Source organism: Bifidobacterium cuniculi (assembly GCF_000741575.1).
Lineage (GTDB): Bacteria > Actinomycetota > Actinomycetes > Actinomycetales > Bifidobacteriaceae > Bifidobacterium > Bifidobacterium cuniculi.
In genome coordinates this window covers 1-83,820 of the sequence record NZ_JGYV01000011.1, presented here as the reverse complement: position 1 = coordinate 83,820, position 83,820 = coordinate 1, and the positions used below count along the sequence as shown (strand labels likewise).

Here is an 83,820-nt window from a genome sequence, read left to right as displayed (position 1 = left end):
GGCCGTCCCCGGGGCTTGGCGCGCAACGCATCGTCCCCGCCTTGCTTCCACGCGGCCCGCCACCGGGCCAGCACGCTCCTGGACGCGATATGCAACCCGGCCATCACCTGGCGCGGCGACTCACCCGCCTCCAGACGGCGTACCGCCTCGAGCTTGGTCTCGTACGCGTACGAACGATGCGTGCTTCCCATATCCAGCAAAGCCTCCTTGCCACAAGCCTCGTACAGGTCCTGCCAAGCACGTGCCACGCCCTGGCCTATGCCCAGTTTCGAGGAAACCGCACCATACTTGAACCCGTACTCGAACAGGACCAACGCCTGCTCACGTACCTCACGACGATACACAACCAAAAGAACCGTCCTCCTATTTCCTGTGTCCAGAAAACGGGGGACGGATCAAAAAACGAAAGATTTCTAACCGATGAATCACTGCCTCGCGCGCGAATACCCCTGCCGCGTTACGTCCGCGCCCGCCCCATGTTGCCACCTTGCAACGAAACCCCGCCTCGTAACCCAGCCGACATCACCGTGTTCGCCATGTGAAACATACCCTCCACCATTCGGAAACCGTACATCCATAACTTCTCTTTCCGTGCGATCCCATCGCACGGAAAGAGAGAGACCGGATGACCCGACACACCACCGTGCGCAGCAGGCTCGCCGCCGCCTGCGCCGCGCTCGCACTCTGCGCCACTTTCGGCGCGACCGCCACCACGGCCGCAGCCGACACCCGATCCAGCGTCCTGGTTGCCACCGCAGCCGACGCCGTCACCAGCGGCACCATCCCCGCCGGCGCCCTCAGCGTCGTCAACTTCGCCCCCACCTGGGGTGACAAGCAGGCCAACAAGGCCAGCATGCTGGAATACATGGCCGAGGCCCACGAGGCCGGCGTCAAGATGATCGTCTTCCCCGAAATGGCCCTCACCGGCTACGTCAGCTCCAGCGACCCTGAATCCCCCGCATATCACATGGCGGTCTCACAGGCCGAGACGATCGCCAGCCCCATCACGCAGGAAATCGCCGCCGCAGCCAAGCAATACGGCATGTGGACCATCTTCGGCACCTCCGAACGCATTCCCGGTGACACCGCCCACGCCTACAACTCCGCCTTCGCCGTCAGCCCCGACGGCACCGTCACCAGCTACCAGAAGATCGCACCCGTCGAAGGCAGCTGGGCCACGCCCGGCACCACGCCCGTGATCCTCCAGACCGAATGGGGACTGGCGGGCCTGAGCATCTGCTACGACACCTACGCCAATCCCGAAATCGAACGCTACTACGCCGCCCAAGGCGTCTCCCTGCTCATCAACCCCACCGCCACCTCCCGCAGCTACACCGACATCGACGGCGACGGCACCAAGGACGGCCTCGGCTGGGAATGGTACTACCGCAACCGCCTCGAATCCATCGCCAGCCGCGACGGCCTCGTCATCGCCAGCGCCGACCTCGTCGGCCCCGACGGCTACGCCGAACCCGGCAAGGCGCAACCCTACGACTTCCCCGGCGGCAGCGTCATCGTCTCCGGCTCCGCCAACTACAGTGCCGGCCTCGACGCCGACGGCAGCATCAACGTCGGCACCGCCGGCGCGCTGACCAACGGCACCGCGCTGCGGCTGCGCGTGCCGAGCACGACACAGGTCGGCGCCGACTTCCACCCCGACTACTACGCCCAGTGGTACGGCGAACTCGCCGACAAGCAGGAGGCGGGCGAGAAGCTCAGCTACCGCTACGGCGGCGACACGTCGCCCACCGTCGCCGTCGCCAACGTGAGCGCCGTATGGGCGGACAAGGCCGCCAACACCGCCATGATGACGCAGTACGCACGCTACTCCGCCGAACAGGGCGTCGACCTGCTCGTCTTCCCCGAGACCATCCTCACCGGCTACGACAGCACTGACCCCGCCGGCGCCGCCGACGCGCACTCCTCCAGCGCCGACGCCAACAAACTGCTCGCCGCCTCCGACGACTACATGCAGGTCGTGCTCGCCGAGAAGGTCGTTGGCGCCGACGGCGACACCAGCCGCGGCGAATCCGTGCAGACGATGGCCGCGCTCGCCAAGGAGCTGCACATGACCATCGTCTTCGGCCTGTCCGAGATGCCCGACGGCGGCCCCATCGTCGACGGCGGCGTGCGCAAGGTGTACAACTCCGCAGCCATCTGCTTCCCTGACGGCCACACCGAGTCGTACCGGAAGATGCACCGCGCCGGCGCCGAGGAGACCGTCTGGTCCGTGCCCGGCACCACGCCCAAGATGTTCGAGATGGCCGACTTCACCGGTTCCGACGGCAAGCCGCTCAAGGTGGGCGTCAACATCTGCCGCGACGGCCACTTCTATCCCGAACTTGGCCGCTACTATGCGGCGTCCGGCGCCGAGCTGCTCGTCCACCCGACCGCGACGACCGGCAACGCCTGGTATCGCGAAAGCCGCATCGGCAGCTATGTCGACCGCGACGGCATGGCGGCGGCGACCGCGAACATCTGGGGTCCTGACGGCTACCCGCTCGACGAGACCGGCGCGCCGATCTACTCGGTCGACGAGGCCGGCGAGACCGTCAGCTCCGGCAAGCCCGTGGCCGGCTACAACTACGCCGGCGTCAAGTCCAACCCCTTCCGCTCCACCAGCCTGGTGATCAATGCCTGGAGCGGCAAGGACGGCACGCGCTTCGACTATGCCACCGGCTCCGCGCTCGACACCTCCGGCACCGGCGGCGGCGCCGACCCCGCCGTTACCGCCGACTGGACCTTCGAACAGGGCGCCTACGACCCGGACAACCTCGAGTACCGCACCATGAACCTCAAGTCCGCGGGCTTCTCCATCACCAACTTCCAGCCGCGCCTCTTCTCGAAGATGTACGACAAGCTGGCGCAGCAGACCATCCCCGGTTATGTGGCGATGTACGCGGACGGCGGGGCGTTGGACGTCTCGTCGCTGGTCGCTCCGCTGGCTGACGCGGGGGCGCTGGTGGCCGACGGCCACGACGAGCTGACGGCGCCGGTGGAGGACGCGCAGGCGCTCCTGGCGAACACCACCTTCAGCAGCGAGCAGCAGCCGCTCGTGGCGGCGGCTCACGATGCACTGGTGGCCGGTGTGGCGGCGACGAAGGCGGAGCCTGTCGAGCCTGTCGAGCCCGGAGAGGATGTGCCCGGTGACGGCGGCTCCGTGAATGCCGAGCCTTCTGGCAGTGGCACAACGGACGGTGCCAAGCCCGGTGAAGGCATCGCTGCGAATGACGGCAACAGCGCGGATTCGGTGGCTGGTGCGGACGACGGCGCTGTCGCTGCCGCCGGGCCCATGGCCGTGACCGGTTCTGCGACCGTGACCGCGGTGGCCGTGATGCTGGCCTTGGCTGCCGGCGGCGTCACGCTCCTGGTGGTGCGTCGACGCAGCATGGCCGAGTAAGCCGACATGACGGGGAGGGGCCGGTCGCCCAGGCGGCCGGCCCCTCTTGCTGCGTCGTGGCCTGTCGTGTTGTCCCGGGGCGCCCCGTAGGTGCCTGCCAAGGCGGGGATTCGCCCGGTTGCCCGTCCTATCTCGCCTAAGTGTGGTTTTGAGGGCATTCTCGGGAGTCTATCTGCCTTAAGTGCGGTTCTCACCTCAGTATGTTTTTATGAAATCAATTGTTTTTCTCGAAATGGTTTCATTGTTCACGCTCCGAGGTCTTTGTTTGCTGTATAAACGGCTTTGACACAAGGAGGATGCAGGATCCTGAACCGCACTTAAGGCAGATAGACCTCTGAAAACGGCCGGATTTCCTCACTTAAGGCAGATAGCTGCCCGATGTCGGCATGAAATACGTCGACGAAACATATGGGGGCGCCTCCCGGCGTAAGGCAAGGGCATGGGTGTGAAGCACCGGTATACGATGGATTGGAATCGCCCGTGACGTGACGTGCAAGCGTGCAGGAAAGTGAGGCGCCACTTGACCATCGATCCCATATCCGTACCATTGTCCGTCTGCAAGGTGCGGGACTACTCCGGCGTGGACCTCGACACCGAATTCTGCTTCATCGGACGTACTGACGAGGAGCGCTCGCTGGTGTGCCCGACCGACGTGGTGCCTGCGGACACCGTGGCACGCGACGACGGCTGGCGTGCGATGCGCATCCGCGGCGAACTCGACTTCTCGCTTATCGGCATCCTCTCGCGCATCAGTGCCCTGCTGGCCGATGCCGGCATCGGCATCTTCGCCATCTCCACCTACAACACCGACTATGTGCTCACCCACGCCGCCGACTTCGAACGGGCGCTGGACGTGCTGCGGGACGCCGGCTATAAGGTCGGCGCCCCGCAGTCGTGACGGCCCTGCGTCAGTCGACGCTCAGCGCGCGCTGTCGGACTTCGCGAAGACAGGGAAGAAGCCGTCCTCGCCGTACTGGTCGAGGTCAGGCATGCGCTTGATGCGCTCCATGTCCTCGTGGCTGATCTCGAAGCCGGCCACGTCGGCGTTCTGCGCCATGTGCTGCGGGTTGGCGGTCTTCGGCAGGGCCACGCAGCCGAGCTGCAGCACATAGCGGATGCACAGCTGCGCGACGCTCACCCCGTACTTCTCCGCAAGCTCGACGAGCAGTCCGTTGCCGAGGGCGGCGCCGTGGGCCACCGGCGAATAGGCCTCCACCAGCACGTCGGCCTGCCTGCAGGTGTCGATCAGGCCGAAGGGGACGTTGCCGGCGTGGCACAGCACCTGGTTGACCGCCGGCTTGACCGTGGCGTGGTCGAGGATGTTCTGCAGGTCGTCCGCGAGGAAGTTCGAGACGCCGATCGCGCGCACCTTGCCGGCCTGGTAGGCGTCCTCCAGGGCGCGCCACACCTCCACGTTCTGCTCGAAGTAGCGGTCCTCGCCGCGGAACTGGTCCCACGGTTGCGGGCAGTGGATGATGATCATGTCGAAGTAGTCGAACTTCGCGAGCTGGAGCGATTCGTCGATGGACTGCGCGGCGCTGTCATAGGACTTGTGGCTGGCATCGATCTTCGTGGTGACGAAAAGCTGGTCGCGGGCGATGCCGCTGGAGCGTACGCCTTCGCCCACACCGGCCTCGTTGCCGTAGGCCTGTGCGGTGTCGATCATGCGGTACCCCAGGTCGATGGCGCTCGTGACGGCGTCGGCTGCCTTGTTGTCCGGGATCAGCCATGTGCCCAGGCCGAGGCGCGGGATCTCCACGCCGTTGTTCAGTGTGTATGTTTCGGACAGCATCGGGTACTTCATGGTTCGGTTGCCTCTTTTCCATGGCGGGGCCACTGTGTGCCCCGGCGTTCGTGTGTCTTGTTCTTCTCTTGATTGCCCATGGTAGGGGAGGGGGAAATGCTATACAAATACCGATTCTAGAGGGAAACTTATGCGGAAAACGAATATGGAATGGCTGGCCGGCCGTGATTCGTAAGGAAGCCGGATGGAACGGGTCCTGTCGACTGGTCCATCGGTATCGGCGTCGCTGGTGCCGAACGGGTTGGGTCGGAGCCGTTCTCTTTCGGGTTGCATGCGTATTCTGCATGCAACATCATTGCATATAACCATTTGAACTTGAATCCTTGCCTCATCATAATGGCCATAGCCCAGTCAGGAACTGGATGGACATGAACGCGAAGAGACCGGCAACATTGGACCGAGGAAGGCAAAACGGATGGTGGATGTCATCGAACACGAACGTTTCGACGAGGAACGGGCGCTCTATGGAAGCCGCGACGTGTGCATCGTCGACTGCGACTTCGACGGACCCGCGGACGGCGAGAGTGCCCTCAAGGAGTCCGAGGACGTGGAAGCGATCCGCTGCCGCTTCAACCTACGGTACCCCTTCTGGCATAACACGCACCTGCGCATCGAGGACTGCGACATGACCGACCTGTGCCGTGCGGCGCTCTGGTACTGCCGGGACGTCGAGATATCCGACACCACGATGAACGGCATCAAGGCACTGCGCGAATGTGCGGACGTGCGGCTGAGGGGGTGTGACATCGTCTCCCCCGAGTTCGGCTGGTCGGTGGACGGCATTTCCCTGGAATCGTGCACGGCGGAAAGCGAATACTTCCTCATGCGCTCCTCGGACATACGGCTGCGCGACGTGACGTTCCGCGGCAAGTACTCCTTCCAGTACGTGGACGGCGGCACCATCGAGAACTCGCGACTGGACACCAAGGACGCGTTCTGGCACTCCCGGGACGTGACCGTGCGCGACACCGTGCTCGAAGGGGAGTACCTGGCGTGGTACTCCGAGAACCTCACGCTCGTCAACTGCACCATCAAGGGCACGCAGCCCTTCTGCTACTGCAAGGGCCTCAAGCTCGTGGACTGCGTCATGGAAGACACCGACCTGTGCTTCGAGAAGTCCGATGTGGACGCGACCGTGCTCTCGACCATCGACAGCGTGAAGAATCCGTATTCCGGACGAATCCAGGCACAAGGCATCGGCGAACTGATCGTCGACGACCCGAGGAGCAAGTGCGTCATCGAACGGCGGAACGGTTCCCCGGCCGACGGGGATGCCGCATGAGTGGCAATGGAGGAATGGTGTCGTCACATGAAAAACCGACCAAGGTGACCGCCGTGCTTGTCAGCGTCGTCGTCGCGATGTCGCTTTTCCTCGGTTCATGCACGGGGAGAACCGATGTGCCGACGGCGGCAACGCCAGGCAGCGGTGACGGCGCCGCCCAGCATGACCAGAATATCCGGCATGGACAGGAAGAGAAAGATGCGGACGTGGACAAGACAACGCACATCGAAATAACCGTCAACGAATCGCGGAAATTGAATGCGACGTTTGAGGACAACGCCACCACGCGTGCACTCATCGCCCGCATGCCCTTCACCATCACCATGGACAACCTCTACTCGCGGGAGATGTGTCATCGCTATGGCCATGGCGCCCTGCCGGTGGACGATGCGCGGGACCGTGGCTATGAGGTCGGAGACATCTCCTATTGGCCGCCGATGGGAAGCCTCGTCTTCCTGTACCGGCAGAACGGCGAGATCTTCGAGCAGCAGCCGATCGGCCATATCGATGGGGACGTCAGTTTCTTCGGCGACCTTGACTCCGCCAAGGTCTCCTTCAGCGTCAAGGAATGAGGGCGGGGAACCACTCGAGCGCGTGCATCCCGGCGTAGGCGGTGCTGAGGGCCGACGGTGCGTCCGGACCATGTCTCGTGACATGACCCGGACGCACCGGTCTTTCCCGATTCGGACGGTTACATGGGCTGTGCAAGGGGGCGGACGACGATCTCGTTCACGTCGACATCCGCCGGCGCGTCGAGTGCGAATGCCACGGCGCGGGCGACCTGTTCGGGGTCGAGGCCGATTGCTTCCTCGGTTTCGATCTGTTCCTGGCGGTGCGCGCTGTTGCTCGTCGAATTGAATATCTCCGTCCTCACGACGCCGGGGGACACGATCGATGTCTTGATCCCGTTCCCGTGCTGTTCCTGGCGCAGTCCCTCCATGATCGCCCGGATGGCGAACTTCGTGCCGCAATACACCGCAAGGTCGGGAACCACCACATGGCCGAGCACGGAATCGGTCGCGATGATGTGGCCGCTCTTCTGCTCGATCATGGCAGGCAACACCGCCGAGATGCCGTTGAGCACGCCCATCACGTTCACGTCAAGCGTCCTGCGCCATTCGTCGTGGGCGAACTGCGAGAGCGCGTTGATGGGCATGATCCCCGCGTTGTTGTAGAGCGCGTCGATGCGGCCGTGCGCATCCAGGGCCATCACGGCGACCTCTTTCATGGCGTCGGGGTCGGTCACGTCGGCTTCGGCGATACGGATGTCGGCATCGGGCAACTCGTTCCTGATTGCCTCGAGGCGATCCCTTCGCCGTGCGACCGTGATGAGCTTCGCTCCCTGCCTGGCGAGGATCCGCGTGGTGGCCGCCCCGATTCCGCTCGAGGCACCGGTGACGATGACGACCTTGTCCTGTATCGACATGGCAGACTTCCTTTCATACGCAAGTTTTTTGCAAGCCTATGTCCATGCGTGATCCATATCAAATATATGAATTTGATATATTCGCTGATACTTCGTGAATGTATTCAGCAGAGGGCCTTGCCTCATTGGGTCCATGGGGACATGGGCTGGATGGCGAAGAGGACGAGGAAGGGAGGGCAGCAGGATGAGCGGAAGATGGGGGGACGTGGTGAAAGGCGTCTCCCGTAACCGCCCCGCTCAAGGGATGTTCGGGGACGAACCGCCTTGGCGGGCCTGGTCGGGATGTAACGCAGCGGCGCCGCCCCTGTTGCCCCGTTCCCGCCCGCAACACTCCCACCTGCCCATTTCCGTCCCGCCCCATCTACGCTACAATGAACCCCAACCGCACGGCGCATTCCCCACGGGCAACGGTGCCCGTTGTGCGTCGCGGGAAAGTAGGTATCGATATGGTTGAACAGCGTGTAGCCATCGTCACCGGCGCGGCCCGCGGCATCGGCCGCGGCATTGCCGTCAAGCTTGCCGAGGACGGTTTCGACATCGCCGTCGCAGACCTTGAATCACAGCATGAAGAAGCACGGAAGACCCTCGACGAGATCGAGGCGCTGGGCCGCAAGGCGTTCTTCCGCTCGACCGACGTCTCCGACCATGACCAAGTCTTCGGCCTGGTCGACGACACGGTGGCCGAGCTGGGCACCCTGGACGTCATGGTCAACAATGCCGGCATCTGCCAGGTCGTCCCCTTCATGGAGATCACCCCCGAACAGCTCGACCAGATCGTGCACATCAACCTCTTCAGCGTGGTCTTCGGCATCCAGGCCGCAGCCGCCAAGTTCGAGGAACTCGGCAAGGAGAAGGGCAAGATCATCTCCGCCTCGTCCATCGCAGGCTTCGAAGGCTTCCCGATACTGGCCGCGTACTCCTCCACCAAGTTCGGCGTGCGCGCCCTCACCCAGGCCGCCGCCAAGGAACTCGCACCGAAGAACATCACCGTCAACGGCTACGCCCCCGGCATCGTCGACACCCCGATGTGGGACTACATCGACGAAGAGATGAGCAAGATCAACGGCAAGCCGATCGGACAGAACTTCAAGGACATGGTGGATACCATCGCCCTGGGCCGCTGCGAGGTGCCGCGCGACGTGGCCGGTGCGGTTTCCTTCCTCGCCAGCGACAACGCGGACTACGTGACCGGCCAGACGATCATCGTCGACGGCGGTATGCAGTACCGCTGATGCACGGGCGGCAGTCGTTGGCTGACCGATTCGATGCCGGGAAGGTCTGAACACCCCAGATTGGCTTCGGAGAGTCGTTTTCCGGGGGTATGGCCAGGTATGGGTGTTGGAAAATGGCCATTTTCCAACACCCATACCTGGCCATACCCCCGAAAAACGACTCTCCGAAGCCAATCTGGGGTGTTCAGAGCCCTCACGGACATCGGTCGGCGGCCCGTGCATCGTGCGGCACGGCATCGGATCCTGCGCCGATGCTATGGGATGAGGCATGATGGTTGGCATGGGCATGACGGCAGATGAACTATGGGAACGATCCGGCCTGGATGGCGACTGGGAGGCGTGGCGGTTCGCGGATGATGCGGACACCGACGAACTGGCCCGCTTGGCTTGCCGACGTGAAGACGGCGACGAGTTCGGCCTATCCGCTCTACGACCTGGAAGGGGAGCCATTGCCTCGCGTGGGCGCCTACGGCGTGGTCCTCGACTCGCAAGGCAACGCCGTGTGCATCGTGCAGACCGTGAAGGTGACGGTGATGCCATTCCGCGAGGTACCGGCATCCCACGCGTACAGGGAAGGGGAGGGCGACCGGACGCTGGGCCACTGGCGCCAGGTGCATGAGCGTTTCTTTGCGCAGGAACTGCAGGAAGCCGGACTGGCATTCGACGAGATCATGCCGGTGGTGTGCGAGGAATTCCGGCGTGTGTACTGAGTGTGCGGTGGTGCACCGTGCCTCGCCGGCAGATGACGCATCCTGACATGTTCGCATGTTTCCGCAACGGAGGAGGGGCCGTATAGCTAGCGCAGGCTCCGCACCTCGTCCAGCCACAGCGACGGCTGCGCGTATGGCGGCATCATCGAGCCGTCGCGCAGGTCCAGCCCCGCACTGCCCATGCGCGGACCGTCGGGCAGCGCATGGTGCATGAACTGCGCGGCGAAGAACCGACCGTAGAACGACTCCATCCAGTCGATCAGCTGACGGTCCGTATACGTGCCGGCGAACGCCTGCCGGGCCAGCGCAAACAGTTTTGCCGGGCGGTAGCCGGCGCGCAGGAAGCCGTCGAGGTAGAAGTCGAGCACGACGGTGGGCGCCAGCTCCGTGCCGAAGTTCGCGGCCGCCGCGTCATGCTCGGGAACGCGCAGGTCGTCGGGGAGCGCGAGGATCGGGTCGAGCGCATCCTCCAGTCCGTCCTGCGGCCAGTGGTTCTCCACGAACCGCAGGATCTCGGGCACCATCGTGCGGGCGACCTGGCTATTGACGCCGTACTGGCGCGCGATGTCGAAGGGGAACTCCGCCAGTCCGAGCGCGAGCTGCGTCATGTCGCACGGGTTGACGAGCACCCAGGAGGCGTCGGTGACGATGTCGGACAGCGAAATCGTCGGGTCGAGCGGCTGCTGCTCGACCTCCACACTCGCCGGCAGCTTCGTCTCCTCGGCCAGCGTGGCCGTCGGCAGGCCGAGCGCGTGCGCGAGCGCGGCCATCATCTGCGCGGTCCCGTCGGACTCGTCGGCGTTCACGCACACGTACACGTCCGGGGAGGCGGCAGTCTCGAGCTGCGTGAGCGCGCTCGCCGCAACGATGGCGAGCGCGGAGTCCAGCGGTGCGCCTTGCGTGGTGTCGACGGCGACGTGCGTGGCGTCCTGGCTGGCGATGCGCGCAAGTAGCCCGTGTGCCTGCATGGCGATGACGAGGTTGCAGCTATCGCGCAGGTCGTCCGCCTGCGCGGGCACGAAGGGGGTACGGGAAACGGGCCGCCTGAGGTCGTGTTCAGGGAAGCCCATGTCGAACAGTGTCTCGTGGTAGCCGGCAGCCTGCGCGCTCGGCGCCACGATGAACGAGCTCATGGAGCGGCGGGCGGCCCACAGCGACTCGACGTCGATGTCCGCGATGGCCAGGTCGTCGCCGAAGGGGCCGGCCTGTGCGAGGATGTCGCCGTTTTCCGCGACGATGAGCTGGCCGCCCACGGTCACGTCGCCGGTGGAGTCGCCCTGGCCGGAGCTGCAGTACGCGTAGCAGCATAGGAGGCGCGCGCTTTGCCCGGCGATGAGGGAACGGCGGTATGACGGCTTCGACAGGGACGCGTTCGAGGCGGAGCCGTTGCAGATGACCGTCGCGCCGGCCAGTGCGAGCTTGATCGACGGCGGTTCTGGCGACCAGATGTCCTCGCAGATCTCGTAGCCGACGCACAGCTGCGGCAGCTGACGGCAGCGGAACACCTGGTGCGAGCCGAACGGGACATGCTCCTGGCCGGCCACGGTGATCTCCGTGACGTCCTGTGGGCCGGGGTGGAACCAGCGGCCCTCGAAGTCGACGCCGTAGGTGGGGATGAAGGTCTTCGGCACGACGCCGAGGATGCGGCCGCGGTGGCACACGGCCAGCGTGTTGTAGATCTTCCCGTTGATGCACAGCGGGATGCCGACGGAGAACAGGACGTCGAGGTCGGCGGTACGCTCCACGAGGCGGCCGAGTTCGCGCTCTGCGGTGTCGAGCAGGATCTCGTGGTACAGCAGGTCGTCGGCGATGTACGAGGTGAGCGTGACCTCCGGGAAGGCGACGACCTTCGCGCCGAGCTTTGCTGCGCGCTGCAGCTGTTCGTAGCACAGGTCGGCGTTGCGTACCGGGTCGGCGACGGCGCTCGCCGGACAGATGGTGGCCACGGCGACGAAGCCGTGGTTCGGTGTGGTGACGGGTGCTGGTGTGGTGGTGGTTGACGTGGTGGACATGGTGCCCCTTCCGGTTGGAGTGTGTCGGGCGACAGTGCCGTGGGCCGTGGCGGGCGCGGCAAGGTCGTCTGGGGCACAGCATAGTGGGGCGGAGGGGGAGGTCGGTATGGGTGTGACGATGGGCGTAGAGGTGATGTTGCGCGAACTATGCGGAGAGGGTTGGGCGGCGCAACGTGACCGGATGGTTGAGCTGCATGAGCGGTACGGGCCGACGATGCAGTTCGCTGGATGTTCGCGTTGTACAACATGGCCCAAGAGGGCTGGGGTAGCAACGTGGCTCTTTTCGGGTACCATGAAGAGCGTGGATACATTGGGATCGGAGGTGTCGCCATGATTGCCGCCACGCTGGACCTGTCCGCCTATGACCGTGTGACTGCGTACGGCGATCGTCCCCTGGCGCCGGCTTCCGGCCTGGAGTACTTCCCGCGTCCGCAGGACGTTGCCGGGAGCGTGGCGGCGGCGATGGGGCGTCTGGGGATGGACGCGGACCAGGTGGCCTTGGCGGCCGGCGTGGACGTGTACTGGGTGCGCAGCCTGATGGAGCAGGAGTTGTCGGATCTGCGGGATGCGCGCAGGGTGTTCGCGGTGCTGGGTATCAGGACGGTGACCTATCCGCGTGAGATGGTGGCGTATTCGCTATGAGCGGCGGCCTCTTGCACGTATGGCAGGACGGCACCCACCTGGGGTGTTCTTCCGCGACGGCGACGGTCGGGTGAATCTCGCGTATGATGCCGATGCGGCCATGCCGGTCAGTCTGAGCCTGCCGTTGGAGGGCGGCTGGGACAGCGGGGCGCCCGGTGCGTTCCTGGAGAACCTGTTGCCTGATGAGCGGCGTGCGCGTGATGCGATGGCGTTGCGGCTGGGATTGGACATGTTCACCGCGGACGAGTTCGATCGGCTCATGTCCTGTTTTGGGAAGGCCAACGAATCCATCGAGCCGTTGTGAGTATGGTCATCCAGCTCGGCGCGGCAACAGCCTCTTGGCGGGGTCGCCTTAGGTCGATGATTGTGGGGGCCTGGTCGCGTCCGACGGCGTATGCCAGTTTCAGGACGGTGTCCACGATGGCGTCCCGGTCCCGTTCGGTGTCGCCGCTGGCGAGCATGTGGGCGCGGACCGGCAGTCCCTCGGCTGCGCTCTCCAGGTTCACCGTGTCGCACACCGCACGGAGCGCTGCGCGCGACGCGGCATACAGGGCCAGTCCCGGGCGTGCCGTGCCGCCGTGGAACGCAGTGTTGATGATCACGCCGCCCTGCGGCTGGTTCTGCATGTACCGTGCGGCGCGCGCAGTGCTGACGAAGGCGCCGCGCGACGAGCTCTCCATGTAGTCGCTCCACTGGTCGCCCGTGATATGGCCGACGGGTGCCTGCGGGTAGTCGTATGCATCGGGCATCAGCCCCATGTTGATGAACATGAGGTCGACGCCGGTGTCGAACATCACGCACGCCTGGCTCATGGCGTCGGTCAGCGCCGCGTCATCGTCGACCATGCACGGCAGCGCGACGACGTTGCCGCCGGCGATCTCGATCAGCTTGACCGTGAGTGCGGCGTCGACGGGATTGTGGGTCAGCAGGCATATGTTCATGCCGGCTTCGGCCAGGGCGAGGGCAACGTCCCTGCCGACGCCGCGGGTGGCCCCCGACATCACCGCGGTGCGCTGTTCCAACGGATGTGCAGTGGTTGTTCCGGTGTTCATCTTGAGAACCTTTCCTCGAGGCGCTCGCCGATCGGGTCGAAGCGGCGGGGCGCCGTGGCGGGGTGGTTATGGGTCCTCTTCATGTCCCTGGTCTCCTCGCGGTGCAGCCTGCCGTTCTCGCCGGTCGTGCAGGGAGTGCCGTTGCGCGTAGTCGGCCACATGCATCATTGCGTGTGCACGGCCCGGTTTTCTTGGGTTGTTGCGAGGTTGAGACCCATGATACAGCAAGCGGTTTGGCGGGTTGGGCGGACAGATAAACCGGACGGATGGGGCGGGATGTCGCATTATTGCGGTGTCGGGGGTTTGGTTGGTGGGTTGGTGGCCTTGTGCGTTGGGGCGGGAGTCTGCGGAGTGTTGCCTCGTGCCTTTCGTTGCTGTCTGCGGCATCTATCTGCCTTAAGTGCGAGTTTTCGGGACCTGTCGGAGGTCTATCTTCCTTAAGTGCGGTTCGACCTGACGACGAAAATTGTCAGAGTGATTGTATTTAAAATATTTTGTCATTGATTGGCTTAACGATGCATTGTCTGTCCTTTTTCTTTGCCTGCTTGGTGGTCCGGCACTTGAGTGGGTACCGCACTTAAGGCAGATAGACCTCCAACAGGTCCCGAAAACTCGCACTTAAGGCAGATAGCGAAGACCGCGGCGTGTTTCCCCATTATCGGCACGATCCGCGAAAAGAGAACTTGCTATTGTCGCGGGCCGCCGTGCGGTCGCTTTCGTCGGATCGTAATGACGAGGATGGCGGCAGCGCAGGGAAGGAGCAGGATGGCTGCGGCGGCTGCCAGACGCGCGGGGGTCTGCTTATGGTCGGCACGCTGGGTGTAGCCGCCGCCGACCAATATCTCACCGCGCGCTTCGGCCTCACGGGTCAGTCTGCGGGTCTCGTCGAAGATGGGTTGCAGCGTATCCAGGAAGTCCTGCTCGCTGACTGCAGTCGGGAACCGTTGGGTGGCTGCCTCGTTCAGCGGCGTCATCATGCCGTCCTTGCGCAGGAACCAGGCATGTTCCTCGTGTATGAGCACCAAGTCGCTGCCGCTGTCTTCTGCCTGGGTGAGATACTGGGCCAGTTGTGCGTCAGTGGACTGGCCGTCTGTCAGCGTGCCGTCCTCGTCGCGCCAAGCCGTGGCGGTGCCTGTCGGCGTAGTGCCGTGATAGACGGCAGCCGTCCATTCGTCGGAGGGGACGATGGTCAGTCGGTCGCCGTCGTCATAACTTACGTAGTAGGTCTTCTGCGCGGCCCTGATGTCTGGCTCTGCGGCTTCCTCCGAGAGGGGCAGCATGATGCTGGTGTGGTCGCGTTCGAATTCCATGATGCTCGGCTTGCTGGATTCGAGGAATGCCGTCACGTCCTGCGGAATGGGCTCGAGGGCGAGGGCCGGTGAGGGGGTGCAGAGTGCCGGAAGGAAGGCTAAAAGGGCGAGTGTGGTGTGGATGATTCGATGCCTCTTCATATCTCTTCTTCTCGCGGTGCAGTCCTACTGCTTTCCCCAGTCGTGCAGAAGGTACGGGTGGTTGGTCGGTCACATGCGTCATTGCATGGGCATGGTCCGTTTTGCGGGCTTTGCGAGGTTAAGACCATGATATAGCAGATGGTTCAATGAAGTCGAGCGAACGACAAGCTGAACGTATGGGGCGGGTATCTTTGTCGACGCAGGACTGGGTGTGCGGAGGCAGTCGGTATCCGTTCCAACGACCACACCGTGTGCCACGGTTAGCTCCATGTGGCGGTTTTTCTCGGTGACATTTAGGGTCGCGGAAACGATGTGTTGTTCGTGCAGTGGTGGGCTTCGAGGGATTCGTTACGAATGGATGCGCTGGAAGGGTCCCTGATGAGATGAGGTTATTCGGCGGGTTGTGACCGGGGCATAACTCACGACTACGGGATGCGGTGTATTTTTGGGATAGTTGGTGAGGTGTTTGGTGGGTTGTGACCCGGTCACAACCCATAACTGTGAGACGCAGGATATTGTTCTGTACTGTAAGAAGTGGCACTACCGAAGTATTGCAGAAACACGCACTTAAGATAGATAGTGATTCTGCGCTGGGGCGATGATTCTTGAGGCCGACATTGAAACACCAATCACTCGGCAAGACGCAGCCCGTTGGATGAAATGTCCGATACGGCTAGAATTCGGGATACTGCCCTGCATGTACACAAACCTTCAGGGAATCAGGGAAAGGAGCGTAAAGGTCTTGGCCAGCATTACCGTTTATCCGCATACGCTCCGCCAGGCTGTGCTTGACAGCCGGGAAGATCCCAAGGCTATTGCCTCCACCGGGAAAGACCTGGCTGAGCTGCCCCAGTGGCTTGATCGGAATGAACCGTTCCCTCTTTCCTTCACCAAGATTTCCCAGCTGGGGAAGGCACTGCATGTGCCATTCGGCTACTTGGTGAAGTCGGTAGTCACTCCGAAGAATCCCGAACCGCTGCTCCAGTACAGGACGGTCAACAACGACCACGCTCCCATGAGCAAGAACCTGGAAGATTTGCTTCAGGTAATGCACGGTCGACAGGATTGGGCCCGTGACGAGATGATGGCCAATGGGCTGGGAGCGAATGCATTGGTAACTTCTCAGGCCCATACCAAAGATTCTCGGGTCTTGGGACAGGCTATCCGCATGGCACTTCATCTGGAGGACAAATTCATTCTCGGAAAGAATGACGGGGCACGGTTCAACTACGTGCGTAGGCAAGCGTCCGAAGCGGGCCTTATGGTCATGGTCGATTCCATGGTCAGTGGCACGCGTAGACGTCTGGATATCAACGAATTCAGGGCTTTTGTTCTTCTGGACGACGTCGCTCCCCTCATCTTCATCAACCGCAACGACTCCCATAAGGCCATGCTGTTTTCTCTGCTGCATGAGATCGGACATGTACTCCTTGGCAACGAAGAACTGTTCAATGTGGGTGACGACAAGATGGCTGTGCATGATTCCGACACGGAACGACTCGTCAACCGAGCAGCCGTCCATGCACTGGTCTCTGACGGAGATTTTCGTAGTCATTGGAACGAATTCACGGCAGGGGGCGGAAGCTCCGTATGGGATACTGCGCAGACATGTGCACGGCGATATGGTCTCAGCGCGCTTGCCCTAGTCATCCATGCGAAGGAGTTGGGGCTGGCGAATGACCAGGACGTGAAGGAAGTCCGTAGACTGACACAACGCGCGATTCATGACGATGAACCGCGGCAGGAGAGTGGCGGCGGCAACCAGAACTTCACGAATGCGTATCGTCTTGACGATCGTTATGTGGGCATGGTACATGACAGCGTGCAACGAGGGGCTTTGCCATTCACTGACGGACTTGCACTGCTTGGCGTCCGTAGCCTGAAGGCGTATGACGGCGTGGTTCGCGCAAAGGGGCTGGAACAATGAGCGATGTTGTCTTCATGGATTCCAACGCATTCATTGCATCGGCACGCTTGCATTATCCGTTCAACACGAAGATAATTCCATCCGTTCTGGCGGACTCTGGAGACCTTGATCGGCGAGGGGGAAAACCTGGTGCTGGACGTCGTCTATGACGAGTTGGTTCCTGCTGACAAGGAAGCCGGTCGTGACATATTGAGCGATTGGACGGAAAGCATATGTGGCAATCATCGGATCTCGCGTAAGACAGATGAGATAGGCGCCGCATATGTTGAGGTCCAGGACTACTTGTCACAGAGTGGATGCTACCGGCCTCAGGCCATCAATTTATGGGAAGAAGAAGCCAAGGCCGATCCGTGGCTCATCGCGGCAGGAAAAGTATATGGTGCCATGATTGTCACGGACGAGGCAGCTGTGCATCCCACTCCGCAGCAGCCCCGGAAGAAGGAACCCAAGATACCGGACGTGGCGCAAGCGCTGGGCGTCCGGACCTGCACGTTGCGTGAGTTCATCCAGGGTTCCAAGGCCTTTGGCGAGGCACCATATCCCATACAGCCGTTGCTGTGAAGATGTCTCCCAAGCGTGTTCTGCCCGCAAGACAAGAAAATGCCGGGGGGAACACCCCCGACGAAGTGGAGATCCCCGGAGGTCGGGGATCTGTGTAACGCCAGAGTGTCATATGGCAGAAGCCAGAACGGCTTGGGCGTCCCATAGCCGAAGATGCCAATCATCTGCATGGCGATAAAAATGATGGGAGTCCTACGGCCCTGACCTGTTACCATGGGCTGACAAGTGACGAAGGAGGTCTCCATGCCCATGATCCAATGTCCCAACTGCGGCACCCATATTGCCGACGTGGCCCGCCGCTGTTCATACTGCGGCTTCGAGGCGCCGGATCCCGCACTGCCCATCGCGCAACAGTGCACGTTCGAGCCGGTGCCCGTCGTGCAAGTGGACATGGTGAAGTGGGAGGCAGACGAACCTTCGCCAATGCGGCTTGCTCCCGATGACAACCGTCGGCTGGTCGAACTGCTGACCGACTGGGACTGGCTCCTGCAGACAGCCCCTGACGTGGCGGATTTCGTACTCCAGTTCGTCAATCGCGAGGAAACCGGCATGGTTGCCACGATCAAGAAGAGCACACAGAAACTTATTGACCAAGGCATCCTGCGTTTCCAGCTCGACAAGCAGGGCAACATACTGCCGAATATCGTCGATGCCAACAACACCATCAGGGAAAAAGTACGGTTGGAGAACATCCAATACACTCCGGACGTCATGCCCGCACTCCAGCACATACAGACCCAGGCAGCCATCGCCATGGTGCTTGCGGAGATCAAGGACGTGGAACACAGTCTCGCACAGCTGCAGGTGGAACTCCAGCAGGACCGCCTGGCCAAGGCCGATGCGGCATGGCAACTACTGATGCAGGCGTCGCGCGTCACCGACTCGAGGCGCCGTGACCGCATGCTCGACGAAGCGCTGCAGATGACCGCGGAAGCCAAGCACGTGCTCATGCGCAACTACGGCGAGAAGTGGCGTGCGCTCATGGACCCGAAGACCAAGAACCGTTCGGCGGCCGCACTGGATGCCTTCCAGGACCTGGTGGCCATCACGAACATGGTGCGCGTGGAGACCCAGGCGTACGCGATGGCGGGTGAGCAGGAAGCGCAGCTGTACTGCCTTTCCGAGTTCCGCGACTTCATCCAGCACAACCGACTTGACGAGCGTGACACCCTGCTGGAGATCAACAGTCGCATCAAGGCGACGAACAAGCAGCCGCAGTTGGTCGACCAACTGGAGACGCTGGGCCGGCAGGTGGTGGAACTGGACGACCAGGCGAAGCTGACCGGCGCGCTTGACCCGCGGATGATCGACATGGGCGATGGCGGGACCACTGATGGCGACGACACTGACGCAAGCGATGAGAAGGAGATTGACTGATGGGTGTTGATGTTCGCGGACTGTTCCGGCATGGTGACGACGGCAAAGAGCAGCCTGACTGGATGCAGGACGACGTGACGGTGATCGAGGGAACCGTGGTGGAGAAGCCGGAGGCCGAGGAGCCGGAGTCAACCAACATAGCTGCCGATGAGGAGGTACAGACGAAGTTCTGCAAGAAGTGTGGGGCAGAGCTGCCAACTGGAGCAAGGGGAAAGCGCTGTGAGGCATGCAAGCAGGACATGAAGGACAAACTGAAGGCCGTAGGACAGGTGGGCTTGGCCGTGGCCACCGTAGCGCTGGGAGCGGCTGGAATGGGAGGTAAGAGGAAAGGGAAATGAATTTCCCCTTGCCTCGGGGCACTCCTGCGGTAGGAATCATTTTCCCGCGTTGTATATGTACGTCACACCGAAATCAGACACCAACCGTCTCAGAATCTGGTGCTTCGTTTGTGGATTGAGCCAATTGTTGTCGAACTTCTGGTAAATATCCAGTCCGCGGCCCAATACGATTTGCCAGCCGGTGTCGGTGTCGATCTTGCGGTCGTGGATGCTGTCCCTGAACTCCCAGGTGAACATGATTCCCAGTGCCCCGTAGGCCCCTCTCAGGTACTCCAGGCCTTCGAGCTGTTGCTCGTCGTATGGCTCCTTCTCCAGGGACGTGATCAGGTGGAACCGGATCTGGTCCCCGGGCGTGATGCCACCCAGCAGTACGTCCATGAACTCGGCGAGGTTACGCAACTGGTGGGGCTTGCGGATATACGGATCCATCAGCGTGATCTCCGTAGCCCCGGCCAGGTGCGGTCCGAACAGTTTCCGGTACGACACGCCACGCTGGTCCGCCTTGAACTCTTTGCGGCCGATGAAGGGTGCAGGTTCGGCGTTGTCCTCGGAGTTGCCGGACTGCTCCGGGGTTTGCACATCAGGCCGATCGGCTGTTGTGTGTCCAATAGCCGTCACCGTATGGCCGCGGACTTCCTCAGGTTCCACCACAGCTTCTGCACCGTCGGTCTGCAGGTCCCGATCTCGCCAATACAGCTCCGGGTAATCCTTCTCTTCCAAGGTTTCCACGGCAAGCGCCCGGTCATTTCCGCGACGCGTGTACGTGAACTCGACCGGATCCATGGTGGCGTCGATGCGGCACAGCATGTCCTTGACGCGCTTGCGTCCCTCGATGGCAACGCGAAGCAGCGCCTCCATCTGTTCCATGGACGCCTGGCCGTTGGGGTACAGCAGCTTCATGAGGCCGGAGAAGGTCTTGTTGATGCCGTCCTTGTCGCGCGTCGAGAGTGTGGGGGAGAGCTCGAAATACTCCGAGTACTTCGTCCCGTAGTCGATGTCGCGCAGGTTGTGCAGGATCTCCGCCAGGTAGTCCACCACGAAGCCGTATCCATCGGTGAACATCTCGGAACGGATCTGGTCGAACTCCCAGCCGGGCACGTAGAAGTGAATGCGGTCCAGGAACGCAGGGTCATGGTACTGGGTGGGCAGCTCCTCGAACAGGTCGGAGTTCTTGAGCATGTAGGGCACCGTGTGAGACGTGTTGCCTACGAACACCATGCTCGCCTCGCCCTGCAAGGTCTCCACGCCGCGCGAGAAGCTCTTGTTGGCCATGTAGTTCTTCATGATGTCCACGAGGTCCTTGCCGGCCTTCTTCGCCTTGCCGGCGAACTCGTCGAACGCGACCGTGTCCCAGAAGCCCACCAGGCCGATACGTCCCGTGGAGTTGTTCACGAACAGCTTGGCCACCGTTACCTCCCCGCCGGAGATGAGCATGCCGTGCGGGGAGAACTCCGAGTAGATGTGCGACTTGCCGGTACCCTTCGGCCCCAGCTCCACCAGGTTGTAGTTGCGTTCCACGAAGGGAATCATGCGCACCAGGTGCAGCATTTTCGCGCGCTCGCTGAACTGGTCGGGGTTGAAGCCCATGGACTGCATGAGCACGTCGATCCACTCGCCGTCAGAGAACTGCTCCCTTCCCGCAACGTAGTTTTCTCGGTCATCGTGTGACATCTGCACCGGCATGAGCCGCTGCAGCCGCCACGGCACTTCGCCGCTTCCCTCGTCGAAGGCATAGACGAGTGTGCTCATGCACCAGATGCCTGTCACCAGCAGCTTGGGGTTGTCCTTCACGGTCTGCGGATCCACGATGACCCGGCTGATGCCCAGGTTGGAGTAGGTCGCCTCGTACTGGTCCGTCTTCTCGTTGAGGAACACCTGGACGCGGTCGATGACCGTGTAGCGCCCCTTCTCGCGGATCTTCGACTGGATGAGGTTCGCTTCCTCGCGGTGTACGTAGTTGTCCGCGAGGATGCTGCGCACGCGCTCCACGCCTGACTCGATGCTCGCCTCGTCCGTGGTGGTGGCGTACTTGCTCAACAGGTACTCCAGCACATAGGTGGGTACCAGGGCACCGCCCTTGACGGCGCTCACCAGGTCCTTGCGCACGGTGTAGCCCGGAAAGACGTCCGTGATCTTGCGGTCCAGTGCATTCAATGTCGGCTCTGCCATGATCATTCCCTCCTAGAAATCGAATCCGTCATCCGCCACCAGGCCGCGACGCAGCTGGTAGTGCGCGCGTTCGGGCAGCGTCGTGAAGCGGCCCTCGGCCTTCGGAACCGGTTCGCGCAGCCGCAGTTCCACGGTGGCTCCGTTGAAGGCCGCGGCATCGCTGGTGAGCACGAGCGTGGCGAAGACATGCCGGTTCTCGATCTTCGGGTCCTCTGACTGGAAGACAAGTCGCACCTCGTTGGAGATCTGCACGGAATTGTCGCCATCGCCGCCCCACAGCGCTGCGTAGAGCGTACGCGCCTGTACCTTGCCGCCGACCGGCTCCTCCTGCAGGAACTCGACGGTGATCTGCCCGCTGGTGATGCGCTCGCCCTTCTGCAGGATGCGGACCGTGACCGGCCGTGTGTCGCCGGATGCAGTCCGTCCCTTGTTGATGTGGACGACGGGGACGACTATTTCCTGCAGTGCTGCACCGCCGTGCGCGAAGCGCGTGCCGGCATTCCTGGTGTGGAACCGCAGGATGGAGTTCGGCACCTGCACGGTGACGCCTTCCTCGGGCGGGTTCGCCAGGCCGAGCTGATGTGCATCGAACGTGACCAAGGCGTCATCGGGCACGAGACGGCATCCGATGGAAAAGCGCTTCTTGGTGAAACAACGATCCTCGCCCTGTGGCTGTTTGCTGACGAAGTCGGCGGGTTCCAGGTCGTGGTCCTGGTAGAGGAAACCGTGGTCGGCGGTGACGATCATGTTGGTGACGTTCGCGTTCGCCAGTTTCTTGACGATGGTCTGGAGCTCATGCAATGCCGTCCTGCAAGCCGTGAACGTCTTCAATTCGCCGTTTTCGCTCCTGTCTCCTTGGTCATCGATGGTGTCGTGGTACACGTACAGCACATCACATGATTTCATGAGTTCCCGTGCGCCGGTGCCATTCAGGAGCATGAGGTCCTTGGCGGGAATGGCCTTGCCGCCGACTGATGCCAGGATATGGTCGCGTGCGTCGGTACCGGTCGTGGATTTGCCGTCCGCCAGGATGCCGTAGTGGTCCTTCGGGTTGAGTTCCAGCGTGCGGTGCGGCAGCAGAGCCGCCATGCCGAGTTGCGTGTAGGACGGCAGCACGCCCACGTTGGCCTCGATCTGCGCATGGAAGCGGCTTTCGGCATTGATGTTGCGGCTCAGTTCCTCCGCTACCTCATAGCGCAGCGCATCCGAGACGATGACCGCGATCTTGTGGCCGTTCCTGGTGCGTTCGGCGACGTTGTTCTCGTAGAACCGCCACTGTTCCTTGTCGAAGCCGGGGATGGCCCAGCGGTCCAAGGTATCGACCTGCCGCTGCCATGCCCGGCCGAGGGTGCGCTGGAACTGGCTGTAGTCGTTTTCCAGGAGTTGCTTGACGGGGACGTCCTCAAGCTCCATGACATGCCATGCGTCCACGAAATGCCGGTATGCCTGGTCGACCCGGTATAGGCTCGAGCTGTATATTTCGATGCCCTTGGCGGGGGAGTCGATGGCGTCGATGAGGGGGACTGCCTCGGTGAGTTCGTGCTGAAGCGTGCTGGCGGCGCTGACTGCCTGGTACCGCTGGTCGTATTCTCCGAACCACAGGTGTGACCGACGCTTGGCGATGATGTCCCGTACCTGCCGATCATCGATGCCGTGGGCGGCCAACTGTTCCGTGAGCTTGGCGATGATGGTCTCGTCCACGCTGCGGAAGACACCGTGATCGGCCAAGGCATCGAGATCCATCCCGGCAATGGCGGCGTCCACGTCCAGATCCGGTTCGGCCATGTTTGCCAGCTGCCGCATGATGTCGCGGGACGTGTCGGTCATGCTCCACTGCATGTAGTCGCGGCGGATGTTCCCGTAATACTCCATCGTGTGTTCTTTGGTGGCGAAGCCGTGCCACGCCAGGTCGAACAGCCATAGCATGAAGCCCTTGACCGTGGGGGTGCCATGCTCGGGAAGGTCATAGTGGTAGATGCCCTTGGTGCCTTGCCAGTGGAAGTCGGCAAGTCCCATGGCCGTGATGTTCTCCATGCCGGATTCGTCGCTTTGGGCATACTGCTCCAGCAAGGTGCGCCAGATGTCCTGCATGCTGTGATCCCCGATCGGCAGCTTGAGGAGGGACGCCACCATCTTCGCCTGGAAATCGGTGGCGTCGTCTTCCGGGGTCAGACGGCGGCGCAGGCGTTCCACACGTTCGGAGCTCTCGAAGAACGTCGGCATGCTGCGCATCACCGCAAGCCACGTGGCCTTGGTATCTGCGGAAGCGTCGGGGAGCACCTCGTTGGCGATCATGGTGAGTTTGTCCGCCGAGAAGCTTGGACCATATGCCAACTTGAGGTCGAGCAGCCAGTCGTCCTTCGGATCGGGCTGCTCGCCGGGCATGTAGACCAGGAACTTCGTGTCCGGCTCCTCCACCATCATCCTGTGGCGTAGGGAGAAGGGCACATGGCCGATCTCCACGAGTTGCACGCCCTTGAGTACCGGCTCGGAAGCATCCTCGCCGACCAAGGTGGCCACACTGTCCGCATATTGGCTTTTCACATCCTCCCAGAAGACAATGCGGCCGCGCTCGCCCTCCTGTTCGAAACGAGCGGCCAGCAGCTGCGAAACCTTGCCAAGTTCACTCATCGGCATCCTCCTCGTGATTCAGCCATGGTAAGACACAGCCGGAATCGTGCCGGTATCCGGCACCCTGCATAAGTATCCGGCACTATTCGGCCAGTATCCGGCATTATTATCGAGGCCGGATGCATCATCAATGCTGCTCCAACGGATAGTGAGGCCAGGTCCAGTCCGTGACGTCCTTGCGCTTCTTCTCGATGCTGTCCACCTTGCGCAGGGCGGCACCCATGCGCAGGTAGTTCACGAGGACGCCGTCGTCGAGGTCCATGGGCATGTTGGTGGCAGCCAGGGGGTAGAGGACGTTGTCCTCGTAGGCACGGCACTCGATCACGGCCTTGCGCAGCTTCTCGGCCTGGCGCTTGTCCGCGGCACGCTCGGATTGCTCCAGCATGTCCGCCACGTCGGCAATGCGGCCGGTGAAGTCACGCAGCACGCCCAGGGCGGCATTCGTGGTGGTCGGTGTATAGCGATGCAGGTACATGAGGGCCTTGAAGGCACCCTTCTTGTCGGTACGGCTCGAATACTGCCAGTAGATCGGACGGTTCGAGTACATGCGCAGGTGGTCGTCGTAGAAATCCTTGACGAAGTAGTCACGGATCGACTCGCCCAGGGTCTCCTCGATGAAGGCCAGGTTGCGCGTGAAGTTGGGCTCGCCGAAGGCGACGCGTAGGAAGGTGCGGAAGCGCGCCACGATGTCATCCTCGAAATAGTCATCCGCGCACACGGGGATGATGTTGTCCGCATCCGGCTCGAAGGACGGCTCCGGCACCTGACGGTGGTAATCCTCCAGGGTCTCGCCCTGCGAGGCGAGGATGAGGCCGGGCTTGTCGAACGAATAGCGGCCGAACATGCAACCTACCGCGTAGGAGATGAGTTCCTTGACTGTGTCCACCACGAACTTACGGTTACGCTCCTCCTCGGTGTCCTTCGGGTAGGCGAAGGCCTTGTTGCGCTTGAGGGAGACGCGTTCGATGGGCACGTTGCAGGGCACGTCGTCACGCACGCCGTAGGCATCCGCCACGATCTCGTTATTGCGGATCTCGCGCTGGCGCTGCTCCTCGGAGACCTGGTCCCAGTGGGTGCGGAACTCGGTGATGAGCTGCGCCAGGGGGAGGGTGGTGTCCATGGAGAGCAGAGGGAAGGGGCCGAAATCCCATGAGGTTTCGTAGGAGTTCCAGTCGGATCTAGATATGAACAGTAGGGAATCACTGAGGGTGGAAAGAGGTCTGGTATTCCCAAGACGGAGGGGAAGCGCTCGAATTTGTCCCACTTCAAAATTCAATGTCGGGGACAATGCCTGCATCATTTGCAAACAGGTCGTTGAATTCAAGAAGCAGCTAATTTGCTGCCATGCACTCATGTCGCAAACCGCTACGGCAGCATCGCTAAAAACGAAGCCCCCATGATGATACCTAAATGAAGGTTCCCCTGATGTGATTTTTGAGCATGTTAGTGCTTGTTTGAACGTTACATCGCGATTCCGAGGTGTAGCGCCATGGAACGAAAAAATGGCATTACCATTTTGAGACCAATCAATAACATATGTATTATTTCCAAACCATTTTCTAAAATCTCCTCCTTTGTCGCAAGGAACCCACTTTCCTTGTTGCTTTTCTTTCAGAGCGGATCTATCGAATTGGATAGAGGTATAAGAGTTTTCCCACCAGTTTCGTAGGAAACGGGCGTTGTTGCCAGTGGTGAAGCCTTGAGCGACATCTGCGATGTCGCTCAAGGCTTCACCACTGACGCCTTTAGCGATTTTAATATTAAAAGCCTGTATGAGGACCTTCGGTAACCAGTAGACGATGGGGGAGCCGGGAATCTGCTTGAACTCCTGCTGGTCCACGGTGTAGAAGTGCGTTGCCATATCAGGGTGCAATGCAACCTGATCAGATGCAAGCGCATTATGGGCTTGGATGATTTCCAGTGCACGTGGCCCTTGCACTTGAGCACCTACAAAATCTGCAAGGCGCACATAGTGTCCGGGCAACGAGCTTGTGCCTTTCTGCAATACGAAAGTGCAGATAGGAACCGTGGCACCCTCGAATCCTGAATACTCCAATTGGATCAGGGATTCTATGTGTTCCTTAGTGATAAAGCGTTGGCGTAACGCTTCATAGGAGGAAATGAACATCCACACATATGGTGACATGAATCCTAGGTAGCCTCGGTTGGGAACAAACTGCAGGCAGCGCAACATAAACGCCGCGAACAAGTCGCTCTTGCCATCCGGATAGTACTCCTGCACATACTTCTTGAGCACCTTGCCCATGTTCTTGCTGCCCATGTAGGGAGGGTTGGCCACGACGGTGGCGTATTGGCGGTCGAGGTAGCGGGTCTGTTTGAGTACCCGGTCGCCTCGCTCGCGCAAATCATCGTCGAGCCTAGGTTCGTTGTCCTGGGAATCAGGAACATTGTCCGCCAAGGTGGCCAGCTCGGCATCCGGCTGGATGAGGGAGCCGGTCACGTCGGCCTGGGCGTAAGTGTTCCAGGATTCCTCGCTGAGTGGCATACCGAAGATGTCGTTGAGCTGGTTGACCTCGTCGGCCGTGAACTCTTCCTTCCTGATCTGGCAGATATGCGGCATGACCTGTCGGCGGAAGAAGCGCCTGGAGTGGGCGCGGGCTTTCATGGTCAGGGCGAAGGCGGCCAGGTCGGCGGCGCGTTCGTCGATTTCCATGCCGAAGAGGTTATGTTCGAGGATGAGGCCGGGAATCTCGCTGGGCGCATAGCCCTGTTCCTCGTAGATCTCGGTGAGTAGGTCGAAGGCGTAGGTGAGCATGTGGCCCGAACCGCAGGCCGGGTCACACACCGTGAGATCCTCTGGCGAGTCGATGCGAAGCACGTCACCGTCAGCAGCCTCGGTGGGTTGGATGTAGTACTCCCAACCGTCGGCGAGCGCAGATTCGGGATGATTCTGCATCCACAGGCGCCCCACGGAGTTCTGTACCAGGTAGCGCACGATCCAGTCCGGGGTGAACAGCTGCGTGGCTGCGGGGATGGTATCGGCGTCGCCCTTGAGCTTCTTCTTGAAGCCTGCCATCACCTCGTCCTTGCGTTCGGCAATGTAGAACTGGTACAGCCAACCGATGATCTCCACGTTGCCGCCGGGCTCGTCCACGCCGCAGGCTTCCGGGGTCATCACCTCGATGGCGTTGCGCAGCACGGAGCCTTCCGCCAGCAGGTCGGGCGGCATGAGCAGTTCGTCCACGCGGCCGGCGGGCGCGTTCGTGTCCGGGAACATGAAGGACATGAACCGGTGCCAGTAGCGGCATTCGGCCTGCAGGATCAGCCCGTAGGCATCCTCCTGGGCGTTGCTGCTGGCGGTCTCGCCGTTGAACAGGGCCTCGATCTGGCGGTGCAGCTGCGCATTGCCGGTACCGGGAACCGTGAACACATCCTGGTCATATTCGCCGCGTTTGGCGGCGGCCAGCACGGCGGGCACGCCGTTGGCGTCGGTGAGGTCCATGGGCGAGACCACCGGCATGGCAGTGAAGCCCATCACATCCATGTAGCGGAAAGCGATGATGCGGTTGAACCACCGGTAGGCATACTGCTCCACCAAGGCATCTTCGCCCTGCTCTGCCAGCTGGTGCTGCAATTCCCGGAAGGCCTTACTCATGTTGACCTGCACGTCCGAATTGGGGGCCAGCGCCCGGTCAAGCCGTGCCCGCACCGCGGCCATGAGCCGCGTACGCGCCTGTGAAGCGAATCGTTGCAGTTGTGTGGTGTTCATTGTTCTTTACCTCAGATAGTATGCTCAGTCCACTGTCCGGGCCACGGATAAATCATCTGTAGTTCGGGCTGAAAGAAGTCTGTGCAGCGATGTGTAACGGTGGTTGCGTACATAGGCGACGGAGGATTCATGTGGCAAGTCGCCATTAGGAAGTACATGGTGCCCATCGTCTCCTTGCTGCTGTTCTCGGTATGGTGTCAGCAAGAATACTTTGTATCCCTCTTTGGCATGCTTCCATCCATGTGCAACCTCGGTTCCTTCCTCACTCAATGCCCATTGCATGGCCTTTCCAAGTGTTCGTTCGTCGTGATCATTCGATTCGCAAAGTTCCTGAGCTCTTTCAGGGGTCCATTCAACATCGTCAAAGACGTGCTTAATCCGCGGAATCTGGTTACGTATGTACTTATCTTCGTAGAATCCGAGATATCGCATATCTCGGAAGAAGCGCCCCTTTCGGCATACATAAATGGGTTGATGCTGGTAGATATCCCAAGCGACGCGTCCGGGGATAATCACGGTATCAGTATCGATTGCCGGGCACGAGTTCTCATATATTTCACGCCATGTACTGTTGTTTTCCATCCAAGTTGCGTACTCGGGGGAGATTAGCCGAGCAAGCTGAAAAATGCTGGCGATAGAGTTTGGCACATCGAATTGCTTCAAATAGTTGTGATGGGCTACTCGATTTCTGGTAAGACGTAACTGTTCAACAAGTGCGGCGACTTCCTTACGCGTTATCTTAGGATTCTCGCCATTGCGGAACACCCGGTAAAGGCAAAGTTTCCAGAGTTCATCATGCTGGGTATTGAACATGTGGGACCAAAATCCAAAGGTCAGTCCGGCAATGATTCGATCGCGAGAATCAGGCTTTCGACGTTTGCGGAGTTCCTCCCTAACTCGTTGGATGGATTCTCTGTCCTCAGTACTTAAATCAGTGCCAAGCTGCAAGAACCAGGGAATCCCGCGTTCCTTATCGTGATAGTACAGCTGTAGCACTTCGTCTATGGAATTACGAAGGAGTATTTCAAGGTGACCTATGAGAATGAAACACTCCGCCGACATGCGACTATTCCACATATAAAGTTCCAACGCGCGGGAAGGGTCACCATCGACTTCATTGAGATATTCTGCCAAGCGAACGGCGGTAATGTGTTCGGCTACTGTCATCGCTCTTCCTTCCTATGCAAGTGACTTGATATATCGCGCATCTGATCATTGTGTTTAGGTAAACGCTATAGTCCGTGTTATCCTATAGATGGACGCCCCGGGTAGGCCTCTGGTTTCTGACCAAGCCCCCGGGGCTTTGTTTATCTATCGTTTTCCGTCATAGCAGGATCTGCTCCCCGTTCTCGATGGCGGTGATGAGGGTGCGGCGGTAGGCGTCGAGGAATTCGTCCACGTCATCTTTGGTCTTCAGACTGTCCTTGCTCCGCGGAATGGGTATGGCTTGCAAGGAGACCGCCTTGCGGGGCGGTGCAGGTGCTGCCACCGGTTCGGCATGGGCCGGCTGCTGGCCGGTGGACGCTTCGGGGGCCGGCTCGGGAGGCAGTGCGGCGTTGAGCGCATTGATGATATCTGGACGCACCACATCACGCAGGCGGTTGGCACGGTCGCGAATGCCCAGGATGGTGGATTGATGCTCAATGTCGTGTTGGGCGTCATCCAATGTACGGTCGGCCTGGTGCTGGGCAGCCTGCGGAGCTGCCTGGTAGGCATCGGATTCTTCAATCTGGGTGCGGATTGCCTGTACGGTGCCGAGCGCGGCGGTCCGTTCCTGGTCGAGGGCAGTCTCGATTTGCTTCCTGATGTTCTCGACCAGCTCGTTGAATTGCCGTACCAGGGAGCCCCGGTAGATGTTCGGGTTATGGGCCAGTTCGAGTGCTTGGTCCCGAAGTTGCCGTACATCGCTTGGAGAGGCATCGATGTTCTCGTGGTTGTCGAGGAGCCACGCCATGCCCTCTGCATAAAGCTGGCCCTGACGATTGCGGATGAACCCGGTGATGGGGGCCACGGTATCCACATCGTCGTCCAGCAGGATTTCCATGTTGGAAACGGTCTGGGGGTCGGTGAATTCCTCGATCAGCCATGTTTCGTTCTTGCTGGCTACCTGCTCAAGTCGATCGATGGGATCTGCAAGCTGGTCCACGAAGGGGAACTTTGCCTGTTGGGTGTCCTTGATCGTCTTTAGTTCCTGCAAGCGCTGCTGCAGTCCGGCCTTGACCTGTGCGGCAAGGTCCGCTGGGCTGGTTTCGCTGCTTGCCTGGTTGGTCGAAGGCAGGTAATCGCGGGCAAAGGACCGTAGCCGCTGCACCTTCTGCTGGTCGTACACCTTGGGAATGGACACGAGTACGGCATCCCGACGGCGCGTATCGCGCAACAGCCGCGCCGCTTCGGTCCGGGCCACGGGCTTGCCGTCGAACTCCAACGTGATGCGTCCTGTGCCATACAGGTATGCCAGGCAGGTGAGCGTGGCAGCGACGGGCCAGCCGTAGGGGCGGGCGTCGAACGTCGTCACGATCTCCTGCACGGTGGTGGTCACGTTCTTCGAATATCTGCGTGTCACCCAAGCGAGGATCTCCTCCGATGGGGCGTCCAGGAGCTGCTTGGTGGCATCCGTGCCTTCCAAGGTGCCGTCACCGTCTGCAGCGGCATCGGCGATGACCTGTGCCAGTTGATTTTCCGAGTAGGAGGCGTCGCCGATGAGCATGTAGTTGGAATAGAGCTTGCGCAGGATGTCCTGCAAGGCTTCGTCCACACGTGTACGGGGATCGTTGGCCTTGATCTGGATCTCCGTGCCATTACGGTAGAAGGCGGTGTCGGTGAGCGCCCGTGCAACCCGCTTCTTGAGTTCGGCGTAGAGCTGGCGGTTGGTGCTGATCTTGCCCGTGATGATGGAACGGCGGATTTCCGACTGGGCGCTCGTATCCGTGCGCATGGTATAGATGTTGGTCTTCTGGTACATGCGGAAGTCATCGAAGAGCGTGGGGTCGTCGGCACCCAGCAGGCCCACCAGTTCGTCCTCGCGCCCGTAGCTGAGACGAACAGCCTGTGCACGGTCGGCCTCGTCGGTGGAGGTGACCAGGTTGAGCCAGACATCCGGCTTGCCGGTGCTTTGGGGTGCTCCGTCGATTTCCAGGCCGAACCTGAAGGCTTTGCGCTGCGGGCCGAACACCACCTTGCCGGAGGACTTGAGAACGTCATTGGTCACGATGTCCAGGAAGGGCTTGATCACGTCGGCGTGGTCGACCTCGACGTTCTTGATCTCCTGCTCGATGTCCTTCTCATCGTTGGTCAGGTAGGAGTATCCGTCACTGACGCGCTCGATGTAGGTGCCCTTCTCGAGCTCCTGCAAGGTCTCCTTGATGCGTTCCTCGAGATTCAGCACGTCTTCGTTGAAGCGGTCGGTGAGCAGGACGCGCAGGTTGCGGACGGTGCCCTTCATGCCATCCACGTGCTTGAGGAGCAAGAGCACCTTGAGGATTCGGACGCCCAGGTCACGGTACTGCGGGTCCAGTTGCTTCTTCGCGTCGCGGATGCGGTAGGTGGCGGTGCTCTGGAGGGCGTCGCTGATGCCTTCGTACAGGCGGTCGAAAGGCATGAGGTCACCCACGGTGCTGCCCTTGCAGGTGTGCAGGACGTCGTTGATGGCCGAGATCATGGAGCGTTCGCCCACGGACTGGTATTCGCCGCTGAACATGTTGTATTCGCTGAGCTTGCGCAGGGAGTTCTGGAGCAGCGGGAACTGGTAGTCCACGAAGGGGTAGCTGGCGGCGAAGGCCTGCTCGCTGTCGTAATGGTTCATGTGGTTGTACGACTTGCCGGCGTCGTCGAAGTCGAAGAGGGTGCGCAGGTTCTCGTGCTGTTCGTCCCACAGCTGCCCCACGGCCTGTTCGCCTTGCGCGGTCTTGGTCAGGAGACGCTTCTGGATCACCTCGATCACGTCGGTGCTGTTGAGCTTGAGCTTGCACCTGAAGCGTGCCTCGATCTTGGAGAAGTCGTAGCTCTGCTGCTTGGTGCGGTCGCCGACCATGGCGTCCATGTCCTCCTGGGAGGTGACGACCATCCAGGCGCGGCCGTTGGACTTGACGGCCAGGCCTTCCACGATGGACTGCAGTTCAAGCATGCGTTCGGTGTGATCCCCGATGAACTGGCCGATTTCGTCCACCAGGAAGACCACCCGCTGGGTGGGTGCCTGACGGTCGAGCCATGCCATCACGTCGTTGGTGAAGTCCTCGACCGTGTAGTGGCGGTACTGGGCGTCGTATTGCCCGACGAGGTCGTTCTCGACGGGCTTGCCCGTCACCTTCGCATAGGCGGTGCGGATTTCGTAATCCCACAGTCCATACGTGTTGCGGGCCGTCTGCCAAGGTTCGGGGGCCTCTTCCTCGAAGGCCTTCCGGAAGTCATCCAGCCATCCCCGCCTGTCCAGGTCGCGTTCGAACAGGGCGATGGCAGGCTGGGACCCAGCATAGCCGCGGGTCTCGTTGAAGACGCGCACGAAGGCGTCCATGACGGTTTCGGAACTGTTCTGGTTGGTCTTCTGGCCGATGTTGAACAGGATGGACGTGGTCGGAATGGTCAAGGTGCGCGCAATCTGTCCCTCCAAGAAGTGATTGCCCTGCTCCGTTGCCTTGTGCCTGAATGCCTCCACCACATCCTTGCGGCTCATGGCGGAGGATTCGGTGCCGTGGTTGACCACGCCGCGGGGCACGTCGCCGATGATGTGCGAGATCATCTTGAGCAGGTGCGACTTGCCGGATCCGTAGAAGCCGGAGATCCACACGCCGTTGATCTGGTGATTGCCTGGATCGTTGTACAGGTCCAGGAACTTCTCCAGGTTGGATTGCAGCTCCGCGGTCAGCACGTAGTCGTTGACCTCGTTGGTCAGGTCCTTCTCGTCGTTGGCCTTGATGACCCCGTTGAACTGCTGGTCGATGCCCCTGGCGAAGATGTCCTGCATCGGCATGGTCATGGAATCTTCCATTTGTCCTTCCCCTCCCTGGTTCCTTGGTGTTCCTAGTCGTCAACGGGCATGTTCAGCAGTCGCCGTGCCCGGTAGTAGTTGTTGTTCTCCAAGGCGTCGAACAGCTTCAGGCTCGAACCGGACGCCGAGCCTTGCGTGTAGGTGCCCGGGTAGAACAGTACGAGCGGGCAGTCGTCCACGTACCCCTGCAGGTTCTCCAGGAGCAGGTGGGCGCGCATGTATGGGTAGACGGCGCCGATGCCCGTCAGGAACACGATGTCCGCCTCATGCGCGGCGCGCGCCTCGTTGACCCGGTCGGCGATGAAACGTGCGGTCACGTCGCTGTCGCCGGTCAAGGCGCCGATCAGCACATTGAGGAAACGGTCGGTCTGCGGATTCGCGGAAACCGTCCCATGCATGTTGTCTTCGCGCTCCAGGAGGCGGTCCAGGACATGACGCTGCTCCAGGATGGGAAGCGCCACGTCGGCGTAGAGGTCGAGATGCAGGATCCTCGGCGCGTAGTCGTCGGCATCGGCGGGCGTGATCTGCTGCAGGTCGCGGATGAGGTTCTCGATGTGCTGGCGTACGTCGAGCTCCTCCGCCGGTGGATAGTCGTAGATGTAATAGGGTTGCTCGCCGCCGGTGCTCGTGCCGTGCCGGAACGACCGTGTGCTCATGATCGTGAACAGTTGCCGGAACTCCCCGTCGATGGAGCGTCCGCGCGCCTGTGCGCGGACCTGCTCGGGTGCATTCGCCATCGCGCTCCCTTCTCCTTGCTTCCGTCAGCTCCTGTCACTGCAAGGTCGTTTTCCTCATGGGCAGGAACTCCAAGGACTCCGGCCTGACCTCAAGTATATGCGCAAGCAGCGCTGTGGGCGGGGCTTGCATCACCGCATGGTCCGTGCGGGTGAGCAGTTCCGCCTCGGCCATTGCGGCGAACAGGCAGGAACGCAGCTTCTTGGCGGTGGCGTCGGTGAGCGTTTCCAGTTCGGGATGCCACAGGGTCTTGTTGCGTACGAAGCGCGCGTAGTCGTCGAAGGTGACGGTCGGTTCGCCCAGCAGGAAACGCTCTCGTAGTACGTCGGTGGCGAAGTCGCCGACGAAAGCGTAGTAGCGGCACATCGCCAGCCACATGATCAGGCGACGGTCGGAAGGCATGGCGTCGTCGCCGGTGAGGATGGTCAGCTCATCGAAGGTCAGCGCGCTGAGCCGTTTGAGGGTCTCGCGCACGTAGCGGGCGTTGGCGGTTTCGGACTGGATGGCCAGGACGTTGCCGGCGATGGCCTGCGCGCGGATGATGGCGACGGTGCTGCCGAGTTCCGGGGTTTGCCGTGCTTGGTCGAGGACCTCTGCGGGGGCGTGTTCGAGGAAGTAGGAGGCCAGTGCGCGGCCGTGGGGGAGCAGCAGTGCGCCGGCGGTGAAGGAGAGGCGGTATCGGGTGTCCTGGCGATTCTCCATGCCGAATGCGCCGGTGGTGCGGGAAGCTGCGAGCGCCATGCCCTCTTCTCCTTGTGGTGTCTCGGGTTGCCGGTTGCGGGTGCCGGATATTTCAGGGTACGGCGGGGGCGGGATGTTGGGGTGGTGGCGGTGTTGGGTTTGTTGTTGATTGCAGCTGTTTCACGTGGAACCCTTTGAGGCTCTTGAGTACGTCTTTCATGAACGACACGCTTACTTTACAAAGTAAAGCAAGCGTCGTATTCTTGGATTGTCGGCGCAAACCGACAATGACAGAGCGAAAGGTTTATTTCATCAAAGATAAACAGATCGCCCCCGCTCCTTGACCAGCTTCGGGAACAAGGGTGGCGTATCCAAGCCAGTAAAAAGGGCTGGATGTGCTACCCGCCGGATCGGACTGTCCCTCCAGTGTCCATCCATAAGACGCCTTCGGACGTCAACTGGTACAGACACTGTTTGGTGCTTCTCCGACGTGGTGGCTTCCGGGAGTGAGCGGGTCTGGGTGACGTTGCGGTCAAAACGTCACCCGCTCTGTCATCACGAAACGAGGTACATGAGTGGAACAGGAACAACAGGAACAATGGGACGTGGTGCTGGACTTCACCAGTGACGCATCCCTGAGCGAAGACCTGGCGTTTGACGTCATGGAACGGCTTGGCGAGTACGGGGCGGTGACGGCCTTCGATATCGGTGGCACCAAGGGAAGCGTGGTGCTCGGGCTGAATGCGCCCAGCGTGGTGGAAGCACTAGTCTCCGCACGGTCGGCAGTCGAGGACGCCATGCCCGGCATGCAGCTGACGGTGCTCTCGGCACAGGTGTTCACGCAGGACGAGTTCGATCGCATGGTGCATGAACCGCTGTACCCGCCGGTGGTCAGCAATGCCGAGATTGCGCGGATGGCCGGTGTCACGCGGCAGCGCGTGGGGCAGCTGGTTCGCAGCAAGTCGTTCCCCAAGCCGGTCATCATGACCGAGCATGCGAAACTCTATGCGAAGTCCGCGGTGGAGGCATGGTTGGCTGGGCGGTGAGAGTGCCGGCGTAGTTCTGGGGAAGCTCCAGCGGCGGCATCAGGCTTTCACGTAATGTGCGCTCCTTCTGGAACCGATCTTCCTCAGTGTGCCTGCCGCAACCAATTTGTTGATTTGATAATACGCTTGGTTGTGTGAGACGCCCAACAGTCTTTCCACGTCTGTGGTGGTCAGTTGTCCCTGTTCGGTGGCAAGTTTCAAGATCAATTCCGGATAACGGATGCGGTCGATAGCGGACTGGCGCACATATTCCACGCTTTTCCCGCTTTTACGGTATACCTTGGATCCCAACATGTAGGACCGTGTTTCTCCAGACCCTGATGCTTCAATGAGACCGGAGTCAGTAAGGCCCTTTAACACGACCTTCAGTTTTGCGGGGAGAATGTCCAAAGTGTCGGCCATATCCATGTAAGTGGCGTTGCCTTCCGCTTTGAGTTTGTTGAGGATGAGAAGGCTCTCTATGGGCAATTCCTTTCCCGTGCGTTCCCGTTCTTCCTCGATTATCTCGACGAATAACGGGTCAGGTGCGCTTCGGGGGATGAATACCGACACTCGTTGAGAATTCGAATTTGAGTAGTCGGGCAATGGTCGTCCGTAATTGAGGGACCCTGCGAAAATACGGTCTATACCACGCCCGGTTCGTTCTGCCAGTCCGCTACGTTTCAATGCGTCCATGAGGATGGTGTTTCTTCCGTGAGGATCGGCGGTCAAGAGATTGTCGATGCTGATCCCCTCGATGAAGCTGCCCCGGCTTGATATCTCCAAGCCCCAATCGTCTAGCTTCACTACGACGCGGCCCATCACGGAATAATCTCGATGGCCGAATGCGTTTACGATTGCTTCGCGAAAAGCCCTCCTGTTGAAGTCGGGTACGATTTTGGAGAAAAGTCCGATTGTCAGTTCCGTGCCCGTGTTCCATGGCTCCAGCATCTCGCCCATCTGTTCGATTACTTGCAGAAGGGGTCCGTGAAAATCGCGGTTGACCTTGATGGTGCTTCCCTCCAAAACCTGGAACGAGGCTGCGTGCGTGGGGATAAGTCTTCTGAGGGAATCTTCTTTCCCCAAGAGCAGTAATCCTGTCAACGTCGGTGTGTTCGCATTATCGGCTGCACTTACCAGTCCTAGGGCATGCTCGAGCTCTTCGTCGGATAATTCCAGTAGGGCCCTGTCGCTTTGGGGGTTTTGCGCAATGATTTTGCGCAGGTGCTCTCGTTCCAGAGGGTCAAAATCGTCTCGCGTTGCCTCGGGGACTGCCTGTGCGGAGAAATCCAAAGTACGTAAGTCGCTCCACGCGTCCATCATTTCATAAGGGTAAAGTGGCACTGCCTCGGGTGTGCCGTCATGCTTGATTCTACGGCGTAGTGCTCGGCCGCTTTCCGTGGAAACAATGGTGCTTGCCTTGGGGACGGTTATCTCTATTACTTCAGGATTGCCCGTTTTCCGTACTGTGACCCGAAGTGATGGCCTGGTGTTGTTCGCAATGAAGGCGGCAAGGCCGTCCGTGTTCGCATGCTTGGGGTGCAGTCCCGTGGGAGTCCCGTCGTCTTCCACTCCTAAGTAGAGGCGTCCTCCGTTTGAATTCGCAAGCCCTACGATTGCTTCCAGGAGCTCGGTGTCGCCCAAGCAGTCTCGGTCGCTTTTAAATTCGAGCTCTAAGGCTTCCTTACCGTAGGAGCCAGTCATGTGCATTCCTTTCGGAACCAGGATTTATCTGGAAATATCAGGAATTCTGAAATTTTTCCTGATTCTGAAATTATAAGCAGATTCCTGGAATTCGAGTGTTTTGAGGCGTGTTCGGAATAGGGGTGAAGTGTGGTAGCTTCGTCTTTTCAGGATTTATCCGGAAATATCAGGAATTCAGAAATCTTTTCAGGAATTCTGAAATCAGGGAAGACGTCCCAAGTCTCGAAGACAATACTGTCACACTGCTAACCACACTGCTATCAGCAGTGACGTCAGCAGTGTGACACTGTATCCCACCCGCACAGCATCCTCCACGTCCCACCGAGCCGATTCAGGTTCCCGACCTTTCCCCGCACCACCATCGCCCCGCACAACACGCCATCCTCCTGTGACGGATCCACCAGCCCCAGCGTCGTCGTCACGCCCGGCACGATCGTCACGTCGTGCGGCACCGTGCAGCGCAGCAGGCCGTCGTCGGTGACCGCCAGGTCTCCCACGGCCACCAGCGCATTGCAGTAGTCATGTACCAGCCGCGGCACGAGCCGCGCGGTCACTTCCGGGTACGCCATCCCCACGGACCGCACCCACTGCAGCGCCTTGCGCTCCACCGCCTCCTGTGCGATGCCGAGTGCGCCGCCGTAGCCGTCGTCGATGCAGTGTGCCTGCATCCAGAACCGCAGTGCCGAGTAGGCGAGTCGGCAGGCGAAATCGCCATCTCCTTCCCGCGGTGCGCGCATCAGGCGCAGGTCGACGGCCATGACGTCAAGCAAGGTGGTTGCCATGGCAGATCCTTTCGAGCAGTGCAGTCAGTTGCGCCGTCAGGGCCGGCGCATGCAGGCGGTCGATCAGCTCATGTGCCGCCTCGCTGCCGTGGGCAGCGTAGGTTTCGATGCACAGATGCGGCAATATCCACTGCAACGCATCCGGTGAACCGGCGTGTGCGGCCATGATCGTGGCCGGCATCGTCAGGGCGCTCGCCGCCAGCGATGTGCGCTTGTGCAGGTCGGCAAGCTGGGCGAGTACGTTCTGGCTGATCGGCGGAGCGCTGATACTCGAATGATTGACATGTTCCGGCACGCCGTTGCCGACAGGAAGCGCCACGAAGCCGTCCGTGGGCACGAAGAAGATACGGTTCCAGATTTCCGGTGCGGCCAGACGGATATTGGCATAGCTACCCAGCGGTATGACGACCACGGGTGTTCGCGCATCCCGCCGACCCAATGCGAACAGGGCGGCCTCGTTGACCGTGTCGAACACATTGTCCAGCATGACCACGGAAGCATCGCAAGAGGACAGCAGGTGTTCCAGCCCGCTCGTGTCATGCCAATCCGGGGCGAGTCCGGTATGGTGTGCGGGTTGACCTCCCAATGCGTAGGCCAGTGCGTTGGCCACGGTGCCGGCCAAGGTGCCGTCGACACAGAGGGTGCGAGTGGCGATCAGCGTGCGGCGCAAGTGCGAGGCCATGGCCTCGGTTTGCTGGCGATAGACGTCGCCGGTCGCATCGGTCGATGCCATGCCGAGCATCCGGAGATTGTGTGCGATGGCGCTGGTGAGATCCTGCCCCGTCCGTGTGGCCATCTTCGCTGCGAGGGGAGTGCACTGAAGCGAAGATGCCGGGCTGGCTGCAGCGGTGGGCGTCGTCTGCTTGGCGAGTGCGCGCAGCCCGAGCTTGAGGGCGACGTTCTCCTCAAGCTGCTGCAGTGCTTCGCGCTGACGCTCCTCCTGTTGGGCGAGCGTGCGCTTGGCTTCTTCGAGTTCCTGCCGACGACGCACGAGTTGGCCGCTTGCCTGGGACTCCTGCTGCTCGAGTTTGTGCAGTGCCTGCTCCTTGCTGGCGCACTGTCTGTCGAGGTCTTCGAGGTGTTTGGTACGTCGTTCGACTTCCTGCTCGGTGACTTTGGCGATATCTCGCCGTGCCTGCCGCTTGAACTCCGCCATGAGCTTGGAGTCGCGTTTGAGCAGTTCGTAGATGAAGCCCGACGCCTGCTGCTTTGCCGGTTCGACGCAGGCCTTGATTGCCTGGTGGAAATGCGAGAGGTCCCGGGAGGGCGGTGGTGTCCCGAGGAATTCCTCCAGAGTGTCAGGTGATTCCAACAGGAGCTGCAACAGGGCGACCATATCGTCCGTCGTGGTACTTTTGGAGAGCGCCGCCTGGGTTCGGAAGAACCATTGCACGTAATCGTGTGCATAGGCGCTGAAGGGGCGTATGACCACCTTGCGCGTGGCTGACGGCAAGGTCGGTTTGATGTAGACCAGACGGTCGGAAAGATTGCCGTGTCCGGTGGGAAGCCGTCGGATGTCATCGTTCTGCAAGGTGATCTGTGGGACACACCATGGTGCGGTCTTGGCGAGGCGGAGTGTGTTGTTGCTGATGGAGAGGTCTTTGCGTTCCAGCAGTGCTGCTTCGAGGGTGCCGGAAGTCTCGGCAAAGAGCAGCAGTATGCGGTCCGTAGGTTGGCCATGGTAGGGGACGCCGCGGGCCAAGGCGTTGCGCAGGCCAGTGTCATTGTCGACGTTCGGGCAGTCGATGATCTCGTAGAGCGGAGCTGCCTGTGAATGGATGCCGTAGGGCGGTAGGAGCACTCGCGGGCGGTACGGATCTGCGGTGTTTGGTATCCACCGGAGCAGTGCGAAATCGGAGTTGGCACTGCGGGCAAGATCGACGCATCGTGGGTGGTAGAGCTGCGGTGGTTGCAGTGGGTTGCCGCCATTGCCCGGGCGGATGCGCGGATAGTCGGCAACCCAGATGAAGCGTGTATGCCCGGCACCATCGGTGACTTGGTCCAGCAGGCGAAGGAAGTGGCCGTCATTGCCGTCACGGTTCCACTCATAGATGCACCATGACGCACGTGCGCTTTCGCTGGTGAAGATCGGGTTGCTCATGGTTCGTTCCCTCTCTCGGTATGGATTCCGGTACGGTGGCGGGCGAGGATGCGGGTCGGTGGGATCAGTGACTGTCTGGGGGCGCCGACACGTGCGTAGGCAAGGTCGAGGTGCGGGTTGCCACGTCTGCGCAGGTCGGTGCGCAAATCCAGAGACGTTGGTGGCGGTATGTGAAGGTGCGCTTGGGAGGAATTCTCGGTGAAGGCGTTATTATCCGGCACATCCGCCAACTGCAGTCCGCTCGGATAGGTCTGCGCCGCCATGAAGCCGCTCCAGGGCAGGTACTGGCTGGTCTTGAGGAAACAGCAGTACTCCTCCAGCTGTGTCGGCAGCTGGCGGCGACGCTGACCGAAACCGAGCAGTCCCACCTCCCGCAGGCCATGAGGACGACGGCGGGATGTCAGGGTGTGCGGTTCGATGGTGGCATCCATGACGTCATCCGACCGGATATAAGGTGCTTGGTATATCTGCATGGCAGTGCGGAACAGTGGCTCGTCGATGCCGTTCGCCCGCAGTTGCGGCGGCCAGACGGGCGTGGCTTCCGTCCTGAAGTTGGTCAGTCGGAACCCGTGGCCGGACGGCCATCGGTCGGCGGTGTCACGTTTGGGGGAGGACCAGTGCACCCGCAGTCGCACGACGGCGAGTCTGGTGCGCGGTGAGTCGACGGTGCCGACGCGCTCTGCCTGGTCGAAGACGGTCTGCAAGGTGCGTACGCCGGACTGGCCGATGACGGCGTAATAGTCGAAGTCGGGATGCACGGCGCCGCCGTTCGCGATGCGGCGGCCGCCGTTGGAGCCGTAGTCGTCGGTGAACAGGAAGGCGCCGTTGCCGTCTTCGGGACGGCCGACGAAGAACGTCCACTCGGCGGGTATGCGGATGTGCCGCGACGGCTGGAGGTCGGGGTCTGCAAGGGGGATGGTCGTGTGGCCGCGCACCAGCTCAGCCAGGCTGGTCGGCCGTCCATCCACGGTCAGTTCGGCATGTGCGTCATCGAGCCGCGCTGCAAGGCCGCGGCCGCGCCGGCGTATGCCGAACTCCAGTCGGAAGCGTTCGGTGGTGCCGACCCTGCGCAGGAACATCGGGATCGCCGGTGGCTGCGGTTCTGCGTCGCCGCCTTTGCCATGGCGGTAGTACGGGCAGTCGTGCGTGAAGGGGTCGGCGCGCCAGTGGCGGAAATACGGAGACGGGGAGTTGGTGCTTCGCGCAAGGCGGTCCGGGCCGAAACGGCGGTTGTCGTCGGGAAGGTCGTCGGCACAGATGGTCACGGGGCGTGAACAGTAGGGACATTCGAAGTGGATGGCCGTCGGCGCCTTCCCGGTGTATGATTCGGCCACTTCCCTGGCGGTGACGGTACGAGGTGCGACGCCATGGATGCATTGCACGGCGATATCCATGGCCCCTCCTTCTCGCGGTCCTTCTCACGGTGGCAAGCCCTCCTCGGTTGCCGTCGGTAGGAGCATCGTAGCAAAGTGCGGGGTGGAGTCGTCAAGGTGCGGCTTGACTGGCGGACGATGTGGGCAAAACAGGCAGCTCGTGTGTGGAGCGTCGGAGGGGCAGCTGCTTCATCTGGCAAAGCACGCAACTCATGCATGAAGTATCAGGTGAAGCGCTCCGGGTTGCCCCGGGAGCGGGCAGCACGGTAATGCCGACGCTTTCGCTCGCACCATTCCCTCATTGGCGGTTTTCCGACCCACGCTCCCCGAACCTCACACACCGTGCCCTGCAATACGCGCCCAGGCCCAGCACCATGTTGCCGGCCACGGCCAATGCGTTGATCATGCTTGCCAGTGTGCGCCCGGCGCCGGACGGCGCAGTGCGGATATGCCGACGCACCTTATAGCGCGGCAGAAGCCCCGCTCCTAGATTTTGTTCAAAAAATGAACAATTTCTTATGAGGCTCATGCGGCCTATGGGCCTATGAGGTGACAGAGCCTGATTTACTGTTAGCTTGATTGCGGATAATTGTGGTATTTGTGTATAATGATGTTAGCATGTGGATTACGGAAGGAACGGAAGGAGATGCCCATGGCTCGTACCTATCTTCGCCGTGCCGAGGCGGCTGACCGGCTGCATATTTCCGTGTCCACGTTCAAGCTGCTCGTGGCTGCGGGCCGCATCAGGTACGAACTGACACCGGGCGGCCAGAAAGTGTACGCGCCGCAGGAGATTGACCGTTTCATTGCCGAGGAACAAGGCAAGCAGCCGCCCGCCGGTGAGCTCGTGTTCTACGTGCGTGACTCGGAGGGCAATACCGCGCGCATGCGCACGCAGGAGGAACGGCTGAAAGCCGCTTACGGCGCCCCGATGAGGGTGTATCGTGACCGTGCCAGCGGCTTGAACGAGCGGCGCAAGGGGTTGGCTCGCCTGTTGGATGATGCGGAGCATGGCATGTTCGACCGGGTGGCCGTCACGGCCCGTGACCGGTTCAGCCGGTTCGGCGCCTCCTACTTGGAACGTCACCTGCGGTTCGTGGGCGTGGAACTGGTCGTGCTCGACGGTGAACGCGACAAGGGCATGAGCACCGAGCTGATGGATGATTTCATGGCGTTGCTCGCCTCGTTCTCGGGTCGCTTCTACAAGCTGCGTTCCATCGAGCACCAGAAGCTGCTGCTCGACCGCGCGTCCGAGCGTCTTGACGGCAAGGACACGTCGCCTGCGAGAGGGGCTGGCGATGGTCGGGCGTGACGGAATCGGATGCGGCGTGCCGGGACTGGTTCTACTGTCGGCAGTGGATACGGCCACGGGCGTCGAACTGCTGCCGTGGGAGATGGAAGCGTTGTTCTGGAACCATATGGACCATGCGCGCACATGCCAGAACGCGATGATTCACGCCAATCTCGACTTGCCGTCCAAGACGGGTGGGTTCGGTAACGAGTGGGCACGCAGGAACGTGCGTCTCGTATCCTTGCCTGACGTTTTCCGTAACCTGTCGCACCAGAACCGTGTCAATCAGTGCGAGGGGCGCGCATCGTGGCCGCTTGGCAGGCACGCGAACGTGTCGCCGACGCATCGACCGTGTGGGATGGTTGAAGGCGACCTACGGGAACGTGTGCGAGGAACTGGGCGAGGACGTCGACCGCAACCTGTTCACCAACGTGCTCGACCACGAGGGGCATTTCACGGTGCCCGTAGTCGGGCACACGCGGTTCTGCTACGACCAGTCGAACGACAACTCATGCCGCCGGGGAGAGCTCGACGCGGATACGGGCGTGGTCACGTACCGGCGCATGGCCGTGGCCGACAGGTTTGTGGACATCACGCTACGCATCGCGCAGTTCACGGCCCGTTACCCCGACGCGGTGCGCGTATCCCGTCCCGACATGCGCAAGGATTCCACGGGCAATATCGTATTCGATGTGGTTGTATTCGTGCTGCGTCCACTCATGCAGGACGTGTCCAAGAGTGCGCATGCGGTCGGGTTCGACCTGAACGCGGACTGGCATGGCGGCATCAGCGGCACGCGCCTATCCTGCAACGGACACGTCAGTCGTCCCCTCGTGGTCAGTAGGAACACGAAGCGCCAGCAGGACAAGCTCGAACGCATCTACGTGCAATACCGGCGCTGCTTGGACAGGCTCGACCGGCTCATGCCATGGCAGCGCGCATCCGACCCGGACAATCCGGCGGACGTGGCCGCGCATCCCAAGTGGGCGAACCTCTACGTCCAGTCACTCGCGTTGCGCGACAAGATGTACCGTATCAAGGAAATCTTGGACTGGCGCTACGCGCATGACATGCTCGACCACGCCAAGCCGGGCGAACTGGTCGCGGTCGAGAGACTCGACCCGTTCGACAACGCGGGCCGCTACGAGTTCCGTCACGGCAGCCAGCTCGACAAGCTCGACCACGTGGCGGCCAAACGCGGCCAGCGCGTCGTCAAGGTCAATCCCGCGCACACGTCCGACACGTGCCCATGGTGCAACACGCGTATCGGCAATCTGGGCAGGAACCGCGAATACGAATGCCCACGATGCCATCGCACCGTGCCGCGCGACTACGGTTCGGCCATCAACATCGCCAAACGCGGATGCGCCTATCTCGGCCACAAGCACGTACGGCCGACCCCGAAGAAGGGACGCCCCACGCCGAAGCGCCCCAAACTGATACAGAAGCGGCACTCGGGTGCCGCACATGAAGCATTGTCAGGAACCGGCAAGGGGCCGGTATCCTTCCATACGGAGCGGACGGCACCAACCCCGTCAAGCGGCATGGCGACGGCAACTGTTCAGGGTAAAAGGAAGCGCGCAACCCCCGGCCGACAGCTGGGCCAGTGTTACGACGCGGCTGCGGCAGGAACCGCAACTACCTCATCCTGAACAACCCTCTACTTCCACCACACCGTCATGATGAAGCCGGCCAGGATGAAGGCGAAGGCAATCAGCAGGTTCCAGAAGCCGATGCCGGGGATCGGGTACTGGTTGCCGGTCAGGTAGAACACCACGGCCCACACCAGGCCGATCACCATGAGTACGCAGAACAGCGGCACGTACCAGCTCGGGTTGGCCTTGGTGCCCTTGATGCTTTCCTGCACGCGCTTGGTGTTGTCCGCCTGGCGCTGCATGAGGCGACGCATCTGCGGGCTCATGTCCTTGCTGTCCAGGGTGGCGTTGAGCACGTCCTGGATCTTGCCCATCGGGATCTCATCGTCTTCGGCGTAGGTGGCGGCCTCCTCGAGGGTGGGGTTGCCGTCGTCGGTAAAGCGCTTGTCGGCCGGCTCGTCATCCTCGTCGCCGCGCGCCTTGCGGGCGGCCGCCTTGGTCTCCTCGTCCGCTTCCGTGGGCCCTTGGGCAGCCTTGCCGTCTTCGGCCTCCTCGCCACCGTCGTCCGCCGTGGTGTCGACCTCCTCGACACCCTCGACCACGCCGTCGCCCTGACCGTCGGACTCCGCTACGACCTCGGTCGCCGACTCGACGGCCTCGACCTCGTTGGCGTCGTCGGTCTGCGCCTCCTGCGGCGTCTCCTTCACCTTGTCGTCAGCCATGAAAACTTCTCCTTATTGGTCCCTTGCCGGTCCCTTGTGCATTCCTTACGCTTTCGGCTACTGGTTTATCATAATGGCTACACTCGAAAGAGCGAGGGACAGATGCCATTCTGACCAGAATCACCATATTTCGGAGGCGTCCATGGGCAAGGTGGACAAAATGGCCAAGAAAGCCGCGGGGGCCATGACAGGCAAGGGCGGGCGCGTTGCCGGCAAGCACGCCGCCAATGCCCGCACGTCCGTGCTCGGCAGCATCTCCGTGGTCATCGTCATCGCTTTCGTCGGCTTCCTCATCGTCACCAACATGCGCGTCAACCGCACCGCCATCGTCTCGTCGGACGCCGCCGAGCTGGTCGAACACCAGGTGCAGCGCGTCGACGGCCTACAGGCGGAGGTCAACGACCTCGCCGCGCAGGTCGACAGCCTCTCCAAACAGGTGACCGCGAACGGCGACGCCGACGCCGAGGACTCCGGTTCGAGCACCATGCTGCCCGCGGTGGAGGGGCCGGGAGTCACGGTCACGCTCAACGACTCGAGCATGTGGGAGAGCGCGGTCGACTCGTCCGGCAGCTCCGCGGACATCGACAAGTACGTGGTGCACCAGGGCGACATCGAGGCGGTTGTCGACGCGCTGTGGGCGGGCGGCGCCGAGTCGATGCAGATCATGGACCAGCGCGTGCTGCCCACCTCGGCAGTGATCTGCTCGGGCACGCTGCTGCTGTTGCAGGGCCGCAAGTACTCGCCGCCCTACGTCATCTCCGCGATTGGCCCCACGCAGTCCATGCTCGACGCGCTCGACGACTCCGAGGCGATCCGCATCTACAAGCAGTACGTCGACGCCTTCGGACTGGGCTATGAGGTCGAACAGGAGGCGCACCTCGAGTTCGCAGCGGCCCCGATGAGCCTGCAGCCGCTGCAGTATGCGAAGGTCCTGCAATGACAGTCCGCTGCGGTGCGCGGCCGCTTGACTGGCAGCGCGCATTCGACGCATAATCGCTTTCAGCATTGCCGGAACATTGTCGACTCGCGCACGCAGGCGCGCAGAACGGGGACACGGAATCTCATGAAACATGCCCAAACAGCAAGTGCAGGCGGCTCGCGCGTCGGCCGCTCCATCGTCACCATCATCGCGGAGATCCTGCTCACCGCCGCGGCGATCTGCGGGCTCTACGTCGGCTGGATGCAGTGGTGGACGGGCGTGCAGTCCGCACATGTGCAGGAACAGTCGGTGCAGTCCGTCGACTGGACGCAGCCCGACGGCGGCGGCACGCTCACGATCGCCCAGCCGCAGGACGGCGAGCCGCCGGTGCAGCCGGAAAGCGCCGCCGAAGGCGAGCTCATGGCGCGCGTTTACATCCCTCGGTTCGGCGACCAGTGGGAGCGCACGCTCGTGCAGGGCACGTCGCTCGCCGAGCTCAACCTGCACGGTCTGGGCCATTACGTGATCTCGCAGATGCCCGGCGAGCTGGGCAACTTCGCCATCGCCGGCCACCGCAACGGCTACGGCCAGCCACTCGGCGACGTCGACAAGCTCGAGGCAGGCGACGCCATCGTCATCCGCACCAAGGACTACTGGTACGTCTACCAGTACACGCAGTACACGATCGTCACACCCGACGACGGCTCCGTGATCGGCCCCAACCCGCTCGACCCGGGTCAGGCGCCGACCAAGCGCATGATCACCATGACGACCTGCGAGCCGAAGTACACGACGCCGACGCACCGCTGGATCAGCTTCGGCGAACTCAAGTATTGGGCGAAGGTGGCGGACGGCGTGCCCAGCGAGCTGGCGCACGTCGACGCCGACGGCGCCGTACAGTTCATCAACAACGGCAAGACTTCGGTGTTCACGAAGCTGGGCTCACTGGCGCCGGTCGTGGTCGGCTCGCTTGTCGCCTACGCCGTGCTGTTCGTGATCTGCGCGCTGTGGCGGCGCTGGCCGGCGCTGCGCGCGATCCGCGAGGGACGCCGCCCGCAGCCCGACGTCGACTTCTACGCGTGGCTGTGGCGCCACCAGCCTGGGCCGGCGGCGATGCGCTGGGTGCTCGTGCTGCTGCTCCTCCTGGCCGCCGTCGCCGCGCTGTTCCAGTGGGGCTTCCCCTGGGCGGCGGGCGAGATCCCCTTCCTGAGGGCGATGTCGAACTACGTGTCCGTGAGCTAGGTGTTCCCTGAAGTGCCCGTCGCTGGTAGAGTGGCGGGCATCTTCGTTTTTGCATGAGCTGTGACAACCCAATCGATCCGTGAGGGATCCGTAAGTGAGGAGTGCCATGACCGATTCGGCCCGGATTCTCGTGGTGGACAACTACGATTCGTTCGTCTACACCATCGTCGGCTACCTGAAGACGCTGGGCGCCACCGTCGACGTGGTGCGCAACGACGCCGTCGACGCCGCCGACCCGCACGTGCTCGACGGCTACGACGGCGTGCTGATCTCGCCAGGCCCCGGCGCGCCCGCCGACTCTGGCGCCAGCGAGGACATGATCCGCCGCTGCGCCGCCGACGGCGTGCCCATGTTCGGCGTCTGCCTGGGGATGCAGGCCCTGGCGGAGGTCTACGGCTGCACGGTGAGCCACGCGCCCACGATCATGCACGGCAAGACGAGCCTCGTGGAGCATGCCGACGACGAGATCTTCGCGGGCGTCGCCAACCCGATGGTCGCCACCCGCTACCATTCCCTGGCCGTCGAGCCAGCTTCGGTGCCCGACGAGCTGGAAGTGACCGCCCGCACCGTGGACGACGGTACCGTGCAGGCGATCCGCCACCGTGAGCTGCCGCTGTTCGCCGTGCAGTTCCACCCCGAATCCGTGATGACCCAGGACGGCTACCGCCTCCTGGCCAACTGGCTGGCCTTCTGCGGCCAGGAAAGCGCTGTGGCGCTGGGCGAGGGATTGCAGCCGAAGGTGGCGGATGGCGCTGCTGTCCGTTGAGAAATTGTTCATTTTTTGAACAAAATCTCAACGGACAGCAGCGCCATCAGTTGCCGCTTGAGCTGTTGCTGGGGCTCGGGCTGCTCGATCCGTCGCTGTTGCTGGGGCTCGGGCTGGGGGTCGACTCGGGCTTCTTGGTCTTCACGGTGACCGAGCTGCCTTCGTCCACCTCGGTGCCGGCGGCCGGGCTGATCGACTCCACGATGGAGTCGTCGCTGCCGTCGCCGTCCACGTTCACGGTGAGGTTGGCGGCCTCCAGCTCGCGCTTCGCCTCGGCCAGGGTCATGCCCGCGGTGACGGGCGGCACGTTGGTCTTCGGCTTGCCGGTGGAAACCCAGATCGTGATCATCGCGCCCTGGTCCACGGAGGTGCCGCCCTCCGGGTCGGTGCGGATCACGGAGCCTTCTGCCACGTCGGCGCTGGCTTCCTCCTGCACGCTCACGGAGAAGCGCTGCTTGCCGAGTTCCTCAATCGCCTCGTCCTTGGTCTTGCCCACCAAGTCCGTGGGGACCTGCGTCTTGCCGGAGGACACCCACATGCTGATCGTGCTGCCCTTGAGCTGCGAGGTACCCGCGACGGGGTCGGTGCGCGTCACGTGGTCCTGCTGGATGGTGCTGCTGTCCTCGGTGAGCACGGTCGTGTTCACCACGAATCCTGCCGCCTCGAGTTCCTCGCGTGCCGCCTCCTGGGTGTCGCCGGTCACGTCGGGCACGGTGACGGACTTCGGGCCGGTGGAGAACCACACCTCCACGGTGCTGCCTTCCTCCACGCGTTTGCCGCCGGCGGGGCTCTGCTTGGTGAACATGCCCTCCGGCTTGGTGGAGTCGGTGTCCTGCTTGATGTCGGCCTTGAGGCCCAGGTCGGTCAGCTGCTTGCGTGCACGCGCCTCGGTGGTGCTCTCCGAGAAGGTGGGCACCGTCACGTACTTCGGCGCGTTGCGCTGCACGTTCCACCAGATGACGCCGCCGATTGCGCAGGCGATCGCCAGGACGGCGACGCTCACCCAGATGGCGATCATGCGTCGCTTGTGCTTCTTCTTCGCCAGCGCGGCGCGCTGCTGGGCGCGCGTGGGGATTGCGGTCTGCGTGCCGGTGCCGGGCACCTGCTCGAACTGGCCGGTGACCGGGTTGAAGGTCTGCGTGGGAGCTCCCGGCTCGGTGACCGGCGACGTGTAGGGCACGGTGTTGGCCGTGTCATGCGCCTGCTTCTCCGCCTTCGTGGCGGTCAGGTCCGTCAGCGGGTTGAAGGTGGCCGCCACCGGCATGCCGCCGTTCATGTAGGCGAGGATGTCGTTCTTGAACTCGGTGGCCGTCGCGTAGCGGTTCTGGCGGTCCTTCGCCATCGCCTTCGCGCAGATCGAGTCCCACATCGTCGGCAGGCCGGGCACGATCGCGCTCGGCCGGGTAGCCACCTCGGAGACATGCTGGTAGGCGATCGCCACCGCGGAGTCGCCGGTGAAGGGCGGCCGCCCGGTGAGCATCTCGTAGAGCACGCAGCCCGCCGAATACAGGTCGGAGCGCATGTCCACGCTCATGCCGCGCGCCTGCTCCGGGGAGAGGTACTGCGCGGTGCCCACCACGCCCTGCGACTTCGTCATGGTCGTGGCCGAGTCGTCGAGCGCGCGGGCGATGCCGAAGTCCATCACCTTGACCACGCCCTGCTCGGAAATCATGATGTTGCCCGGCTTGATGTCGCGGTGGATGATGCCCATGCGGTGCGAATACTCCAGGGCGGAGAGCAGGCCGAGCATCACGTGCTCGGCGTCGCGCTGGCTCAGGGGGCCGTTCGCGCGGATGATGTCGCGCAGGGTCTGGCCCTGCACGTACTCCATCACCAAGTACGGCAGGTGTTCGGTCTGGCCGTTTTCGAGGGTGACGACCTCCTCGCCCGAATCGTAGATGTTCACGATGTTCGGGTTGTTCATCTGCGCGACCGAGTGCGCCTCGCGGCGGAAGCGCGTCAGGAAGATCTCGTCGTGCGCCAGGTCGGCGCGCATGATCTTGACCGCCACGGTGCGGCCGAGTCGGGTGTCGACGGCGACATACACCTGGGCCATGCCGCCGCGGCCGATCAGCTGTCCGAGCTGGTACCGGCCGTTATCCAGGGTGGTGGGCATCTGGGTGCTCATAGCTGCTCCTCGCTGTCTGACATGTCCAGCCGCGTGGCATCCATGTCATGGGACATTCCGGTGGGGTCACGGTGCGCGTTCAACGCGGCGAAGTTCACGGCAGGGTCGTGGTGCGGGGCGCTGGCCACCCTGCGGGGCATGCGTCCGTTGGTGACCATGGTGGCGTCCACCGCCTTGGTCTGCTGGTCCAGGAGACGGCGCTCGATGCGCGAGAGGATCCTCGCCACGGTCAGGGCGTCCGCCGGCCGGTCGAGCGGGTCCTTGGACAGCATGGACATGACGAACTGGCACAACTGCAGGTCGACGCCCTCCGGCAGCGGCGGCACGGGGTTGTTCACGTGCGCGGCCGCGATGTCCACGGGGGTGGCGCCGGTGAAGGGCCGGTGTCCGCACAGGCCCTCGTAGGCCACCACGCCCAGCGAGTAGATGTCCGACTGCGCGGTGGCGTGCTGTCCCTGCGCCTGCTCGGGGGAGATGTACTGTGCGGTGCCCACCACCATGCCGTCCTGCGTGATCTGCTCCTGGTTGGTGGAGTAGGAGACGCCGAAGTCGGTGATCTTCACCTCGCCATTGTCGGAGACCATGATGTTCGCCGGCTTGACGTCGCGGTGGACGATGCCGTGGGAGTGCGCCACGAACAGGCCGCGCGCCACCTGCACGAGGATCGGCAGCAGCTGCGTGGGGTCCATCGGCCCGTTGAGCTCGTGGAAGAGGTCGGCCAGCGACTTGCTGGGCACGTACTCCATGATCAGGAAGCCGATGCCGTCGTGCTCGTAGTACTCGAAGAGCGCGGCGATGTTCGGGTGCGCGAGGTTCGCGGAGTTGCGCGCCTCGGCACGCAGCCGCCGCAGCTTCGACTCCTGGTTGGTGGTGTCGGCCCGTAGGGCCTTGATGGCCACGGGGCGCCCCAGTTGAATGTCGTAGCCTTTCCACACCTCGCCCATGCCGCCCTGGGCCAGGCGTGCGTCCAGGCGGTAGCGTCGGTGGATCAGCTGTCCTTCAATGAGTCGCATGGTTACTGCAAAGCCTCCTTCATGACCGCCGTCATGATCGGTCCGGCGGCGAACGACCCGTACAGGTCCACGTTGTGCACCACCACGGCGACGGCGATCTTCGGGTCGTCGGCAGGCGCGAAGCCGATCGTCCATCCGTCGATGGAGCTGTTGTCCGCGCCGATCTGCGCGGTACCGGTCTTGGCGGCCACGCTGATGCCGGGAATCTCCAGGTTGGGGTTGCCCTCCGTCACCACGGCCTCCATGGCCTCGGTGAGCTTCTTGGCGGTGTCCTCGCTGAACGCGGTGCTCATCACGTGCGGCCTGGTCTCGGAAATCGTCGACAGGTCGCTCATGCGCACCCGGTCCACGATGGTGGGGCTCATGACCTTGCCCTTGTTCGCCACCGCGGCCGCGATCATCGCGTTCTGCAAGGGGGTGATCACGTTCGTGCCCTGCCCGATCGACGCCAGCGCCAGCGCGTCGTCGCTCACGTTCTGCGGGAACTTCGACGCCACCGCCGTCATGGGCAGCCCGGTCTCGTCGCTGCCGTCGATGGTGATGGTCGAGTCGTATCCGAGTTTGCGCGCCATGTCGGACACCGCTTCGTCGCCCAGGGCCACGCCGAGCTGCGCGAAGGCGGTGTTCGACGAGTACGCCAAGGCGTCCTTGAGCGTGATCTTGCCGTCGGTGCCCGCGCCGAGCGCCGACGAGTTCGGCAGATCCGTCTCGGTGCCGGGCAGCCGGTAGGTGGCGCCCGCCGGGATCTGCGTGTCCAGCTGGTATTTGCCGCTTTCCAGCGCCGCGGCGGCCACCACCGTCTTGAAGGTGGACCCCGGCGGGTACAGCTCGCTGGTGGTGCGGTTGAGCATGGGGTTGTCGGCGGCGTTGATGATGGCCGCGTAGTTCGCGTTGGCGGTTTCGCCGTTGTGCGAGGTCAGTTGGTTGGGGTCGTAGCCGGGCGAGCTGACCATCGCCAGGATGCGGCCGGTACTCGGCTCGATGGCCACGACGGCGCCGTCCTGGTCGCCCAGCTGCTGTGCGGCGACCGTCTGCAGCTTCGTGTCGATCGACGTCTCGATGGTGGCGCCCTTGTTCTCCTCGCCGGTGAACATCGCCTTGAGCCGCTGCCAGAACATGGCGTTGGACTCGCCGGTCAGCAGCGAGCTGTCCGACGCCTCGATGCCGCGGTCGGCGTTCTGCGCGATGGAGAAGTAGCCGGTCACCGGCGCATACAGGCTGCCTTCGGGGTAGACGCGCTGGTACTTGAACTCGTCGTTGCTGGGTTCCGACCGCGCGAGCACCGTGCCGTCGGAGGCGAGGATCTCGCCGCGCGAGACGCTGTTGAGCCGGTAGAGCGAGCGCAGGTTGCGCGGGTCGTGGCCGAGTGCGCTGGCCTGTACGCTCATGATGACGGACGAGGAGATGCCCAGGACCACGAAGAGCACGAGGACGGCGGTGAAAAGCTGGCGCAGGGTCTTATTCAACGCGGGCACCTCCGTCCTGGGTGTCGTCCAGCACGCCGTCGTCGGCCTGTGCGGGCGGCGTGCCGGTGTTCACGTGCGAGCCGCCGTGTACGGAGCGGCGGCGCAGCGCCTGCACGGCCTCCATGCGGAAGGTGTCGCTCATGGTGTCGTCCTCCGGCTTGTTCGCGGCGTTGGAGATGACCACGAGGAGCGCGGCGAGCACGTAGTTGGCGATGAGCGAGGAGCCGCCGGCCGCCATGTACGGCAGGGTGAGGCCGGTGAGGGGGATGACGAGGGTGATGCCGCCGACGACCACGAACACCTGGAAGGCCATGGTGAAGACGAGGCCGGAGGCGAGCAGCTTGCCGAAGCCGTCCTTGATCTTCATGGCGACGATCATGCCGGCCGCCACGATGAGCAGGTAGAGCATGAGGACCGCGAAGACGCCGGCCAGGCCGAGTTCCTCGGCGGTGGTGGCGTAGATGAAGTCGGAGTTGGCCAGGGGTGTGAGACTGGGGTTGCCGCCGGAGATGCCGGTGCCGAGCACGCCGCCTGCGGCCATGCCGAACAGGCCCTGCACGACCTGGTAGGAGCTGCCGTAGGTGCGGTTGTAGATGGTCTGGTCGAAAGGGTGCAGCCATACGTCGAAGCGGTAGCCGACGTGGGCGAAGACCTTTGCAGCGATCAGGCCGCCCGCGGCGAAGGCGAGGGCGCCGATGACGATCCAGCTGACGCGGCCGGTGGCCACGTAGAGCATGGCGACGAACATGGCGAAGAACATGAGGGAGGTGCCCAGGTCGTGCTGCAGGACGAGCACGCCCATGGAGACGACCCATACGATGATGATGGGGCCGAGGTCCTTCAGGCGGGGCAGCTGTAGCCCGAGCACCTTCTTGCCGCCGACGGCCAGCTGGTCGCGGTGGGTGAACAGGTAGGAGGCGAAGAAGAAGGCGAGGAAGAGCTTGGCGAACTCGCCCGGCTGGACCTGGTAGGAGCCGACGCCAATCCAGATGCGCGCGCCGCCGATTTCGCGGCCCAGGCCGGGCACGAGCGGGGAGAGCAGGAGCGCCAGACCGACGACCATGCTCACGTAGGAGAAGCGCCGCAGCACGCGGTAGTCGTGCATGAAGGCGAAGAGCACGCAACAGCACACCAGGGCGATGCACAGCCACAGCATCTGGCGGGTGGCCACGGCGGTGCCGTTCTCGTTGTCCAGCAGGGCGATCATGAGCGTGCCGATGCCGGTGAGCATGGCCACGCACGCCATGATCGACTGGTTGGCGTAGGGCTGGAACTTGCAGGCAAGACCCCACATGACCAGGAAAAGCACCGTGACGACCGCCATGAGGACGAGGAGGGGCCGGCCGAGCGGGTCGGGGGAACGGTAGGCGAGCTGGAAGAAGCCCAGGCCGCTGATGGCCAGGGCCAGCAGGAGCTGGACCAGATAGCGCGTGTGTTTCGCTGTCATGTTCACTCCTTGGCTTCCGGGCTCTTGGTCGCCGACGGCTTGTCGGTGGCCTCCTGCTGCTTCTTGGCCTGCTCCTCGGCTTCCTTCCTGGCCTGCTCCTTGGCCTCCTCCTCGGCTTGCTGGCGTGCCTCGTCCTGGCGTTGCTGTTCGCGCAGGGCCTCGATGGTGTCCTCCGCCTCGTCCTTGGTGGTGGCGTGGTTCTGGCTGGTGCTGGGCAGCTTGGAGACGTCCAGGTCGGGGTAGGTCTGCACCACGTGGGAGAGCGGCTGGCCGAAGATGTCGGTGGGCATGCCCTGGTAGAGGGCCACCTGGCCGTCGGCGACGCCCACGTAGTAGCGGTTCTGGCTCCAGGCGTAGCCGCCCCAGATGCCCAGGGCGACCAGGGCGAGCACCACCACGGTGGTGCAGATCGCGGCCACGCGGCCGCGGAAGCGGCGCGAATGGGCGCGCTCGTCCTGTGCGATCTCGGCCTCGCGAATCTGCGCGGCGACCTCCGGGTCGTTGGGGTCGGCGCTGTAGCGGCCGTCGCTCTTGTGCACCACGGGAATCTCGCCGGTGTCGGTGTCCTTGATCTCGCCGTAGTCCTCGCGCACCTCGGAGGGCTGGGCCACGGTCTGTGCGGCGGACGGTTCACGCGGCGCGCTGTCCTGCTGGACGAGGGCGGCCGCGCGCTCGGCAGGCGACGACTTGCCGACCAACGGCGGCGCGGAGAGCACCGGTTCGTGCAGGATGTCCGCCAGGGAGTTGAGGTTCGCACTGGCTGCGCCGCCCACCACCGGCGTCTGGTGGGGAACGTCGAAGGCCTCGGCGTCCAGGGCCAGGGTCGCGTCGGCGATGACGGCGGTCACGTTGTCGGTCGAACCGGCCTTGAGGGCCATCGACACCAGGAACTGCGCGCACTCCTCACGGTCGGTGAAGTGCAGCATCGTCTCCTCGATGGTGGAGTCCTCCAGCACGCCGCACAGGCCGTCCGAGCACAGCAGCAGCCGGTCGCCGGCCTGGGCGCGGCGGATGGAGATGTCGGGCCGGGCGTCGATGTCGAAGTCGCCCAGCACGCGCATCACCACGTTGCGCTGCGGGTGGTTGCGTGCCTCTGCCTCGGAGATGCGCTTGGTGTCGATCAGGTGCTGCACGTAGCTGTGGTCGCTGGTCAGCCGCATGAGGTGGCCGTCGCGCAGCAGGTAGGCGCGCGAGTCGCCGATGTGCGCCAGCACCCACCAGTCGCCTACCAGGGCGATCGCGGTGATCGTGGTGCCCATGCCGGCGAGCTTGCGCTCGCGCTTCGCTTTGCCCACGATCGCGTCGTGGGCGGCCAGGGTCGAGGTCTCGAGGATCGTCGTTGCACGCGCCACATCGCCGTTGATGGAGTCGCTTTCGATATGCGTCAGCGAGCGGATCGCGATTGTGGAGGCGGTGTCGCCGCCCGCGTGGCCGCCCATGCCGTCGCAGATGGCCACGAGGTGTTCGCCGGCGAAGGAGGAGTCCTGGTTGTTGGAGCGCACGGTGCCCACGTCGGAGACCGTGGTCGAGTACATGTACAGGGGTGCCGGCCGGTCGGCGGCTGGGTTGGGATTGGGGGAAGCAACGGACATGGGCTCACCTCAGCTCGAAGGTGGTGGCGCCGATGCGCACCGGGACGCGGGGGGCGAGGATGGTGGGCGAGTCGATGCGCTGCTGGTTGACCACGGTACCGTTGGTGGAGCGCAGGTCCTCGATGGCCCACGGTCCGCTGGCGTCGTGGTAGACGCGGGCATGGTGCGAGGAGACGAACTCATCGTCGAGCACCACGCTGTTCGAGGCGGCACGGCCCAGGGTGATCACGTCGTCGCCCAGCGGGATCGACGTGCCGGCCAGCGGGCCGTCGATGATTACCAGCAGCGTGGGCTGTGCGCCGCCGGCGGGCGTGGGCGTCGGCGCGGACGGTGCCGTGGCGCGCTGCGCCGGCAGGGAGCCGGTCGCGGGCACGCGCATGGGCTGGGCCGCGGGCGTGGGCGCCTCGGCCTTGCGCCGGGCCTGGCGGTCCTTGCGCCGGCGCGAACGCGACTTGCGCGGGCTGAAGGACGCCACGTCGCGGTACAGCGAGCGCGCGATCAGGCACACGAACAACCACAGCAGGATGAGGAACGCGTACTTGAGTACCGTGAAGGTCAGTTCGGTAAACATAAGGGGAAATCTCCTGGGGCACTCACTCCTGGTCCTGCGACGATGCCCAGTAGAGGATGCGGGTGCGACCGATGGTGATGGTGTTGCCGTCGAGCAGCGTCGCGGCGGGCACCTGGTGGCCCTCCACGTAGGTGCCGTTGGTGGAGCCGAGGTCGCGGGCGATGACGCCGTTGTCGGTGATGTCGATCTCGAGGTGCTTGCGCGAGATGCCGGGGTCGTCGATGACGATGTCGCAGCCGGAGCCGCGGCCCAGGATCGTCTTGTCCTTGGTCAGCAGGTACTGGCTGTTGTTGACCTCGAGCATGGGGCAGTCCTGGGTCTGCGAGTCCGTGGTGACGGGCACCGCGTTGCCCTGCACGGACTCGCTGGCGAGCTTGAAGTTGCCCTTGGAGAGGTCGAGGTCCTCCTCGAAGATGACCACGACGGGACCGACGAAGGCGTAGTGCTGGCTCTTCGCGTACTGGGTGAGGTTGTCCGCCAGTTCGTTGGCGAGTGCCTCGGAGCCCCACTGTTCGATACGGTCGAAGTCGGCGGTGCTCAGCTTGAAGCGGTATTCGTTGGGTGCGACGGTGCGGTCGCGGCCGACCGGCATGGCCTCGGCGTCGATCTCGCGCTCGAGGGCGCTGGAGAGGTCCACCGGCTGCAGGTCCTTGGAGCCGAATTTCGCGAAGACTCCGTTGACCGCGCCTTCCACGCTTTTCTCAAAACGGTCGAGAACGCTCATGACAAGTCCCTTTCTATCCTGTCCCATGGTACGCCGTCATGCGAACCGTGGCCGGCTCATGCCCGCGCCCGGGCAAGGCGGGGATGATTCCTTGAAGTCCATTGTTGTACAAGCCTATATGTGCAGTCTATACGCCGGATGCCCCACCGTGGCAAGCAATCCGGACATCTTCTCCGCATCCGGCGCCTCCGGGCGGCCCGCATCGACACCGCCACGGGTAGTGTACTGTGCCATGGATACCTTGCATGCCTTGAATTTCCCTGACCATGATGCCGATGCCGTCGAACGCTACCCCGAAGCGAAGGCGCGCACGGTGCGCTTCGGTTGCGGCGCCCCGCGCAGCCCGCGGCTGCTGGGCGACGGCGAGCGGATGCTGTTCCTGCGGTCGGACGCCGGCGACGACGTGCAGACCTCCCTGTGGATGAGTTCACCTGAGGGAGAAGTGCGCCTGGCCGACCCGCGCGACCTGCTGGCGGACGCGGACGGCGCCGAGGTACCGGTGGAGGAGCGTGCGCGCCGCGAGCGTGCGCGCGAATCCGGCTCGGGCATCGTCGGCTACTGCGTGGACGCCGCCGGCCGCCGCGCCGCCTTCACCCTGGGCGGCGGCCTGTATGTGGCGGACCTGGCGACGCGACGCGTGCGCCGCCTGGAATTGTCCTTCGCCGAGGGCGAGGCGTGGGCGTCCTCGCCGATCCTCAACGCGCGCCTGAGCCCGGACGGCTCGCGCGTGGCGTATGCGACCGGCGAGGCGGTCGTCGTGGCGGACGCGGACTCCGGCGAGGCGTCCGTCGTGTTCGAGGTGCCGCGCGGCGGGACCGTGCACGCTGGGATCGCGGAGTTCGCCGCCGCGGAGGAACTGGACCGCTACGACGGCTTCTGGTGGTCCCCCGACGGCTCTGCCCTGCTGGTGGAACGCTACGACGAAGCCGACGAACCGCTGTGGACGATCAGCGACCCGGCCGACCCTGCCGCTGCGGGCGTGCGCCGCCGCTATCCGCGGGCGCTCACGCACAACGCCCGCGTCGAGCTGGTCGCCGTGCGCCTGGGCGACGACCGCCTGCACGCGGTGGCCACGGCGCGCGTCGAGTGGGACGGCGACGCCTTCGAATACCTGGCGACGGTGTGCTGGCAGGACGGCCGCGCGCCGCTGCTGCTCGTGCTCGACCGTCTCCAGACGGACAGCCGCGTGCTGCGCGTCGATCTGCCCGCCGACGGATCGTGGTCGGCGCCCGTCACCGTGCTGTCCGAGGCGCATGACGACTGCTGGCTCGACGTCATCGGCGGCGTGCCCGCCTATACTCCCGACGGCCGTCTGCTGACCTTCGTCAACGACCTCGATGCGGACACCAACCGGCTGGCGCTCGACGGCGTCGCCTTCACCCCCGTCGGCTGGCAGGTGCGCGACGTGCTCGACGTCGACGGCCACGGCGTGTTGTGCGTGGCGCAGCGCACGCCGGCGCTCGCCGGCGCGTCGCCCGCGGATGCGGATGGCCATGACGCGCGCAGCCACGACGTCGTGCAAATCGGCTACGACGGGTCGCTGCGGCTCGTGACGCGCGAGGCGGGCGTGTGGAACGCCCGCCGTGCCGGCCGCGGCATGGTCGTGTGGGGCCGCACCATGGACGACGCGCGCCTGCGCATGGAACACCACTACGACGGCCGTTGCGTGGAGATCCGCAACGACGCCGCCGTGCCCGGACTGGCCATGGACGTGCACTTCGCGCGACTGGGCGAGCGCGGCCTGCACGCCGCCATCGTCGCGCCCACCGACCCCGCGCTGCGCGGGCGCACGCTGCCGGTGCTCATGCACCCGTATGGCGGTCCCGGCTTCCAGGAGGTCACCATGGCGCAGTCCGCGTACTGGGACGCGCAGTGGTGGGCTGAGCAGGGCTACTTGGTGGTCGTCGCCGACGGCCGCGGCACCACGGGCCGCGGGCCGCGCTGGGACCGCGAGATGCACCTGAGGATGAAGGACGTGAGCCTGGAGGACCAGGTCGGCGCCGTACGCGCGCTGCCCGATGCGATTGCCGCGCTGCGCGGGGAGGGCGTGGAGCTGCCCGAGCCGGACCTGGAGCGGGTGGCGATGATCGGCTGGTCCTACGGCGGTTTCCTGTCCGCCGCGGCCGTGCTGGACGCCCCCGACGTGTTCGCCGCGGCCTGCGCCGGCGCACCGCCCACCGACTGGACGCTGTACGACACGTGCTACACCGAGCGGTACCTCGACCTCGACCCGGCAGTGTACGAGGCCAATGGCATCCTCGGCGACGCGGCCGGGCTGCGCCGCCCGCTCATGCTCATCCACGGTTTCGCCGACGACAACGTGACCGTCGCGCATTCCCTGCGCCTGAGCTCCGCGCTCATGGCCGTGGGGAAGTCGCACACCTTCCTGCCCCTGAGCGGCATCACGCACATGACCAACGACCCGGTGGTCGCCCGCAACCTGCTCATGCTGCAACGCGACTTCCTGGCCAGCGCCCTGACACGCTGATGCCTGTGGCCTTCCGTGGTTGTGCGTTGTGACCGGGGCATAACACACAACCACGAACTGTTTGCTCCCATAGGCCATTTTCATTGCCTATCCCCGGAGTCGTGACCCGGTCACAACGCATAACTGCAGGATAGCGGCCTATCTTGCAGTTGTGCGCTCATAACCGGCCAGATGTTCCTGCAACTTGTGCATGGTGCAGGGGCATCTGCCCGATTATGAGTGCACAACCCGCAGATGGCTGAGGGGCCGTGCGCCGGATACACTGGGGCACATGGAAATCGCGATGATCGACGAAGGGTACTTCCAGCACGCCATGGCGACCTGGATCCTGCCCGCCATCCGCACCTGCCGCACCGAAGGCTTCATGGAGCCGGCCACCCGCGATTGGCGGGGCCGGCCGCTGCGACGGATCGAGCCATTGGGCAGGCTGCACTGGGTGACCTACGACGTGGCACGCTTCCAGGGGCTGGAGGTGCCTGGCGCCTCCCGTCACGACCACGGCACCGTCGTCATTTCCCACGGCTTCTCCGAGTTCGCCGCGAAATACGCCGAACTCGTCTGGTACTTCCTGCTCGCCGGCTTCTCCGTGTGCATCCTCGAGCATCGCGGCCACGGCTACTCGCAGCGCGACTGCGCGGACCCCCAGCTGGTGTACGTCGACGACTGGCGCCGCTACGTGGCCGATTTCGCCACCTTCACGCAGGAGATCGGCCGCGCACAGGCCAGCGACGGACCGTTGTACCTCTTCGCGCACTCCATGGGCGGCGGCATCGCGGCGGCCATGCTCGAACGCTACCCGGGCATCGTGGATCGCGCGGTACTCTCCTCGCCCATGATCAGGGCGAACACAGGCGCGCCGAACTGGCTGGCGGCCACCGTCTGCGGCCTGTCCTGCGACTTCGGCCACCCCAAGGCGATGGCGCCGGGACAGCGTCCCTTCAGCCCCGTCGTCGACTGGTCGCGCGAACGGGGCGCCAGCGCCGCACGCCTCGAATGGTTCCAGAAACTGCGCAACGCGGACACGCACTACCGCACCTGCGCGGCCACCGACGAGTGGGTGCGCCAGGCGGTGCGCCTGTCGCACGCCGTCCTGCGCAAGGACGACTGCGCGCACATGGCCACGCCGACCCTGCTCTTCCAGGCAGGCCGTGACACCTGGGTGCGCAACGGCGCCCAGGACCGCTTCGCCCAGCGCGTCAACCAGGCGGGTGGCCACCTGCGCACCGTGCGCATCGCCGACAGCCTGCACGAGGTCTTCTCCATGCCCAACCGCACGATGGCGCCCTACCTGCGGCAAGTCTTCCAGTTCCTGCAGTCCGACGAAAGCGTGAGCGTGCTGCCATGAGCGAGGTCGAGCAGACGCCGCGCCGCATGGCCGTCGGCATCGCCTGCGTGCTCGTCGGCGGCTCCCTGTGGGGCGCCAACGGGTCGGTTTCCAAGATCCTCATGGAGGACTATGCCATCGCGCCGCTGTGGCTGGCCTGCGTGCGCGAGATCGTCGCCGGGCTCATCTTCCTGGCCTGCGCGGCCATCCGCACCCCGAACGTGCTGCGCGACGCCGTCACCAGCGTGCGCGACTGGCCGCGCTACCTGTGGACGGCGCTCACCTGTGTCACGCTCGTCCAGGTCGCCTACCTCTTCTCCATCCACTGGACGAACGCGGGCACGGCCACGGTGCTGCAGACCGTCAACCTGCTCATGGTGCTCGCATACGTGTGCGTGCGCGGACGCCGCCATCCGAGCATGCGCGAGGTGGTCGGCGTCACTCTCGCCTTCGTCGGCGTGTGGCTCATTGCCACCGGCGGCCGCCTGTCGCTGTCCCTGCCGCTGCCGGGACTGCTGTGGGGACTGGCCGACGCCTTCTCCTGCGCGTGCCTGGCCATCATCCCCGTCGCGCTGATCGCACGGTACGGCAACTTCGTGGTCAGCGGCATCACCTTCCTGCTCTCCGGGTTGCTGCTGCTCGGCTTCGTGCAGCCGTGGCGCTCCTGGCCGGTCCTCGACGCGCGCGGCTGGGCGCTGCTCGCCTTCACCATCGTCGCCGGCACCTTCCTCGCCTTCTGGCTGTTCATGGCGGGCGTGGTGCGCATCGGCTCCATGCGCGCGACCATGCTGGGCACCATCGAACCGGTCATGGCCACCATCACCGCGGTGTGGTGGACCGGCGCCGTCTTCGTGCCCACCGACCTCGCCGGATTCGCGCTGCTGCTCATCATGACCTTCCTGGTGCGCTGAGCCGCTAGAATCGGGCGCATGAGTCCTGCCAAGCTGGCGCGCTTCGCCGACGCCGACCGTTATTTCCGTTGCCCAGTCTGCGGCGAGCTGCTGTCCCTCGACGGCACCAGCCTGCGGTGCGCGAACCGGCACACCTTCGACATCGCCCGCCAGGGCTACGTCAACCTCGCGCCGGGCGCGCGGCAGTCCGCGTACTACGACCGCGGGTCCTTCCTGGCGCGCGGCGCGATCCTGCGCGCCGGCTACTACGACCATATCCGCGACGCCGTGCTCGAGGCGGTGGGGGAGAGCGGCGCACGCCGAGTGCTCGACGCCGGCTGCGGGGAGGGGTTCTATGCGCGGGCCGTGCAGGCGGCGGACCCGTCGCGCGACGTGCTCGCCTTCGACATCTCGCGCGACTGCGTGCAGCTCGCCGCGCGCGAGGACACGTCCAACGCGATCCGCTGGTTCGTGGGCAACCTCGCGCAGCTGCCGCTGGCCGACAGGTCGATCGACTGCGTGCTCGACATCTTCTCGCCCGCCAACCACGCCGAGTTCACGCGTGTGCTCGCGCCCGGCGGCCTGGTCGTCAAGGCTGTGCCCGGCGCGAGGCACGACATCCAGCTGCGCGAGGCCGCCCGCGACCAGCTGCGGCACGCCGACTACGCGAACGACGACGTGCTCGCCGGCTTCGCCCAGGGATTCGACGTGGTGGACCGGCGGCTGGTCTCGCGCACCGTCGCGATGCCGCCCGAGGACGTGCAGTCTTTTGCGCGCATGACCCCGCTGCTCTTCCACGCGGACTTGGGGAAGGTGGACCTGGCGCAGGTGCATGAGCTGACGATCGAGGCGGAGGTGCTGATCGGCCGCGTGCGCGCGTAGGAGTCCCGCTGCCGCAGCGGATTGTCGCTACGTGCCATGGCGGTTTTGCGGGCGCATGGGATCTCCATCTCTCAGGGTTCCGTGGTCGACGTTTCCGCCTCCTCCTCTGACATTTCGTGCATGAGGTACACGGAAAGCCAGAGGAAGAGAGGGCTTCCTCTGGCTTTCCGTGTACCTCATGCACGAAATGTCAGACGAAGCAAGCCCCGGCCGGCGTGTGCGGTGCCGGGCGGGGCTTGCGAGTGGCGTTCCGTCGCTGGTGATGGGCGCGGGCCGGGAATCAGCCCCTGGTGCGGGTCCGGTTGGTGCTCCTCATGTGCGTGAGGACCAGGGAGACGATGGCGACCACGATGATGGCGCCGAGGATGGAGGGGATGACCGCCATGCCGCCGAGGCTCGGTCCCCAGGCGCCAAAGAGCGCCTGTCCGAGCGCAGAGCCTGTCAGGCCTGCGACGATGTTGGCGATCCAGCCCATGGATCCCTCGTTGTGGGTGATGGCGCCCGCCACGACTCCGATGATTGCCCCTGCGATAAGTGTCCAAATCCAAAACATGGTGTTCATCCTTTCAGTTGATCGATGAACCAATACCTTTGACAGTACGGGAACCGGCAAGGTCCCGCGCGATTGCGCCCTTAAGGGATGCGGACGGAAAATTCAGGCCCTTCCCATCCGCACCTGCTACGGCCGCGCCGTCGTCAACGCCCGGCAGGCGGCATGGGGCGGAGTGCCCGGCCGGGTGTTGGTACCGCCACGACGACAGCGGCGAACGTACCGGTGACGATGGCACCATTGGCGAGGGGCGTGGCTCCGGCGGATGCCGGGACCACGCCCCTCTTTGGCTACGGGATGGGTGTTCGTCTATGCGATGTCGCAGTGCGTGGCGAATCGGGTCACGCCTTGTTGAAGACCTTCGTCATGATGAAGGCCACGACGGCCACGACGATGATGGCGCCGAGCAGGGCCGGGATGACGGCCATGCCGCCCAGGTGCCAGCCCCAGTTGCCGAAGAGCGCCTGGCCCAAGGCGGAGCCGGCGAGGCCTGCGACGATGTTGGCGATCCAGCCCATGGAATGTCCGTTATTGGTGATGGCACCTGCGACGGCGCCGATGATTGCTCCTACGATGAGCGTCCAAATCCAACCCATGATGGTCATCCTTTCCGTAGTGGCACGGGATGCGTGTCGGCGGCTGCCGGCACTCGCCCCGCGCGAAGGGGTGAGTGTAATGCCCGACAGTCCCTCATGGCCTGCCGGACGGTACGACATCGGTTGCGAAAACCCAATATCTCCAAGGGTTCCGTTGCCCGGAGCCCAAGGATTGACCACAGTGTACGAGGCTGGTTTACCGCTGAAACGGATTTTTTGCCATTGGAAGATACTTTGAGAGAGAAATATTTCTATCGAATCGTACAATTACCGATACGATTGGCGGATTATTTGGAAACGGGAGGGTGCGGCTGTCCAATGCGATGGGGTCCCTGGGACTGTTCCGCTCGTGGAGGACGTGGAGGAGGGGTGTGGAGAGGCGAAATGCGGCGTGTGCGCGCCGCGAAGGGGAGCCGACGGTCCGCGTGGCCGTGGCCCGGATATGGAAAAGGGCTGGAAACCATTGGAATCCAGCCCTTTTTCGTGGTGCGAGCGGCGGGACTTGAACCCGCACGAGCATACGCTCACTGCCACCTGAAGACAGCGCGTCTACCATTCCGCCACGCTCGCAGACAAGCGACAAACTTACACCATAAACGCCTATGGTGCAATCCGGGCGTGTCGCGGTCAGGCGGTCAGTTCGCTCAGGCGCTGCTTGAGGTCCGCCAGGGTGGTGCCGGCCAGCTCGCGTTCGAAGGCGTGCCGGGTGGCGTTGAGGTGGCCGTCGAGCACGGCGTGGATGTTGTGGCCGACCGGGCAGGCGGGGTTGGGATTGTCGTGGAAGCCGAAGAGCTTTGCGTCCGGGCCTTCGACTGCCCGGAGGATGTCGAGCAGGGTGATGTCGGACAGCGGGCGTGCCAGGTGGGCGCCGCCGACGCCCGCGTCCACGCGTGCCAGCCCGGCCGCCTTGAGCTCGCCGAGCGTTTTGCGGATGATCACCGGGTTGACGTTCACGCTGTCGGCGATGAAGGTGGACGTGACCTTCCTCTCATGCTCGAACTGGGTAATGCACAGCAGGGTATGTACGGCGATGGGGAAGCGTGAGGACACGCGCATGGGGTTCCTTTCGGGTTGGCCGGCGGTCGGTGGGGATCGTTGTAATTGAATATATTACACCTATGGGGCGCCGGCCGCGCCCCTTGCCTGGCATTCCGGGCAACTCATGCGCGGAATGCCGGAAGAAGCCGGTCTCAACCCCTCGAGCCGTTCGCGTAGAAACGCGCGAGAGTCTCGCCGCGGTACTCGTCGAAGTACCCGCCGTCGATGGAGGCGCGGATCTCGTCGAGCAGCGTGACGAAGAAGTGCTCGTTGTGGATCGTGGCGAGGGTGAAGCCGTTCATCTCGTGGGAGCGCAGCAGATGGTCCACGTAGGCACGCGAGTAGTGCGTGCAGGTGTAGCAGGTGCAGCCTTCCTCGAGGGGGCCGAAGTCGTACTTGTTGGCGGCCCGCTTGATGTTGTAGCGGCCGTCGCGCGTGAAGATGGCGCCGTTGCGGCCGCAGCGCGCGGGGGCGACGCAGTCGAAGGTGTCGCCCCCGTTCTCCGCACAGGCGAAGATGTCGTCCACCGCGGCGATGCCGAGTACGTGGCGGGGCCGCTCCTCCGGCATCTCGTCGCAGATCCAGGCGCAGATGTCGCCGATGATGCGCTTCTCCATGGCGCCGCCGATGCCGACACCGTCGAAGTCGAGCGAGCTGATCTGCGCGGAGGCGCGGCGGCGAAGGTCCTCGTAGTTGGCGCCCTGCACGACGCCGTAGAGCGCCTGGTACGGCCTGCCGAGGCGCCCGGCGGTGAGCCGCTGGTGCTCGGCGACGCACCGCTTGGCCCAGCGGAAGGTGCGCTCGACCGACTCCTCCTGGTAGCGACGCGTGTTCATGAGCGTGGTCAGCTCGTCGAAGGCGAACATGATGTCCGCGCCGAGCTGGTGCTGGATGCCCATGGAGATCTCCGCGGAGAAGCGGTGCAGGCTGCCGTTGAGCGGCGACTTGAAGGTGACGCCGTCCTCGTCCACGAAGGCGAGGCGGTCGTGGCCCTTGGCGATCACGTCGTCCGACTTCATGCCGGTGACGTCCATGGCGAGGGTCTTCTTGAAGCCGACGCCCAGCGACATGACCTGGAATCCGCCGGAGTCCGTGAAGGTCGGGCCGTCCCAGTTCATGAACTTCGCCAGGCCGCCGGCTTTGTCGAGGACGTCGGGGCCGGGGCGTTCGAAGAGGTGGAAGGCGTTGGACAGCAGGCACTGCGCGCCGAGTTGCGTCATCTGCTCGGGCAGCACCGCCTTCATGGCGGCCTGTGTGGCGACGGGCACGAAGGCGGGCGTCTTGATGTCGCCGTGGGGCGTGTGGATGATGCCGGTACGCCCATAGCGCGCCCCGCCCCGGCCCTTGCCGGTGGGGGAGTCGGGCAGCCGGACGTGCTGTTCGAAGGAGAAGGCGCTGCGGTCGCCCGGCTGTCCGGGTGCCGCTCCGCGTGGATGCTCGAGAAGACTGGTCATGGTCCCCCACTCTAGGCCAGTGCCGTCCCCGCCCGATGGTTGGCGGTTGTGAGTCGTGAGTTCTGAGTTGTGACCCGGTCACGACTCATGAATGCCATGAATGTCGACCGCCGTCTATCCGGCAGACGGAATGCCGCGCAAACGGATGGTTCCCGGATGGGCCGGCATGGATGAACCAGTGGATGAGGCAGGGCGGGGGCGAATGGGTGGATGAAACACGGAAGCAAGGGCATGGGTGCGCATCGGTGGATGGAGCATGGGGCGAATCATAGACTGAAACACTGGCGGTGCCACCGGAAAATTCGCCATCATCTTTCTGCAAACGTTCAGGAAACCTCCAGAAAAGTTTCCTTAACTAGGTCCCAGCGCTTCCTCCGATGGCATACACGCGCGTACCTCGACCGCGCGGCGCGCCCATACTGGGAGCAGAAGGACATGAACCGTACCTCTTTGAATGGAGAGACCGTGACCGACGAAAACAAGACTTCATGGCAGTCCGATCCGCAGAGGCAGCAGCCTGCGGACGACGCGCCGTCGACGAATGACGTGTACCCGACGGATGTCCTGCACCCGACGCACGACAACGAGCCGACTGACGGCACCGCACGTTCGACCGAAGGCGCCACCCGCCCGACGGCCCCCACCCAGGCACTGCCGCCGCTGTCCGACACCGCGGTGCAGTCGCACGCGACCGGGGGCCAGGACGTCGATCCCGCCTACGACACCAGCGAGGACAGCGCGGAGTCTCCCGACGGCCCGTACCGCCCGGCGCCGCAGTACGGCGCGTACGGCCCGGTGCCCGAGCAGGTGCGCGAACAGCAGCGCGCCGCATCGCAGCCGCCGGTCCCGCCGCAGAACCAGAGCCAGCAGCCGCCGCTCTTCGGCTTGCCTTTCCAGAACCAGAACCAGGGACAGCATCAGCAGATGCCTGCCGGCGCGCGTCCGCAGCAGTCGACCGGCCAGGTGCCTCCCACCGGCGGACAGGTGCCGAACTGGCCGCCCTACGGCGACCACGGCGACTCCGGGAAGACGCCGGAACCGCGCCAGGCCAACGGCGTGCTCGTCGGCGTCGTCTCCGCGATCGTCACCGCCGCGCTGTGCCTGGGCCTGGGTTACATGGCGCTGACCAGCGGCTGGGTGAACATCCCCAGGGCCGGCAGCTCCTCCAGCCTGACGTCCTCGGGCTCCGACTCGAACGGCACCGCCGTGGTCGACGGCTCCGAGTCCCCGGACTGGGTCGCCGTCTCCAAGAAGGTCTCCTCCTCCGTGGTGTCCATCCAGACCACGCTCGCCGACGGCGAGGCCGACGGTTCCGGCGTGATCATCAACAAGGAAGGCTACGTGCTGACCAACAACCACGTGGTCTCCGGCGGCCAGTCGATCACCGTGACGCTGAGCAACGGCGACATCTACAAGGCCACCGTCAAGGGCACCGACGCGACCACCGACCTGGCCGTGCTCAAGATCGAGAACGCGCCGTCCGACCTGAACGTGGCCGAGTTCGCCGACTCCGACGACCTGGCGGTCGGTGAGCCGATCATGGCCATCGGCAACCCGCTGGGCTACACCGGCACCACCACCACCGGCATCGTCTCCGCACTCAACCGCCCGGTGAGTGTGATGAGCGACGACCAGAGCACCGTGGTGACCAACGCCGTGCAGATCGACGCCGCCATCAACCCGGGCAACTCCGGTGGCCCGACCTTCAATGCGGCCGGCCAGGTGATCGGCATCAACTCCTCCATCGCCACCACCGCCACCAGCTCCGACACCGCCGGTTCCATCGGCATCGGTTTCGCCATCCCCTCCAGCCTCGCCAAGCGCGTCGCCCAGGAGATCATCCAGAACGGCAAGGTCGAGCACGTGGCCCTCGGCGTGACCATCACGACCGGCCAGGTGAGCGTGGACGGCGCCACCCGCGACGCCGTGATCGTCCAGTCCGTGAACGACAACAGCCCCGCCGCCAAGGCGGGCATCCGCAAGGGTGACGCCATCATCGGCTTCAACGGCGTCTCCGTGGAGAACAACTACTCGCTGCTCGGCTTCGTGCGCGCCGCCGCCATGGACTCCACCGCCAAGCTGACCATCGTGCGCGACGGCAAGACCATGGAAGTCGACGTCAAGCTTGACCAGGCCGAGGCGCAGGTCAACGGCACCAACCGCAGCGAGGAAGAGCAGGAACAGGACCAGCAGGACTACTACCAGCAGTTCCGCGAGTGGCTGGAGCAGCAGCAGAACCGCTAGTCCAAAACGGTCCGGGCCACCCGGACCCACCTGAACCCTGAGAAATCTCTCGTTTTTTCGTGACATTTCTAGGGCGAGCCGCCCAAGCGGCCCGCGTCCTAGAAATGTCACGAAAAAACGAGAGATTTCTATAAGCCCTTGAGGAATCCATCCCCCTTCCGCATGGGAACCCCTCGGGCCACCCCTCGCCCCGATTTCCCATGCGGATGCTACCGTAGAGTCCGTCCGACCCCTGGGCCGGGCATAACTGAATACAGCAAGCAATCTTTTTACGCCGTGTATCGAGTGCAATCCGCTCCGCGGATCGCAACGGTGGGACCCTAAAAACAAGGCGTGAATTGCACCCGCGCATGCCAATGCGCGGTTACGATACCGACCGTAAGGAGATGCGATGAGGAAAATCATCGATCTTTGCAGGCAAGTGCCATTGCTGCCCATCGTCCTCGTGGCGGTGATCCCCCTGGCACTCATCCCCACATGGCGTCCCTGGGGCCACATCCCCGGCGCCTTCGACCCCGGCGTAGGCGAATGGATCGTCATCGCGCTCGTCGCCTGGACCATCGTCGACTCCATCCGCGAGATGGTCGCCAGCATCAAGGAAGGCCACGTCGGCGTCGACCTGCTCGCCGTGGTCGCACTCGCCTCCACCGTGCTCGTCCAGCAGTACTGGGCGGCGTGGGCGGTCACGCTCATGGTCGCTTCGGGTGACGCCATCGAATCCTATGCGCAGTCCAAGGCGAGCAGCAACCTCACCGCGCTCATCAAGGGCGCCCCGCAGCAGGCGCACGTCATCACGCTGCCCGGCGTCAACGGCGACCACGGCCAGCCCGACGAGGACGGCTTCCGCGAAGTCCAGCAGCAGATCGAGGAAGCCGCGGCCGGCGGCGAGCACATCGACGCGGGCAACGGACACTTCGTCACCGTGCCCGTCGCCGACGTCAAGCTCGGCTCTGTGCTCATCGTGCTGCCCGGCGAGATCGTGCCGGTCGACGGCACCCTGCTGTCCGGCTCCGCCACCCTCGACCTGAGCAACATCAACGGCGAGCCCGTGCCGCGCACCGTCTTCTCCGGCGCGCACGTGCTCTCCGGTTCCATCAACGGGTCGACGACGATGATGATCCGCGCGACCTCGCTGGCCGCGGACTCGCAGTACCAGCAGATCATGAAGCTCGTCAGCTCGGCGCAGCAGTCGCGCGCCGCCGTCGTGCGCACCGCGGACATGCTCGCCGTGCCCTTCACCGTCATCTCCTTCCTCATCGCCGGCATCGCATGGGCGGCCTCCGGCACGCCCCTGCGCTTCGCCCAGGTGCTCGTGCTCGCCACCCCCTGCCCTCTGCTCATCGCTGCGCCCGTCGCCTACGTCGCCGGCACCGGCAGGCTCGCCAAGGCGAACATCCTCATCAAGGCGCAGGACGTGCTCGAGAACCTCGGCCGCGTCACCCACATCTTCTTCGACAAGACGGGCACGCTCACCGTTAAGCAGCCGCGCGTCGTCGGCGTGCAGAAAGCCAAGTCCGCGCCCGCGAACCTGAGCGAGGACGAGATCCTGCTCATGGCAGGCGTCGTGGAGAGCTACTCCGTGCACGTGCTCGCCAAGGGCATCACCGAAGCCGGCCGCGAGGCCATGGTGCGGCTGCACCGCATGCCGCAGTCCGCACAGCCCGGCCGACGCAACCCGCAGACCGCCGGCCGCCAGCTGCCCGACCCGGGCGTCGACTATCCGGTCGTCGGCAACATCGTCGAGGACGCCGGCAAGGGCGTCTCCGGCACTGTCGACGGCCGCCGCATCACTGTCGGCCGCTACGCCTACGTGACCGGCCAGGCCATCGCTTCCGCCACCGCGCACAACGCCAAGGAAGCCGAGGCCAACGAGAAGGCCATGGCACAGGCGGACCGCGACGCCGCCAAGCTGTGGCCCACGCAGCTCGCGCCCGACGAAATGGCCACGTACATCGCCATCGACGGCACGCTCGTCGCGCGCATCGTGCTGCGCGACATCCCCCGCGCCAACGCGCGCAAGTCGATAAGCCGGCTGCACGACATGGGCATCGACGACCTGACGATGCTCACCGGCGACAAGCAGGCCTCCGCCATGATCGTCGCCAATGAAGTGGGCATCACCGACGTACGCTACGGGCTGCTGCCCGAGGACAAGGTCAGCGCCGTCGAGCAGGCGTCCCGGGAGGCGGCGGCCGGTCCCGACCCGTGGTGGGACCGCGTGATGACGAAACTGCTCGGCGAATCCATGCACCGGCCGGTGACGATGATGGTCGGCGACGGCGTCAACGACGCGCCCGTGCTGGCCGTCGCGGACATCGGCGTCGCCATGACCGACGGCACCTCCACCGCCGCCTCGGAAAGCGCGCAGGTCGTGATCATGGACGACGACATCGCATGCGTGCCCAAGGCCGTGGCCATCGCGCGGCGCACCAAGCGGATCATGCTGCAGGCGGTGGTGACGGGCCTGACGCTGGCGATCATCGGCATGGTATGCGCGGCGTTCAACCTCATTCCCGTGGTCGTAGGCGCGTTCCTGCAGGAGGCGATTGACGTCGTGTCGATCCTGTGGGCGCTGACGGCGATGTTCGACCGGGACTGAGGCCGGTTCGGCCGGCGCTTCCATGGTCGTTCCTCGCGTAGAGGTTCCAAGAATTCGTGGAACAATGAGGGATTTCCCTGCCGGGAGAGAGGCGTTGTGCCAGTGGCCTAGCGGACGGCCATTCCCGGCGATTCCTCCTTACAATGACTGCCAGATGGCGGCTTCGGCCGCCGCATCGACAGGTCATCGAAGGAATCGAGGCATCGTGAGCACATCGTCGTCGACGCACGCCACCACGGCCGGTACGCAGCCGACCACCCAACAACCGAGCAGGCAACCGGCATCCAACCAGCCGGCAGCGGGGGAGGGCGCCCCGACCTCCACCGACCAGCCCGGCACCTTCACCTCGCTGGAGGCCATCCAGGCGCAGGCCGAGGCCATGCGCGCGTACTTCCTCACGGGCGCCACGCGCGACATCGCCCATCGCAAGCAGGCGTTGCGCGACATGAAGTCGTGGCTCAAGGAACACGAGACGAACGTGCTCAAGGCGCTGTGGCAGGACCTCGGCAAGGTGGCCTACGAGGGGTACATCACCGAACTCGGCATGGTGTACGGCGAAATCGACCTGTGCCTCAAGAAGGTGGACGCCTGGGCCACACCGGAGCGCGTGCCGTCGCCCGTGAGCATGTTCAAGTCGATCTCCACCGTCTACCACGACCCCTACGGCGTGGTGCTCGTGCTCGCCCCGTGGAACTACCCGTTGCAGCTGACGCTCGTGCCCATGGTCGACGCCATCGCCGCCGGCAACTGCGTCGCCTTCAAGCCGGCGCGCGAAGCGCCGGCGACCGCGGCGATCATGTTCCGCATGGCGCGCGAGGTCTTCGACCCGACCTTCGTGTGCGCCATCCCCGGCGGCCCGCACATCAACGACTGGGTGCTCGCCACCCGCTGGGACTCCATCATGTTCACCGGCAGCCCGCGCGTGGGCAAGGTCGTGATGGCCGCCGCCGCGCAGTTCCTCACGCCGGTCACGCTCGAACTGGGCGGCAAGAGCCCGTGCATCGTGCATTCCGACGCCGACCTCAAGGTGGCCGCCAAGCGCATCGCCTGGGGCAAGACCGTCAACAGCGGCCAGACCTGCGTGGCCCCCGACTACCTGCTCGTGCAGGAGGACGTGGCCGACGACCTGCTTGCCGCCATCGCCGACACCTGGAATGAATGGTACGACGGCGACGCGCTGCACAGCCCCATCTGGCCGCACATGGTCAGCATGAAGCACTACAAGCGCGTGATGGGGCTCATCGAGCAGCACAACCCGGCTGCGCGCGTGGCCGTCGGCGGCCACGGCGACCCGGACACGCTGCGCATCGAGCCGACGATCATGACCGGCGTGACGCTCGACGACCCGGTGATGGGCGAGGAGATCTTCGGCCCCGTCCTGCCCGTGCTCACCTACAGTGACCTGGACGATGCCTTCGCGACGATCCGCCGTTTCGAGCATCCGCTGGCCTGTTACGTGTACACCGCATCCAAGGAGGTCAAGCGGCGCGTGATCGGCGAGCTGCAGTTCGGCGGCGGCGCCGTCAACGACTGCTGCGTGCAGCTGTCCAACGACCAGATGGGCTTCGGCGGCGTGGGCAACTCCGGCATGGGTGCCTACCATGGCAAGGTCGGCTTCGATGCCTTCACGCACTACAAGGGCGTGATGGACCACGCCGCCTTCGTCGACCCCGACTTCCGCTATCCGCCCTTCACCGCGGAGAAGAAGCGCCTGGCGAAGGGGTTCATGCACTGAGTGACGATGTGGCGGCCGCAGAGAATTATACGGGTGGAATCGAATCTGCTGATGACCGATTGGCAGTATTGCCTGCCGTTGTCGTGGAGTTACATGGTTAGTCAGCCCTCTCCAATCCATAGGACTGTGCCAGAAGGTCCAACCGTAGTTGCAGCTGCCTGGCGTATGCTGGACAATTACCGACTCCTTCGTGCCAACGTTTTGGGCATGATCCCCCGCAAACGGGTAGCATGGGGCAGTCCCGGGTAATCCATTCATATGTAGGGCGTCCGCTTCTCATGACGCGGCTGGTGTCATGATAATTGCCATAACCATCAATGGTAACTACCAAGCTACGTAGCAATGCTTCATCGTACAAACAACGGAGTCGTTTGTACGTCATGAGAGAACCATTAGTAGACATTGTGGCGCGATATTTCAGTTCATGCTTTCTTGCAGCGGGAATGATCTCATGCGAAAGGCGAAGTATTTCGTGGTACGCCATCAGGGGTTCTCCCCCGTACCAACGTGTTTCAATGGCCTCAAGATTGGGCTGTGATAGGGCGACCTTGATTCTCTCTTGGATTGATGCTGCGGTATTTGCGGAAAATCGAAGTGCGCAGTTGTTTTGGCCGCAGTATGAGCAGCACATATTGCACAAGGAGGTGGGCATGAGAGCGAAAATTCTCGTCCCTGGCGTCCCCTGTTTGAACTGATGAATAATTTGTTGCAGTTCCTGTTGGGCAGTGAGAGAAGTGAGCAGGCCCATTTCTTCATAAGTATCGTAATTATCCTGCGCTGGGCTGAAGGCAGTGGAAAGCAATGCTTGCGCGTCAGTTGCGGGGATAAGGAGAAGAGAGGGACGAAGGGTAAAATACAGCAATCTGACAGCCTTACCCTTGTGAAGATATGTATGCTTGCTCAGCAGATACCGTTGATGTCGAAGATCTGGTCAAGCAGGTCAGAGGCCGGCATAGTCAGTTCGATGGGTTCATGCTTTTCATGACTGTTGTTCATGGGAATCCTTTCGGTGAAGATCCGGGCGGTCCGGATATCTGCAAAAATACTTTTGCAATGATAATTTTGCAAATTCGCTTGCGGAAAAAATGCACAACTTGTCATTCGGATGTTAGCCTTCAACTTATGCGACACATGAACGGACAGGATATGCAGGATGCGAGTACGTCGCCGCACGTGCAGACGGATGACATGAACGACGACAAGGATGACGTGGTTGTCCTCCATGACGCCTCCACCATGCAGGCGCTTGCCAATCCGTCGCGCATGCGTATTCTGGCCACATTGCGCGTACGAGGGGAAATGAGTGTCGGGAATATATGCAAGTCGTTGAATCTGGCCTCCGGCTCCGTCAGCTATCACTTGCGGCTACTGGAATCGGCCGGATTGGTCAGGAAAGTGCAACATCCCGAGGATGGCCGTACCAGTTGGTGGGAAGCCGTGGGGCAGGCCATGTCGCCGCCGCAGGCAGCTCAGGAGGATACCGCAGCGGTCGGAGAATACCTTGAGGCAGTGTCCAATACTTACCGGGAAGTGTACGGACGGTACTTGGCTGTGCGTGATACGGAGCCTGCCCAATGGCGTGAGGCGTCCATGAACGAGGATTGCACCGTGTGCCTCACCGTTGAAGAGCTCACCGCCATGAATGCGGAACTTGATGCGGTGATGCAACGCTGGCGGCATATTGCGCAAGGTCGCTCCGATTCGAGCGGCAGACGGCATGTTGCCCTGATTATGCAAACTTTCCCGTGGTTGCCCTAAGAAGCAAGGTGATTGATGATGGAAATCGAAGAAGAGGCGGTGCAAGAACACCAAGGAGATATGCAAGGCGCGAGCAGGGCATATCCCAGTCTATTGAGGAATGCGGCATATCGCTGGTGGTTTACGTCGGATACCGCTGCAGCGGTCGGTCTGGCGGCAAAGGGCTTGGTGGTTCCCTTGGCGGGATACGCTCTGTCCGGTTCGCTGGCCGCTGCAGGAACATTGGGCACGATGTCCTTGGTCTTGCAGCAGGTTTGTGCAATCTTCGGCGGTACCGTGATTGATCGTCATCGACGCGGGATGTTGGTGGCGCTCAACGGTGTGATTGGCATGATCGGCTACGGAGCCATTGCCGTCCTGCTGGGATTGCGCGCCTGACGTTCCCGTTGTTTGCGATGGTGGTGTGCGTGCTCGCCAGTGCCAATGGATTGTTGGGGAAAGCCACGGATGCGATGTTGCGCTCCATTGTTGCACAAAGTCGTTATGCCCAGGCGAGAAGCGTCAATGAAGGAAGGGACGCGACCATTGTCGTGGCAGGTTCGCCCCTGGGCGGTCTGCTCTATGGTTTCACCCCTTGGCTTCCCTTCATGGTGATGGCTGCTTGCTTCCTGCTCAGCGGTGTCACCGTCTTCCCTGCCAGCCGGGCTTGCAGGGAAGACGGTACCCAGGAGAAGCCGTCCCGTCAGGGATTCTGGCAGGACTTCAAGGAAGGCTGGATCTGGGTCGTGCACCAACGGACCCTTTTGTTGTTGGTTGCCGTTGCCTGCCTGATGAGCTTCGCATCGTCAGGCATGCAGTACTGCGTGCAGATGCAATTGATGAGCGAAGGCGTATCCGCCTTGCGCATCGGTTACGTGGACACGGCCACCGGCGTGGTGCTCATTATCGGTTCTCTGATTGCCACGCGTCTGTCCAAGACCGCCAGGGTCGGACGCGTCTTGGTCGCATCACTGTGTTGCTATGGGGTATCCATGGTGCCGATGCTGTGGTCGCAGTCCTACCTGGTGTTGTTGTCCTGTTCGGCGTTTGCGTTCATTGCATTTCCCCTGTTCAACGCGATGGCGATGGGATTCATCTTCGCCAAGACGCCTATCGATCTGCAGGGGCGTGTTTCCACCGCCGTGGGAATACCGTCTCAGTTCCTGTCCATGTTCACGAGTGCCATTGTGGGGTTCCTGATTCCCTCCGCAGGGTTTTCCCGGAGCTTGCTGCTGTTTCTGTGCGCATTGCTGGCGGCCTTGCTTGTCGCGGTGGTCAGCAGACGTGTACGAGCGATCCCGGATGCGTCCCATTGGCGGCAATACGCGTGGTGAACCTGTATATTTCCAACGGAATGCGGTACCCTGTTGGGGTGACTGATGAATCCCAACTTCGTATTGCAGTGATCGGCGCCGGTCCGGCCGGCGTCTACTCCTCCGACATCTTCCTGCGCCAGCTGGCCAAGCTCGGCGAGGAACTGGGCCTGGGCACCGAGGCGCGCATCGACCTCTTCGAGCGCCTGCCTGTCCCCTTCGGCCTGGTGCGCTACGGCGTGGCGCCCGACCACCCGTCCATCAAGTTCATCGCCTCCGCCCTGGAGAAGACGCTCGACAACCCGAACATCCACCTCTACTGCGACGTGGAGTTCGGTAAGGACGTCCAGCTCGAGGACCTGCTGGAGCGCTACGACGCGGTGCTCTTCGCCACCGGCGCCGTCAAGGACAAGCCGCTGCGCATCCCCGGCGCCGACCTCGACGGCGTGTACGGCGCCGCCAAGTTCGTCGAATGGTACGACGGCTACCCCACGGGCGCGCGCGAATGGCCGCTCGAGGCGGAACAGGTCGCCGTCATCGGCGGCGGCAACGTGGCCATGGACGTCGCCCGCGAGCTCATGCGCAACGCCGACGACCTCAAGGCCAAGACCGACATCCCCGACAACGTCTACGAGGGCATCGGGAAAAACAAGGCGAAGGAACTGCACCTGTTCATCCGCCGTGGCGTCGCCCAGGCGAAGTTCTCCGTGCAGGAACTGCGCGAGATGGAGAAACTGCCCGGCGTGCAGCTCGTCATCGACGAGGACGACTTCGACCTCGACGAGGACACCGTGGAGGAAGCCGGCAAGGACAAGCTCACCCGCCAGATGGTGGAGGAGCTCTTCGCCATCCAGGACATGGCACTCGACATGGAGGACGACGGCGACGTCGACTTCGAGGGCAACCCCGCCGACCGCAAGTACTACATCCACTTCAACAGCGCACCCACCGAGATCCTCGGCGAGGACGGCAAGGTCGCCGCGATCCGCGTGGAACGCACCGAGACCGGCGCCGACGGCGTCATGCACCGCACCGGCGAATTCACCGACTACCCGGTGCAGGCCGTCTACCACGCCATCGGCTACCAGCCGGAAAGCGTGCCCGGCATCGCCTACGACGAGCGCGGCGCCCACCTGGCCAACGCGAACGGCGACGGCCGCATCACCGAGACCCATGACAACGGCGAAGTGCGCGAGCGCCTCTACGCCACCGGCTGGGCCAAGCGCGGCCCCGTCGGCCTCATCGGCTCCACCAAGTCCGACGCGCTCATGATTGTGACCGCCATGCTCGAGGACCTCGCCGCCAACAAGGAGAACGCGCGCCTGGCCCCTGACCGCGACCCCGAGTCCATCGACCGCCTGCTGGCCGAGCGTGGCATCCGCCCGATCGACTTCGCCGGTTGGAAGCGCATCGACGCCTACGAGCGCGCCGAGGGCGCCAAGGAGGGCCGCGAACACAAGAAGGTCATCGAACCCGACGACTTCCGCCGTCTCGCGCGCGGCGAATAGGTCGTCGCGCCGGCAGCGAAGTCGGTGGCGCTGCTAGGATAAGGGAGGCTGCAAAGGTGTGCGCAGCCTCCCCTTTTTTCGTATAGGTACCAGTCGCCACGTCTCCCGGTGGCGTACGGAATGCAGGTGAATCGTGCGTCTTGGGCATTGTCGGCAACAGGCGCAGCTGCCAGCCATGAGCGACCGACAGCTGGACGCGGCCATCGCCGCACAGGAACGGGCCATCCGCCACTGGAAGACCGTCCTCATGGCCGTCGTCATGGTCCTGGTGGTCAGCGCGCTCGTCGTCGGCGGCGCCATCCTCTTCCCGCACTACGCAGCCTCGCAGATCGTCGCCGAGCCGGCGTCCGGGCAGGAGCAGGACCCCACCATGCTGCACAGCGCCGCGACCGCCAGTGCGTCGCCGACCCCGTCGCCGTCGCCGACGCAGCTCACGCTCAACGGCGTCACCGAGCTCGCGCTGGAGAATCTCGACGCCGTCGACGGCAACAGCGAGTTCGCCACCCTCGGCCTCGAGCTGTCCGACGAAGCCAACGCGCAGATCGAGGCGGCCGTCCAAGCCATCACCGACCAAGGGTACGGCGTCTCCTTCGTCATGGTCGACCTGTCCACCGGCGGCGTGCTCAGCGCCGAGGGCAACGTCGAGCGCTACTCCGCGTCCTCCATCAAGGCGCCGTACATCGTCTCCCTGGCGCAGACGGGCACCATCGACCTCGGCACCGTGGCCAGCGGCAACAACCTGATGCTCGCGAATCTCATCGCCAACACGCTGCACGTCTCCGACAACGACGCCTACGACACCCTCTACACCACCTACGGGCGGATGCCCTTCCTCCAATGGGCGGCCGACAGCGGCATCGCGGACACGCAGATCGGCTACTACGGCGACCTCACGGCGCTCGACTTGGCGCGCATGTGGACGATGACGGCCGACTATCTGTTCGCCGCCAAGCCGATGCGCGGCGCGACCGCCGACGCCAGCGCGCGCGGCTGGCTCGCCGACCAGATGATCGACTCGCTCAACTCCGTCATCTCCGAAGCCGAACCGGAGCGCCTCGTCTATTCCAAGGGCGGCTGGATCTACGGCGAGGGCGGCTTCTATGCGCTCAACGACGGCGGCATCGTGCTGTCCGGCGACGACGCCCTCGAGCGACTCGACGGTCGGCCGAGCGGCGTCGTCGTGACCGTGCTGTCCGACGCGTGCGGCCGCAACGACCTGCTGGTGCCGCTCGTCGAGGCGCTGGTGGCGGCCGTGGACGCGTGAGCGTGAGCTGTTCGACACGCAGATGTAACTGTTGATATTACAATGAAGGGCGGCAGCGTTTTCTCCGTGCCGTCGCCTGGTGTGCTATGGTGTAACCACAAGTTGTAACACGAAAGGTTACAACAAAGACAGACAGCTAAACCAAGGCACGCCCAGCGTGCACCAAGGAGAACACCAATGAAGATTGCAGTCGTGGCAGCAAACGGTCGTGTCGGTCGCCTCGTCGTCAAGGAGGCGGTGGACCGCGGCAACGACGTCACTGCCTTCGTCCGCGAGGACGCCAACGACACGGTCGCCCAGCACGTCGTCAAGAAGGACCTCTTCGACCTGACGACCGACGACCTCAAGGACTTCGACGTGGTCATCGACGCCTTCGGCGCTTGGGCCCCGGAAGCCCTGCCGTTGCACGTCAAGTCGCTCATGCACCTGGTCGACATCCTCAAGGGTGCCGATGTGCGCCTGCTCGTGGTGGGCGGCGCCGGCTCCCTGTACGTCGACTCGGAGCGCAAGATGCGCCTGGTGGACACCCCGGACTTCCCGGACGAGTTCAAGCCGCTCGCCTCCGCACAGGTCGCGCAGTTCGACGAGCTCGAGAAGAACGGCGACGAGGTGGAGTGGACCTACATCTCCCCGGCGGCCGACTTCCAGGCCGACGGCGAGCGCACCGGCGAGTGCATCCTCGCCGGCGACGAGCTGACCACCAACGACCGTGACGAGTCCGTCATCAGCTACGCCGACTACGCCCTCGCGATGGTCGACGAAGCCGAACGTACGGGCACTCCGGATGCCCACATCCGCGAGCACCTGAGCGTCGTGCGCAAGTAAGGCACGCAGTGCCATCCCACGAGAAATTGTTCATTTTTCTGAACAAAATCTCGTGGGATGGCAGCAGTAGTTGTGCCGTCGGAACCACAAGCAGGAAAGGCGGTATCGTGAACGAATCCAGGGATAGGTTGGCATTGGTCGACGCGCACGCCGACGACGCGGACAAGCCGCTGCGGCAGGTGGTGTTCGACGTGTTCTCGGACGAGGACGAGGCAATCTACCGCAGGCTGCTCGGGTAGATGCGGGACGCCCCGTCGGCGATGCCTCCGACGGGGCAAGCCGACGTAAAGAATCATGTAAAGATACGACGAGTCGAGGGGGAGCGGACCATAGGCCAGACGATGGACAAACAGGATGCGAAGGCGTTGATCGACCGTGCGCGCGAGGAGCTCAAGGGCGCCAAGCGCGTGCTGATCGGTGCAGGTGCGGGACTGAACTACGGCGGCGAGCGGTTCCGCAGGCACATGCACGCGTTCATCGAGCGGTACGGCATGACGGACATGTACTCCGCCGGCTTCTACCCCTTCGCCGATGACGCGGACCGCTGGGCCTACTGGGCGCACCACGCCACCGTGAACAACCTGGGGCAGCCGGTGCTGCCGCTGTACGAGGAACTGTATGCGTGGGCGAAGGATCGCGACTGTTTCGTGATCACCACGAATGCGGACGGCCAGTTCCTCAAGGCCGGCTTCTCGCCGGACCGCCTGTTCACGCCGCAGGGCGACTACGCGCACATCCAGTGTGCGAACGGCTACGATGTGCGCGAGATCTTCGCCTCGATCAAGGAGGATACCGGCCACGGCGAGCGCACGCGCATCTCGGATCCGTCGCTCATTCCGATGTGCCCGACCTGCGGCGGCCCCATGGCCATGCACTTGCGCGTGGACGGCGACTTCGTGCAGGATGACGACTGGTATGCGGCGCAGCGCCGCTATTTCGAGTTCGCGCAGGGCATCGCGGACCATCCGACCGTGCTGCTTATAATACGCCGACCTGGATCCGCTGGCCCTTCGAGCGGCTGGCCGAGGTGACCGGCTCGCCCCTGGTCCGCATGAACTATGACAGCGCCGAGGTGTCGCCGGCAGTGCCGGAAGGCATCGGACCGCAGGGTGACATCGCCGCCCTGCTGCCGCAAGTGATGGACTGAGCGTGGTTGCATCCGGCCGCCCATGTGGTATAGTGGCTGAGCGTGCGCGTGCAAGCACGCCCGCGGATGTAGTTCATCGGTAGAACGAAAGCTTCCCAAGCTTTAAAGGCGGGTTCGACTCCCGTCATCCGCTCTTGAAAAACCGTTGGAATTCCAACGGTTTTCTTGTTTTTAAGATGCGGGATGCAGTATTTGTGCCGTACCGTTGCCTTACGGCGCCTCCATGCATCCTCAGCGGGAGCCGTGCGCAATCCGCGGCTGATTTCAGCATCATCGCTGTTTTCTCTGACAAAACGTGTATGAGTTACACGTTTTGTCAGACGAAAGCGCCTCTTCGTCTGACATTCCGTGTCACCCATACACGCTTTGTCAGACGAAAGTCGGCAGTCGAGCCCCTCAGATCAGCCACGCGAAGCCGAGCATGAGGACGGCGCCGAGCATCACGATTGAGGCGGCTTTCGACTTGGGCAGCTTGCGGGCGAACATCCAGCTGAAGACGGCACCGGCCACCGCCAGGCCCGCCAGTCCGAAGGACACCCAGCGAATCGGCTGTTCATTGGCGCCGATGATGCCGAAGAGCACCAGGAAGATCGGAATGAGCGTGCCCGCGGCGCAGCCGATGAGCGTCCACGAGAGCGCGGTGTCGGTGATGTTCCAGGCGCGGGAGTGCGGCGGGATGCCGGCCGCCTCCTGCATCTTCTCGAGTTCCTTGATCTGGCGACGGACGTCGTCCATGCGCTTGCCCTGCAGCGCCTGTTCCTGACGCAGGCCGGCCAGTTCCTCCTTGAGGTGGTCGAGCTGCATCGACTGGAGCTGGGCGGCCTGCGGGTCGGCGGTCACGGTCATCGCCGTGCCGGCCGGCGCCGGCGCCCCATCGCCGGAGTCGTAGGGCGCCGACACGACCTCGAGCTGGGAATGTGCTTTGCTGCTGTTCTTAGTAGTCATGCCTGTGACTATACGGAGCCAAGCGGGGAGAAGTCCGGGATTGTGCCGGTGGGATAATGCCTGCAGCCTGCGATGCCCCGGAACCGGGGCACGGCGGCCACACATGGCGGGAATGCCGATATGGTTGCCACACTGCCGGTACCATCGAAGGCATGTGCGCACATTATGTCGGATTGACCGCCGAACAGGCGGAGCAGGCCATCCACGAACTGATGACACCGAAGACGGCGGACGGCGACGCGGCGACGCAGCTTGAGCTCGAACTGCCGCCGAGCGGCGTCGACGTCTTCCCAAAGAGCGCGACGCCGGTCATCGTGCCCGACTTCGACACCGCCGTCGGCGTGCCCGAGCTGGCGGCGGGCACGCTGACGGCGCAGCCACTGCAGTGGGGCTTCACGCCGGCCTGGACGAAGGACGTCGTCTTCAACACGCGCATCGAAAGCGCCGACAAGCCGATGTGGCGCGCCGCAATGGAACACAGCCGCTGCCTGGTCGCCTGCCGCTGGTTCTATGAGACGCACCGCACCGAGACGACCGTGAGCGAACGCACCGGCCGGCCGGTCAAGCAGCGCTACGCCTTCCGTGTGCCCGGCACGCCCGTCATGCTCATCGGCTGCGTGCGCCGCGGCGCCGAATTCTCCATGGTGACGACCGACGCGAACGCCGACATGGCGCCGGTGCACCCCCGCATGCCGCTGATCGTGCGTCCCGACGAAGCCGACCTGTGGCTGGGCCCCGACTATCCCGCGCTCGCCGACCGCAGCAGTATCCGCCTGGATTCGCTCAAGGTATGACGGGGATACCTTATTGGAGACAAGGTGGTTGATCGATGCAGTGAATTATACGGCTCTTCGCATTTGGTTGTGTAGGAGCCTGTCAGGGATCCCTGCCAGCTCTGGGACCATGCACCACCGCGCCTGGACACCGAGTGGAAAAGTCGGGTTGAACCTGCGTTCTCCGCTCGGTACTCGTGGTACGGGCCCTCGCGGGAAGTCCTGGAGTACGGAACGCAGACTCGGGGACATGCCTACACACCCAAACACGAAGAGCCAATTATGCAAGATACCAATCCGCCTTGTCTTGATATATGAGACGAAGCATATGAGGGGGGCAAAAATCATGCTTGTCTGGTTTTTGCCCGATGCGGCATATGCTTTAATGGAGAAGGCATAGAAGGGTTTTCTCATGCGTAGATTTAAGCGTACGGCTGCCGTTACCATTGTTGCTTTGGCTTTTGTTGGCGTATTTGTGCCATCTGCCAGTGCGGCTTCTGGATATGTCGACAATACTCGTATTGCGGGGTCATGGAATTACAGCTGGACACTTTCGAAAGCTTCCGTTCAGGCGAAAAAGCATCGTATATTGGCACGGCTCGGGCGGTGCAGGACGGTCGTGTATTGCAATCAAGTACCAGCAAAAAGACTCAGTACATGAGTGTGTCCATCTTCGGAAAGGCATCTAACCATAACGATTCGGCTAGTGTATGGGGCTAAGGGTGAGTAAAGGTCAATCCATTGCAGTCCGGGCATTTCTGTCGGTTCTCTGTTTGGGCGTTGCATGTTTTGGGGCGGGCTGCGACGGCAATGACCAATCCAGTGAATACATTCCCGAAAATGGTGCCAAGATCGGCGCTTCCGTGGCGGATGTGATGAAGGACTGGCTGGAGGATCCGGATGTTCCGGCTGCCCAGCGCGCCGTTCTCGAGCGTGTGGCTGCTACCGGCGATATGGAGTCCCTCGACTATGAGCAGAGCTGGGCCCAGTATCGCCAGTGTATGACGGATCTAGGATACCGGGAAATCAAGCTGCAGAAGTACCCAAGTGGCCTGTATATCGAGGCTCTGCATCTTGCGGGAACGGCCCGACAGGAATCGAAATACGAAGAAGACCGGGCGCAGTGCACGGCGGAACATGTGGAATACGTGCAGGCTGCATATGCGATGCTTGCCGGCAACCCAAACCTGTACGAGGACGCCGACGAAGCCGTTGTGGACTGCCTGCATCGTGAAAACCTGGTTGCGGCGGACTACACTGCGTCATCCTTTGCCGAGGAGTCGGCACGCGGCGAGGAGGACGACTATTCTTTTGACATCCGTGACATGAAGGCGCGTTCTTGCTTGGCGTCCAATGGCCATCTCACGGCATTCATCGGCGATGATGTCGAGGAGCGGTTGTGGTGACTGGCTGCTGTGTCCGTGGGTGTTTGAGAAATCTCTCGTTTTTTGATCCGTCCCCCGTTTTCTGGACACAGGAAATAGGAGGACGGTTCTTTTGGTTGTGTATCGTCGTGAGGTACGTGAGCAGGCGTTGGTCCTGTTCGAGTACGGGTTCAAGTATGGTGCGGTTTCCTCGAAACTGGGCATAGGCCAGGGCGTGGCACGTGCTTGGCAGGACCTGTACGAGGCTTGTGGCAAGGAGGCTTTGCTGGATATGGGAAGCACGCATCGTTCGTACGCGTACGAGACCAAGCTCGAGGCGGTACGCCGTCTGGAGGCGGGTGAGTCGCCGCGCCAGGTGATGGCCGGGTTGCATATCGCGTCCAGGAGCGTGCTGGCCCGGTGGCGGGCCGCGTGGAAGCAAGGCGGGGACGATGCGGTTGCGCGCCAAGCCCCGGGGACGGCCGTAAGGGGGTCGGTGAACGAAGCCGGTCGAGCCCACGCGCGAGCAGCAGCTCGAA

General features: G+C 63.2%; 68 protein-coding genes, 2 tRNA genes and 1 pseudogene. 37 read left to right on the top strand and 34 right to left on the bottom strand.

Going from position 1 to position 83,820, the window contains the following annotated elements:
- Positions 1 to 344 (bottom strand): helix-turn-helix domain-containing protein (locus BCUN_RS07430; RefSeq protein WP_156100143.1); only part of this gene is annotated, 344 nt, incomplete at its 3' end.
- 281 nt (positions 345 to 625) lie between these two features.
- Here BCUN_RS07430 and BCUN_RS11505 point away from each other — a divergent pair.
- Together BCUN_RS11505 and BCUN_RS07420 are read left to right on the top strand one after the other, a co-directional pair.
- On the top strand, positions 626 to 3,400 hold the full coding sequence (locus BCUN_RS11505) for a carbon-nitrogen hydrolase family protein (RefSeq protein ID WP_051920914.1): 2,775 nt from the start codon (positions 626 to 628) through the stop codon (positions 3,398 to 3,400).
- Between the two features lie 520 nt (positions 3,401 to 3,920).
- The gene (locus BCUN_RS07420; protein WP_033515961.1) at positions 3,921 to 4,298 is read left to right on the top strand and encodes an ACT domain-containing protein; all 378 of its coding nucleotides are present in this window, start codon (positions 3,921 to 3,923) and stop codon (positions 4,296 to 4,298) included.
- 21 nt (positions 4,299 to 4,319) lie between these two features.
- Here BCUN_RS07420 and BCUN_RS07415 read toward each other — a convergent pair whose 3' ends face one another.
- A complete protein-coding gene (locus BCUN_RS07415) occupies positions 4,320 to 5,204 on the bottom strand; it encodes an aldo/keto reductase (RefSeq protein ID WP_202961092.1) in 885 nt (294 codons plus the stop codon).
- A 415-nt stretch (positions 5,205 to 5,619) separates the two neighbouring features.
- Between BCUN_RS07415 and BCUN_RS07410 the strand changes: the two genes are divergently transcribed.
- Positions 5,620 to 6,486, top strand: coding sequence for a DUF3737 family protein (locus BCUN_RS07410; RefSeq protein ID WP_202961091.1), 867 nt, complete (start codon positions 5,620 to 5,622; stop codon positions 6,484 to 6,486).
- Positions 6,483 to 7,058 (top strand): cyclophilin-like fold protein, encoded by a 576-nt coding sequence (locus tag BCUN_RS07405; RefSeq protein ID WP_202961090.1) that lies wholly within the window; start codon positions 6,483 to 6,485, stop codon positions 7,056 to 7,058. Before BCUN_RS07410 ends, BCUN_RS07405 begins: the two co-directional genes overlap by 4 nt.
- A 119-nt stretch (positions 7,059 to 7,177) precedes the next feature.
- On the opposite strand, the gene BCUN_RS07400 is transcribed toward BCUN_RS07405, so the two are convergent.
- Positions 7,178 to 7,912: an SDR family oxidoreductase gene (locus BCUN_RS07400; RefSeq protein WP_033515963.1), complete on the bottom strand. Its 735-nt coding sequence runs from the start codon at positions 7,910 to 7,912 to the stop codon at positions 7,178 to 7,180.
- Positions 7,913 to 8,358: 446 nt separating this feature from the next.
- Here BCUN_RS07400 and BCUN_RS07395 point away from each other — a divergent pair, with 446 nt between their 5' ends.
- Positions 8,359 to 9,144 carry an acetoin reductase gene (locus BCUN_RS07395; protein ID WP_033515965.1) on the top strand — a complete coding sequence of 262 codons (786 nt, stop codon included), beginning with the start codon at positions 8,359 to 8,361 and terminating at the stop codon, positions 9,142 to 9,144.
- Between the two features lie 353 nt (positions 9,145 to 9,497).
- Positions 9,498 to 9,854: an ASCH domain-containing protein gene (locus BCUN_RS07390; RefSeq protein WP_202961089.1), complete on the top strand. Its 357-nt coding sequence runs from the start codon at positions 9,498 to 9,500 to the stop codon at positions 9,852 to 9,854.
- Between the two features lie 86 nt (positions 9,855 to 9,940).
- Here the strand turns inward: BCUN_RS07390 and BCUN_RS07385 are convergent, their stop codons facing one another.
- Complete coding sequence (locus BCUN_RS07385) at positions 9,941 to 11,866, bottom strand: nitrilase-related carbon-nitrogen hydrolase (protein WP_081895616.1); 1,926 nt, start codon at positions 11,864 to 11,866, stop codon at positions 9,941 to 9,943.
- A 330-nt stretch (positions 11,867 to 12,196) separates the two neighbouring features.
- Here BCUN_RS07385 and BCUN_RS07380 point away from each other — a divergent pair, with 330 nt between their 5' ends.
- Together BCUN_RS07380 and BCUN_RS11915 are read left to right on the top strand one after the other, a co-directional pair.
- Complete coding sequence (locus tag BCUN_RS07380; protein WP_033516012.1) at positions 12,197 to 12,508, top strand: hypothetical protein; 312 nt, start codon at positions 12,197 to 12,199, stop codon at positions 12,506 to 12,508.
- A 19-nt stretch (positions 12,509 to 12,527) separates the two neighbouring features.
- On the top strand, positions 12,528 to 12,812 hold the full coding sequence (locus tag BCUN_RS11915; RefSeq protein ID WP_081895615.1) for a HipA N-terminal domain-containing protein: 285 nt from the start codon (positions 12,528 to 12,530) through the stop codon (positions 12,810 to 12,812).
- Here the strand turns inward: BCUN_RS11915 and BCUN_RS07375 are convergent.
- The 3 genes from BCUN_RS07375 to BCUN_RS07370 all read right to left on the bottom strand — a co-directional run bounded on the left by BCUN_RS07375 (position 12,766) and on the right by BCUN_RS07370 (position 15,011).
- Positions 12,766 to 13,560 (bottom strand): SDR family NAD(P)-dependent oxidoreductase, encoded by a 795-nt coding sequence (locus BCUN_RS07375; RefSeq protein WP_033515969.1) that lies wholly within the window; start codon positions 13,558 to 13,560, stop codon positions 12,766 to 12,768. The two genes, BCUN_RS11915 and BCUN_RS07375, sit on opposite strands and share 47 nt — an antisense overlap.
- Positions 13,557 to 13,721: a hypothetical protein gene (locus tag BCUN_RS12345; protein ID WP_156100142.1), complete on the bottom strand. Its 165-nt coding sequence runs from the start codon at positions 13,719 to 13,721 to the stop codon at positions 13,557 to 13,559. The genes BCUN_RS07375 and BCUN_RS12345 overlap by 4 nt, the downstream gene beginning before the upstream one ends.
- Before the next feature lie 525 nt (positions 13,722 to 14,246).
- Positions 14,247 to 15,011, bottom strand: coding sequence for a hypothetical protein (locus BCUN_RS07370; RefSeq protein WP_152598077.1), 765 nt, complete (start codon positions 15,009 to 15,011; stop codon positions 14,247 to 14,249).
- Between the two features lie 742 nt (positions 15,012 to 15,753).
- Between BCUN_RS07370 and BCUN_RS07365 the strand changes: the two genes are divergently transcribed.
- From BCUN_RS07365 to BCUN_RS07350, 4 genes and pseudogenes are all read left to right on the top strand, one after another.
- The gene (locus BCUN_RS07365) at positions 15,754 to 16,938 is read left to right on the top strand and encodes an ImmA/IrrE family metallo-endopeptidase (protein ID WP_160257631.1); all 1,185 of its coding nucleotides are present in this window, start codon (positions 15,754 to 15,756) and stop codon (positions 16,936 to 16,938) included.
- Positions 16,939 to 17,025: 87 nt separating this feature from the next.
- Positions 17,026 to 17,499 (top strand): annotated as a pseudogene (locus BCUN_RS11500) (DUF4411 family protein); the annotation flags it as partial.
- Between the two features lie 243 nt (positions 17,500 to 17,742).
- Positions 17,743 to 18,876 (top strand): zinc ribbon domain-containing protein, encoded by a 1,134-nt coding sequence (locus BCUN_RS11495; RefSeq protein ID WP_051920911.1) that lies wholly within the window; start codon positions 17,743 to 17,745, stop codon positions 18,874 to 18,876.
- Positions 18,876 to 19,214, top strand: a complete 339-nt coding sequence (locus tag BCUN_RS07350; protein ID WP_033515973.1) for a hypothetical protein — start codon at positions 18,876 to 18,878, stop codon at positions 19,212 to 19,214. The genes BCUN_RS11495 and BCUN_RS07350 overlap by 1 nt, the downstream gene beginning before the upstream one ends.
- Before the next feature lie 36 nt (positions 19,215 to 19,250).
- Here BCUN_RS07350 and brxL read toward each other — a convergent pair whose 3' ends face one another.
- The 7 genes from brxL to BCUN_RS07315 all read right to left on the bottom strand — a co-directional run bounded on the left by brxL (position 19,251) and on the right by BCUN_RS07315 (position 34,204).
- On the bottom strand, positions 19,251 to 21,383 hold the full coding sequence (brxL, locus tag BCUN_RS07345) for a BREX system Lon protease-like protein BrxL (RefSeq protein ID WP_051920917.1): 2,133 nt from the start codon (positions 21,381 to 21,383) through the stop codon (positions 19,251 to 19,253).
- A 12-nt stretch (positions 21,384 to 21,395) separates the two neighbouring features.
- Positions 21,396 to 24,014 (bottom strand): BREX-1 system phosphatase PglZ type A, encoded by a 2,619-nt coding sequence (gene pglZ, locus BCUN_RS07340; RefSeq protein ID WP_033515975.1) that lies wholly within the window; start codon positions 24,012 to 24,014, stop codon positions 21,396 to 21,398.
- Between the two features lie 127 nt (positions 24,015 to 24,141).
- Entirely contained in the window at positions 24,142 to 27,744 is a 3,603-nt protein-coding gene (gene pglX, locus BCUN_RS07335) for a BREX-1 system adenine-specific DNA-methyltransferase PglX (protein ID WP_033515977.1), read from the bottom strand.
- A 24-nt stretch (positions 27,745 to 27,768) separates the two neighbouring features.
- Positions 27,769 to 28,911 (bottom strand): hypothetical protein, encoded by a 1,143-nt coding sequence (locus BCUN_RS12340; protein WP_152598078.1) that lies wholly within the window; start codon positions 28,909 to 28,911, stop codon positions 27,769 to 27,771.
- Positions 28,912 to 29,068: 157 nt separating this feature from the next.
- Complete coding sequence (brxC, locus tag BCUN_RS07325) at positions 29,069 to 32,716, bottom strand: BREX system P-loop protein BrxC (protein ID WP_160257632.1); 3,648 nt, start codon at positions 32,714 to 32,716, stop codon at positions 29,069 to 29,071.
- 44 nt (positions 32,717 to 32,760) lie between these two features.
- Positions 32,761 to 33,465, bottom strand: coding sequence for a DUF1788 domain-containing protein (locus BCUN_RS07320; RefSeq protein ID WP_033515980.1), 705 nt, complete (start codon positions 33,463 to 33,465; stop codon positions 32,761 to 32,763).
- A gap of 34 nt (positions 33,466 to 33,499) precedes the next feature.
- Positions 33,500 to 34,204: a DUF1819 family protein gene (locus BCUN_RS07315; protein WP_033515982.1), complete on the bottom strand. Its 705-nt coding sequence runs from the start codon at positions 34,202 to 34,204 to the stop codon at positions 33,500 to 33,502.
- Between the two features lie 515 nt (positions 34,205 to 34,719).
- On the opposite strand from BCUN_RS07315, the gene BCUN_RS07310 reads away from it, so the two are divergent.
- Positions 34,720 to 35,190 carry a helix-turn-helix transcriptional regulator gene (locus BCUN_RS07310; protein WP_033515989.1) on the top strand — a complete coding sequence of 157 codons (471 nt, stop codon included), beginning with the start codon at positions 34,720 to 34,722 and terminating at the stop codon, positions 35,188 to 35,190.
- 39 nt (positions 35,191 to 35,229) lie between these two features.
- Here BCUN_RS07310 and BCUN_RS07305 read toward each other — a convergent pair whose 3' ends face one another.
- From BCUN_RS07305 to BCUN_RS07290, 4 genes are all read right to left on the bottom strand, one after another.
- Positions 35,230 to 36,873: an RNA-binding domain-containing protein gene (locus tag BCUN_RS07305; protein ID WP_033515997.1), complete on the bottom strand. Its 1,644-nt coding sequence runs from the start codon at positions 36,871 to 36,873 to the stop codon at positions 35,230 to 35,232.
- A gap of 272 nt (positions 36,874 to 37,145) precedes the next feature.
- Entirely contained in the window at positions 37,146 to 37,655 is a 510-nt protein-coding gene (locus BCUN_RS07300; protein ID WP_051920910.1) for a hypothetical protein, read from the bottom strand.
- Positions 37,636 to 39,756 carry a coiled-coil domain-containing protein gene (locus BCUN_RS07295; RefSeq protein ID WP_033515999.1) on the bottom strand — a complete coding sequence of 707 codons (2,121 nt, stop codon included), beginning with the start codon at positions 39,754 to 39,756 and terminating at the stop codon, positions 37,636 to 37,638. The genes BCUN_RS07300 and BCUN_RS07295 overlap by 20 nt, the downstream gene beginning before the upstream one ends.
- Entirely contained in the window at positions 39,753 to 41,150 is a 1,398-nt protein-coding gene (locus BCUN_RS07290; RefSeq protein WP_051920909.1) for a hypothetical protein, read from the bottom strand. The genes BCUN_RS07295 and BCUN_RS07290 overlap by 4 nt, the downstream gene beginning before the upstream one ends.
- Positions 41,151 to 41,781: 631 nt before the next feature.
- Here BCUN_RS07290 and BCUN_RS11490 point away from each other — a divergent pair.
- Positions 41,782 to 42,441, top strand: a complete 660-nt coding sequence (locus tag BCUN_RS11490; RefSeq protein ID WP_160257656.1) for a recombinase family protein — start codon at positions 41,782 to 41,784, stop codon at positions 42,439 to 42,441.
- Between the two features lie 293 nt (positions 42,442 to 42,734).
- Positions 42,735 to 44,072, top strand: a complete 1,338-nt coding sequence (locus BCUN_RS07280; RefSeq protein ID WP_156100141.1) for a zinc ribbon domain-containing protein — start codon at positions 42,735 to 42,737, stop codon at positions 44,070 to 44,072.
- An 8-nt stretch (positions 44,073 to 44,080) separates the two neighbouring features.
- Here BCUN_RS07280 and crgA read toward each other — a convergent pair whose 3' ends face one another.
- A complete protein-coding gene (gene crgA, locus BCUN_RS07275) occupies positions 44,081 to 44,737 on the bottom strand; it encodes a cell division protein CrgA (RefSeq protein ID WP_033518245.1) in 657 nt (218 codons plus the stop codon).
- Positions 44,738 to 44,897: 160 nt separating this feature from the next.
- On the opposite strand from crgA, the gene BCUN_RS07270 reads away from it, so the two are divergent.
- The 3 genes from BCUN_RS07270 to BCUN_RS07260 all read left to right on the top strand — a co-directional run bounded on the left by BCUN_RS07270 (position 44,898) and on the right by BCUN_RS07260 (position 47,664).
- Entirely contained in the window at positions 44,898 to 45,677 is a 780-nt protein-coding gene (locus BCUN_RS07270) for a DUF881 domain-containing protein (RefSeq protein WP_420796471.1), read from the top strand.
- Positions 45,678 to 45,800: 123 nt separating this feature from the next.
- Positions 45,801 to 46,898 (top strand): class E sortase, encoded by a 1,098-nt coding sequence (locus BCUN_RS07265; protein ID WP_033518247.1) that lies wholly within the window; start codon positions 45,801 to 45,803, stop codon positions 46,896 to 46,898.
- 106 nt (positions 46,899 to 47,004) lie between these two features.
- Positions 47,005 to 47,664 (top strand): anthranilate synthase component II, encoded by a 660-nt coding sequence (locus BCUN_RS07260; RefSeq protein ID WP_033518249.1) that lies wholly within the window; start codon positions 47,005 to 47,007, stop codon positions 47,662 to 47,664.
- Positions 47,665 to 47,710: 46 nt separating this feature from the next.
- On the opposite strand, the gene pknB is transcribed toward BCUN_RS07260, so the two are convergent.
- The 7 genes from pknB to BCUN_RS07225 all read right to left on the bottom strand — a co-directional run bounded on the left by pknB (position 47,711) and on the right by BCUN_RS07225 (position 56,605).
- Positions 47,711 to 49,792, bottom strand: a complete 2,082-nt coding sequence (pknB, locus tag BCUN_RS07255) for a Stk1 family PASTA domain-containing Ser/Thr kinase (RefSeq protein ID WP_033517823.1) — start codon at positions 49,790 to 49,792, stop codon at positions 47,711 to 47,713.
- The gene (locus BCUN_RS07250; protein WP_238552349.1) at positions 49,789 to 50,805 is read right to left on the bottom strand and encodes a serine/threonine-protein kinase; all 1,017 of its coding nucleotides are present in this window, start codon (positions 50,803 to 50,805) and stop codon (positions 49,789 to 49,791) included. The genes pknB and BCUN_RS07250 overlap by 4 nt, the downstream gene beginning before the upstream one ends.
- Positions 50,806 to 50,807: 2 nt before the next feature.
- A complete protein-coding gene (locus tag BCUN_RS07245) occupies positions 50,808 to 52,271 on the bottom strand; it encodes a peptidoglycan D,D-transpeptidase FtsI family protein (protein ID WP_033517821.1) in 1,464 nt (487 codons plus the stop codon).
- Entirely contained in the window at positions 52,264 to 53,718 is a 1,455-nt protein-coding gene (locus tag BCUN_RS07240) for an FtsW/RodA/SpoVE family cell cycle protein (protein ID WP_081895610.1), read from the bottom strand. Before BCUN_RS07240 ends, BCUN_RS07245 begins: the two co-directional genes overlap by 8 nt.
- Positions 53,719 to 53,720: 2 nt before the next feature.
- Positions 53,721 to 55,253 carry a protein phosphatase 2C domain-containing protein gene (locus tag BCUN_RS07235; RefSeq protein WP_033517824.1) on the bottom strand — a complete coding sequence of 511 codons (1,533 nt, stop codon included), beginning with the start codon at positions 55,251 to 55,253 and terminating at the stop codon, positions 53,721 to 53,723.
- Between the two features lie 61 nt (positions 55,254 to 55,314).
- Positions 55,315 to 55,881: an FHA domain-containing protein FhaB/FipA gene (locus BCUN_RS07230; protein WP_034258516.1), complete on the bottom strand. Its 567-nt coding sequence runs from the start codon at positions 55,879 to 55,881 to the stop codon at positions 55,315 to 55,317.
- Between the two features lie 22 nt (positions 55,882 to 55,903).
- Positions 55,904 to 56,605 (bottom strand): FhaA domain-containing protein, encoded by a 702-nt coding sequence (locus BCUN_RS07225; RefSeq protein ID WP_033518051.1) that lies wholly within the window; start codon positions 56,603 to 56,605, stop codon positions 55,904 to 55,906.
- Positions 56,606 to 56,837: 232 nt separating this feature from the next.
- Between BCUN_RS07225 and BCUN_RS07220 the strand changes: the two genes are divergently transcribed.
- From BCUN_RS07220 to BCUN_RS07205, 4 genes are all read left to right on the top strand, one after another.
- Positions 56,838 to 59,093: a prolyl oligopeptidase family serine peptidase gene (locus BCUN_RS07220; protein WP_051920907.1), complete on the top strand. Its 2,256-nt coding sequence runs from the start codon at positions 56,838 to 56,840 to the stop codon at positions 59,091 to 59,093.
- 271 nt (positions 59,094 to 59,364) lie between these two features.
- Entirely contained in the window at positions 59,365 to 60,438 is a 1,074-nt protein-coding gene (locus BCUN_RS07215) for an alpha/beta fold hydrolase (protein ID WP_033518049.1), read from the top strand.
- On the top strand, positions 60,435 to 61,328 hold the full coding sequence (locus BCUN_RS07210; RefSeq protein ID WP_033518047.1) for a DMT family transporter: 894 nt from the start codon (positions 60,435 to 60,437) through the stop codon (positions 61,326 to 61,328). Before BCUN_RS07215 ends, BCUN_RS07210 begins: the two co-directional genes overlap by 4 nt.
- Before the next feature lie 18 nt (positions 61,329 to 61,346).
- Positions 61,347 to 62,189: a putative RNA methyltransferase gene (locus tag BCUN_RS07205; RefSeq protein ID WP_033518045.1), complete on the top strand. Its 843-nt coding sequence runs from the start codon at positions 61,347 to 61,349 to the stop codon at positions 62,187 to 62,189.
- Positions 62,190 to 62,469: 280 nt separating this feature from the next.
- Here BCUN_RS07205 and BCUN_RS07200 read toward each other — a convergent pair whose 3' ends face one another.
- The 5 genes from BCUN_RS07200 to tgt form a co-directional block, all read right to left on the bottom strand.
- Entirely contained in the window at positions 62,470 to 62,742 is a 273-nt protein-coding gene (locus BCUN_RS07200) for a GlsB/YeaQ/YmgE family stress response membrane protein (RefSeq protein ID WP_033518864.1), read from the bottom strand.
- Between the two features lie 338 nt (positions 62,743 to 63,080).
- Positions 63,081 to 63,335, bottom strand: coding sequence for a GlsB/YeaQ/YmgE family stress response membrane protein (locus BCUN_RS07195; RefSeq protein WP_034258526.1), 255 nt, complete (start codon positions 63,333 to 63,335; stop codon positions 63,081 to 63,083).
- 484 nt (positions 63,336 to 63,819) lie between these two features.
- Positions 63,820 to 63,905 (bottom strand) — tRNA-Leu (locus BCUN_RS07190).
- A gap of 57 nt (positions 63,906 to 63,962) precedes the next feature.
- Positions 63,963 to 64,391 (bottom strand): Rrf2 family transcriptional regulator, encoded by a 429-nt coding sequence (locus tag BCUN_RS07185; RefSeq protein ID WP_033517130.1) that lies wholly within the window; start codon positions 64,389 to 64,391, stop codon positions 63,963 to 63,965.
- Positions 64,392 to 64,525: 134 nt separating this feature from the next.
- Entirely contained in the window at positions 64,526 to 65,827 is a 1,302-nt protein-coding gene (tgt, locus tag BCUN_RS07180) for a tRNA guanosine(34) transglycosylase Tgt (protein ID WP_033517132.1), read from the bottom strand.
- Positions 65,828 to 66,292: 465 nt separating this feature from the next.
- Here tgt and BCUN_RS07175 point away from each other — a divergent pair, with 465 nt between their 5' ends.
- The 3 genes from BCUN_RS07175 (at position 66,293) to BCUN_RS07165 (ending at position 72,405) form a co-directional block, all read left to right on the top strand.
- Positions 66,293 to 68,071 carry a S1C family serine protease gene (locus tag BCUN_RS07175; protein WP_051920906.1) on the top strand — a complete coding sequence of 593 codons (1,779 nt, stop codon included), beginning with the start codon at positions 66,293 to 66,295 and terminating at the stop codon, positions 68,069 to 68,071.
- 391 nt (positions 68,072 to 68,462) lie between these two features.
- Positions 68,463 to 70,670 (top strand): heavy metal translocating P-type ATPase, encoded by a 2,208-nt coding sequence (locus BCUN_RS07170; protein ID WP_033517137.1) that lies wholly within the window; start codon positions 68,463 to 68,465, stop codon positions 70,668 to 70,670.
- 205 nt (positions 70,671 to 70,875) lie between these two features.
- Positions 70,876 to 72,405 (top strand): aldehyde dehydrogenase family protein, encoded by a 1,530-nt coding sequence (locus BCUN_RS07165; RefSeq protein ID WP_238552348.1) that lies wholly within the window; start codon positions 70,876 to 70,878, stop codon positions 72,403 to 72,405.
- A 97-nt stretch (positions 72,406 to 72,502) separates the two neighbouring features.
- Here BCUN_RS07165 and BCUN_RS12975 read toward each other — a convergent pair whose 3' ends face one another.
- Positions 72,503 to 73,153 carry a radical SAM protein gene (locus tag BCUN_RS12975; RefSeq protein ID WP_081895607.1) on the bottom strand — a complete coding sequence of 217 codons (651 nt, stop codon included), beginning with the start codon at positions 73,151 to 73,153 and terminating at the stop codon, positions 72,503 to 72,505.
- A gap of 152 nt (positions 73,154 to 73,305) precedes the next feature.
- Positions 73,306 to 73,629, bottom strand: a complete 324-nt coding sequence (locus BCUN_RS12565) for a hypothetical protein (protein ID WP_160257645.1) — start codon at positions 73,627 to 73,629, stop codon at positions 73,306 to 73,308.
- Here BCUN_RS12565 and BCUN_RS07160 point away from each other — a divergent pair.
- From BCUN_RS07160 to BCUN_RS07130, 9 genes are all read left to right on the top strand, one after another.
- Entirely contained in the window at positions 73,594 to 74,163 is a 570-nt protein-coding gene (locus BCUN_RS07160; protein ID WP_160257646.1) for an ArsR/SmtB family transcription factor, read from the top strand. The genes BCUN_RS12565 and BCUN_RS07160 overlap by 36 nt on opposite strands.
- 15 nt (positions 74,164 to 74,178) lie before the next feature.
- Positions 74,179 to 74,541: a hypothetical protein gene (locus BCUN_RS11485; RefSeq protein ID WP_051920905.1), complete on the top strand. Its 363-nt coding sequence runs from the start codon at positions 74,179 to 74,181 to the stop codon at positions 74,539 to 74,541.
- Positions 74,542 to 74,570: 29 nt separating this feature from the next.
- Positions 74,571 to 75,476 carry an MFS transporter gene (locus tag BCUN_RS11480; protein WP_160257647.1) on the top strand — a complete coding sequence of 302 codons (906 nt, stop codon included), beginning with the start codon at positions 74,571 to 74,573 and terminating at the stop codon, positions 75,474 to 75,476.
- A gap of 20 nt (positions 75,477 to 75,496) precedes the next feature.
- On the top strand, positions 75,497 to 76,963 hold the full coding sequence (locus tag BCUN_RS07150; RefSeq protein WP_420796470.1) for an FAD-dependent oxidoreductase: 1,467 nt from the start codon (positions 75,497 to 75,499) through the stop codon (positions 76,961 to 76,963).
- Between the two features lie 175 nt (positions 76,964 to 77,138).
- Positions 77,139 to 78,227, top strand: a complete 1,089-nt coding sequence (locus tag BCUN_RS07145) for a serine hydrolase (RefSeq protein WP_051920903.1) — start codon at positions 77,139 to 77,141, stop codon at positions 78,225 to 78,227.
- 177 nt (positions 78,228 to 78,404) lie between these two features.
- The gene (locus BCUN_RS07140) at positions 78,405 to 79,052 is read left to right on the top strand and encodes an NAD(P)-dependent oxidoreductase (RefSeq protein WP_033517143.1); all 648 of its coding nucleotides are present in this window, start codon (positions 78,405 to 78,407) and stop codon (positions 79,050 to 79,052) included.
- Between the two features lie 107 nt (positions 79,053 to 79,159).
- Positions 79,160 to 79,291: a hypothetical protein gene (locus BCUN_RS12910; protein ID WP_274518382.1), complete on the top strand. Its 132-nt coding sequence runs from the start codon at positions 79,160 to 79,162 to the stop codon at positions 79,289 to 79,291.
- A gap of 102 nt (positions 79,292 to 79,393) precedes the next feature.
- Complete coding sequence (locus BCUN_RS07135) at positions 79,394 to 80,083, top strand: SIR2 family NAD-dependent protein deacylase (RefSeq protein WP_051920902.1); 690 nt, start codon at positions 79,394 to 79,396, stop codon at positions 80,081 to 80,083.
- A 178-nt stretch (positions 80,084 to 80,261) separates the two neighbouring features.
- A tRNA-Gly gene (locus BCUN_RS07130) sits at positions 80,262 to 80,332 on the top strand.
- Positions 80,333 to 80,595: 263 nt separating this feature from the next.
- Here BCUN_RS07130 and BCUN_RS07125 read toward each other — a convergent pair.
- The gene (locus tag BCUN_RS07125) at positions 80,596 to 81,144 is read right to left on the bottom strand and encodes a hypothetical protein (protein ID WP_152598223.1); all 549 of its coding nucleotides are present in this window, start codon (positions 81,142 to 81,144) and stop codon (positions 80,596 to 80,598) included.
- Between the two features lie 152 nt (positions 81,145 to 81,296).
- On the opposite strand from BCUN_RS07125, the gene BCUN_RS07120 reads away from it, so the two are divergent.
- The 3 genes from BCUN_RS07120 to BCUN_RS07110 all read left to right on the top strand — a co-directional run.
- On the top strand, positions 81,297 to 81,938 hold the full coding sequence (locus BCUN_RS07120; protein WP_033518501.1) for an SOS response-associated peptidase: 642 nt from the start codon (positions 81,297 to 81,299) through the stop codon (positions 81,936 to 81,938).
- 701 nt (positions 81,939 to 82,639) lie between these two features.
- Positions 82,640 to 83,323, top strand: a complete 684-nt coding sequence (locus tag BCUN_RS07115) for a hypothetical protein (RefSeq protein ID WP_152598222.1) — start codon at positions 82,640 to 82,642, stop codon at positions 83,321 to 83,323.
- A 97-nt stretch (positions 83,324 to 83,420) separates the two neighbouring features.
- On the top strand, positions 83,421 to 83,820 hold a 400-nt coding region (locus BCUN_RS07110; RefSeq protein WP_156100140.1), incomplete at its 3' end, for a helix-turn-helix domain-containing protein.

Coding starts and splice junctions, on each gene's coding strand:
- BCUN_RS07315 (WP_033515982.1), bottom strand. CDS start 34,204: ATGGCGCTCGCAGCTTCCCGCACCACCGGCGCATTCGGCATGGAGAAT.
- BCUN_RS07250 (WP_238552349.1), bottom strand. CDS start 50,805: ATGCGACTCATTGAAGGACAGCTGATCCACCGACGCTACCGCCTGGAC.
- BCUN_RS11505 (WP_051920914.1), top strand. CDS start 626: ATGACCCGACACACCACCGTGCGCAGCAGGCTCGCCGCCGCCTGCGCC.
- brxL (WP_051920917.1), bottom strand. CDS start 21,383: ATGGCAGAGCCGACATTGAATGCACTGGACCGCAAGATCACGGACGTC.
- pglX (WP_033515977.1), bottom strand. CDS start 27,744: ATGAACACCACACAACTGCAACGATTCGCTTCACAGGCGCGTACGCGG.
- BCUN_RS12345 (WP_156100142.1), bottom strand. CDS start 13,721: ATGTGGCCGACTACGCGCAACGGCACTCCCTGCACGACCGGCGAGAAC.
- BCUN_RS07230 (WP_034258516.1), bottom strand. CDS start 55,881: ATGTTTACCGAACTGACCTTCACGGTACTCAAGTACGCGTTCCTCATC.
- BCUN_RS07415 (WP_202961092.1), bottom strand. CDS start 5,204: ATGAAGTACCCGATGCTGTCCGAAACATACACACTGAACAACGGCGTG.
- BCUN_RS07380 (WP_033516012.1), top strand. CDS start 12,197: ATGATTGCCGCCACGCTGGACCTGTCCGCCTATGACCGTGTGACTGCG.
- BCUN_RS07195 (WP_034258526.1), bottom strand. CDS start 63,335: ATGGGTTGGATTTGGACGCTCATCGTAGGAGCAATCATCGGCGCCGTC.
- BCUN_RS07410 (WP_202961091.1), top strand. CDS start 5,620: ATGGTGGATGTCATCGAACACGAACGTTTCGACGAGGAACGGGCGCTC.
- BCUN_RS07265 (WP_033518247.1), top strand. CDS start 45,801: ATGAAACATGCCCAAACAGCAAGTGCAGGCGGCTCGCGCGTCGGCCGC.
- BCUN_RS07305 (WP_033515997.1), bottom strand. CDS start 36,873: ATGACTGGCTCCTACGGTAAGGAAGCCTTAGAGCTCGAATTTAAAAGC.
- BCUN_RS07120 (WP_033518501.1), top strand. CDS start 81,297: ATGTGCGCACATTATGTCGGATTGACCGCCGAACAGGCGGAGCAGGCC.
- BCUN_RS11495 (WP_051920911.1), top strand. CDS start 17,743: ATGCCCATGATCCAATGTCCCAACTGCGGCACCCATATTGCCGACGTG.
- tgt (WP_033517132.1), bottom strand. CDS start 65,827: ATGACCAGTCTTCTCGAGCATCCACGCGGAGCGGCACCCGGACAGCCG.
- BCUN_RS07150 (WP_420796470.1), top strand. CDS start 75,497: ATGCGGTACCCTGTTGGGGTGACTGATGAATCCCAACTTCGTATTGCA.
- BCUN_RS07140 (WP_033517143.1), top strand. CDS start 78,405: ATGAAGATTGCAGTCGTGGCAGCAAACGGTCGTGTCGGTCGCCTCGTC.
- BCUN_RS12340 (WP_152598078.1), bottom strand. CDS start 28,911: ATGACAGTAGCCGAACACATTACCGCCGTTCGCTTGGCAGAATATCTC.
- BCUN_RS12565 (WP_160257645.1), bottom strand. CDS start 73,629: ATGGAGGACAACCACGTCATCCTTGTCGTCGTTCATGTCATCCGTCTG.
- BCUN_RS07400 (WP_033515963.1), bottom strand. CDS start 7,912: ATGTCGATACAGGACAAGGTCGTCATCGTCACCGGTGCCTCGAGCGGA.
- BCUN_RS07300 (WP_051920910.1), bottom strand. CDS start 37,655: ATGGCAACCACCTTGCTTGACGTCATGGCCGTCGACCTGCGCCTGATG.
- BCUN_RS07270 (WP_420796471.1), top strand. CDS start 44,898: ATGGCCAAGAAAGCCGCGGGGGCCATGACAGGCAAGGGCGGGCGCGTT.
- BCUN_RS07295 (WP_033515999.1), bottom strand. CDS start 39,756: ATGAGCAACCCGATCTTCACCAGCGAAAGCGCACGTGCGTCATGGTGC.
- BCUN_RS07240 (WP_081895610.1), bottom strand. CDS start 53,718: ATGACAGCGAAACACACGCGCTATCTGGTCCAGCTCCTGCTGGCCCTG.
- BCUN_RS07170 (WP_033517137.1), top strand. CDS start 68,463: ATGAGGAAAATCATCGATCTTTGCAGGCAAGTGCCATTGCTGCCCATC.
- BCUN_RS07125 (WP_152598223.1), bottom strand. CDS start 81,144: ATGACTACTAAGAACAGCAGCAAAGCACATTCCCAGCTCGAGGTCGTG.
- crgA (WP_033518245.1), bottom strand. CDS start 44,737: ATGGCTGACGACAAGGTGAAGGAGACGCCGCAGGAGGCGCAGACCGAC.
- BCUN_RS07145 (WP_051920903.1), top strand. CDS start 77,139: ATGAGCGACCGACAGCTGGACGCGGCCATCGCCGCACAGGAACGGGCC.
- BCUN_RS07370 (WP_152598077.1), bottom strand. CDS start 15,011: ATGAAGAGGCATCGAATCATCCACACCACACTCGCCCTTTTAGCCTTC.
- BCUN_RS07200 (WP_033518864.1), bottom strand. CDS start 62,742: ATGTTTTGGATTTGGACACTTATCGCAGGGGCAATCATCGGAGTCGTG.
- BCUN_RS11490 (WP_160257656.1), top strand. CDS start 41,782: ATGGCTCGTACCTATCTTCGCCGTGCCGAGGCGGCTGACCGGCTGCAT.
- BCUN_RS07390 (WP_202961089.1), top strand. CDS start 9,498: ATGATGCGGACACCGACGAACTGGCCCGCTTGGCTTGCCGACGTGAAG.
- BCUN_RS07215 (WP_033518049.1), top strand. CDS start 59,365: ATGGAAATCGCGATGATCGACGAAGGGTACTTCCAGCACGCCATGGCG.
- BCUN_RS07385 (WP_081895616.1), bottom strand. CDS start 11,866: ATGTCCACCACGTCAACCACCACCACACCAGCACCCGTCACCACACCG.
- BCUN_RS12975 (WP_081895607.1), bottom strand. CDS start 73,153: ATGGGCCTGCTCACTTCTCTCACTGCCCAACAGGAACTGCAACAAATT.
- BCUN_RS07375 (WP_033515969.1), bottom strand. CDS start 13,560: ATGAACACCGGAACAACCACTGCACATCCGTTGGAACAGCGCACCGCG.
- BCUN_RS07210 (WP_033518047.1), top strand. CDS start 60,435: ATGAGCGAGGTCGAGCAGACGCCGCGCCGCATGGCCGTCGGCATCGCC.
- BCUN_RS07205 (WP_033518045.1), top strand. CDS start 61,347: ATGAGTCCTGCCAAGCTGGCGCGCTTCGCCGACGCCGACCGTTATTTC.
- BCUN_RS11485 (WP_051920905.1), top strand. CDS start 74,179: ATGATGGAAATCGAAGAAGAGGCGGTGCAAGAACACCAAGGAGATATG.
- pknB (WP_033517823.1), bottom strand. CDS start 49,792: ATGAGCACCCAGATGCCCACCACCCTGGATAACGGCCGGTACCAGCTC.
- BCUN_RS07135 (WP_051920902.1), top strand. CDS start 79,394: ATGGACAAACAGGATGCGAAGGCGTTGATCGACCGTGCGCGCGAGGAG.
- BCUN_RS07405 (WP_202961090.1), top strand. CDS start 6,483: ATGAGTGGCAATGGAGGAATGGTGTCGTCACATGAAAAACCGACCAAG.
- BCUN_RS07160 (WP_160257646.1), top strand. CDS start 73,594: ATGAACGACGACAAGGATGACGTGGTTGTCCTCCATGACGCCTCCACC.
- BCUN_RS07220 (WP_051920907.1), top strand. CDS start 56,838: ATGGATACCTTGCATGCCTTGAATTTCCCTGACCATGATGCCGATGCC.
- BCUN_RS07260 (WP_033518249.1), top strand. CDS start 47,005: ATGACCGATTCGGCCCGGATTCTCGTGGTGGACAACTACGATTCGTTC.
- BCUN_RS07290 (WP_051920909.1), bottom strand. CDS start 41,150: ATGGATATCGCCGTGCAATGCATCCATGGCGTCGCACCTCGTACCGTC.
- BCUN_RS07225 (WP_033518051.1), bottom strand. CDS start 56,605: ATGAGCGTTCTCGACCGTTTTGAGAAAAGCGTGGAAGGCGCGGTCAAC.
- pglZ (WP_033515975.1), bottom strand. CDS start 24,014: ATGAGTGAACTTGGCAAGGTTTCGCAGCTGCTGGCCGCTCGTTTCGAA.
- BCUN_RS07395 (WP_033515965.1), top strand. CDS start 8,359: ATGGTTGAACAGCGTGTAGCCATCGTCACCGGCGCGGCCCGCGGCATC.
- brxC (WP_160257632.1), bottom strand. CDS start 32,716: ATGACCATGCCGATGCAGGACATCTTCGCCAGGGGCATCGACCAGCAG.
- BCUN_RS07350 (WP_033515973.1), top strand. CDS start 18,876: ATGGGTGTTGATGTTCGCGGACTGTTCCGGCATGGTGACGACGGCAAA.
- BCUN_RS07235 (WP_033517824.1), bottom strand. CDS start 55,253: ATGTACTCGACCACGGTCTCCGACGTGGGCACCGTGCGCTCCAACAAC.
- BCUN_RS07320 (WP_033515980.1), bottom strand. CDS start 33,465: ATGGCGAATGCACCCGAGCAGGTCCGCGCACAGGCGCGCGGACGCTCC.
- BCUN_RS11915 (WP_081895615.1), top strand. CDS start 12,528: ATGGCAGGACGGCACCCACCTGGGGTGTTCTTCCGCGACGGCGACGGT.
- BCUN_RS07185 (WP_033517130.1), bottom strand. CDS start 64,391: ATGCGCGTGTCCTCACGCTTCCCCATCGCCGTACATACCCTGCTGTGC.